This is a genomic window from Bradyrhizobium sp. BR2003, from assembly GCF_009720285.1.
GTDB classification, from domain to species: Bacteria; Pseudomonadota; Alphaproteobacteria; order Rhizobiales; family Xanthobacteraceae; genus Bradyrhizobium; species Bradyrhizobium elkanii.
The window spans coordinates 169,743-281,999 of the sequence record NZ_SMYJ01000008.1 but is presented as its reverse complement, the minus strand read 5'-3'; the positions used below and the strand labels follow the sequence as shown (position 1 = coordinate 281,999).

The 112,257-nt window shown below is 64.0% G+C and carries 108 protein-coding genes, 1 tRNA gene and 1 pseudogene (2 of these 110 running past the window's edge); 30 read left to right on the top strand and 80 right to left on the bottom strand.

Annotation, left to right across the window (positions count from 1 at the left end; genetic code table 11):
* A protein-coding gene (locus E2I15_RS03770; protein WP_137483438.1) for an OprO/OprP family phosphate-selective porin crosses the window boundary here: on the top strand, window positions 1–783 show its final stretch. 816 nt of this gene lie to the left of the window's left edge; the window shows 783 of its 1,599 coding nt (coding positions 817–1,599); its start codon lies off the left edge, out of view; it ends in the stop codon at window positions 781–783.
* A 72-nt stretch (window positions 784–855) separates the two neighbouring features.
* Here E2I15_RS03770 and E2I15_RS03765 read toward each other — a convergent pair whose 3' ends face one another.
* Window positions 856–1,236, bottom strand: a complete 381-nt coding sequence (locus tag E2I15_RS03765; protein WP_137483439.1) for a winged helix-turn-helix transcriptional regulator — start codon at window positions 1,234–1,236, stop codon at window positions 856–858.
* 118 nt (window positions 1,237–1,354) lie between these two features.
* Here E2I15_RS03765 and E2I15_RS03760 point away from each other — a divergent pair, with 118 nt between their 5' ends.
* The 3 genes from E2I15_RS03760 (at window position 1,355) to E2I15_RS03750 (ending at window position 4,837) form a co-directional block, all read left to right on the top strand.
* A complete protein-coding gene (locus tag E2I15_RS03760; RefSeq protein WP_137483440.1) occupies window positions 1,355–2,368 on the top strand; it encodes a zinc-binding alcohol dehydrogenase family protein in 1,014 nt (337 codons plus the stop codon).
* A gap of 192 nt (window positions 2,369–2,560) precedes the next feature.
* Window positions 2,561–3,640, top strand: a complete 1,080-nt coding sequence (locus E2I15_RS03755) for a phosphotransferase (RefSeq protein WP_137483441.1) — start codon at window positions 2,561–2,563, stop codon at window positions 3,638–3,640.
* A 69-nt stretch (window positions 3,641–3,709) separates the two neighbouring features.
* A complete protein-coding gene (locus tag E2I15_RS03750; RefSeq protein WP_137483442.1) occupies window positions 3,710–4,837 on the top strand; it encodes an Rv3169 family protein in 1,128 nt (375 codons plus the stop codon).
* Here E2I15_RS03750 and E2I15_RS03745 read toward each other — a convergent pair.
* Both E2I15_RS03745 and E2I15_RS03740 read right to left on the bottom strand, forming a co-directional pair.
* Window positions 4,834–5,130, bottom strand: a complete 297-nt coding sequence (locus tag E2I15_RS03745; protein ID WP_137483443.1) for a DUF1330 domain-containing protein — start codon at window positions 5,128–5,130, stop codon at window positions 4,834–4,836. The two genes, E2I15_RS03750 and E2I15_RS03745, sit on opposite strands and share 4 nt — an antisense overlap.
* Window positions 5,131–5,136: 6 nt before the next feature.
* Window positions 5,137–5,931 (bottom strand): SDR family NAD(P)-dependent oxidoreductase, encoded by a 795-nt coding sequence (locus tag E2I15_RS03740; RefSeq protein WP_137483444.1) that lies wholly within the window; start codon window positions 5,929–5,931, stop codon window positions 5,137–5,139.
* A gap of 420 nt (window positions 5,932–6,351) precedes the next feature.
* On the opposite strand from E2I15_RS03740, the gene E2I15_RS03735 reads away from it, so the two are divergent.
* Window positions 6,352–8,346 carry a methyl-accepting chemotaxis protein gene (locus tag E2I15_RS03735; RefSeq protein WP_170991802.1) on the top strand — a complete coding sequence of 665 codons (1,995 nt, stop codon included), beginning with the start codon at window positions 6,352–6,354 and terminating at the stop codon, window positions 8,344–8,346.
* Between the two features lie 67 nt (window positions 8,347–8,413).
* On the opposite strand, the gene rplQ is transcribed toward E2I15_RS03735, so the two are convergent.
* The 31 genes from rplQ to rpsL form a co-directional block, all read right to left on the bottom strand.
* Window positions 8,414–8,830, bottom strand: a complete 417-nt coding sequence (rplQ, locus tag E2I15_RS03730) for a 50S ribosomal protein L17 (RefSeq protein ID WP_016843769.1) — start codon at window positions 8,828–8,830, stop codon at window positions 8,414–8,416.
* Between the two features lie 187 nt (window positions 8,831–9,017).
* Window positions 9,018–10,049, bottom strand: a complete 1,032-nt coding sequence (locus tag E2I15_RS03720; RefSeq protein ID WP_035631062.1) for a DNA-directed RNA polymerase subunit alpha — start codon at window positions 10,047–10,049, stop codon at window positions 9,018–9,020.
* Window positions 10,050–10,168: 119 nt separating this feature from the next.
* A complete protein-coding gene (gene rpsK / locus E2I15_RS03715) occupies window positions 10,169–10,558 on the bottom strand; it encodes a 30S ribosomal protein S11 (protein ID WP_006021048.1) in 390 nt (129 codons plus the stop codon).
* A 114-nt stretch (window positions 10,559–10,672) separates the two neighbouring features.
* Window positions 10,673–11,041: a 30S ribosomal protein S13 gene (rpsM, locus tag E2I15_RS03710; protein ID WP_137483446.1), complete on the bottom strand. Its 369-nt coding sequence runs from the start codon at window positions 11,039–11,041 to the stop codon at window positions 10,673–10,675.
* A 188-nt stretch (window positions 11,042–11,229) separates the two neighbouring features.
* Window positions 11,230–12,114, bottom strand: coding sequence for an adenylate kinase (locus E2I15_RS03705; RefSeq protein WP_137483447.1), 885 nt, complete (start codon window positions 12,112–12,114; stop codon window positions 11,230–11,232).
* Window positions 12,115–12,185: 71 nt separating this feature from the next.
* Window positions 12,186–13,520: a preprotein translocase subunit SecY gene (gene secY, locus E2I15_RS03700; RefSeq protein WP_016843764.1), complete on the bottom strand. Its 1,335-nt coding sequence runs from the start codon at window positions 13,518–13,520 to the stop codon at window positions 12,186–12,188.
* Window positions 13,521–13,678: 158 nt separating this feature from the next.
* Window positions 13,679–14,164, bottom strand: a complete 486-nt coding sequence (gene rplO, locus E2I15_RS03695) for a 50S ribosomal protein L15 (protein ID WP_137483448.1) — start codon at window positions 14,162–14,164, stop codon at window positions 13,679–13,681.
* A gap of 21 nt (window positions 14,165–14,185) precedes the next feature.
* The gene (gene rpmD / locus E2I15_RS03690; protein WP_024578582.1) at window positions 14,186–14,377 is read right to left on the bottom strand and encodes a 50S ribosomal protein L30; all 192 of its coding nucleotides are present in this window, start codon (window positions 14,375–14,377) and stop codon (window positions 14,186–14,188) included.
* Window positions 14,378–14,411: 34 nt separating this feature from the next.
* The gene (gene rpsE / locus E2I15_RS03685; protein ID WP_016843761.1) at window positions 14,412–14,987 is read right to left on the bottom strand and encodes a 30S ribosomal protein S5; all 576 of its coding nucleotides are present in this window, start codon (window positions 14,985–14,987) and stop codon (window positions 14,412–14,414) included.
* Window positions 14,988–15,045: 58 nt separating this feature from the next.
* Window positions 15,046–15,405, bottom strand: a complete 360-nt coding sequence (gene rplR / locus E2I15_RS03680) for a 50S ribosomal protein L18 (protein ID WP_016843760.1) — start codon at window positions 15,403–15,405, stop codon at window positions 15,046–15,048.
* An 11-nt stretch (window positions 15,406–15,416) separates the two neighbouring features.
* Entirely contained in the window at window positions 15,417–15,950 is a 534-nt protein-coding gene (gene rplF / locus E2I15_RS03675) for a 50S ribosomal protein L6 (RefSeq protein WP_024578581.1), read from the bottom strand.
* Window positions 15,951–15,964: 14 nt separating this feature from the next.
* Window positions 15,965–16,363, bottom strand: a complete 399-nt coding sequence (gene rpsH / locus E2I15_RS03670) for a 30S ribosomal protein S8 (protein ID WP_018272133.1) — start codon at window positions 16,361–16,363, stop codon at window positions 15,965–15,967.
* Window positions 16,364–16,379: 16 nt separating this feature from the next.
* Window positions 16,380–16,685, bottom strand: a complete 306-nt coding sequence (gene rpsN / locus E2I15_RS03665) for a 30S ribosomal protein S14 (RefSeq protein ID WP_016843757.1) — start codon at window positions 16,683–16,685, stop codon at window positions 16,380–16,382.
* A 46-nt stretch (window positions 16,686–16,731) separates the two neighbouring features.
* Window positions 16,732–17,289 carry a 50S ribosomal protein L5 gene (gene rplE / locus E2I15_RS03660; protein WP_050420398.1) on the bottom strand — a complete coding sequence of 186 codons (558 nt, stop codon included), beginning with the start codon at window positions 17,287–17,289 and terminating at the stop codon, window positions 16,732–16,734.
* Complete coding sequence (gene rplX / locus E2I15_RS03655; RefSeq protein WP_016843755.1) at window positions 17,282–17,596, bottom strand: 50S ribosomal protein L24; 315 nt, start codon at window positions 17,594–17,596, stop codon at window positions 17,282–17,284. Before rplX ends, rplE begins: the two co-directional genes overlap by 8 nt.
* Window positions 17,596–17,964 (bottom strand): 50S ribosomal protein L14, encoded by a 369-nt coding sequence (rplN, locus tag E2I15_RS03650; RefSeq protein WP_011473865.1) that lies wholly within the window; start codon window positions 17,962–17,964, stop codon window positions 17,596–17,598. The genes rplX and rplN overlap by 1 nt, the downstream gene beginning before the upstream one ends.
* A gap of 75 nt (window positions 17,965–18,039) precedes the next feature.
* Window positions 18,040–18,288 (bottom strand): 30S ribosomal protein S17, encoded by a 249-nt coding sequence (gene rpsQ / locus E2I15_RS03645; RefSeq protein ID WP_016843754.1) that lies wholly within the window; start codon window positions 18,286–18,288, stop codon window positions 18,040–18,042.
* Between the two features lie 10 nt (window positions 18,289–18,298).
* Window positions 18,299–18,505 (bottom strand): 50S ribosomal protein L29, encoded by a 207-nt coding sequence (rpmC, locus tag E2I15_RS03640; protein ID WP_016843753.1) that lies wholly within the window; start codon window positions 18,503–18,505, stop codon window positions 18,299–18,301.
* Between the two features lie 5 nt (window positions 18,506–18,510).
* Entirely contained in the window at window positions 18,511–18,924 is a 414-nt protein-coding gene (gene rplP / locus E2I15_RS03635) for a 50S ribosomal protein L16 (protein WP_018272134.1), read from the bottom strand.
* A 30-nt stretch (window positions 18,925–18,954) separates the two neighbouring features.
* On the bottom strand, window positions 18,955–19,656 hold the full coding sequence (gene rpsC / locus E2I15_RS03630) for a 30S ribosomal protein S3 (RefSeq protein WP_018272135.1): 702 nt from the start codon (window positions 19,654–19,656) through the stop codon (window positions 18,955–18,957).
* A 20-nt stretch (window positions 19,657–19,676) separates the two neighbouring features.
* Window positions 19,677–20,063, bottom strand: coding sequence for a 50S ribosomal protein L22 (gene rplV, locus E2I15_RS03625; protein WP_018272136.1), 387 nt, complete (start codon window positions 20,061–20,063; stop codon window positions 19,677–19,679).
* A gap of 10 nt (window positions 20,064–20,073) precedes the next feature.
* Entirely contained in the window at window positions 20,074–20,352 is a 279-nt protein-coding gene (gene rpsS, locus E2I15_RS03620; RefSeq protein ID WP_018272137.1) for a 30S ribosomal protein S19, read from the bottom strand.
* 12 nt (window positions 20,353–20,364) lie between these two features.
* A complete protein-coding gene (gene rplB / locus E2I15_RS03615) occupies window positions 20,365–21,198 on the bottom strand; it encodes a 50S ribosomal protein L2 (protein ID WP_018272138.1) in 834 nt (277 codons plus the stop codon).
* Between the two features lie 12 nt (window positions 21,199–21,210).
* Entirely contained in the window at window positions 21,211–21,510 is a 300-nt protein-coding gene (locus E2I15_RS03610; protein ID WP_016843746.1) for a 50S ribosomal protein L23, read from the bottom strand.
* Window positions 21,507–22,127 carry a 50S ribosomal protein L4 gene (rplD, locus tag E2I15_RS03605; RefSeq protein WP_016843745.1) on the bottom strand — a complete coding sequence of 207 codons (621 nt, stop codon included), beginning with the start codon at window positions 22,125–22,127 and terminating at the stop codon, window positions 21,507–21,509. Before rplD ends, E2I15_RS03610 begins: the two co-directional genes overlap by 4 nt.
* 1 nt (window position 22,128) lies before the next feature.
* Complete coding sequence (rplC, locus tag E2I15_RS03600; protein ID WP_137483449.1) at window positions 22,129–22,848, bottom strand: 50S ribosomal protein L3; 720 nt, start codon at window positions 22,846–22,848, stop codon at window positions 22,129–22,131.
* Window positions 22,849–22,902: 54 nt separating this feature from the next.
* Entirely contained in the window at window positions 22,903–23,211 is a 309-nt protein-coding gene (rpsJ, locus tag E2I15_RS03595) for a 30S ribosomal protein S10 (RefSeq protein ID WP_002712302.1), read from the bottom strand.
* Between the two features lie 86 nt (window positions 23,212–23,297).
* The gene (tuf, locus tag E2I15_RS03590) at window positions 23,298–24,488 is read right to left on the bottom strand and encodes an elongation factor Tu (RefSeq protein WP_018272140.1); all 1,191 of its coding nucleotides are present in this window, start codon (window positions 24,486–24,488) and stop codon (window positions 23,298–23,300) included.
* 39 nt (window positions 24,489–24,527) lie between these two features.
* Window positions 24,528–26,600, bottom strand: coding sequence for an elongation factor G (gene fusA, locus E2I15_RS03585; protein ID WP_137483450.1), 2,073 nt, complete (start codon window positions 26,598–26,600; stop codon window positions 24,528–24,530).
* A 30-nt stretch (window positions 26,601–26,630) separates the two neighbouring features.
* Window positions 26,631–27,101, bottom strand: coding sequence for a 30S ribosomal protein S7 (rpsG, locus tag E2I15_RS03580; RefSeq protein ID WP_016843741.1), 471 nt, complete (start codon window positions 27,099–27,101; stop codon window positions 26,631–26,633).
* 15 nt (window positions 27,102–27,116) lie between these two features.
* The gene (rpsL, locus tag E2I15_RS03575) at window positions 27,117–27,488 is read right to left on the bottom strand and encodes a 30S ribosomal protein S12 (protein WP_006611834.1); all 372 of its coding nucleotides are present in this window, start codon (window positions 27,486–27,488) and stop codon (window positions 27,117–27,119) included.
* 698 nt (window positions 27,489–28,186) lie between these two features.
* Between rpsL and E2I15_RS03570 the strand changes: the two genes are divergently transcribed.
* Window positions 28,187–29,398, top strand: a complete 1,212-nt coding sequence (locus E2I15_RS03570) for an FAD-dependent oxidoreductase (protein WP_137483451.1) — start codon at window positions 28,187–28,189, stop codon at window positions 29,396–29,398.
* Between the two features lie 45 nt (window positions 29,399–29,443).
* Here E2I15_RS03570 and E2I15_RS03565 read toward each other — a convergent pair whose 3' ends face one another.
* The 6 genes from E2I15_RS03565 to rplJ form a co-directional block, all read right to left on the bottom strand.
* Complete coding sequence (locus tag E2I15_RS03565; protein WP_137483452.1) at window positions 29,444–31,477, bottom strand: ABC transporter ATP-binding protein; 2,034 nt, start codon at window positions 31,475–31,477, stop codon at window positions 29,444–29,446.
* Between the two features lie 226 nt (window positions 31,478–31,703).
* Window positions 31,704–33,764, bottom strand: coding sequence for an FAD-dependent oxidoreductase (locus E2I15_RS03560; RefSeq protein WP_137483453.1), 2,061 nt, complete (start codon window positions 33,762–33,764; stop codon window positions 31,704–31,706).
* 180 nt (window positions 33,765–33,944) lie between these two features.
* The gene (gene rpoC, locus E2I15_RS03555) at window positions 33,945–38,147 is read right to left on the bottom strand and encodes a DNA-directed RNA polymerase subunit beta' (RefSeq protein WP_137483454.1); all 4,203 of its coding nucleotides are present in this window, start codon (window positions 38,145–38,147) and stop codon (window positions 33,945–33,947) included.
* A gap of 127 nt (window positions 38,148–38,274) precedes the next feature.
* A complete protein-coding gene (gene rpoB, locus E2I15_RS03550; protein ID WP_137483455.1) occupies window positions 38,275–42,393 on the bottom strand; it encodes a DNA-directed RNA polymerase subunit beta in 4,119 nt (1,372 codons plus the stop codon).
* Between the two features lie 442 nt (window positions 42,394–42,835).
* A complete protein-coding gene (gene rplL, locus E2I15_RS03545; RefSeq protein WP_038383110.1) occupies window positions 42,836–43,213 on the bottom strand; it encodes a 50S ribosomal protein L7/L12 in 378 nt (125 codons plus the stop codon).
* A 53-nt stretch (window positions 43,214–43,266) separates the two neighbouring features.
* Window positions 43,267–43,785, bottom strand: coding sequence for a 50S ribosomal protein L10 (gene rplJ, locus E2I15_RS03540; protein WP_018272146.1), 519 nt, complete (start codon window positions 43,783–43,785; stop codon window positions 43,267–43,269).
* A gap of 675 nt (window positions 43,786–44,460) precedes the next feature.
* Here rplJ and E2I15_RS03535 point away from each other — a divergent pair.
* From E2I15_RS03535 to sigJ, 3 genes are read left to right on the top strand one after another with little or no spacing between them, the layout of a single operon-like run.
* Window positions 44,461–44,781, top strand: a complete 321-nt coding sequence (locus E2I15_RS03535; protein WP_137483456.1) for a hypothetical protein — start codon at window positions 44,461–44,463, stop codon at window positions 44,779–44,781.
* A complete protein-coding gene (locus E2I15_RS03530) occupies window positions 44,774–45,319 on the top strand; it encodes a hypothetical protein (protein WP_137483457.1) in 546 nt (181 codons plus the stop codon). The genes E2I15_RS03535 and E2I15_RS03530 overlap by 8 nt, the downstream gene beginning before the upstream one ends.
* Window positions 45,297–46,181, top strand: coding sequence for an RNA polymerase sigma factor SigJ (gene sigJ / locus E2I15_RS03525; protein ID WP_137483458.1), 885 nt, complete (start codon window positions 45,297–45,299; stop codon window positions 46,179–46,181). The genes E2I15_RS03530 and sigJ overlap by 23 nt, the downstream gene beginning before the upstream one ends.
* 8 nt (window positions 46,182–46,189) lie before the next feature.
* On the opposite strand, the gene E2I15_RS03520 is transcribed toward sigJ, so the two are convergent.
* The 7 genes from E2I15_RS03520 to E2I15_RS03490 all read right to left on the bottom strand — a co-directional run bounded on the left by E2I15_RS03520 (window position 46,190) and on the right by E2I15_RS03490 (window position 51,728).
* On the bottom strand, window positions 46,190–47,146 hold the full coding sequence (locus E2I15_RS03520) for a 2-hydroxyacid dehydrogenase (protein WP_137483459.1): 957 nt from the start codon (window positions 47,144–47,146) through the stop codon (window positions 46,190–46,192).
* A gap of 155 nt (window positions 47,147–47,301) precedes the next feature.
* Complete coding sequence (gene rplA / locus E2I15_RS03515) at window positions 47,302–47,994, bottom strand: 50S ribosomal protein L1 (RefSeq protein WP_137483460.1); 693 nt, start codon at window positions 47,992–47,994, stop codon at window positions 47,302–47,304.
* Between the two features lie 6 nt (window positions 47,995–48,000).
* Complete coding sequence (rplK, locus tag E2I15_RS03510) at window positions 48,001–48,429, bottom strand: 50S ribosomal protein L11 (RefSeq protein WP_011088164.1); 429 nt, start codon at window positions 48,427–48,429, stop codon at window positions 48,001–48,003.
* Window positions 48,430–48,560: 131 nt separating this feature from the next.
* Window positions 48,561–49,094 (bottom strand): transcription termination/antitermination protein NusG, encoded by a 534-nt coding sequence (gene nusG, locus E2I15_RS03505; protein WP_016840553.1) that lies wholly within the window; start codon window positions 49,092–49,094, stop codon window positions 48,561–48,563.
* A gap of 20 nt (window positions 49,095–49,114) precedes the next feature.
* Window positions 49,115–49,306: a preprotein translocase subunit SecE gene (gene secE / locus E2I15_RS03500; RefSeq protein WP_016840554.1), complete on the bottom strand. Its 192-nt coding sequence runs from the start codon at window positions 49,304–49,306 to the stop codon at window positions 49,115–49,117.
* A gap of 338 nt (window positions 49,307–49,644) precedes the next feature.
* Complete coding sequence (locus tag E2I15_RS03495) at window positions 49,645–50,982, bottom strand: ATP-binding protein (RefSeq protein ID WP_137483461.1); 1,338 nt, start codon at window positions 50,980–50,982, stop codon at window positions 49,645–49,647.
* Window positions 50,982–51,728 (bottom strand): response regulator, encoded by a 747-nt coding sequence (locus tag E2I15_RS03490; RefSeq protein ID WP_137483462.1) that lies wholly within the window; start codon window positions 51,726–51,728, stop codon window positions 50,982–50,984. Before E2I15_RS03490 ends, E2I15_RS03495 begins: the two co-directional genes overlap by 1 nt.
* 205 nt (window positions 51,729–51,933) lie before the next feature.
* Here E2I15_RS03490 and E2I15_RS03485 point away from each other — a divergent pair, with 205 nt between their 5' ends.
* Window positions 51,934–52,842, top strand: coding sequence for a DUF3313 domain-containing protein (locus E2I15_RS03485; protein WP_137483463.1), 909 nt, complete (start codon window positions 51,934–51,936; stop codon window positions 52,840–52,842).
* Window positions 52,843–52,847: 5 nt separating this feature from the next.
* Here the strand turns inward: E2I15_RS03485 and E2I15_RS03480 are convergent, their stop codons facing one another.
* Together E2I15_RS03480 and E2I15_RS03475 are read right to left on the bottom strand one after the other, a co-directional pair.
* Window positions 52,848–54,461, bottom strand: a complete 1,614-nt coding sequence (locus tag E2I15_RS03480; RefSeq protein WP_137483464.1) for an acyl-CoA synthetase — start codon at window positions 54,459–54,461, stop codon at window positions 52,848–52,850.
* A 64-nt stretch (window positions 54,462–54,525) separates the two neighbouring features.
* Window positions 54,526–55,290: a FadR/GntR family transcriptional regulator gene (locus E2I15_RS03475; RefSeq protein WP_137483465.1), complete on the bottom strand. Its 765-nt coding sequence runs from the start codon at window positions 55,288–55,290 to the stop codon at window positions 54,526–54,528.
* 185 nt (window positions 55,291–55,475) lie between these two features.
* Here E2I15_RS03475 and E2I15_RS03470 point away from each other — a divergent pair, with 185 nt between their 5' ends.
* The gene (locus E2I15_RS03470; RefSeq protein WP_137483466.1) at window positions 55,476–56,681 is read left to right on the top strand and encodes an ABC transporter substrate-binding protein; all 1,206 of its coding nucleotides are present in this window, start codon (window positions 55,476–55,478) and stop codon (window positions 56,679–56,681) included.
* A gap of 136 nt (window positions 56,682–56,817) precedes the next feature.
* Here the strand turns inward: E2I15_RS03470 and E2I15_RS03465 are convergent, their stop codons facing one another.
* The gene (locus tag E2I15_RS03465; RefSeq protein ID WP_170991803.1) at window positions 56,818–57,804 is read right to left on the bottom strand and encodes an AraC family transcriptional regulator; all 987 of its coding nucleotides are present in this window, start codon (window positions 57,802–57,804) and stop codon (window positions 56,818–56,820) included.
* Between the two features lie 333 nt (window positions 57,805–58,137).
* Between E2I15_RS03465 and E2I15_RS03460 the strand changes: the two are divergent.
* The 6 genes and pseudogenes from E2I15_RS03460 to E2I15_RS03435 form a co-directional block, all read left to right on the top strand.
* A pseudogene (locus E2I15_RS03460) lies at window positions 58,138–59,319 on the top strand (OpgC domain-containing protein); the annotation flags it as partial.
* Window positions 59,320–59,443: 124 nt separating this feature from the next.
* A complete protein-coding gene (locus tag E2I15_RS03455; protein ID WP_137483470.1) occupies window positions 59,444–59,848 on the top strand; it encodes a DUF2059 domain-containing protein in 405 nt (134 codons plus the stop codon).
* Between the two features lie 287 nt (window positions 59,849–60,135).
* Window positions 60,136–60,525, top strand: coding sequence for a VOC family protein (locus tag E2I15_RS03450; RefSeq protein ID WP_016840565.1), 390 nt, complete (start codon window positions 60,136–60,138; stop codon window positions 60,523–60,525).
* 81 nt (window positions 60,526–60,606) lie between these two features.
* The gene (locus E2I15_RS03445) at window positions 60,607–61,749 is read left to right on the top strand and encodes a beta-keto acid cleavage family enzyme (RefSeq protein WP_246668426.1); all 1,143 of its coding nucleotides are present in this window, start codon (window positions 60,607–60,609) and stop codon (window positions 61,747–61,749) included.
* Between the two features lie 74 nt (window positions 61,750–61,823).
* Entirely contained in the window at window positions 61,824–62,591 is a 768-nt protein-coding gene (locus E2I15_RS03440) for a carboxymuconolactone decarboxylase family protein (protein WP_155262200.1), read from the top strand.
* Between the two features lie 26 nt (window positions 62,592–62,617).
* The gene (locus E2I15_RS03435; RefSeq protein ID WP_246668427.1) at window positions 62,618–63,148 is read left to right on the top strand and encodes a hypothetical protein; all 531 of its coding nucleotides are present in this window, start codon (window positions 62,618–62,620) and stop codon (window positions 63,146–63,148) included.
* Between the two features lie 181 nt (window positions 63,149–63,329).
* Here E2I15_RS03435 and E2I15_RS03430 read toward each other — a convergent pair.
* Window positions 63,330–63,405, bottom strand: a tRNA-Trp gene (locus E2I15_RS03430).
* A 169-nt stretch (window positions 63,406–63,574) separates the two neighbouring features.
* On the opposite strand from E2I15_RS03430, the gene E2I15_RS03425 reads away from it, so the two are divergent.
* On the top strand, window positions 63,575–64,798 hold the full coding sequence (locus tag E2I15_RS03425) for a serine hydrolase domain-containing protein (protein WP_155262199.1): 1,224 nt from the start codon (window positions 63,575–63,577) through the stop codon (window positions 64,796–64,798).
* A gap of 104 nt (window positions 64,799–64,902) precedes the next feature.
* On the opposite strand, the gene E2I15_RS03420 is transcribed toward E2I15_RS03425, so the two are convergent.
* On the bottom strand, window positions 64,903–65,670 hold the full coding sequence (locus E2I15_RS03420; protein ID WP_026192903.1) for an SDR family NAD(P)-dependent oxidoreductase: 768 nt from the start codon (window positions 65,668–65,670) through the stop codon (window positions 64,903–64,905).
* Between the two features lie 76 nt (window positions 65,671–65,746).
* Window positions 65,747–66,454 carry a histidine phosphatase family protein gene (locus E2I15_RS03415; RefSeq protein WP_137479795.1) on the bottom strand — a complete coding sequence of 236 codons (708 nt, stop codon included), beginning with the start codon at window positions 66,452–66,454 and terminating at the stop codon, window positions 65,747–65,749.
* A 139-nt stretch (window positions 66,455–66,593) separates the two neighbouring features.
* Between E2I15_RS03415 and E2I15_RS03410 the strand changes: the two genes are divergently transcribed.
* Together E2I15_RS03410 and argE are read left to right on the top strand one after the other, a co-directional pair.
* On the top strand, window positions 66,594–67,379 hold the full coding sequence (locus E2I15_RS03410) for an SDR family NAD(P)-dependent oxidoreductase (protein WP_137479796.1): 786 nt from the start codon (window positions 66,594–66,596) through the stop codon (window positions 67,377–67,379).
* Window positions 67,380–67,852: 473 nt separating this feature from the next.
* Window positions 67,853–69,022: an acetylornithine deacetylase gene (gene argE / locus E2I15_RS03405; protein WP_137479797.1), complete on the top strand. Its 1,170-nt coding sequence runs from the start codon at window positions 67,853–67,855 to the stop codon at window positions 69,020–69,022.
* An 80-nt stretch (window positions 69,023–69,102) separates the two neighbouring features.
* Here the strand turns inward: argE and E2I15_RS03400 are convergent, their stop codons facing one another.
* Entirely contained in the window at window positions 69,103–69,423 is a 321-nt protein-coding gene (locus tag E2I15_RS03400; protein ID WP_137479997.1) for an ArsR/SmtB family transcription factor, read from the bottom strand.
* A 95-nt stretch (window positions 69,424–69,518) separates the two neighbouring features.
* On the opposite strand from E2I15_RS03400, the gene E2I15_RS03395 reads away from it, so the two are divergent.
* Complete coding sequence (locus E2I15_RS03395; RefSeq protein WP_137479798.1) at window positions 69,519–70,271, top strand: SDR family NAD(P)-dependent oxidoreductase; 753 nt, start codon at window positions 69,519–69,521, stop codon at window positions 70,269–70,271.
* Between the two features lie 225 nt (window positions 70,272–70,496).
* On the opposite strand, the gene E2I15_RS03390 is transcribed toward E2I15_RS03395, so the two are convergent.
* From E2I15_RS03390 to E2I15_RS03380, 3 genes are all read right to left on the bottom strand, one after another.
* A complete protein-coding gene (locus E2I15_RS03390; RefSeq protein ID WP_137479799.1) occupies window positions 70,497–71,411 on the bottom strand; it encodes a DMT family transporter in 915 nt (304 codons plus the stop codon).
* Window positions 71,412–71,766: 355 nt separating this feature from the next.
* On the bottom strand, window positions 71,767–72,825 hold the full coding sequence (locus E2I15_RS03385) for a phosphotransferase family protein (RefSeq protein ID WP_018272167.1): 1,059 nt from the start codon (window positions 72,823–72,825) through the stop codon (window positions 71,767–71,769).
* 135 nt (window positions 72,826–72,960) lie between these two features.
* Window positions 72,961–74,193 (bottom strand): acyl-CoA dehydrogenase family protein, encoded by a 1,233-nt coding sequence (locus E2I15_RS03380; RefSeq protein WP_137479800.1) that lies wholly within the window; start codon window positions 74,191–74,193, stop codon window positions 72,961–72,963.
* A gap of 123 nt (window positions 74,194–74,316) precedes the next feature.
* On the opposite strand from E2I15_RS03380, the gene E2I15_RS03375 reads away from it, so the two are divergent.
* Window positions 74,317–74,511: a hypothetical protein gene (locus E2I15_RS03375; RefSeq protein WP_137479801.1), complete on the top strand. Its 195-nt coding sequence runs from the start codon at window positions 74,317–74,319 to the stop codon at window positions 74,509–74,511.
* Between the two features lie 18 nt (window positions 74,512–74,529).
* Window positions 74,530–75,219: a TetR/AcrR family transcriptional regulator gene (locus tag E2I15_RS03370; RefSeq protein WP_137479802.1), complete on the top strand. Its 690-nt coding sequence runs from the start codon at window positions 74,530–74,532 to the stop codon at window positions 75,217–75,219.
* 29 nt (window positions 75,220–75,248) lie between these two features.
* On the opposite strand, the gene E2I15_RS03365 is transcribed toward E2I15_RS03370, so the two are convergent.
* The gene (locus E2I15_RS03365) at window positions 75,249–75,644 is read right to left on the bottom strand and encodes a RidA family protein (protein WP_155262198.1); all 396 of its coding nucleotides are present in this window, start codon (window positions 75,642–75,644) and stop codon (window positions 75,249–75,251) included.
* Between the two features lie 242 nt (window positions 75,645–75,886).
* Window positions 75,887–77,113 carry a CaiB/BaiF CoA transferase family protein gene (locus E2I15_RS03360; protein ID WP_137479804.1) on the bottom strand — a complete coding sequence of 409 codons (1,227 nt, stop codon included), beginning with the start codon at window positions 77,111–77,113 and terminating at the stop codon, window positions 75,887–75,889.
* 114 nt (window positions 77,114–77,227) lie between these two features.
* On the opposite strand from E2I15_RS03360, the gene E2I15_RS03355 reads away from it, so the two are divergent.
* Window positions 77,228–77,512, top strand: coding sequence for a hypothetical protein (locus E2I15_RS03355; RefSeq protein ID WP_137479805.1), 285 nt, complete (start codon window positions 77,228–77,230; stop codon window positions 77,510–77,512).
* 8 nt (window positions 77,513–77,520) lie between these two features.
* Here the strand turns inward: E2I15_RS03355 and E2I15_RS03350 are convergent, their stop codons facing one another.
* Genes E2I15_RS03350 through nirB form a run of 3 tightly spaced genes read right to left on the bottom strand, consistent with a single transcriptional unit; the run spans window position 77,521 to window position 82,991 of the window.
* Entirely contained in the window at window positions 77,521–80,184 is a 2,664-nt protein-coding gene (locus tag E2I15_RS03350) for a nitrate reductase (protein WP_137479806.1), read from the bottom strand.
* Window positions 80,185–80,205: 21 nt separating this feature from the next.
* Window positions 80,206–80,535: a nitrite reductase small subunit NirD gene (gene nirD, locus E2I15_RS03345; protein WP_137479807.1), complete on the bottom strand. Its 330-nt coding sequence runs from the start codon at window positions 80,533–80,535 to the stop codon at window positions 80,206–80,208.
* Complete coding sequence (gene nirB / locus E2I15_RS03340) at window positions 80,532–82,991, bottom strand: nitrite reductase large subunit NirB (RefSeq protein WP_137479808.1); 2,460 nt, start codon at window positions 82,989–82,991, stop codon at window positions 80,532–80,534. Before nirB ends, nirD begins: the two co-directional genes overlap by 4 nt.
* A 637-nt stretch (window positions 82,992–83,628) precedes the next feature.
* On the opposite strand from nirB, the gene E2I15_RS03335 reads away from it, so the two are divergent.
* On the top strand, window positions 83,629–84,888 hold the full coding sequence (locus E2I15_RS03335) for an MFS transporter (protein WP_137479809.1): 1,260 nt from the start codon (window positions 83,629–83,631) through the stop codon (window positions 84,886–84,888).
* 63 nt (window positions 84,889–84,951) lie between these two features.
* Complete coding sequence (locus E2I15_RS03330) at window positions 84,952–86,625, top strand: bifunctional protein-serine/threonine kinase/phosphatase (protein ID WP_170991589.1); 1,674 nt, start codon at window positions 84,952–84,954, stop codon at window positions 86,623–86,625.
* A gap of 273 nt (window positions 86,626–86,898) precedes the next feature.
* On the opposite strand, the gene E2I15_RS03325 is transcribed toward E2I15_RS03330, so the two are convergent.
* From E2I15_RS03325 to E2I15_RS03310, 4 genes are all read right to left on the bottom strand, one after another.
* Window positions 86,899–87,525 carry a hypothetical protein gene (locus E2I15_RS03325; RefSeq protein ID WP_225160362.1) on the bottom strand — a complete coding sequence of 209 codons (627 nt, stop codon included), beginning with the start codon at window positions 87,523–87,525 and terminating at the stop codon, window positions 86,899–86,901.
* A complete protein-coding gene (locus tag E2I15_RS03320; RefSeq protein ID WP_422109855.1) occupies window positions 87,522–88,016 on the bottom strand; it encodes a c-type cytochrome in 495 nt (164 codons plus the stop codon). Before E2I15_RS03320 ends, E2I15_RS03325 begins: the two co-directional genes overlap by 4 nt.
* Window positions 88,017–88,137: 121 nt before the next feature.
* The gene (locus E2I15_RS03315) at window positions 88,138–89,910 is read right to left on the bottom strand and encodes a PQQ-dependent dehydrogenase, methanol/ethanol family (RefSeq protein WP_240537244.1); all 1,773 of its coding nucleotides are present in this window, start codon (window positions 89,908–89,910) and stop codon (window positions 88,138–88,140) included.
* 135 nt (window positions 89,911–90,045) lie between these two features.
* Window positions 90,046–90,516, bottom strand: a complete 471-nt coding sequence (locus tag E2I15_RS03310; protein ID WP_338134474.1) for a copper chaperone PCu(A)C — start codon at window positions 90,514–90,516, stop codon at window positions 90,046–90,048.
* A gap of 127 nt (window positions 90,517–90,643) precedes the next feature.
* Here E2I15_RS03310 and E2I15_RS03305 point away from each other — a divergent pair, with 127 nt between their 5' ends.
* On the top strand, window positions 90,644–91,639 hold the full coding sequence (locus tag E2I15_RS03305) for a phosphotransferase (RefSeq protein ID WP_170991590.1): 996 nt from the start codon (window positions 90,644–90,646) through the stop codon (window positions 91,637–91,639).
* A gap of 45 nt (window positions 91,640–91,684) precedes the next feature.
* Here E2I15_RS03305 and E2I15_RS03300 read toward each other — a convergent pair whose 3' ends face one another.
* The 4 genes from E2I15_RS03300 to E2I15_RS03285 all read right to left on the bottom strand — a co-directional run bounded on the left by E2I15_RS03300 (window position 91,685) and on the right by E2I15_RS03285 (window position 93,684).
* Entirely contained in the window at window positions 91,685–91,867 is a 183-nt protein-coding gene (locus E2I15_RS03300) for a hypothetical protein (RefSeq protein WP_168857061.1), read from the bottom strand.
* A gap of 87 nt (window positions 91,868–91,954) precedes the next feature.
* Window positions 91,955–92,410: a cupin domain-containing protein gene (locus E2I15_RS03295; protein WP_137479814.1), complete on the bottom strand. Its 456-nt coding sequence runs from the start codon at window positions 92,408–92,410 to the stop codon at window positions 91,955–91,957.
* An 89-nt stretch (window positions 92,411–92,499) separates the two neighbouring features.
* Window positions 92,500–93,057 carry a zinc metalloprotease gene (locus tag E2I15_RS03290; RefSeq protein WP_137479815.1) on the bottom strand — a complete coding sequence of 186 codons (558 nt, stop codon included), beginning with the start codon at window positions 93,055–93,057 and terminating at the stop codon, window positions 92,500–92,502.
* 405 nt (window positions 93,058–93,462) lie between these two features.
* Window positions 93,463–93,684: a hypothetical protein gene (locus E2I15_RS03285; RefSeq protein ID WP_137479816.1), complete on the bottom strand. Its 222-nt coding sequence runs from the start codon at window positions 93,682–93,684 to the stop codon at window positions 93,463–93,465.
* On the opposite strand from E2I15_RS03285, the gene E2I15_RS03280 reads away from it, so the two are divergent.
* On the top strand, window positions 93,683–95,521 hold the full coding sequence (locus E2I15_RS03280; protein ID WP_137479817.1) for a caspase family protein: 1,839 nt from the start codon (window positions 93,683–93,685) through the stop codon (window positions 95,519–95,521). The two genes, E2I15_RS03285 and E2I15_RS03280, sit on opposite strands and share 2 nt — an antisense overlap.
* 166 nt (window positions 95,522–95,687) lie before the next feature.
* Here E2I15_RS03280 and E2I15_RS03275 read toward each other — a convergent pair whose 3' ends face one another.
* The 3 genes from E2I15_RS03275 to E2I15_RS03265 form a co-directional block, all read right to left on the bottom strand.
* Window positions 95,688–96,287, bottom strand: a complete 600-nt coding sequence (locus E2I15_RS03275) for a DUF4384 domain-containing protein (protein ID WP_349629362.1) — start codon at window positions 96,285–96,287, stop codon at window positions 95,688–95,690.
* A 68-nt stretch (window positions 96,288–96,355) separates the two neighbouring features.
* Window positions 96,356–98,134 carry a caspase family protein gene (locus tag E2I15_RS03270; protein WP_137479818.1) on the bottom strand — a complete coding sequence of 593 codons (1,779 nt, stop codon included), beginning with the start codon at window positions 98,132–98,134 and terminating at the stop codon, window positions 96,356–96,358.
* Window positions 98,135–98,289: 155 nt separating this feature from the next.
* The gene (locus tag E2I15_RS03265; protein WP_137479819.1) at window positions 98,290–100,011 is read right to left on the bottom strand and encodes an NHL repeat-containing protein; all 1,722 of its coding nucleotides are present in this window, start codon (window positions 100,009–100,011) and stop codon (window positions 98,290–98,292) included.
* A 171-nt stretch (window positions 100,012–100,182) separates the two neighbouring features.
* On the opposite strand from E2I15_RS03265, the gene E2I15_RS03260 reads away from it, so the two are divergent.
* Both E2I15_RS03260 and E2I15_RS03255 read left to right on the top strand, forming a co-directional pair.
* Window positions 100,183–100,464, top strand: a complete 282-nt coding sequence (locus E2I15_RS03260; protein ID WP_016844373.1) for a hypothetical protein — start codon at window positions 100,183–100,185, stop codon at window positions 100,462–100,464.
* A gap of 88 nt (window positions 100,465–100,552) precedes the next feature.
* Window positions 100,553–101,533, top strand: a complete 981-nt coding sequence (locus E2I15_RS03255; protein WP_137479820.1) for a DUF4424 domain-containing protein — start codon at window positions 100,553–100,555, stop codon at window positions 101,531–101,533.
* 8 nt (window positions 101,534–101,541) lie between these two features.
* Here E2I15_RS03255 and E2I15_RS03250 read toward each other — a convergent pair whose 3' ends face one another.
* The 7 genes from E2I15_RS03250 to tagH form a co-directional block, all read right to left on the bottom strand.
* The gene (locus E2I15_RS03250) at window positions 101,542–103,347 is read right to left on the bottom strand and encodes a serine/threonine-protein kinase (protein ID WP_137479821.1); all 1,806 of its coding nucleotides are present in this window, start codon (window positions 103,345–103,347) and stop codon (window positions 101,542–101,544) included.
* Window positions 103,344–104,120, bottom strand: a complete 777-nt coding sequence (locus E2I15_RS03245) for a PP2C family protein-serine/threonine phosphatase (protein WP_137479822.1) — start codon at window positions 104,118–104,120, stop codon at window positions 103,344–103,346. The genes E2I15_RS03250 and E2I15_RS03245 overlap by 4 nt, the downstream gene beginning before the upstream one ends.
* Window positions 104,121–104,126: 6 nt before the next feature.
* Window positions 104,127–104,828: a type VI secretion system-associated protein TagF gene (tagF, locus tag E2I15_RS03240; RefSeq protein WP_137479823.1), complete on the bottom strand. Its 702-nt coding sequence runs from the start codon at window positions 104,826–104,828 to the stop codon at window positions 104,127–104,129.
* Window positions 104,825–108,373, bottom strand: coding sequence for a type VI secretion system membrane subunit TssM (gene tssM / locus E2I15_RS03235; protein WP_137479824.1), 3,549 nt, complete (start codon window positions 108,371–108,373; stop codon window positions 104,825–104,827). Before tssM ends, tagF begins: the two co-directional genes overlap by 4 nt.
* 45 nt (window positions 108,374–108,418) lie before the next feature.
* Entirely contained in the window at window positions 108,419–109,633 is a 1,215-nt protein-coding gene (tssL, locus tag E2I15_RS03230; protein WP_246668162.1) for a type VI secretion system protein TssL, long form, read from the bottom strand.
* A 308-nt stretch (window positions 109,634–109,941) separates the two neighbouring features.
* Window positions 109,942–111,279, bottom strand: coding sequence for a type VI secretion system baseplate subunit TssK (gene tssK, locus E2I15_RS03225; protein WP_155262196.1), 1,338 nt, complete (start codon window positions 111,277–111,279; stop codon window positions 109,942–109,944).
* A gap of 48 nt (window positions 111,280–111,327) precedes the next feature.
* Window positions 111,328–112,257: the 3' portion of a type VI secretion system-associated FHA domain protein TagH gene (gene tagH, locus E2I15_RS03220; protein WP_155262195.1), read on the bottom strand. The gene runs 447 nt beyond the window's last position; 930 of the gene's 1,377 nt are visible here — the last part of the coding sequence; its start codon lies beyond the right edge, outside the window — the gene reads right to left on this strand; its stop codon occupies window positions 111,328–111,330.

The window sequence follows — 112,257 nt, the reverse complement described above, 5'->3', positions numbered from 1 at the left end:
GGCTACGTCACCGGACCGACGTCGGGCGCCATCCACTCCGCCTCCTCGACCTCGCCGGCCGGCACCTCCGAGCAGTATGGCGGCGTCATCCGTGTCGCGGGCAATCCGATCAGCGGCAAGAACTATTCGGTGCATCTTGGCGCCGATGCGGAATGGCTGGTGCAGCCGCCGCGCAACCAGCTGACGCAGGCGCAGACGCTCACGCTCAGCGACCGGCCCGAGCTGCGCATCGATCCGACGACGCTGATCTCGACCGGTGCGATCGCCAACGTCTCCGGCGCGCAGGTCTACGGCGTCGAGGCGGCAGCGACCTATGGCCCGTTCATCGCGCAGGGCGAATATTACTGGTTCAATGTCGATCGCTCTGCGAACACCGGGCTGCCGCCGTTCGGCGCGCCGAGCCTGAAATTCGACGGCGGTTACGCGCAGGTTGGTTACGTGCTGACCGGCGAGAACCATGCCTACAACCCGGCGACGGCCTCCTATAGCGGTATCAAGCCGCATGATCCGTTCTCGCTCGCCGGCGGCGGTATCGGCGCCTGGGAAATCGCCGGCCGCGTCAGCACGATGGACCTCAACGATCAGATCGCGCAGGCGGTCGGCATCGCGGGCGGACGGCAGACCGTCTACACCGCCGCGCTGAACTGGTACGTCAACAACAACGTTCGCTTCATGCTGAACTATCTGCACGGCGATATCGCCAAGCAGGCCTCGGCGACTTCGACCGCGGACGTCGGCTCGAAGTTCGACGCGGTCGCGCTGCGTACGCAGGTTGCGTTCTGAGGCGGCGCGATCCGCCGTCGATAACAAATGGCCGGGAGCGACATCGCTCCCGGCCTTCTTCATTGCAGATTGTCAGGCCGCGCGCTTCGACTTCTTCACAACAACCTCCGGCGCCGGCGCGCAGGACAGCCGCTCCTGATGGCCCTCGCCCCAGGCTTTCAAAATATCGATCACCGGGCGCAGGCTCTCGCCGAGTTCGGAGAGTGTGTATTCGACCCGCGGCGGCACCTCGGCATAGACCTTGCGGATCACGAGGCCATCGTCCTCGAGCGCGCGCAGCTGCTTGGTCAGCATGCGCTGGGTGATGCCTGGCATCCGCTTCCGCAGCTCGCCGAAGCGCTGGGTGCCGGCCTGCAAGTGGTACAGGATCACGCCCTTCCATTTGCCGTCGATCAGGTCCAGCGCGGCCTCGACTGCGCACCCCGGCCGACGCGCAAAATTCTGCCGTTTCATCGGATATTCCCCAATAGTATACAAACAGGGACTAGTTCCCTGTTTTTACAGTACTTGCCAAAAGGACGCCAGCGCGACAGGTAAGACGGCAGGCAATCGCCCACCACGGAGAGCAGGCATGAAGGCCGTCGGATACCAAAAATCGCTGCCGATCGAGGCGGCGGATTCGCTCGTCGATTTCGAGATCGCCAAGCCCGAGCCGAAGGGGCGCGACATCCGTGTCGCGGTGAAGGCCATCTCGGCCAATCCGGTCGACTACAAGGTGCGCAAGCGCGCGGCGCCGACCGACGGCGGCTACAAGATCCTCGGCTTCGACGCGGCCGGCGTGGTCGACGCGGTCGGGCCCGAGGTCTCGCTCTTCAAGCCCGGCGACGAGGTGTTCTACGCGGGCTCGATCCTGCGCCAGGGTACCAATTCGGAATTTCATCTGGTCGACGAACGCATCGTCGGCAACAAGCCGGCGTCGCTGTCCTTCGCGCAGGCCGCCGCCCTGCCCCTGACCTCGATCACCGCATGGGAGCTGCTGTTCGACCGGCTCGGCGCGGTGCCGGGCAAGAGCCTCGACCCGCGCACGCTGCTGATCACCGGCGGCGCCGGCGGTGTCGGCTCGATCCTGATCCAGCTTGCGCGCCGCCTCACCGGGCTGACCGTGGTCGCGACCGCAACGCGGCCGGAGTCGCAAAAGTGGTGCCGCGATCTCGGCGCCCATGCGGTGATCGACCACTCGCAGCCGATGAAGGAGCAGATCGAAAAACTGAAGCTGCCGCCGGTCGGCCTCGTCGCCAGCCTCACCTTCACCGACCAGCACTACAAGTCGATCGCCGACTTCATCGCGCCGCAGGGCAAGTTCGGCCTGATCGACGATCCGCCGGAGTTCAACGTCGCCGCGTTCAAGGGCAAGGCGGTTTCGGTACACTGGGAATCGATGTTCACGCGCTCCTCGTTCCAGACGCCCGACATGATCGCGCAGCATCATCTGCTCAACGATGTCGCCGACCTGATCGACAAGGGCGTGCTGCGCACCACGCTCGACCAGACCTTCGGCACCATCAACGCCACGAACCTCAAGCGTGCCCACGCTTTGCTGGAAAGCGGCAAATCACGCGGCAAGATCGTGCTGGAAGGCTGGTAAGGCCCCTCACGTCTGCTTCCTCATGCCCGGTGCAACATGCCGGGCATGATATCCCCACAGGCCGGCGCGTGGCTTTTGCCAAAGCCACGGCATCGCCTGTATGATTTGCGCAACGATCACCCCGTCCTCAATCCGGCTGACGCGAGGCGCAGCCGGAGCGGTGGTGACGCCCACGGGGATGGGAGGAAACCGATGAGTTTGCTCACGGCCGATCCGTCGCGGATCGATCCGGAGTGGATGACGCGGGCGCTGCGCGATGCCGGTGTGATCGACCAGGTCAGGGTCGTCGATCTCGCGTGCAAGCCGGTCGGCAATGGCCTCGTCGGCGACAGCTATCGATTTCGCCTGACCTATGACGGCGATGAGCCGAACACGCCCGCGAGCGTGGTCGGCAAATTTCCGGCCGCGGATCCCGACAGCCGCCGCTCCGGTTCCGCGCACACGCTTTACGTCCGCGAGGTCGCATTCTATCGCGAGCTGGCGGCGACCGTCGCCATTCACACGCCGCGGCCGATTCTCGCCGAAATCGATCCGGCGACCGACGACTTCACGCTGATCCTGGAAGACCTGGCGCCGGCGCGCGCGGGTGATCAACTCGCCGGATGCGTGATCGCGGACTGCCTGACAGCGATGCGTGAGGCCGCCGCGTTGCATGCGCCGCGATGGAGCGACCCGACGCTCGACGCGGTGCCGTGCTTCGTGGTGGCCGCAAGCCGGCGCAGAGACCTTCGCGCGGTGCTGCCCGGCATCATCGGTCACTACAAGGAGCGATATCGCGGCGTGATCGAGCCGGAATTCCTTGATCTGATCGACCGGCTTCCGGACGCGCTATTGCGCTACCAGTCCGATCGATCGGCGCCGCGAACCCTCCAGCATGCGGATTTCCGGCTCGACAACACGCTGTTCGAGGTCCGCGGCAATAGCCATCCGATGGCGACGCTGGACTGGCAGACGCTGACGGTGGGCCCGGGAATCGTCGACGTCGCCTATTTCCTCTCGGCGGGCATCGACCCGATCGAACGGCGATTGCATGAAATCGACCTGGTGCGGTTCTATCATTCGGAACTGATCCGGCGCGGCGTGCGGGACTATGACTGGGATCGCTGCTGGCGGGATTACCGGCGCTACACGCTGCACGGGATCATGATGGGCGTCGTCTCCGCGCTCAGCGTCCAGCGCTCGGAGCGCGGTGACGCGCTGTTCCTGAAAATGACCCGCGGCGCCTGCGCGCAAGCGCTGGACCACAACAGTTTTTCATACTGGCAGGACTAAGGCGTTTTCGAGCGAACCGTATAGCGGTTCGCGTGCGGAAAACGCGTCAGGACAGCGAAAGGGATCGGCGTGCTCAACAAACTGGACGACTTCCCCATCCACCAGACGCCGGAGCCGATCGCGGTTCCCTCGACCAGCGACCGCAATGTCTATGACCGGACCTGGTTCAATGGCTACACCGCCGACGGCGCGTATTATTTCGGGATCGGCATTGCGATCTACCCGCACCGCAAGATCCTCGATTGCGCCTTCAGCGTCGTGGAACGCGGCGGACGGCAGCACTGCTTCTACGGTTCGCGGCGGGCCCCGATCGAGCGCACCGAGATGCAGGTCGGTCCATTCAGGCTCGAGGTCATCGAGCCGATGCTGCGGACCCGCGTCGTGCTCGACGACAATGCGACGGGCCTCGCCTGCGACCTGACCTTCTCCGCGCGCACCGCCGCGATCCAGGAAGCGCGGCAGACGCTTTGGTCCGGCGAGCGCCGCGCGATGGATTCGACCCGGTTCGACCAGTTCGGCCGCTGGAGCGGCGTCATCCGCCACCCCGACGGCGAGATCAAGGTCGACGATCGCAGCTTCTACGGCACCAAGGATCGCTCCTGGGGCGTGCGCAATGTCGGCGAACGCGACGTCGGAGGCGCGCCGATGCCGCCGCCGAGCGTGTTCTTCCTCTGGGCGCCGCTGGTCTGGGACGACCACATCTCGCACGCGATCTTCTTCGACGGGACGCGAGGCGAGGCGCTGGTCCGCGAGGGCATCACCGCGCCGCTCTACCGAAGCGAGGCCGAGATCCCCGGCGTGATCGACGGCCTCGACCGCCGCATGGCGACTGCGCGGCATCGCGTCAAATACGTGCCGAACACCCGGCTCGCGCAGTCGGCTGAAATCGACCTCGTCGATATCGACGGCCACACCACGACCGTCGCGCTCGACCCGATCCTCAAATTCCAGATGAAGGGCCTCGGCTACGGCCATCCGCAATGGGGCCAGGGCATGTGGAAGGGCGAGCTCGAGACCGGCGGCGAGTCGTTCGATCCAGCCACGCTGGACCCGCTGGCCCGCGAGAATGTGCACGTGCAGCAGGTGGTCCGCGCCCGCCAAGGCGGCCAGACCGGAATCGGCGTGCTGGAGGAGATTTGCCTCGGTCCCTACCTTCCCGCAGGCTTCAGCGAATTCCTGGACGGCGCCAAGGGTTAGCTCGGCGACACGCCTTCGACGAAGATCAGCCGGCGCTCCAGCGCAGTCCGCCGATACTTGAGTGCTTCGGCGTACTCCGCGGACGCGTACCATTCGCGCAGACACGCCATTGACGGGAATTCGACGATGACGATCGCGTTCGGCGGCGGACCGCCCTCCACCACTTCAGCCGCGCCGCCGCGCACGACGTAGCGCCCGCCATACTGTTCGATGGCGTTCGCCGCCAGTGTGCGATAGGCCTCGAATGCCGCGGCGTCGCGCATCTCGACCTCGGAGATCACATAGGCCGGCATGCGGCCTCACGCGATGCTGTTGACGATGCCGCCTTCGGCACGCAGCGCGGCGCCGTTGGTCGCGGAGGCCTGTTTGGAGCAGACATAGACCACGAGATTGGCAATCTCCTCGGTGCTGGCAAAGCGCTGCAGCAGCGAGGTCGGCCGGTGCTGCTTGACGAAGTTGGATGCCGCCTCCTCGACCGACTGGCCGTTCTGCTTGGCGAGATCCTTGACGAAGGTCTCGACCCCCTCGGACATGGTCGGCCCGGGCAGCACGGAGTTGACGGTGACGGCGGTGCCCTTGGTCAGCTCGGCGAGCCCGCGCGCGATCGCAAGCTGCGCGGTCTTGGTCATGCCGTAGTGAATCATCTCGGTCGGGATGTTGAGGCCGGATTCCGAGGAGATGAAGACGATGCGGCCCCAGTTGCGCTTCAGCATGCCCTGCAAGTTGCCGCGCGACAGCCGCACGCCCGACATCACGTTGACCTCGTAGAAGCGGCTCCAGTCCTCGTCCGGAATGTCGAAGAACGGCTTCGGCTCGAAGATGCCGGCATTGTTGACGAGGATGTCGACCTCCGGCAGCGCCGCCAGCAGCGCCTTGCAGCCGGCCGCGGTCGAGACGTCGGCGGCGACGCCGCGGACCTTCGCGCCCGGCACCGCCTTGGCGATCGCGGCAACCGCCGCATCGACCTTGGCCTGACCGCGGCCGTTGACCACGACCTCGGCGCCGGTTTCGGCGAGCCCCTTCGCAATGGCGTTGCCGATGCCCGCGGTGGAGCCGGTGACCAGCGCAGTCTTTCCGGAAAGGTCGATTTTCATTTGAGGTATCTCCTGTCAGCCGTGTCAGACATATCTGGACGCGCGCGCGCCGATACAACCGCGATTCATGGTCGGCAGATGCGCAAATTTACGGCAGGCGCCGACCGGCATCCTAACACCGCTGGCCTGGATCGATGACGGCCATCTCGCGCGGATGACGTTGGAGAAACGGCGGGGCATCTCCACTGCAAGTCAAATTTCCTCGCGTAATCTTGGTTGATGCATCGTGTCGCCGACCTTCATCCAATCTTCATATGAAACATCGTGCGCACGCTGATTGCTTTCACACATTGTCAATTCCCCGCCGCTAAGCGTCGCCGCAAACAGCGCGAGCGAGCTCGGGCCGTTGTTTCGGCAACCGGACGCGACGTCTGTTCGATAACGACGTCCGGAGCCGGATGACTGACAGGAATGCATCAGATGTTCGTTATGTCCGGGATGAAGCAGCACACGGCGCTTATCCTGAAGCGATTTCGTCCCAGCCTCAAAAGCCAGATTGCGATGCTCGGGATTGGCGGCGTCGCAATCATCAGCGTCACCTGTCTCGGCGGTCTCAACTACGCGGCGCGCGTTCAGCGCGAGTCGGACGACAGCATGCGCTTCAGGGCGCAACTGTCCGAGCTCTCGGATGGTTTCCTGGAGACGCAGCAGATCGCGGCCCGTTTCGTGAAGTCGCGGGATGAAGGCCTGGCGAAGAAGCTGTCCGATCGCGTAGCGGACGAGATCGCCCTGCTCGACAAGCTCGAGGCTTTCGCTGCGACCGCGGCGGAAGGCGATCCGATCCGGCAGGTCGCATCGCTGCGGAGCGGCATCAACCTCTATGCGACGCGCTTCCGGAACATCGTCGGCGCCCAGCGCGTCCTCGGCCTGAATCCGAATGACGGCTTGCAGGGCAAGCTGCGCAGCGTAATTCAGCAATTCGAAGCCAAGGTCCAGCAGATCGATCAGCCGCGCCTGACCGTCCTCCTGCTGACCATGCGCCGGCTCGAAAAGGACTTTGCGCTGAGTGGCGAAGAGCGGTTTGGCGACCAGCTCAACGAGCGCGAGGGCGAATTCGAGACCGCGTTGACGGCGTCCGCGCTCCCCAGTGATATGAGGACCGAGCTGCTCGGCCTCGCCCGCGCCTACAAGCTCGCCTTCGCCGGTTTCCTTGTCTCGCGTCAGACGCTCGACGATCAACTCGACGACCTGTCGCAGATCTTCGACCGCACCCGCCCGGCGCTGGTCAAGGTTGCGGACGCCGCCAACGTCCGTGCCGAGCTTGCACAGCGCAGGGCGGACGCGTTCAGGCAGACCTTCAACTGGGTGATCGGGATCGTTGCATTCGTCCTGACGCTGCTTGCGATCCTGTTCGGCCGACGCATTGCTGGCCTGATCAGCCGGATGAGCGCGGCGATGCGGCAGCTTGCCGAGGGACAGTTTGACGTCGTGCTGCCCGGCCTCAAGCGCAGCGACGAGATCGGCGGCATGGCGCGGGCGGTAGAAAGCTTCAAGACCAGGGCGCAGGAGAAGGCGCGCGCCGAGCTCGACGCCCGGATCGAGGAAGACCGCCGCGCGGCAGATCGGCACAAGGCCGAACTGGCGCGGCTCGCCGCGGCGTTCGAGGCCAGCGCCGGCACGGTGATCGCGACGGTTTCGGCGGCGTCCGAAGAGCTTGCGGCGTCCGCCCGTGACCTGAGCGACACCGCCCATCACACCCAGGACCTTTCCGCCAGTGTTGCGGCCGCCTCCGAGGAGGCCTCGGATAATGTCAGGCGGGTTGCGGCGGCGACCGAACAAATGATCGCGTCGGCTTCTGAGATCGGACGCCGGGTGGGCGAATCCGCGGACATCGCCGGCGACGCTGTCGCGCAGGCGCAGCAAACCGACGAGCGGATGGCCCAGCTCGCCTCCGCCGCCGACCGCATCGGCAACGTGGTGCAGCTGATCGCAACGATCGCGCGGCAAACCAACCTGCTCGCACTCAACGCGACGATCGAGGCCGCGCGGGCCGGCACGGCAGGCTCGGGCTTCGCCGTGGTCGCGCAGGAGGTGAAGACGCTCGCCAGGCAGACGGCGGAGGCCACCGAGGACATCCGCAGCCAGATCGCGGATATCCAGGCGGCGACGCGGGAGTCCGCCGGCGCGATCAGCGACATCGCCGGCATCATCCAGCGGATCTCACAGATCGCCGCCGATGTGGCGCATGCCATCGACAAGCAAGCCGGCGCGACGCGCAGCATCGCCGAAAACGTTCAGATCGCCTCGGAGCGAACCTCGCAGGTGGCCGTCAGCATCGGCCAGGTGGCGAGCGGCGCATCCAGGACCGGCGCCGCCTCGTCCCGGGTGCTGAGCTCGTCGCGATCGCTGTCGGACGGCAACAGCCGCCTGAAGCTGGAGCTCGACAACTTCATCGCTACCATCCGCGCGAGCTAGTCTAGCGCGACAAACAAAAAACGGCGCCAGAGGGCGCCGTTTCAAAACCTTGACTCGCAGACTGGGCTTACGCCGCCTCCGCTTCCTTGTCCTGCGCCGGACCGGAGTCCTGGCCCTTGGCGTCGACGTCGCGGTCGACGAACTCGATCACGGCCATCGCCGCGTTGTCGCCGTAGCGGAAGCCGGCCTTGATGATGCGGGTGTAGCCGCCCTGGCGGTCCTTGTAGCGGGTCGCCAGCGTGTCGAACAGCTTCTTGACCTGGTCGACGTCGCGCAGCTCCGAGATCGCCTGGCGGCGCAGGGCGAGGCCGCCCTTCTTGCCGAGGGTGACGAGCTTCTCGACGATCGGCCGCAACTCCTTGGCCTTCGGCAGCGTGGTGACGATCTGCTCGTGCTTGATCAGCGCGGCCGCCATGTTGGCGAACATCGCACGTCGGTGCTCGGCGGTGCGGTTGAGCTTCCGATGAACCTTGCCGTGACGCATTGTCTATTCCTTACTTGGTATCTGCCACGACGGTTCGTCGGACATGTTGCTCAGGTGGGCTGCCTGCGTTCGCCCGGTCGTCATTCCGGGGCGGCTCGCAGAGCCGAACCCGGAATCTCGAGGTTCCCCGATGCGCAATTGCGCATCTGTGGTTCGATGCTCGCGCATCGCCCGGAACGACGAATTCTCAGTAGTGATCCTCGAAGCGCTTGGCGAGCTCGTCGATGTTCTCCGGCGGCCAGCCCGGCACTTCCATGCCGAGGTGCAGACCCATCTGGGCCAGCACTTCCTTGATCTCGTTCAGCGACTTGCGGCCGAAGTTCGGGGTGCGGAGCATTTCCGCTTCCGACTTCTGCACGAGGTCTCCGATGTAGACGATGTTGTCGTTCTTCAGGCAGTTTGCCGAACGCACCGACAGCTCGAGCTCGTCGACCTTCTTGAGGAACGCCGGGTTGAACGCGAGATCGGGGATGATCTCCTGCGTGACTTCCTTGCGCGGCTCTTCGAAGTTGACGAACACGTTGAGCTGATCTTGCAGGATGCGCGCGGCATAGGCCACCGCGTCCTCCGGCGTGATCGCGCCGTTGGTCTCGATCGTCATGGTCAGCTTGTCGTAGTCGAGGATCTGGCCCTCACGGGTGTTCTCGACCTTGTAGGAGACCTTGCGGACCGGCGAGAACAGGCTGTCGACCGGGATCAGGCCGATCGGCGCATCCTCGGGACGGTTGCGCTCGGCGGCGACATAGCCCTTGCCGGTCGTGACCGTGAACTCCATGCGGATCTCGGCGCCGTCGTCCAGCGTGCAGAGCTGCAGGTCGGGGTTGAGCACGGTGACGTCGCCGACGGTCTGGATGTCGCCGGCGGTGACGGCGCCCGGACCCTGCTTCTTCACGACCATGCGCTTCGGGCCTTCGCCCTGCATCTTGATCGAGATGTCCTTGATGTTGAGGACGATGTCGGTGACGTCTTCACGGACACCGGCGATCGAGGAGAACTCGTGCAGCACGCCGTCGATGTGCACCGACTGCACCGCCGCGCCCTGCAGCGAGGACAGCAGGATGCGGCGCAGCGCGTTGCCGAGCGTCTGGCCGAAGCCGCGCTCGAGCGGCTCGGCGACCACGGTGGCGAACCGGCTCGCGTCCGAGCCCGGCGTCACCTGCAGCTTGTTCGGTCGAATGAGTTCTTGCCAATTTTTCTGGATCGTCACTGTTTCACCCATTTGCCGGTCATAGGGCCAAATCGACTGGCCGAACCCGGCGTTGGAGATCGCGGATCAGTCCGCGCGGTCAATTCCAAAAACCATCGCAGGGCGGCCAGAGGCCGCCCGCGACTTACAGATCAAACGCGCCGACGCTTGCGCGGACGGCAGCCATTGTGCGGGATCGTGGTCACGTCGCGGATCGAGGTGACGGTGAAGCCCGCAGCCTGCAGCGCGCGGAGCGCCGACTCACGGCCCGAACCCGGGCCGGCCACTTCAACCTCCAGCGTGCGCATGCCGTGTTCCTGCGCCTTCTTGGAGACGTCTTCCGCCGCGACCTGCGCGGCGTAGGGAGTCGACTTGCGCGACCCCTTGAAGCCCATGGTGCCGGCCGACGACCAGGCGATGGTGTTGCCCTGCGCGTCGGTGATGGTGATGGTCGTGTTGTTGAACGACGAATTCACGTGCGCGATGCCGGAGGCGATGTTCTTGCGTTCGCGGCGGCGTACGCGGGTGGCTTCCTTGCCCATTTCAAACCTTTCCTGTGATCTCAACGCCGCCGTAGTGCCAGCGGCTACACCTCAAAACGCAAATGGCGAGTAGCGAATTTCCATTCGCTACTCCCCACCTGCAATTCGCAAAACTTACTTCTTCTTGCCGGCGATCGCCTTGGCCGGCCCCTTGCGCGTGCGCGCATTGGTGTGGGTGCGCTGGCCGCGCACCGGCAGACCGCGGCGATGACGCAGGCCGCGGTAGCAGCCGAGGTCCATCAACCGCTTGATGTTGATGCCGACCTCGCGACGGAGGTCGCCCTCGACCAGATAGTCGCGGTCGATCACTTCGCGGATCTGCAGGACCTCCTGGTCGGTCAGCTGGTTGACGCGACGGTCCAGCGGGATCTTGACCTTCTCCATGATGTCGGCCGCGTTCTTCTGGCCGATGCCATGGATGTACTGAAGCGCGATCAGGACGCGCTTGTTGGTAGGAATGTTGACGCCGGCAATACGGGCCACAGACTTCTCTCCTGTCGCCGATCCATCACGGATACGGGCTTCTCAAGTTCTTGCTCTCTCGGGCTTTGTCCACAAACGCGAACACGACGCCCTCCCCTCATGTCCTTCGGGGCCCGGCATCGTCATAAAACTATCCAACTTGGATGCGGGGCTTATTAAAGGATTCATGTCGGTTTCGTCAACCGCTCCTAGCGTTTAGCTCGTTTTTTCGTGAGCTTTTTTGCCGTCTTTTTGGCGGTCTTTGCGCCCTTGCGGGCTTTCGCGGCGCCGGCGGCCTGCTTTACCGCCTTCTTCGCGGCTTTCTTCACGACTTTCTTGGCCGCTTTGGCCTTGGGGCGCGCCTTGGCAGCCTTCCGGGCGGGTTTGGCGGCCTTTTTGGTCGCTTTGGCTGCCTTGCTGGCCGGTTTCCTGGTGGTCTTCTTGACCGTCTTGGCGGCCTTTTTAGCCGTCTTGGGGGCGTGGTCGTCGTGATCCTTCGGTTCCAGCGCCCCGAGCGCGGTCAGGATCCGGTTGATCTCGCGGGTGACGTGCTCGATGGTCATCATGCCATCGACCGTCAGGAGCTTCCGCCGCTCCGAATAATAGTGAATCAGCGGCTCCGTCAGCGAACGGTACTGCGCCAGGCGCTTGGTCAGCACTTCCGGCGTGTCGTCGAGGCGGACTTCCTCGCCGCGCGCGCGGGTTTCCTCGGCGCGCTTCTCAACGCGGTCGAGCAGCGCGCTCTCGTTGACGCGGAGCTCAACCACCGCGTCGAGCTTGAGGTGTTTTTTCCGGAGCAGATCGTCGAGCGCCTCGGCCTGCGGCACGGTGCGCGGAAAGCCATCGAGAATAAAGCCCTTCTTGGCATCGGGCTCCTCGATTCGATCGGCGATGATTCCCACCACGACCTCGTCGGGAACCAGGCCGCCATTGGCCATGATCTCCTTGGCCTGCAGGCCGATCGGCGTGCCCGCGGCAACCGCAGCGCGCAGCATCTCACCGGTCGAAAGCTGGACGATGCCGTGCCTGTGCACCAGCCGCTGCGCCTGGGTTCCCTTGCCCGAGCCCGGCGGCCCCAAAAGGATCAATCTCATATCTGTTTCGCCCCCCGGCTAGGTGGGCGACGTCCGCACACCTGTGTTTTGAATTCGAAGCCAAGCCGCGATCAGCGGCGGCGGCCTCCCCTGAGCTTCGACTTCCTGATCAGCCCTTCATACTGATGAGCGAGCAGATAGCCCTGCACCTGCGACACCGTATCCATCGTCACGCTGACGACGATCAACAGCGAGGTGCCGCCAAAGTAGAACGGGACCGATGCGTAGGAAATCAGAATTTCAGGAATCAGGCAGACGATCGCGAGATAGACCGCGCCGAGCACCGTGATGCGCGACAGCACATAGTCGATGTACTCGGCGGTGCGCTCGCCGGGCCGGATGCCCGGGATGAAGCCGCCATGCTTCTTCAGATTGTCCGCGGTCTCGGTCGGGTTGAACACGATCGCGGTGTAGAAGAACGCGAAGAACACGATCAGCGCGAGATACATGAACAGGAACAGCGGTCGGCCGTGGCTGAGCTGGGTCGTGATCCACTGGAACCATTCCGGCCCCTTGCCGGCGTTGAAGTTCGCGACCGTGGTCGGCAGCAACAGCAGCGACGAGGCGAAGATCGGCGGAATCACGCCCGAGGTATTGAGCTTGAGCGGCAGATGCGAGGACTGGCCCTCGAACATCTTGTTGCCGACCTGGCGCTTCGGATACTGGATCAAAAGCCGGCGCTGCGCGCGCTCCATGAACACGATGAAGGCGATCACGGCGACCGCCATCACGATGACGATCAGGATCAGGCCGGTCGACATCGCGCCCTGGCGACCAAGCTCCAGCATGTTGGCGAGCGCCGACGGCAATTCGGCGACGATGCCGGCCAGGATGATCAGCGAAATACCGTTGCCGATGCCGCGCGAGGTGATCTGCTCGCCGAGCCACATCAGGAACATGGTGCCGCCAGTCAGCGTGATCGCGGTCGAAATCCGGAAGAACATGCCGGGGTCGCTGACGACATTGCCGGCGCCTTCGAGGCCGATCGCGATGCCGTAGGACTGGAACAGCGCCAGGATCACCGTCAGATAGCGGGTGTACTGATTCAGCGTCTTGCGGCCCGCCTCGCCTTCCTTCTTGAGCGCCTCGAGCTGCGGCGACACGGTGGTCAGGAGCTGCACGATGATCGATGCCGAGATGTACGGCATGATGTTCAGCGCGAAGATCGCCATGCGGTGGATGCCGCCGCCGGCGAACATGTTGAACATGCCGAGGATGCCGCCGGATTGGCTGCGGAACACCTGCTCCCAGATGTTGGGATCGATGCCGGGCAGCGGGATGTAGGTGCCGAGCCGATAAACAAGCAGCGCACCCAGGGTGAACCAGATGCGCTTCTTCAGCTCGTCGGCTTTCGCCAGCTGTCCGAAATTGAGGTTGGCGGCAAGTTGTTCGGCTGCTGAGACCATGTTTCGGCTTTCTCCCGGAGCCCGCTTCGCCGGCGCCCCCAAAGAGATCAATTCCCTGGGCGCCGGCAGACACCGGACATTATCTGGTGCTCGGCCTCGATAAGTCCATCATTCGATCTGCGGATTGCCCGCGCAGGCCGCGGGCAATGACGCAGATGTTACGCCGCCTCGCCTTCTTCCTTGGCGGGGGCCAGGATCTTGACCGAGCCGCCGGCCTTCTCGACCGCGGCAATGGCCGACTTGGAAGCGCCGTGCACCTCGATGGTCAGCTTGGTCTTGATCTCGCCGCGGCCGAGCAGCCGCAGGCCGTCCTTGGCGCGGCGCAGCACGCCGGCCTTGACCAGCGATTCGACGGTCACGGTCTCGCTGGCGTTGACCAGCTTGTTGTCGATCGCTTCCTGCAGACGGTCGAGATTGATCTCGGCGAAGTCCAGCCGGAAGATGTTGTTGAAGCCGCGCTTCGGCAGACGGCGATGCATCGGCATCTGGCCGCCTTCGAAACCCTTGATGCGGACGCCCGAACGCGCGGTCTGGCCCTTGCCGCCGCGGCCCGAGGTCTTGCCCTTGCCGGAACCGATGCCACGGCCGACACGCATGCGCTTCTTGCGCGAGCCGGCGTTGTCGGCGATATCGCTGAGCTTCATCGCCCTTCTCCTTATCTCTGCTTACTCGCCGACGACGCGGACGAGATGCTGAACCTTGCTGATCATGCCGCGAACCTCAGGGGTATCCTGCAGCTCGGCAACCCGGCCGATCTTGTTGAGCTTGAGGCCGATCAGCGTCGAACGCTGCGAGTGATGGCGGCGGATTGCGCTACCGGTCTGCTCGACCTTGATCGTCTTGCTGGCCTTGGCCATCGTCTTGAACTCCAGAAAGCGCTGGTCGCGCGGGTTATTCCGCCACCACTTCGGCATCGCCGCCGACGCGGCGCGACTGCAGGGTGGAGACCTTGATGTTGCGGCGGGCGGCCACCGAGCGCGGCGAATCCTGATGCTTCAGCGCGTCGAAGGTTGCGCGAACCATGTTGTAGGGATTCGACGAGCCGATCGACTTCGCCACCACGTCCTGGATGCCGAGCGTCTCGAACACCGCGCGCATCGGGCCGCCGGCGATGATGCCGGTACCGGCCGGAGCGGCACGCAGGTAGACGCGGCCGGCGCCGTGACGGCCGGCGATGTCGTGATGCAGCGTGCGGCCTTCGCGAAGCGCGACGCGCGTCAGGTTGCGCTTCGCCGATTCGGTCGCCTTGCGGATCGCTTCCGGAACTTCGCGCGCCTTGCCGTGGCCGAAACCGACCCGGCCCTTCTGATCGCCGATCACGACCAGCGCCGCAAAGCCGAAGCGCTTGCCGCCCTTGACGACCTTCGCCACGCGATTGATGTGGACGAGCTTGTCGACGAACTCGCTGTCGCGCTCCTCGCGCTCCCTGCTCCGTTCGCGTCCGCCGCGTTCGCGTTCACCTGCCATGGTGTTTTCCAATCTCTAGGAGGCCTTGCGCCTCTTTCCTCGTAATCGTTCGTAAAGTTTAGAAGCTCAATCCGCCTTCGCGCGCCGCATCCGCGAGCGCCTTGACGCGCCCGTGATAGATGTAGGCGCCGCGATCGAACACGACTTCCTTGACACCCTTCTGCGCCGCGCGCTCGGCGAGCAGCTTGCCGACCGCCTTCGCTGCATCGATGTCGGCGCCGGTCTTGCCGGCGTCGCGCATGGTCTTCTCCAGCGACGATGCGGAAGCGAGCGTCTCGCCTTTCTGGTCGTCGATGACCTGGGCGTAGATGTGCTTGGACGAGCGGAACACCGACAGCCGCGGACGGCCGCCTGCCGAGCGGCGAAGCGCAAGGCGCACGCGCTGCTTGCGCCGGGCATTCGTAACCTTGAGTGACATGACCGGCTCCGTTACTTCTTCTTGCCTTCCTTGCGGAAGATGAATTCGTTGGCGTACTTCACGCCCTTGCCCTTGTAGGGCTCCGGCGGACGGTAGGCGCGGATCTCGGCGGCGACCTGGCCGACGCGCTGCGGATCGTTGCCGGTGATCGTGATCTCGGTCGGCTTCGGCACCGCGATGGTGATGCCTTCCGGGATCGCGTAGACCACGTCGTGGCTGTAGCCGAGCGCGAGCTGCAGGTTCTTGCCCTGCATCGCGGCGCGGTAGCCGACGCCGGTGATCTCGAGCTTCTTCTCGAAGCCCTTGGTGACGCCCTCGACGAGGTTGGCGACCTGCGCGCGCGCGGTGCCGTACATCGCCTGCGCGCGGTTGGTCTTGACCCGCGGAGCGACCTTGACCTGGCCGTTCTCGAATTTCACCTCGACGTCGTCATGCACGACGAACTGAAGCTGGCCCTTCGGCCCCTTCACCTTGACGGTCTGGCCCTCGACGGTCGCCGTCACACCCGACGGGATCGCCACCGGCCTTTTGCCGATACGTGACATCGCAATATCCTTCCTCAGAACACCGTGAAGAGAACTTCGCCGCCCACGTTGGCGTCGCGCGCCTGGTGGTCAGCCATGATTCCCTTCGGCGTCGACAACACCGAAATGCCGAGACCGTTGTTCACGCGCGGCAGGTTCTTCACCGAGGCGTAAACGCGGCGGCCCGGCTTCGACACCCGCTCGATCTCGCGGATGACGGGCTCGCCGTCGAAATACTTCAGCTCGATCTCGAGCTCGCTGCGGCCCGAGGCATGCTCGACGCTGGCGTAGCCGCGGATATACCCCTCGGACTTCAGCACCTCGAGCACGTTGGCGCGCATCTTCGAGCCCGGGCTCGAGACCTTGGACTTGGAGCGCATCTGCGCGTTGCGGATGCGGGTGATGAGATCGCTGATCGGATCGTGCGTAGACATTGTTCCGACCCTCCCCTTACCAGCTCGACTTCACGAGGCCGGGAACCAGGCCCTTGGAGCCGAGTTCACGCAGCGCGATGCGCGAGAGCTTGTTCTTGCGATAGTTCGAGCGCGGACGCCCGGTCAGCTCGCAACGGTTGCGGATGCGCGTCGGCGACGAGTTGCGCGGCATCTCGGCGAGCTTCAGCGTCGCCGCGAAGCGCTCTTCCATCGGCTTGGTCTTGTCGGCGATGATCGCCTTCAGCTTCTCGCGGCGCGGGCCGGCGTTCTTCGCCATCCGCTTGCGCCGGTTGTTCTTCTCGACTGAACTCTTCTTTGCCATGCTTGGCTCCTGGGTATCCGCGTTTGAGTGGCTTTGGCTCAGCTACTCACTGCCGGAACGGGAAATTGAAAGCGGTCAACAAGGCACGCGCCTCGTCGTCGGTCTTGGCGGTGGTGCAGACCGTGATGTCCATGCCACGCGCTTCCGAGACCTTGTCGAAGTCGATCTCGGGGAAAATGATGTGCTCCTTGATGCCGAGCGAATAGTTGCCGCGGCCGTCGAAGCTCTTCGGGTTCAGGCCGCGGAAGTCGCGGACGCGGGGCAGCGCCACGTTCACCAGGCGGTCGATGAACTCGTACATATGGGCCTTGCGCAGCGTGACCTTGCAGCCGATCGGCTGGTTCTCACGCAGCTTGAAGGTCGCGATCGCGATCCGCGAATAGGTCACGATCGCCTTCTGGCCGGCGATCTGGGTCAGCTCGGCGGCGGCGGTCTCGGCCTTCTTGCGGTCGTTGACGGAGTCGCCGACGCCCATGTTGAGCACGACCTTGTCGAGGCGCGGCACCTGCATCACGTTGGCATAACCGAACTTCTCGGTCATCATGCCGCGGATCTTCTTGTCATACTCCGCGCGCAGACGCGGCGTGTAAGCTGTATCAGCCATCGATCTCTGCTCCCGAGCTCTTGGCAACACGAACCTTCTTGCCATCGGCCTGAATCTTGAACCCGATGCGGGTCGGCTTTCCGTCCTTGCCGACATACGCAATGTTCGAAAGGTCGATCGGCATCTCCTTGGAGATGATGCCGCCTTCCTGGGTCTGGGTCTGCTTCTGGTGGCGCTTCACCATGTTGATGCCGCGAACGAGAGCCTTGTTCTCGTCCGGACGCACCTCGAACACCTCGCCGGTGCGACCCTTGTCGCGGCCGGTGAGCACCATCACCTTGTCGCCCTTGCGGATCTTGGCAGCCATCACAGCACCTCCGGCGCGAGCGAAATGATCTTCATGTGGTTCTTGGCGCGCAGCTCGCGGGGCACCGGCCCGAAGATACGGGTGCCGACCGGCTCGGACTGATTGTTGATCAGCACGGCGGCGTTGCGGTCGAAGCGGATGACCGACCCGTCGGCGCGGCGGATGTCCTTGCGGACCCGGACCACGACGGCCTTCATCACGTCGCCCTTCTTCACCTTGCCACGCGGAATGGCTTCCTTGATCGACACAACGATAACGTCGCCCACGGTGGCATAGCGGCGCTTGGAACCTCCAAGAACCTTGATGCACATGACACGGCGTGCGCCTGAATTATCGGCCACGTCGAGGTTGGTCTGCATCTGAATCATTGATGCACCTCGTCCTCTTTCTGCGCTTTAGCGCGCTCAAAATTTCCCTGAATTCCCTCGGCCAGGCCGAAGCAATCAGGCCGTTTTCTTGTGTTCGCCCCGGACCACGGTCCAGCGCTTCAGCTTCGAGATCGGCTTCGATTCCTCGATCCAGACCATGTCGCCCGGCTTGAACTGGTTGTTCTCGTCGTGCGCGTGGTAGTTCTTGGAACGGCGGATCGTCTTCTTGTAGATCGGGTGGGTGAAGCGGCGATCGACGCGCACCACGATGGTCTTGGCTTGCTTGTCGCTGACGACCACGCCCTGCAGAGTACGTTTCGGCATAGCTGGCCCCTTACTTCTTCTTCGCGCGCTGCTGGGCAGCGATGGTCTTGATACGAGCGATGTCGCGGCGGGCTTCCCGCATCCGCGAGGTGTTCTCCAGCTGCCCGGTGGCGCGCTGGAAACGCAGGTTGAAGCGCTCCTTCTTCAGGTTCAGGATCGCGTCTTCGCGCTGGTCGTCGCTCATCGCGCGAATGTCTTCAACTTTCATCTCGGCCATGGCGATTACTCCGCAATGCGCGCAACGAAGCGCGTCTTGATCGGCAGCTTGGCGGCGGCGAGCGACAGCGCTTCCTTCGCGGTCTGCACCGGCACGCCATCGATCTCGAACATCACGCGGCCCGGCTTAATCCGGACCACCCACAATTCCGGGGCACCCTTGCCGGAGCCCATGCGGACTTCGGCGGGCTTCTTCGACACCGGCACGTCCGGGAACACGCGGATCCAGACGCGGCCGGCGCGCTTCATGTGACGGGTCAGCGCGCGGCGGGCGGCTTCGATCTGGCGGGCGGTGACGCGGTCAGGCTCCATCGCCTTGAGGCCGAACTGGCCGAACGCCAACGTCGCGCCAGAGGTCGCAACGCCGTGGATACGGCCCTTATGCGCCTTCCGGAACTTCGTTTTCTTAGGTTGCATCATGGCTTTAAGCCCTCAAATTCCTGCTTTGCCTCAAGCGGCGTCGCGGCGCGAACGCGGCGTGTTGTCGCCCTCGGCCATCTTCTTGTCCTGGGCCATCGGATCGTGCTCGAGGATCTCGCCCTTGAAGATCCAGACCTTGACACCGCAGGTGCCGAAGGTCGTGAACGCGGTGGCAACGCCGTAGTCGACGTCGGCGCGCAACGTGTGCAGCGGCACGCGACCTTCGCGGTACCACTCCATGCGCGCGATTTCGGCGCCGCCGAGACGGCCCGAGCAGTTGATGCGGATGCCCTCGGCACCGAGACGCATCGCGGACTGCACGGCGCGCTTCATGGCGCGGCGGAACGCGACGCGGCGCTCGAGCTGCTGGGCGATCGATTCAGCGACCAAGGTCGCGTCGAGCTCCGGCTTGCGGATTTCGACGATGTTGATCACGACGTCCGACGAGGTGATGTCGGCGACCTTCTTGCGCAGCTTGTCGATGTCGGCGCCCTTCTTGCCGATCACGACGCCCGGACGGGCCGAGTGGATCGTCACGCGGCACTTCTTGTGCGGACGCTCGATCACGATGCGGGCGACGGCCGCCTGCTTGAGCTCCTTGTGCAGGATCTCGCGGATCTTGACGTCCTCGTGCAGGAGCTTGCCGTATTCCTGCTTGCCGGCGAACCAACGGGAGTCCCAGGTCCGGTTGATGCCGAGACGCAGCCCGATTGGATTGATCTTTTGACCCATCGTCTTCTCCTGCGCCCTTCTTAAGCGCTTGCCTCGGCCTCGACCTGACGAACCACGATGGTCAGGTGCGAGAACGGTTTGAACACACGGCCCGAACGGCCACGGCCGCGCGGAGCAAAACGCTTCATCACGATGCCGTTGCCGACATGCGCCTCGGCAACGACGAGATCGTCGACATCGAGGTCATGGTTGTTCTCGGCGTTGGCGATCGCCGATTCCAGGCACTTCTTGACGTCGACCGCGATCCGCTTGCGCGAGAACTGCAAGTCGGCGAGCGCAGCGGACGCCTTGCGGCCGCGGATCAGCTGCGCCACCAGGTTGAGCTTCTGCGGGCTGACGCGCAGCATGCGGGCGACGGCCTTGGCCTCATTGTCCGCGAGGCTACGTTCGCGCTTTGGTTTGCTCATCGTCTATTCCTCAAGCCTTCTTGGCTTTCTTGTCGCCCGAGTGGCCGTGGAAGGTCCGGGTCGGCGAGAACTCGCCGAACTTGTGACCCACCATTTCCTCGTTGATCGCCACCGGCACATGCTTCTGGCCGTTGTAGACACCGAAGGTCAGGCCGACGAACTGCGGCAGGATGGTGGAGCGGCGGCTCCAGATCTTGATGACGTCGTGACGGCCGGACGCGCGGGCGGCATCTGCCTTCTTGAGCAGAGAACCCTCGACGAACGGGCCTTTCCAGACTGAACGAACCATGTCCGGCGTTCCTTACTTCTTCCGCTTGTGGCGGCTGAGGAGAATGAATTTGTTGGTCGACTTGTTGGTGCGGGTCTTCTTGCCCTTGGTCGGCTTGCCCCACGGAGTGACCGGGTGGCGACCGCCCGAGGTACGACCTTCACCACCGCCGTGCGGGTGATCGATCGGGTTCATGACGACGCCGCGGTTGTGCGGACGCCAGCCGAGCCAGCGGGTACGACCGGCCTTGCCGATCGAGATGTTCATGTGATCCGGGTTCGAGACCGCGCCGATCGTGCCGCGGCAACGGCCGTGCACGAGACGCTGTTCGCCCGAGTTCAGGCGGATGATCACGTAATCCTGGTCGCGGCCGACGATCTGGGCATAGGTGCCGGCGGAGCGCGCCAGCTGGCCGCCCTTGCCGATCTTCAGCTCGATGTTGTGCACGATCGTGCCGACCGGCATGTTGCCGAGCGGCATGACGTTGCCCGGCTTGACGTCGACATAGTTGCCGGCGACGACGGTGTCGCCCGCCGCCAGGCGCTGCGGTGCCAGGATGTAGGCCAGCTCGCCGTCCTGATACTTGATCAGCGCGATGAACGCGGTGCGGTTCGGATCGTACTCCAGCCGCTCCACGACCGCCGGCACGTCCACCTTGTCGCGGCGGAAGTCGACGGTGCGGTAGGCCTTCTTGTGGCCGCCGCCGCGGAAACGCACGGTGATGCGACCGGTGTTGTTGCGACCGCCATTGCCGAGCTTGCCCTCGGTCAGGGTCTTCACCGGCTTGCCCTTGTAGAGCGCCGAACGATCGACCATGACCAGCTGGCGCTGGCCCGGCGTCGTGGGATTAAAGGTTTTCAATGCCATCGTCGTTGCGCCTTATAGTCCGGTAGTCACGTCGATGCGGTGGCCCTCTTCCAGGGTCACGATCGCGCGCTTGGTATCCGACTGCGAGCCGAGATTGCCGCGGAACACCTTGGTCTTGCCCTTGCGAACGAGCGTGTTGACGCTCTTCACCTTGACGTCGAACAGCTTCTCGACCGCTTCCTTGATCTGCGGCTTGGTGGCCTTGCCGGCGACCTTGAACAGCACCTTGTTGTGCTCGGAAGCGAGCGTCGCCTTTTCCGTCACGACCGGCGAGATGATGACGTCGTAGTGGCGCGGATCGATGTTCTTCATTTGAAGCGCGCCTCCAGCGCATCAACCGCAGCCTTGGTCAGCACCAGCTTCTGGCGGCGGAGAATGTCGTAGACGTTGATGCCCTGGATCGGCAGCACGTCGATGTTCGGAATGTTGCGGGCCGCGGTCGCGAAACCGGCGTTGAGCTCGGCGCCGTCGATGATCAGCGCGTTGGTGAGCCCGAGGCCGGAGAAGTGACCGAGCAGCGCCTTGGTCTTGGCGGCCTCGAGCTGCGCATTGTCGATCACGATCAGCCCGCCGTCCTTGGCCTTGGCCGACAGCGCATGCTTCAGCGCGAGCGCGCGCACCTTCTTCGGCAGGTCGGTCGCGTGCGAGCGAACAACCGGACCGAACGCACGGCCACCGCCGCGGAACTGCGGCACGCGGGCCGAGCCGTGACGGGCGCCGCCGGTGCCCTTCTGCTTGTACATCTTCTTGCCGGTGCGCCAGATCTCGGCGCGGCCCTTGGCCTTGTGGGTACCGGCCTGGCGCTTGTTCAGCTGCCACTGCACGCAGCGCTGGATGATGTCGGCGCGCGGCTCGAGACCGAAGATCGCGTCCGAGAGCTCGACGGATCCGGCGTCCTTGCCTTCAAGGGTCGTGACTTTCAGTTCCATCTCACGCGCCCTCCTTCTCGGCCGAAGCCTCGGCAGCTTCGCCGCCGGCAACCTTGAACTTGCCGGGCTTCGGAGCGTCCTTCGGCAGCGGCTTCTTGACGGCGTCGCGCACCGAGATCCAGCCGCCCTTGGAGCCGGGAACGGCGCCTTCGACGAGGATCAGGCCGCGCTCGACGTCGGTCGAAACCACGCGCAGGTTGAGCGTGGTGATGCGGTCGACGCCCATGTGACCGGGCATCTTCTTGTTCTTCCAGGTCTTGCCGGGGTCCTGACGGCCACCGGTCGAACCGATCGAACGGTGCGAGATCGACACACCGTGGGTGGCGCGCAGACCGCCGAAATTCCAGCGCTTCATGCCGCCGGCGAAGCCCTTACCGATCGAGGTGCCGGTCACGTCGACAAACTGGCCGACCACGAAATGGTCCGCCTGGATTTCCGCGCCGACCGGGATCAACGCGTCCTCGGACACGCGGAACTCGGCGACCTTGCGCTTCGGTTCGACCTTGGCGACTGCGAACTGGCCGCGTTCGGCCTTGGGCATATACACGGTCTTGCGGGCGCCCGAGCCGAGCTGAAGAGCGACATAGCCGTTTTTCTCGGTCGTGCGGTGGCCCAGCACCTGGCAGTTGCCCAACTTCAGCACGGTCACAGGGATATGTTCGCCGGTCTCCGTAAAGACCCGCGTCATCCCGACCTTTTGTGCGATCACTCCGGAGCGCATCGGCGTGCTTCCTGTCTTTCTGTCCGCTAGCGGCGGACGTAAAAATCCAAAACCTTAGAGCTTGATCTCGACGTCGACACCGGCGGCCAGGTCGAGCTTCATCAGCGCATCGACGGTCTGCGGGGTCGGGTCGACAATGTCGAGGAGGCGCTTGTGGGTGCGCATCTCGAATTGCTCGCGGCTCTTCTTGTCAACGTGCGGCGAACGGTTGACGGTGAACTTCTCGATGCGGGTCGGCAGCGGAATCGGTCCGCGAACCTGCGCACCGGTGCGCTTCGCCGTGTTCACGATCTCGCGGGTCGACGTATCGAGGATTCGATGGTCGAACGCCTTGAGACGGATGCGAATATTTTGGCCGTTCATTGCCGTATTCTTTCTTTAGTGAGTGGCGAGTAGCGAATAGCGAATGGAGTGACCCACTCGCTACTCGCCATTCCCTATTCGCGTAGTTACTCGATGATCGCGGCGACGACGCCGGCGCCGACGGTGCGGCCGCCTTCGCGGATCGCGAAGCGCAGCTTCTCTTCCATCGCGATCGGCACGATCAGGTGCACTTCCATCGCGATGTTGTCGCCCGGCATCACCATCTCGGTGCCTTCCGGCAGGTGCACGACACCGGTCACGTCGGTGGTGCGGAAGTAGAACTGCGGACGGTAGTTGGTGAAGAACGGGGTGTGGCGACCGCCCTCTTCCTTGGTGAGGATGTAAGCCTCAGCCTTGAACTTGGTGTGCGGCTTGACCGAACCGGGCTTGCACAGCACCTGGCCACGCTCGACTTCCTCGCGCTTGGTGCCGCGGAGCAGCGCACCGATGTTGTCGCCGGCCTGGCCCTGATCGAGCAGCTTGCGGAACATTTCGACGCCGGTGACGATGGTCTTCTGGGTGTCGCGGATACCGACGATTTCGATTTCCTCGCCGACCTTGATCACGCCGCGCTCGACACGGCCGGTGACGACGGTGCCGCGGCCGGAGATCGAGAACACGTCTTCAACCGGCATCAGGAACGGCTGGTCGATCGGACGCTCCGGCTGCGGGATGTACTCGTCGACATTGCGCATCAGCTCGAGGATGGCGTCGTGGCCGAGCTTCTTGTCCTTGTCCTCGAGGGCGGCGAGCGCCGAGCCCTTGATGATCGGGATCTTGTCGCCCGGGAATTCGTACTTCGAGAGCAGCTCGCGGACTTCGAGCTCGACGAGCTCGAGCAGCTCCGGATCGTCGACCATGTCGCACTTGTTGAGGAACACGACGAGCGCGGGCACGCCGACCTGGCGGGCGAGCAGGATGTGCTCGCGGGTCTGCGGCATCGGGCCGTCAGCAGCCGACACGACCAGGATCGCGCCGTCCATCTGGGCGGCACCGGTGATCATGTTCTTCACGTAGTCGGCGTGGCCGGGGCAGTCGACGTGGGCGTAGTGGCGGTTGGTCGTCTCGTACTCGACGTGCGCGGTCGAGATCGTGATGCCGCGGGCCTTCTCTTCCGGCGCCTTGTCGATCTGGTCGTAGGCGGTGAACGTCGCGCCGCCGGTTTCTGCGAGCACCTTGGTGATCGCTGCGGTCAGCGAGGTCTTGCCATGGTCGACGTGACCGATGGTGCCGATGTTGCAGTGGGGCTTGTTACGTTCGAATTTAGCTTTGGCCATTTGACTCTCCGTTCAATCGTTGACTGCCATCAACGACAATCAGGCAAACTTCTTCTGGACTTCAGCCGACACGTTCGCCGGAGCTTCGGCGTAGTGATCGAACTGCATGGTGAAGGTCGCGCGACCCTGGCTCATCGAGCGCAGGTTGTTCACGTAACCGAACATGTTCATGAGCGGCACCATCGCGTTGATGACGTTGGCGTTGCCGCGCATGTCTTGGCCCTGGATCTGGCCGCGCCGGGAATTCAGGTCGCCGATGACCGAACCGGTGTAGTCTTCCGGGGTCACCACCTCGACCTTCATGATCGGCTCGAGCAGAACGGACTTGCCCATCTGCAGCGCCTCGCGGAAGCAGGCGCGCGTGGCGATTTCGAAGGCCAGCGCCGACGAGTCGACGTCGTGGAACTTGCCGTCGATCAGCTGCACCTTGACGTCGACGATCGGGAAGCCCGCGACCACGCCGGACGACAGCACGCTCTCGAGACCCTTCTCGACGCCGGGGATGTATTCCTTCGGAACCGCGCCGCCGACGATCTTCGATTCGAACTCGTAGCCCTTGCCGGCTTCGTTCGGCTCGACGACCAGGGTCACGGCCGCGAACTGGCCGGTACCGCCGGTCTGCTTCTTGTGGGTGTAGCTGTGCTCGACCCGCTTGGTGACACGCTCGCGGAACGCCACCTGCGGCGCGCCGATATTGGCGTCGACCTTGTAGGTGCGCTTGAGGATGTCGACCTTGATGTCGAGATGCAGTTCGCCCATGCCCTTGAGGATCGTCTGGCCGGACTCGTGGTCGGTCGACACGCGGAAGGACGGATCCTCGGCGGCGAGCTTGGCCAGCGCCACGCCCAGCTTCTCCTGGTCGGCCTTCGACTTCGGCTCGATCGCGATCTCGATCACCGGCTCCGGGAATTCCATCTTCTCGAGGATCACCGGCTTGTTGGGATCGCACAGCGTGTCGCCGGTGCGCGCTTCCTTCAGGCCGGCCAGCGCGACGATGTCGCCGGCATAGGCTTCCTTGATGTCTTCGCGGTTGTTCGCATGCATCAGCAACATCCGCCCGATCCGCTCCTTCTTCTCGCGGGTCGAGTTGATGACGCCGGTGCCCGACTGCAGGATGCCGGAGTAGATGCGGCAGAAGGTGATGGTGCCGACGAAGGGGTCGTCCATGATCTTGAACGCGAGCAGCGCCAGCGGCTCCTTGTCGTCCGCCTTGCGCACGACCTCGTTGCCGTCCTCGTCGGTGCCCTTGATCGCGGGCACGTCGATCGGCGACGGCAGGTAGTCGACGACGGCGTCGAGCAGCGGCTGCACGCCCTTGTTCTTGAACGCGGAGCCGCACAGCACCGGATAGAACGCGCCGGTCAGCACGGCCTTGCGGATCAGGCGCTTCAGGGTCGCCTCGTCCGGCTCCTTGCCGTCGAGGAACGCAGCCAAAGCGTCGTCGTCGAGCTCGACGGCGGCTTCCACCATCTTCTCGCGATATTCCTTGGCCTGCTCGACCAGATCTTCCGGAATGTCGACATAGTCGAACTTGGCGCCGAGCGATTCATCGTTCCAGATGACGCCCTTCATCTTCACGAGGTCGACGAGACCCTTGAAGTTGCTCTCGGCACCGATCGGCAGCTGGATCGCGATCGGCTTGGCGCCGAGGCGGTCGACGATGTCGGACAGGCACTTGAAGAAGTCGGCGCCGGTCTTGTCCATCTTGTTGGCGAAGACGATGCGCGGAACCTTGTACTTGTCGCCCTGGCGCCAGACGGTCTCGGTCTGCGGCTCGACACCCTGGTTGGAGTCGAGAACGCAAACGGCGCCGTCGAGCACGCGCAGCGAACGCTCGACCTCAATGGTGAAGTCGACGTGGCCGGGGGTGTCGATGATGTTCAGGCGCTTGCCGTTCCAGAACGCGGTGGTCGCAGCCGAGGTGATCGTGATGCCACGCTCCTGCTCCTGCTCCATCCAGTCCATCGTCGCAGCACCTTCGTGCACTTCGCCGATCTTGTGGCTCTTGCCGGTGTAATACAGGATGCGCTCGGTGGTCGTGGTCTTGCCGGCGTCGATATGCGCCATGATACCGAAGTTGCGGTAGTCCTCGATGGCATGTTGGCGGGGCATGAGACTGTTCCTTAAATTCCGTTGTTCGCCTTACCAGCGATAGTGCGAGAACGCGCGGTTGGCTTCCGCCATCCGGTGCACGTCTTCACGCTTCTTGACGGCGTTACCGCGATTGTTCGAGGCGTCGAGCAACTCCGCCGAGAGACGCTCCGTCATGGTCTTCTCGTTGCGCTCGCGGGCAGCCGAGATCAGCCAGCGGATGCCGAGCGCCTGACGGCGCACCGAGCGGACCTCGACCGGGACCTGGTAGGTCGCGCCGCCGACGCGGCGGGAACGAACCTCGATGGTCGGCATCACGTTCTCGAGCGCCTGCTCGAACACGCCGAGCGGGTTCTGCTTGGTCTTGGCCTCGATCATGCCGAGCGCACCGTAGACGATGTTTTCGGCAACCGACTTCTTCCCGGCGTACATCACCGAGTTCATGAACTTCGTAATGATGATGTTCCCGAACTTCGGATCCGGAAGAACTTCACGCTTCTCGGCAGAATGGCGACGCGACATCTGATCGGTTCCCGCTTACTTCGGACGCTTCGCGCCGTACTTCGAACGACGCTGCTTACGGTTCTTGACGCCCTGGGTATCCAGCACGCCGCGGAGGATGTGGTAGCGCACACCGGGCAAGTCCTTGACGCGGCCGCCGCGGATCATGACCACCGAGTGCTCCTGCAGGTTATGGCCCTCACCCGGGATGTAGCCGATCACCTCGAAGCCGTTGGTCAGGCGCACCTTGGCGACCTTACGAAGCGCCGAGTTCGGCTTCTTCGGGGTCGTGGTGTAGACGCGCGTGCACACGCCGCGCTTCTGCGGCGACTGCTGCAGCGCCGGCACCTTCTTACGCGACTTCTGCACTTCACGCGGATTTGCGATCAGCTGGTTGATCGTCGGCATGCAGCCTTCACCCTTTAGTTCGCGCGAAAACCTTGAATGGCTCCGCAAATTTCTTCTCAGGACTAGCCGTCCCGCACGGCCCGCTCGACACGGAACAAACAACCGCGCAAAGCGAAATCGCGCCAACCACTCATCGCTGAGCGGAAAGCGCATCGACGCCACAGAGGACCGCGATCCCGGACCGATCAGCGCTCGCTGTTCGGTCCGCCACCGAGGTCATGCATCCGAAATCACTCTCAAGAGGACGTGCTCAAGAGAACCAATATCGTCCTGGCATTGCCTAGCTATCATCGACAGCGTTTGAGCGGCATTCGTCGAGGTTGGTGCCCGTCCGGCTCCTTAAAAAGGACCTTCGGGTGTTCCGTTCCGACGCTGGCGTAGCTCACCGCCTGTCGTTAAGTGGGCGCCTTGTATAATCGAGAGATAGTGAAGTCAAGCAAAACGACAAGCAAAGAAACGCCTCCGGCACTTGCGGATTTCGCATTTCGCCGAGGTTCGGCGCAAGGCGAAATGTGACGGTCGACCGATCTCCCCGCGCCCCCATCCGAATCTTCGGGCGCGTGCGGAATCATATTATACCCGGGTAAAATATGAATAGAAACAACTCTCCCCAAGTTAGTCCCGAAGGCAAACTTCGGAACTAAGCCTTTATTTGCCATTCGCAGCGCAAAAATCGGGTCACGGCCACGGAAATTCTCATGCGGTACACCGACATCGCAATCATCGGCGGCGGTCTTGCGGGCTCGACCGCAGCCGCCATGCTTGGCCGTGCCGGGATACCGACGGTCCTGATCGACCCCCACCACGTCTATCCGTTCGATTTCCGTGTCGAAAAGATCGGCGGCGACCTCCAGCTCGAGCGATTCGCCAGGACCGGCCTTGCCGAATCGGTGCTCCGCTCGGCGACGCTGGACGGCGAGAACTGGATCGCGCGATTCGGCCGGTTGCTCGACCGGCAGCCGAGCCGGCAATACGGCATCATGTACGACGCGCTGATCTCTGCGATTCGGAACGAGATCGCCGGGCCGGCGGAATTCATCTGCGACAAGGTGATCAACGTCGCGACCAGCTCCGAGCGGCAGCGGCTCGTGCTTGCCGATGGCGAGGAGATCTCGGCGCGCCTTGTGGTGCTTGCCAACGGCCTGAACATCGGACTGCGCCGGATGCTCGGCATCGAGCGGCTGGTCACGAGCTTCTGCCACTCGATCTCGCTCGGGTTCGACTTCGTTCCCGTCGGCCGCCCCGCCTTCCCGTTCGCGGCCATGACCTATTTCTCGGAGCGGCCGAGCGACCGCATCCCCTACATTACGCTGTTTCCGGTCGGAGACCGGATGCGCGCCAACCTCTTCACCTATCGCAAGGCCGACGATCCCTGGCTGCGGGCGATGCGGCGCAATCCGGTCGAGACGCTGAACGCCGCGCTGCCGCGGCTGCGCCGGCTCACCGGCGAGTTCGACATCGCCGGCGATATCAAGATCAGGCCCGCCGACATCTATGTCAGCACCGGCTATCGGCAGGCCGGCGTCGTGCTGGTCGGCGATGCCTTCGCCAGCACCTGCCCCGTCACCGGCACCGGCACCGACAAGGTGTTCACCGACGTCGCCCAGCTCTGCAACATCCACATCCCGGCCTGGCTGTCGACCGAAGGCATGGGCGAGGAGAAGATCACCGCGTTCTACGACGATCCGGTCAAGACCGCCTGCGACGCCTGGTCGAACGCCAAGGCATTCAGCTTCCGCGAGGTGTCGGTCGGCAGCGGGCCCATCTGGCAGGCCCAGCGCTGGGCACGCTTCTTCGGCTATCTCGGCCGGGGCTGGCTGCGCCGGCTGCACAACCCCGCGGCGGCGGCGTCAACGACGCGGCCGGCCAATCACTTCCGGCAACGTCCGCAAGCCGCGGACCGGGCGTAAGGTAAGATCTAGCGCTCGGCCGTCGCCCGCGACGCGGCGCGGGCCTCACGCCTCCTCATCCTCGTCTTCGTCCTCATCTTCATCATCGTCATCATCCGCGTCGTCGGCGTCCTCGTCGTGATTCAGATGTCCCTGGTCGTCCCACAGCTTGCGATAGACGCCATTGCGGGCCAGCAGTTCCTCGTGCGAGCCGCGTTCGATCGCCCTGCCGCCGGAGATCACGATGATCTCGTCCATCTCGACCACCGAAGTCAGGCGATGCGTCGACCAGATCATGGTGCGGCCCTCGGCGACCTTGAGCAGCGTGCGGTTGATCGCAGCCTCCGTGGTCTGGTCGAGCGCCGAAGTCGCCTCGTCGAGCAGCAGAACGGACGGGTTGCGGATGATCGCGCGCGCGATCGCGATGCGCTGGCGCTGGCCGCCCGACAGGGTATCTCCGCGCTCGCCGACCGGCGTGTCGTAGCGCTGCGGCAGGCTCATGATGTAGCGATGGATCTCGGCCTTCCGGGCGGCGTCCTCGACCTCCGAGTCGGTCGCGCCTTCCTTGCCGAGCCGGATGTTCTCGCGGATCGACATGTTGAACAGCATGTTCTCCTGGAACACGACCGCCATGTTCGCGCGCAGCGACTCGCGCGTCACCCGGCGGATATCGACGCCGTCGATCGTGACGCGGCCCTCGTCCGGCACGTAGAGCCGCAGGATCAGGTTGATCAGCGTGCTCTTGCCCGAGCCGCTGGGACCGACGATCGCAATGCTTTTGCCGGCATTGAGCTTCAAGCTGAGATTGTCGAGCACCGGCGTCTGCGCCCCCTCATACTGGAAGGTGACGCGATCGAAGGAGATGTCGTTGGTGATGCGCGGCAGGTCCGGCGCGCCGGGACGGTCGGCGCCGCGGGTCGGCTCGTCGAGCAGTTCCTGGATGTGCCGTACCGCCGCCGCCGACTGGATCGACACCGGGATGAAATGCATCAGATGGGCGATGTTGTACGACACCTCCCAGAACGCACTCTCGAAGGTCACGAAGGTGCCGACGGTGATCTGCCCCTTGGTGGCGAGATAGGCGCCGATCGCCAGCACCACGAGGTGGAGCAGCAGCACCGCGATGGTGACGGTGCGCTCCACCATGGTCGACAGGAACATGGCTGACGCGGCCTTGGCCCGGACCTCGCGGTTGCGCATCGTGAACCAGCCTAGCGCCCGGCGCTGCAGATTGAACGCCTTCACCACCGCCTGGGCGGCAACGTTCTCCTGCACGGTTCCGAGCAGCGCGGCCTCGTTCTGCTTCTGCTCGTAATTGGCCTGCACCGCTTTCGGCGTCAGGATGCGCGGTCCGATCAGGGTAATCGGAAACACCAGCAAGGCGACCACGGCAAGCTGCCAGTTCAGGAACAGCATCAGGATGATGCCCGCGACCAGCTCGAGGCCCGGCAGCGCCGCGCTGTTGGCAAAGGTCTTGACCGAGCCCTCGAACGCCGACAGATCGATCGAGAAGCGCGACAGGATCTCGCCGCGCTTGGTGCGCGCGAAATAGGCCGACGGCAGGTTCTGGACATGGTCGAACAGCCGCGACCGCACGTCGGCGATGATGCCGGCGGCAAGCCGCGCATCCCAGCGCTCGTACCAGACCGCGATGATCGAGGTGACGATGCCGGCCACCGCGAGCACGCCGAGGATCTTGTAGAGGGCTCCGAAATCCTCCTCGCCGAGCGCGTCGTCGATCAGGAATTTCAGGCTGAGCGGCATGATGACGTTGAACAACGTCTCGACCAGCACGCCGAAGGCGACGCAGGCGAACGGCTTCTTGTAGTTCGCCAGGATCGGCCTGACGAAGCCAAAGATCGTGGAGAGCGCGCCGGCGGCTTCCTTGGCGGTGAAGACGACGAGGTCCTCGTCATCATCGTCGTCATCGAGCTCGAACTCGTCGTCCGCGTCCTCATCCTCTTCGTCGTCAGCCGGCGCCGCGGCTGCCTTTGTGGAGGCGGCCGCCGCGGGCGTACCGGACGCGGGCTTCTTCTTCAGCTCGGGATCGTCGGCCGCCGCTCTCGTCGGATCGTCTGATGCAGGAGGTCTTGGCGCCATGAAACCAACCGATGCTCCACGGCCGGCATGACCGCAAATCGAAACCGCAGCTGATAACACTGCGGCCGCAATTCTATGCGATCATGGCGAATTCGGCAAAGCGTTTGGAACGGCCGACGCGCCGCCGCACGCTCGCGCGGAATCGCGGAGCACAGCATTGCCGCCGTTTGACAGCTGGTTGACACAAGGCCGGTCGCCTGGCGGCAAAGGCTTCCGCTCGGTGCCGCTAGTCGTCGAGGTCGGCTTCGACCTTGTCGAAGAAGGAATAGCGCAGGCTGTCGGAGTCGGCGTACCACTGCCCCGGCCCCTTGTTGGCGGCCAGCGTCAATGTCCACAGCGCATCGGTGCAGTCGCGGCGGTGCATCGACAGGTCGAAGCCGTTGCCGAAGAACAATTCCGACCATTCCCACCAGGTGCCGAGCTTCTTCACCCCGCGCAGCAGGTCGTAGCGGTCGATCACCGCCGGCGCCATGTCGGAGGTCACCGACGCGAACACGACGCCGGTCTTGACCACGCGGTTGAGCTCGCGCACCCCGCGCACGACCTGCTTCTCGCCGAGATGGCACAGCGAGGTCTCGAACACGAAGTCGAACTCGTTGGCCTTGAACGGCATGTCGGCGATCGAGCCGAGCTTGTTGTACTTCTTGAGCGCCTTAGGCGTCTTGCCGTGGATGTAGCGGTTGTTCTCGATGCCCCAGGCATCGATGCCACGTTCGCGCAGCGCGCCGACCAGTTCGCCGCTGGCGGAGCCGGCGATCAGCAGCTTGTAGCCCTTCGCCCTGCCCCACACCGTCTTGATCAGGTCCGTCAGATAGGCGGGGTCGGTGAAGTTGCGCCAGGCCTCGCTGTAGGGCCCGGCCCCGCGATAATTGTCGAAATAGCTGCGATCGATCTTGTCGGACAGCGCGCCCTCCTCCTGCGCGCGGGCGCGGCGCAGCCGCATCATCTCGGTGAGGATGATGTCGGTCGCGGCATCGGAGGAATCGAGCAGCCCGTTCAGCGTCGAATCGAACAGATAGTCGCCGACCACCACGATGCCGGGGTGCTCCTTCGGCTCCGGCCGGTGGTTGGTCATGACGTCGCGCACCGGCAGACCGCCCGGCAGCGCGTTGACCGACGACAGCCAGCGATGGATCTTGCCTTCCAGGAAATGCTCGCGCGCATCGCCGAGCGAGGCCGGCAGCGACTTCAACGCGGCATCGATCAGCTCCTGGTCGCTGAGATTGGCGAAGGCAAGCGCATCCGAGCCTGCGATCAGCCAGTTCAGCACGCCGTGCTTGCCGACATCGTGGCGCGCCCCCTCATTGTAGACGCAGCAGCCGCCGAACGCTTCCGACATGAACCAGGCGCCCGGGATCTTCTCGCCCCAGAACGGCTCGTCGAACAGGATCGAGACCCGCAGATAATGCGCGGGCCGGTCGAAATAGGCGACGTGCTTGACCATCGACTTGCGCAGCTGTTCGCCGTCCCAGCGCATGGTCGCGAGCCAGGAGTGCGGCAGGCAGACCAGCACGAGATCGAAGTCGCGCGTCTCCGGCCCCTTGCCGTTCATCATGTTGAGCTGGTAGCGGCCACCGGCGGTCTTGCCGACCTTGAGCACGCGATGGTTGAGCTGGATGTCGGCGCTGACTTCCGAACGCAGACAATCGATCAGCTGCTCGTTGCCGTTCTGGATCGAATACAGGCCGATATAGCCGTCGACGTCCATCACGTAGTTCTTCAGCGCGTTGAGGCCGTTGGTGTTGTGGCTCTCGGTCGCGATGTCGGAACGCGCCATCACCTTGAAGAAGCGCTTGGCGGTCGCGTCCTCGACCTCCTCGTCGAGGACCTGCTCGGCGGTCTTGTAGGCCCACGGGTGTTCGTTGTCGTGGGCGCCGACGCCCTCGTAATATTCGATCGGCGACACCAGGTCGCTGCAACGCTTGCGGAACGCCTCGATCGCGGCCGCGGTCTTCGCCCCGTATTTGCGGCGCATGCCGGGAACGTCGGCGAGCAGCTCGCCGTCGAGCTGCACCTGCTCCGCATCCATCGGGATCGTCTGCAGGCCGAAATGCTGGATCAGTTCGCGGAGCGGGTCCGGCCCCGTCATGGAGTAATCATAGATCTCGGCGACGCCGGCCTCATACATCGCGGGCGCAGTGTCGAATTTGCGCGTGACGATCTTGCCGCCGAGGCGGTTCGACGCCTCGAAGATGGTAACGCGGCAGAGGTCGCCGAGTTTGCGCTTCAAATACCAGGCGCTCATCAGCCCCCCGGGGCCGCCGCCTACGATAGCCAAGTCGAGCATATGGATTCCGTCGTCTCCGGCGCGAGCCAAACAACCGGTCTAAGTCACCCTAGCAAAGGCACTTTTTTGCCTGAAGGAAAGATGAACAAACTGCGTCCCTGCACCGCAGCAAGCAAAGAAAGCAGCAAAAAGGCCGGCTAAACGCCGGCCTTCTCGCCATACCCGTAGTCTTGCGGATGCCTATTCCGCGGGCGGCAGCGCCAGCGGCTCCGCTTCCGGAGCCGTCGGCACGATCGCCGCCTGCTGCTTCTCGCGCTCGTCGAGGATCAGCTTGTCGCGCTTGACCGCGACTTCGCGGATCCGCGCCATCGAGGCGCCGGTGCCGGCCGGGATCAGGCGGCCGACAATGACGTTCTCCTTGAGGCCCTCGAGCGGGTCCACCTTGCCGTTGACGGCAGCTTCGGTGAGCACGCGCGTGGTCTCCTGGAACGAGGCCGCCGAGAAGAAGGAGCGGGTCTGCAAGCTCGCCTTGGTGATGCCGAGCAGAACCGGCGTACCCGTGGCGGGCTTCTTGCCCTCCTCCTTGGCCTTGGTGTTGAGCGCGTCGAACTCGATCTTGTCGACCTGCTCGCCCGAGATCATGTCGGTGTCGCCCTGATCGGTGACCTCGACCTTCTGCAGCATCTGACGGACAATCACCTCGATGTGCTTGTCGTTGATGAGCACGCCCTGCAGCCGGTAGACCTCCTGGATTTCGTTGACCAGATAGGCAGCGAGCTCCTCGATGCCCTTGATCGCCAGGATGTCGTGCGGCGCCGGATTGCCTTCGACGATGAAATCGCCCTTTTCGACGATGTCGCCGTCCTGAAGGTGGATGTGCTTGCCCTTCGGGATCAGGTACTCGCGCGGCTCCTCGGTCTTGTCCATCGGCTCGATCGAGATGCGGCGCTTGTTCTTGTAGTCGCGGCCGAAGCGGATCGTTCCCGCGGTCTCCGCGATGATCGCCGCATCCTTCGGCTTGCGAGCCTCGAACAGTTCCGCCACCCGCGGCAGACCGCCGGTGATGTCACGCGTCTTGGCGCTCTCGGTCGAGATACGCGCCAGGATGTCGCCGGGCATCACCTTCGCGCCGACGTCAACCGACAGAATGGCGTCGACCGACAGCATGTAGCGGGCATCGCCGCCACGCGCGAGCTTCATCACCTTGCCGTCCTTGCCCTTGACCACGATGGCCGGACGCAGGTCCGAGCCGCCGCGCGTCGTTCGCCAGTCGATGACCACGCGCTTGGCGATACCGGTCGATTCGTCGAGCGTTTCCGAGATCGACTGGCCTTCGACCAGATCCTCGAAACCGATCGTGCCCTCGACCTCGCTCAGCACCGGGCGGGTATAGGGATCCCACTCGGCGATGCGCTGGCCGCGCTTGACCATATCGCCTTCGTCGACGTGCATCTTCGAACCGTACTGAATACGGTGGGTTGCACGCTCGGTGCCGTCGGCATCGACGATCGCAACGACCATATTGCGCACCATCGCGATCAGGCTGCCTTCGCTGTTGCGGGCGATCGCCTTGTTCTTGATCACGATCTTGCCGTCGAAGTTCGATTCGACGAACGACTGCTCGTTGAGCTGCGCGGCGCCGCCGATGTGGAACGTGCGCATCGTCAGCTGCGTGCCGGGCTCACCGATCGACTGTGCCGCGATGACGCCGACGGCCTCACCGTGGTTGACCGGGGTGCCGCGGGCCAGGTCGCGGCCGTAGCACTTGGCGCAGATGCCGTTGATCAGCTCGCAGGTCAGCGCCGAGCGGATCTTCACTTCCTGGATGCCGGCCTGCTGGATCGCATCGACGTGGCTCTCTTCCATCAAGGTGTCACGCTTGATGATGACCTCGTTGGTCGCGGGATCGCGCACGTCATCGCAGGCCACGCGGCCCAGGATGCGCGAACCGAGCGAGGCGACCACGGTGCCGGCGTCGACGATGGCGCGCATCTTGATGCCGAGCGTGGTGCCGCAGTCGGTCTGCGTGATGATGCAGTCCTGCGCGACGTCGACCAGACGGCGGGTCAGGTAGCCCGAGTTCGCGGTCTTCAACGCGGTGTCCGCGAGGCCCTTGCGGGCGCCGTGGGTCGAGTTGAAGTACTCGAGCACCGACAGACCTTCCTTGAAGTTGGAAATGATCGGCGTCTCGATGATCTCGCCCGACGGCTTGGCCATCAGGCCGCGCATGCCGGCGAGCTGGCGCATCTGCGCCGGCGAACCACGCGCACCGGAGTGCGCCATCATGTAGATCGAGTTGATGTCGGCATCCGCGCCCGCCGCCGTCTTCTTGGTGGACGAGATCTCCTTCATCATCGCCTTGGCGACTTCTTCACCGGCCTTCGACCAGGCGTCGACGACCTTGTTGTACTTCTCGCCATGGGTGATCAGGCCGTCATTGTACTGCTGCTCGAAATCCTTCGCCAGCGTACGGGTCTGATCGACGATCTTCCACTTCGAGGCCGGCACGACCATGTCGTCCTTGCCGAACGAGATGCCCGCCTTGAAGGCGTTGTAGAAGCCGAGCGCCATGATGCGGTCGCAGAAGATCACTGTCTCCTTCTGACCGCAGTGACGGTAGACCTGATCGATCACGCCGGAGATCTCGCGCTTGGTCATCAGCTTGTTGATGATGTCGTACGAGATCTTCGGGTTCTTCGGCAGCAGGTTGCCGAGCATGACGCGGCCCGCGGTGGTTTCGATCCAGCGCTTGGACTGCTTGCCTTCCTCGTCGAGGCCTTCCCACCGGTACTTGATCTTGGTGTGGAGGTGGATGACCTTCGAATGCAGGGCGTGCTCGAGCTCGGCCATGTCGCCGAAGATCTTGCCCTCGCCGGGCAGGCCTTCGCGCATGATCGAGACGTAGTAGAGGCCGAGCACGATGTCCTGCGACGGCACGATGATCGGCTGGCCGTTCGCCGGATGCAGGATGTTGTTGGTCGACATCATCAGGACGCGCGCTTCCAGCTGCGCCTCGAGCGACAGCGGAACGTGCACGGCCATCTGGTCGCCGTCGAAGTCGGCGTTGAAGGCGGCGCAGACCAGCGGATGCAGCTGGATCGCCTTGCCTTCGATCAGCACCGGCTCGAACGCCTGGATGCCCAGGCGATGCAGCGTCGGCGCGCGGTTGAGCAGCACCGGATGCTCGCGGATCACCTCGTCGAGGATATCCCAGACCTCCGGACGCTCCTTCTCGACCAGCTTCTTGGCCTGCTTCACCGTGGTGGACAGACCCTTGGCGTCGAGCCGCGAGTAGATGAACGGCTTGAACAGCTCGAGCGCCATCTTCTTCGGCAGGCCGCACTGATGCAGGCGCAGCTCGGGACCGACCACGATCACCGAGCGGCCGGAATAGTCGACGCGCTTGCCGAGCAGGTTCTGGCGGAACCGGCCCTGCTTGCCCTTCAGCATGTCGGCGAGCGACTTCAGCGGACGCTTGTTGGCGCCGGTGATGACGCGGCCGCGGCGGCCGTTGTCGAACAGCGCGTCGACGGCCTCCTGCAGCATGCGCTTTTCGTTGCGGATGATGATGTCGGGCGCACGCAGCTCCATCAGCCGCTTCAAGCGGTTGTTGCGGTTGATGACGCGGCGGTACAGGTCGTTGAGGTCGGAGGTCGCGAACCGGCCGCCGTCGAGCGGCACCAGCGGACGCAGGTCCGGCGGAATCACCGGCACGACCGTCATGATCATCCATTCCGGCTTGTTGCCGGAGACGCGGAAGGCCTCGACGATCTTCAGCCGCTTGGCGAGCTTCTTGTGCTTGATGTCGGAGTCGGTCTCCGCCATCTCGGCGCGCAGCTGCGCCTCGAGCTTCTCGAGCTCGAGCCCCTTGAGCAGCTCGCGGATTGCCTCCGCGCCGATCATGGCGGTGAAGGAATCCTGGCCGTACTCGTCCTGCGCCTTCAGATACTCGTCTTCCGACAGCAGCTGACGGTCCTTCAGCGCGGTGAGACCCGGCTCAAGCACGACGTAGTATTCGAAGTAGAGGATCCGCTCGAGATCCTTCAGCGTCATGTCGAGCAGGAGGCCGATGCGCGAGGGCAGCGACTTCAGGAACCAGATGTGAGCGACCGGCGCCGCCAGCTCGATATGGCCCATGCGCTCGCGCCGGACGCGCGACAGCGTCACCTCGACCGAGCACTTCTCGCAGATGATGCCCTTGTACTTCATCCGCTTGTACTTGCCGCACAGGCACTCGTAGTCCTTGATCGGCCCGAAGATGCGCGCGCAGAACAGGCCGTCACGCTCCGGCTTGAAGGTGCGGTAGTTGATGGTCTCCGGCTTCTTGATCTCGCCGTACGACCAGGACAGAATCTTCTCCGGAGACGCGATCGAAATCCGGATCTGGTCGAAGACCTGGGCCGGCGTCGTCGGATTGAAAAGATTCATAATCTCTTGATTCATGGTCTTCTCCTCGCGTGCCGATCGTCACCGGCAGCAAATTCGAAAGTTTTATTCAGTGCGCGCCCCACTCAACGTCCGAGCGGAGCGCGACGGCCCGGCGCTTTCGCGCCGGGCGTCAATCACAGCGTTACTCGGCCGCTTCCGACGTCGGCGCCGGTCCCACCTTGGAATTGTGCAGGTCGACGTTGAGGCCGAGCGAGCGCATTTCCTTGACCAGCACGTTGAACGATTCCGGAATACCGGCCTCGAAGGTGTCGTCGCCGCGCACGATCGCCTCGTACACCTTGGTACGGCCGGCGACGTCGTCCGACTTCACGGTCAGCATTTCCTGCAGCGTGTAGGCGGCGCCGTAGGCTTCCAGCGCCCAGACCTCCATTTCGCCGAAGCGCTGGCCGCCGAACTGCGCCTTGCCGCCCAGCGGCTGCTGGGTGACGAGCGAGTACGGACCGATCGAACGCGCGTGGATCTTGTCGTCCACGAGGTGGTGCAGCTTGAGCATGTAGATGTAGCCCATCGTCACCTTGCGATCGAACGCATCGCCGGTGCGGCCGTCATAGACGGTCGACTGGCCGGAGGCGTCGAAGCCCGCGAGCTTCAGCATCTCCTCGATGTCGGCCTCCTTGGCGCCGTCGAACACCGGCGTTGCGATCGGCACGCCGTGGCTCAGATTGCGGCCGAGCTCGACCAGCTCGTTGTCGTTCAGCGACCTGATGGTTTCATCCTCGCCATAGATCTTCTTCAGGGTCTCGCGCAGCGGCTTGAGATCCTGCTTCTGATAGTAGGCGTCGATGGTCTGGCCGATGCGCTTGCCGAGGCCGGCGCAGGCCCAACCGAGATGGGTCTCAAGGATCTGACCGACGTTCATGCGCGAAGGCACGCCGAGCGGATTGAGCACGATGTCGGCATGCGTTCCGTCCTCGAGGAACGGCATGTCCTCGATCGGCACGATCTTCGACACCACGCCCTTGTTGCCGTGACGGCCGGCCATCTTGTCGCCGGGCTGGATCTTGCGCTTCACCGCGACGAAGACCTTGACCATCTTCATCACGCCGGGCGGCAGCTCGTCGCCACGCTGCAGCTTCTCGACCTTGTCGAGGAAGCGCTGCTCGAGGCCCTTCTTCGACTCGTCGTACTGCTTCCGCATGGCCTCGATCTCGGCCATCAGCTTGTCGTTCGGCGAGGCGAACAGCCACCACTGCGACTTCGGATACTCGTCGAGCACCGCGCGGGTGATCTTGGTATCCTTCTTGAAGCCCTTGGGGCCGGCGATGCCCTGGCGGTTCTCCAGCAGCTCGGCAAGGCGGTTGTAGACGTTGCGGTCCAGGATCGCCTGCTCGTCGTCGCGGTCCTTGGCCAGACGCTCGATCTCCTCGCGCTCGATCGCCAGCGCACGCTCGTCCTTGTCGACGCCGTGGCGGTTGAACACGCGGACTTCCACGATGGTGCCCTGCACGCCCGGAGGCACGCGCAGCGAGGTATCGCGGACGTCGGAGGCCTTCTCGCCGAAGATGGCGCGCAGCAGCTTCTCTTCCGGCGTCATCGGGCTCTCGCCCTTCGGCGTGATCTTGCCGACCAGGATGTCGCCGGCGCGGACTTCCGCACCGATGTAGACGATACCGGCTTCGTCGAGGTTCTTCAGTGCTTCTTCCGAAACGTTCGGAATGTCGCGGGTGATTTCCTCGGGACCGAGCTTGGTGTCGCGGGCCATCACCTCGAACTCCTCGATGTGAATCGAGGTGAAGACGTCGTCCTTCACGATCCGCTCGGAGAGCAGGATCGAGTCTTCGAAGTTGTAGCCGTTCCACGGCATGAACGCGACCAGCACGTTGCGGCCGAGCGCGAGCTCGCCGAGATCGGTCGACGGACCGTCGGCGATGATGTCGCCCTTCTTGACGATGTCGCCGACCTTCACCAGCGGACGCTGGTTGATGCAGGTCGACTGGTTGGAGCGCTGGTACTTCATCAGCCGGTAGATATCGACGCCCGACTTGGTCGGATCGAGATCCTCGGTGGCGCGGATCACGACGCGAGTGGCGTCGATCTGGTCGATCACGCCCGAGCGGCGCGCGGCGATCGCCGCGCCCGAGTCACGGGCGACCACGCCTTCCATGCCGGTGCCGACGAACGGCGCCTCGGCGCGAACCAGCGGCACCGCCTGGCGCTGCATGTTCGAGCCCATCAGCGCGCGGTTGGCGTCGTCGTTCTCGAGGAACGGGATCAGCGCCGCGGCGACCGAAACCAGCTGTTTCGGCGACACGTCCATGTAGTCGACCTTGTCCGGCGTTACCGGCAGCACTTCGCCGGCATGACGGCAGACCACGAGGTCGTCGGTGAAGCGGCCCTTGGCATCGAGCGGCACGTTGGCCTGCGCGACGCGGTAGCGGCCCTCTTCCATCGCCGACAGATAGACCACCTCGTCGGTGACCCGGCCGTCCTTGATCTTGCGATAGGGCGTCTCGACGAAGCCGTACTTGTTGACGCGCGCGAACGTCGCCAGCGAGTTGATCAGGCCGATGTTCGGACCTTCCGGCGTCTCGATCGGGCAGATGCGGCCGTAATGCGTCGGATGCACGTCGCGGACTTCGAAGCCGGCACGCTCGCGGGTCAGACCGCCCGGGCCAAGCGCCGACAGGCGCCGCTTGTGGGTGATCTCCGACAGCGGGTTGGTCTGGTCCATGAACTGCGACAGCTGCGAGGAACCGAAGAACTCGCGCACCGCGGCAGCCGCGGGCTTGGCGTTGATCAGGTCCTGCGGCATCACGGTGTCGATATCGACGCTCGACATGCGCTCCTTGATCGCGCGCTCCATGCGGAGGAGGCCGATCCGGTACTGGTTCTCCATGAGCTCGCCGACCGAGCGCACGCGGCGGTTGCCGAGGTGGTCGATGTCGTCGATCTCGCCCTTGCCGTCGCGCAGGTCGACCAGCGTCTTGATGACCGCCAGGATGTCTTCCTTGCGCAGCGTGCGATGGGTATCGGGCGCATCGAGTTCGAGGCGCATGTTCATCTTGACGCGGCCGACCGCGGAGAGGTCGTAGCGCTCGGCGTCGAAGAACAGCGACTGGAACATCGCCTGCGCCGAATCCAGCGTCGGCGGCTCGCCCGGACGCATCACGCGGTAGATGTCGAACAGCGCATCCTCACGCGTCATGTTCTTGTCGGCCGACAGCGTGTTGCGGATGTAGGCGCCGACATTGACGTGGTCGATGTCGAGCAACGGCAGGTCCTTGTAGCCCTGCTCGTTCAGCACCTTGAGCGACTTCTCGGTGATCTCCTCGCCGGCTTCGGCGTAGATCTCACCGGTCTTCGGGTTGACGAGATCCTCGGCGAGATAGTTGCCGACGAGCTCCTCGTCCGACATGCGCAGCGCCTTCAGGCCCTTCTCCTGAAGCTGGCGCGCCTGGCGCACGGTCAGCTTCTTGCCGGCCTCGAGCACCACCTTGCCGGTATCGGCGTCGATCAGGTCGTTGACGGTCGAATAGCCGCGGAAGCGGTTGGCATCGAACGGCACGCGCCATCCGTCCTTGGTCCGCTTGTAGGTGATCTTCTTGTAGAAGGTCGACAGGATCTGCTCGCCGTCGAGACCGAGCGCGTACATCAGCGAGGTCACGGGCAGCTTGCGGCGGCGGTCAATGCGCGCGAACACGATGTCCTTGGCGTCGAACTCGATGTCGAGCCAGGAACCGCGATACGGAATCACGCGCGCGGCAAACAGCAGCTTGCCGGACGAATGGGTCTTGCCCTTGTCGTGGTCGAAGAACACGCCGGGCGAACGGTGCATCTGCGAGACGATGACGCGCTCGGTGCCGTTGACGACAAAGGTGCCGTTCATCGTCATGAGCGGGATATCGCCCATGTAGACGTCCTGCTCCTTGATGTCCTTCACCGACTTGGCGCCGGTTTCCTCGTCGATATCGAACACGATCAGGCGCAGCGTCACCTTGAGCGGCGCAGCGAAGGTCATGCCGCGCTGGCGGCACTCGTCGACGTCATATTTCGGCGGCTCGAACTCGTAGCGGACGAATTCGAGCATCGAGGTGCCGGAGAAGTCCGAGATCGGGAACACCGAGCGGAACACGGCCTGCAGGCCCTCGTCGGGGCGACCGCCCTCGGGTTCGTCCACCATCAGGAACTGGTCGTAGGACGCCTTCTGAACCTCGATGAGGTTCGGCATCTCGGCGACTTCCTTGATGTGACCGAAAAACTTGCGTACGCGTTTGCGACCGGTGAATGTCTGCTGCGCCATCGTGGCCTCTCATTTTCGTCGCCTTTGTGGGGCGAACCTTCCGGGACGCGACTGCCATCGGCCCCGGGTTGAATTTCGAATCGTCTCGAAGGAACGAAGCGCAAAGTCAGGAATTAAATCCCCGTCCCGGCCCCGACCACCTCCAAAACGCAAAACAACGCGCGGGGCGCATCACTGCACCCGCTCGTCCAAACGCTCCGCTTTACGGACTGAAAAAGCCCGAAATCTGACTGTCTCCCAACGGCTTCCGCCGAGGACCCTGCCGTCCTCGCCGCCTACCGTGTTTTTCCGCTGCCAACCCGATATGGGATGGCAATAAAGGAGATTCGAGGGTTAAGTCCACGGATCCCCACACTTTTTTGTGTCCGGCGCGCCACGCGACAACCTGTCGCACGCCGTTTGCATGGCCCGGGAGCGCCCAGCGGCGCTCCCGGATCGCGCATTACTTGAGGTCGACCTTGGCGCCAGCCTTCTCGAGCTGGGCCTTGATCTTGTCGGCTTCTTCCTTGTTGACGCCTTCCTTGACGGGCTTCGGAGCGCCTTCGACGAGGTCCTTGGCTTCCTTCAGGCCCAGGCCAGTGATGGCGCGGACTTCCTTGATGACTTCGATCTTCTTGTCGCCGGCCGAGGCCAGCACGACGGTGAAGTCGGTCTTCTCTTCAGCCGGAGCAGCGGCAGCGCCGCCGGCAGCCGGGCCAGCAACCGCGACGGCGGCAGCGGCGGACACGCCCCACTTTTCTTCGAGGAGCTTGGCGAGTTCGGCCGCTTCGAGCACGGTGAGACTCGAGAGGTCGTCGACGATTTTCTGCAGATCAGCCATTGTTCAGTTCCTTAAACGTTTGGTTCGAACCAGGTTTGAGATTAGCGAAGGGGTCAGGCCGCTTCGCCCTTTGAGGCATGAGCCTGAATGACGCGTGCGAGCTTGGCCGCAGGCGCATTCGAGAGCTGAGCGAGCTTGGTCGCCGGCGCCACGAGGAGGCCAACGATCTTGCCGCGCAGTTCGTCGAGCGACGGCAGTGAGGCGAGCGCCTTCACGCTGTCGACATTCAGGACGGTTTTGCCCATCGAGCCGCCGAGGATGACGAACTTCTCGTTCGCCTTGGCGAATTCGATGGCAACCTTTGGCGCCGCAACCGGATCGTTCGAAGTAGCGATCACGGTCGGTCCCTTCAGCAGGGAACCGATGGCTGCGACGTCAGTGCCTTCAAGAGCAATTTTGGCGAGACGGTTCTTCGAGACCTTCACCGACGCGCCCGCCTGCTTCATCTGCATGCGCAGCTTCTGCATCTGGGCCACGGTGAGGCCGGAATAGTGAGCAACGACCGCGACGCCCGTGGTCTTGAAGACCTCATTGAGCTGTTCGACCGCCTCTTTTTTTGCCGCTCGTTCCACAGCAAGCTCTCTCCGGTTGGCGGCCTTTCCGCGAGGACAGGACCGCCGGGTTGCACCCATCGTCCCGCCCTAAACCTGATCCTTGGGGCGCAAGGCCCTTCGGACATGCCGGGCAAGACGACATCTAGAAGCCTGCCCTCCCAGAGCCTTGCGGCCATGGGCTGTCGAGGTTCGAACCAAACCCGCCTCCGAGCCGCGAACAGGCCGCGACGTGGAGCGCAAAATCCGGTCTTCACCCGTCTATGCAGGCTGTGCGATTAAGCCGTTGAAAACACGAGGTTCTCGCGGGCGCCTGCAGTCTCGGACAGGATCGAGGCACTTCAGCATGCTGAAGGCCCCTGCTCTCACGCCGTCAGAGGCGATGGGTCTCCTTCCTTTCGAGCATCCTTGCGGGCATGCGGAAAGGAATGATCTCCTATCATCTCAGGTTTTCGGAATGCGAGCACAGACATGCCAGCAAGTGCCAGCACGCCCGGAAGGCGCTATGTAGCCGGTCCTGCCCTGTTTGCCAAGAGCAAATTTCAGACCAGTTCGGCGATCTGTCCGGCCCAGCAGAAAATTTCTTCCCGGACGGCGTCACGCCCCGATGCCGTCGCTCGTCTGGGCGCTGGAGGCTCGCATGAAACGATGGATTGCAGGAATTCTAGCCCTATTCAACCTCGCCAATGGGCTGTGATGCTGTCAGCCGGTTCCCTCTGGTGGTCGCTGGTGCCCGGCGCCGCCGATACCGGTCCGTTCAACCCTCATTTGGTCCAGGACGTCGGCATCGCCTTCATCGCGGCAGGGCTCGGCCTGGCGGCGCGAGCCTTGTGGCCGGCGTGGTGGCCGGCAGCTGTCGCGGGCGCCGCGTTCCTGGCCGGCCATGGCGCGCTGCACCTCGTGATGATCGCCGGCGGCCACGACCGCCATGCCGCATCCGATCTGGCGGCGGTCGTCCTGCCCGCGGCGCTCGCCCTCTATTCCGCCCTGCCAAATCAAGGAGACCGACATGCGTAGCTTCATCGCGCGCCGCATGCTGCGCGCCTATTCCAGGCGCTACGGCTACGACACCACCTACCTCGAGATCATGCTCAAGGAATCGCCCGCCGCGTTCTTCAAATTCACCGGCGCGATGAAGGCCGCTGCCTACCGCGCGGTCGCGCCGGTCGAGGCCTTTTATGCCGCCAAGCTGACCGGCGCTCTGGCGGAAGATTGCGGTCCCTGTGCGCAATTGGTCGTCGACATGGCGATCGGAGCCGGAATGGCGGAACAGCAGGTCACTGCCGTGCTCCGGCGCGATGTTCCCGCCATGACCGTGGACACCGCGCTCGGCTTCCACTTCGCGAAGGCGATCGTGCAACGCTCGGCCGACGATGACGCCTGCCGCGACGCGGTTCGCGCGCGCTGGGGCGAAAAAGGCGTGATCGACCTCGCTTTGGCCCTACAAATCGGGCGCATCTTCCCCATGATGAAGCTGGCGCTGGGATATGCCAGGGAGTGTCGCCGCGTGACCGTAGCCGGCCATCAGATCGATGTCATCAAGCAGGCGGCCTGAGCGCGACCCGCTCGCGCCGTATCGGGCGCGGCTGACCGGGCTCGCCTATCGCATGCTCGGCAGCCGCGGCGATGCCGACGACGTGGTGCAGGACGCCTGGCTGCGGTTCGCCGCGGCCGACGACGTTCGCAATCCCGAGGCGTTCCTGGTCACGGTGGTGACCCGGCTTTGTCTCGACCGGCTGAAGAGCGCCCGCGCCCAGTGCGAGGTCTATGTCGGCGCCTGGTTGCCCGAGCCGGTGTTCGACGAGGCGCTGTCCGCCGAGGCGGCAACCGAGCTCGCCGACGATCTCTCCTTTGCGCTGATGCTGGCGCTCGACGCCCTGACGCCGCTCGAGCGCGCCGCATTCCTGCTGCACGACGTGTTCGACCGGCCGTTTGCGGAAGTCGCCCGCACGCTCGAGCGCAGCGAGGCAGCCTGCCGGCAGCTCGCCGCGCGCGCCCGCCGAACCGTCCGCGACAACCGCCCTGTGCCAGTCGAGCCGCCCGAAGGCCACGCACGGCTGCTGACGGCATTCTGCAAGGCCGCGGCCAGCGGCGACGTCTCCGCCCTCGCCAACCTGCTGCGCGAGGATGCCATCGCGATCACCGACGGCGGCGGCCGCAAGCTGGCGGCGCTGAAGCCGATCAAGGGGGCAGCGAAGATCGTCCGCTTCATCATCGGCATCGCCGGCAAGAACGCCGGCAGCGAGGCTCGCGTCGAACCGATGATGATCAATGGCAGGGCGGGCGCGCTGATCTTCCTCGATGGCGAAGTCGATCACACGCTCAGCATGGCGATCGACGGCGAGACTGGCCGGATTGCGGCGATCTACGTCGTCCGCAACCCGGACAAGCTGCGCCACGCGCCGCGCCGGAACTGAAGCTCCGGTCAGGACGCCGTCGCTACCGGATGGGCGAGCGGCTTGCCGGCAAAGAAGGCGTCGAGATTGGCGAGCACGCAATCCTGCATGGCGACGTGCGATTCCAGCGTATGGCCGCCGAGATGCGGCGACAGCACCACGTTGGGCAGCGCGGTCAGCGCGTTGGGCGCATGCGGCTCCCTGGCGAACACGTCAAGGCCGGCACCGGCGATCACGCCGTCGGTCAGCGCCGCGATCAGCGCCGTCTCGTCGACCACCGAGCCCCGCGAGATGTTGACGACAAACCCGTCGCTGCCGAGCCGGCGCAGGATGTCGGCATTGACCGCATGCTCGGTCTCGGCGCCGGCGCGCACGGCCACCATCAGCACGCTGCACCAATCGGCGAGCGCCTCCAGTGTCGGAAAGTATTGATAGGGCACGTCGTGCTTCGAGCGGCTGAAATAGCCGATCTCGGTCTCGAAGGCCGCAACGCGGGCGGCGATCTTGCGACCGATCTCGCCCATGCCGTAGACGCCGACCTTGCGCCCGCGCATTCCCGCCTGCGGCCGCATCATCGGCGACGGCTTTGCACCGGCCCAGTCACCGCTCCGCACGTAATTGTCAGCCACCAGCAGCCGCCGCACCGACGCCAGCATCAAGGTGACTGCGGTGTCGGCGACCGACGCCGCATTGGCACCGGGGCTGTGACCGACCGCGATGCCGCGCTTGGCGGCGGCGGCGAGATCGACGCCGTCATAGCCGGTGCCGTAGCAGACGATCGCGCCGAGCTTCGGCAGCATGTCCATGGCCTCGGCGCCGAGCGCCGTGCCGCCCGCGGTGATCATGGCGCGGATCTCGGCGAGATCGGTCTTGGGAAACGCTTCGTCCACCCGCTTGCCTGCCGCGTTGAGAAGCTCATAGCGCTCGCCGAAGCGGATCAGTTGAGCCTTGGGAAAACGCGAATAGACCAGGACCTTATCGGGCATTGTTCTTCTTTCCTGCGAGAGGCTTCAGCTGGTTGTTCTGAGGCGTTTTCTTCACGCGAACCGGTACCCATTTCGCGCGAAAACGCTCTCGCAAAACAAAAGGGCGGAACCGGTTGCCCGGTCCCGCCCCTCTTATCCCGTCACGGCCAGAGACCTCAGCCGAGGATCGTGCCCGGCTCGACCTTCACGCCCGGACCCATGGTGGAGGAAACCGCCACGCGCTGGATGTAGGTGCCCTTGGAGCCCGCCGGCTTCGCCTTGGAGACCGCGTCGGCCAGCGCCTTGACGTTCTCGACCAGCTTGTCCTCGGAGAACGAGGCCTTGCCGATGCCGGCCTGCACGATGCCGGCCTTCTCGACGCGGAACTCGACCGAGCCGCCCTTGGCGCCCTTCACGGCGTTGGCGACGTCCATGGTCACAGTGCCGATCTTCGGGTTCGGCATCATGCCGCGCGGACCGAGCACCTTACCGAGGCGGCCGACCAGCGGCATCATGTCGGGCGTGGCGATACAACGATCGAAATCGATCGCGCCGCCCTGCACCTTCTCGACCAGGTCTTCGGCACCGACGACATCGGCACCGGCGGCCTTGGCTTCCTCAGCCTTGGCGCCCCGCGCGAACACGCCGACGCGGAGCGTACGGCCGGTCCCGTTCGGCAGGTTGACGACGCCGCGGACCATCTGGTCGGCGTGGCGCGGGTCGACGCCGAGATTGATCGCGATCTCGATCGTCTCGTCGAACTTCGACTTGGCGCGCTCCTTGACCATCTTGATGGCGTCCGCGAGCGGGTAGAGCTTCTCGCGATCGACGCCCTCGCGGGCCTTCTTCAAACGCTTTCCGACTGACATGGCCCGTTACCCCGCAACTTCCAGACCCATCGAACGGGCAGAGCCCTCGACCATCTTCATGGCCGATTCAATGGTGTCGCAATTCAAGTCCTTCATCTTCTTCTCGGCGATCTCGCGCACCTGCGCCTTGGTCACCTTGCCGGCCTTGTCACGGCCCGGCGCCTTCGAACCGGACTGGATCTTGGCGGCCTGCTTGAGGAAGTAGGACATCGGAGGGGTCTTCATCTCGAAGGTGAAGGACCGGTCCGCATAGATGGTGATGATCACCGGGATCGGGGTGTTCTTCTCTTCCTTCTGGGTCTGCGCGTTGAACGCCTTGCAGAACTCCATGATGTTGAGACCGCGCTGACCAAGCGCGGGGCCGATCGGGGGCGAAGGGTTCGCCGCACCGGCCGGGACCTGAAGCTTCAGGTATCCGGTCACTTTCTTTGCCATTTATCACTCCTGTTGTGCCGGACAGGGCCGGCGGTTTCAGGTTCCGTGGTTCGGTTGAAGGGGCTGGCGACCGCCTCCTCCCTCCCACGGCCTCTCTACTTGACGCGAGGCATATACCCCGCGCCGTCCGGTCAGACCACCTTTTCGACCTGACCGAATTCCAGTTCCACGGGGGTCGCGCGGCCGAAGATCGACACCGCGACCTTCACGCGCGAGCGCGCCTCGTCGATTTCTTCCACCACGCCGGAGAACGAGGCGAACGGGCCGTCGGCCACGCGCACGTTCTCGCCGATTTCGAACGACACCGACGCCTTCGGACGCTCCACGCCCTCTTGCACCTGGTGCAGGATCCGCATGGCTTCCGCTTCCGAGATCGGCATCGGCTTGTTTTCCGCGCCGAGGAAGCCGGTCACCTTCGGGGTGTTCTTGATCAGATGGAACGCCTCGTCGGTCAGTTTCATCTTCACCAGCACATAGCCCGGGAAGAACTTGCGCTCGGCGTCGATCTTGCGGCCGCGGCGCACCTCGGTGACCTTCTCGGTCGGCACCAGCACCTGCTCGAACAGCTCTTCCAGCCCGCGCTGCTTGGCCTGCTCACGGATCGATTCCGCGACCTTCTTCTCGAAGTTCGAATAGGCGTGAACGATGTACCAGCGCTTGTCCATCAATTGAGTTCCCATGCTCATCAGTGGATGCCCAGTATCAGGGTGATGAGGTAGCGGATGATCTGATCCGCGGCGAAGAAGAAGATCGAGGCCAGCGCCACCATCACGAACACCATGATGGTGGTGATGGTCGTCTCGCGGCGCGTCGGCCAGGTGACCTTGGCGGTCTCCGAGCGCACTTCCTGCAGGAATTTGAACGGGCTGAAAGCCATCGTGAGATCCGCGTCCGTTACCGGACGATTGCAACGTTTCAAGGAATCCGAACAGCCGACCTTGCGGACCCAGCCCTCGTTTGGAAGGTTGAGCCGATAAACGAGCTCGAATGTTCGGGGAATTAGGCCGCGCCGGATATCCGCCCTCAAAGCGGGCCGGCTGCGAGTGCCGGGTATCTACTGCGAGACCGGCCAAACGTCAAGGTCGGCGGGGCCGCATCCGGCGCCTGCCCGGCTCGAGCCGATCGGGCATTGGCCTCTCCAAATCAAGGGCTTAGCCGGCACCCGGCGGCAGGACGACGCTTCCGTCGCGCAGCGCAACCGCTGTCTGGCCTCCTCTAGGCCAGGACGGGCGTCGGCGGCAGCAGCATCGAGACAAGCAATCCGCTCGGCTCGCTCGGCTCCAACGCGATGCTGCCGCCATGCCGTTTGACAATATCCTGGGCGATCGACAGCCCCAGCCCAAAGCCGCCGCTGTCCTGGCGCGCGCTGTCGACCTTGAAGAAGGGCTTGAATACCTTGTCACGCAGCGCCGGCGGGATGCCGGGACCATCGTCGGCCACCGCGATCTCGATGTGATCGGCCTCCGCGCGGCGCAGCGTCACCACAACCAGGCTGCCGTGCTTGACCGCATTCTCCACGACATTGGTGACGGCGCGCGACAGCGCGCGGGGCCGGCAGACATAGGGCAGCCGCGCGGGCCCGGCATAGGACACCGCATGGCCCGTATCCGCGAAGTCCGAGCAGATCGTCTGCAGAAAGCTCGGCAGATCGATGCACGACGCCGCCTCGGTGCGGGCATCCTCGCGCAGATACTCCAGCGTCTCGTTGATCATGCGCGTCATCTTGGCGATATCGCCCAGCATCGCCGTGCGCAGCGCGTCTTCGCGCACTCGCTCGGAGCGCAACCTGAGCCGCGTCAGCGGCGTCCGCAGGTCGTGGCTGATCGCCGCCAGCATGCGGGTGCGGTCGTCGAGCAGTGCTGCGATACGGGTGCGCATGTCATTCAGCGCGTCCGCGACCTGGGCGATCTCGCGCGGACCGCGCCGGCGCAGCACCTCGGAAGTCCGCGGCGAGCGGCCGAACGAGGTCGCAGCGCGTGCGACCTCCGCCAGCGGCGCAATCACCCAGCGCACCGCATAGACCGACAGCAGCAGCGTGGAAATCAGCAAGATGATCGCGCCCCCGGCCACCGGACGGAGCAAAGTGGACCAGAGGCCGCCCTTGACCGCAACGTCGGCCATCAGCGCGTGGCCCTCGTCGAGCCTCACGATCACCTGTGACGACGAGCCTGCCGGATGGCGCAGGTCCTCCATCAACTCAATTCCCGGCTCGGCCGCCAGTTGCCGGAATGCTCGCATGGAAAACGGCCGCGTCTCCGCGGTTGTTCGAGGCATCAGCTCGCCCAAGGCGACGCGCCTGACGTCGAGACCGCCGCGCCTGGCTGCGGCCAGCAGTTCATCCGCGTCTGCCGGCGTCTTCATCGAACGCACGAGCTGTGTGAGCTCCGCGACCCGCCCTGCCAGAAACTTCTGCGTGTCGGTGATCGAGGGAGAATCGAACAGATAGATGATGGTCACCGCCGCGAGCATGATGCCGATCAGCTCCGAAAGCGCGACGAGGCTCATCAGTTGCGCAGCGACGCTGCGCGGTATCAGCCGCTGTGCCCATCCCATCAGATCTGCTCGACCGCAGGCGTGAAGAGGTAGCCGCCGAGCCGCACCGTCTTGATCATCGAGCGGTCCTTCGGATCCGGCTCGATCTTCTGCCTGATGCGGCTGATATGGACGTCGACGCTGCGCTCGACCGATGCGATCAGGCCGCCGAAGGCCTGCTCGATCAATTGCTCGCGTGACAGCACCCGTCCCGGATTGCGGCAGAATGTCAGCAACAGGTCGAATTCGGCGCCGGTCAACGTGATCCGGACGCCGGCCGGGTCATGCAGCTCGCGCGTCGTGGGATTGATGCGCCATCCGGCGAAGGTCAAAGGGCGCGGCCGGCTCGGCGACACAGAGCCGCTCTCGACCCGGCGCAACAACGCGCGGATGCGGGCCACCACCTCGCGCGAGTTGAAGGGCTTGGTGACATAGTCGTCGGCGCCGAGCTCGAGGCCGAGGATGCGGTCGATGTCCTCGCCGCGCGCCGTCAGCATGATGATGGGAATCGTGGACGACATGCGCAGGCGTCGGCAGATGCTCAGCCCATCCTCGCCGGGCAGCATCACGTCGAGCACGATGAGATCGAAGCTCTCGCGCTTGAGCAGCGTATCCATCTCGACGGCCGAGCCGACCAGCACCGGTCTGAAGCCGTTGTCCTGCAGCACCTCGGCCAGCATGCGCGCGATATCGGCATCGTCCTCGACGCAGAGGATGCGTGCGTTGGTGACGGGGAAAGCCACGAGGTCATATTCCAGGATTTGCATCACGGCATTTTAGAGGCCTCGGCCCCAAATGCGCAGCGCGCAAATATAGCGTTTTGTTAAGCCTGCACGGCCAAATGTGGCTCAAATAGGTCGCGCGGTTTCGCGAGCTACATCTGACTTAATATCTCTTAATCCCGACCCGGGCGGCCCCCCTCTATCGTGACACGCGATCGCTTCTGGGGTGAGCGGTCGTTCGAGGGGTGACATGAACATCAAGATTCTACCGGACCCTGCCGCTGCTGCGCAGGGCACGGACCCAGTGTGGCTCGATCGCCGGTGCAATCGGACATCCTCGCTCGTCACAGCCACAGTCGCGGTCGCGTTGCTGTCGGGCTGCGCCAGCGCGCCGATGACCAAAGGCGGATCGCTGGCATCCTATGACAAGCTGACGCCGTCGGACGGGCTGCTGGCGAAATCGCTGGTTCACGTCAACAAGGACGACGTGCTTGCCGCCAAGACGGTGCGGATCGTGCCGACGACCTTCGCGCACGCGGCCTCGCCGATGCTGTCGCAGGAGCAGCGGCGCCTGGTCGCCAACGCGATCGACCGTTCGCTCTGCGTCGGCCTCAGCGACCGGCTCGAAGTCGTTGCGGCCGATCAGCCGGCGGACCTGACCGCGCACGCGCTCGTCACCCACGCGGCTCCCACCGACGAGGTCGCCGCGGGCGCCTCCAGGGTGCTCGGCTTTCTGCCGACCGCGCTTAGCGCAAACGTCCCCGTGCCGGTGCCGCGGTTGCCGATCGGCCTCGGCAGCCTGACGGTTGAAGCCGAGGCGCGTGATCCGGCCAGCCGCCAGCAAGCGGCGATGGTCTGGGCTCGCGGCGCCAATTCGTTTACCAATTCGCCGAGGGTTTCGAGCGCTGCCGACGCCTACGACCTCGCCTCCTCGTTCAGCGACGATTTCAGCAAGCTCGTCGTCACCGGCGCAACGCCGTTCGGAAAGCCGCCGGAGCTGCCGTCATTCGACAAGATCGGTGCCACGCTCGGCGGCAAGCCGAAATATGCGGCCTGCGAGGCATACGGCCGCAATCCCGGCCTGATCGGCATGGCCGCGGGCAAGCTCGGCCTGCCGCCGGAATGGTCCGACAAGGTGCCGGCGACAGCCGGCCAATAGCCGGCCTACCCGGCAAAGCTCTTCTGCACCGCCTGATCTAGCGTCGTCCCGCCGACATAGCGCTGCCGCAGCTCGCGCTTCAGCAGTTTGCCGCTCGGGTTCTTCGGCAGGCTGTCGACGAAGATGACCTGCTTCGGCACCTTGAAATGGGCCATCGACGCCGCGCAATGCTTGATCACCGCATCGGCATCGAGGCTCGCGCCGGCCTTGACCACGACGATCGCGGTCACCGCCTCGATCCAGCGCGGATCGGGCAGCCCGACCACTGCAACTTCCGACACCGAAGGCAGCCGGTAGATCATCTCCTCGACCTCGCGGCTCGCGACATTCTCGCCGCCGCTCTTGATCATGTCCTTCACCCGATCGACGACGGTGATGTAGCCGTCGGCATCGACGGTCGCGAGATCGCCGGAATGAAACCAGCCGCCGGCGAACGCCGCCGCGGTCTTGACCGGATCGTTGTAATAGCCGGACAGCAAATGCGGCGAGCGGTGCACGATCTCGCCGACCTCCCCGATCCCGACGTCGGTCATGTCAGGCCTGACCACCCGCGTCTCGACATTGATCGCGGGCTTGCCGGCCGAACCGGCCTTCGGCAGCTGGTCCTCCGGCGTCAGCACAGTCGCGAGCGGCGCGATCTCGGTCTGGCCGTAGAAATTCCAGAACTTCACGTCGGGCAGCCGCCGCTGCAATTCGAGCAGCACCTCGACCGGCATGATCGAGGCACCGTAATAGCCCTTGCGCAGGGTCGACAGGTCGGTGCGGTCGAACGCGCCCGAGCGCAGCATCGCGATCCAGATCGTCGGCGGCGCGAAGAACGAATTGATCTTGTGGGCCGCGATCAGCGCCAGGACGTTGTCGGGCACCGGCTTGCCGGTAATGAGGCTGGTGGCGCCGAGATAGATCGCGGGCCCCAGGAAGACGTCGAGCTGCGCGCAGTGATAGAGCGGCAGCGCGTGCAGCACCGTGTCGTCGGTCGACATGCCGCCGTCGATGATGCAGCTGACATACTGCCACATGACGGCTTCATGGGTAAGGATTGCGCCCTTCGGCAGCGACTCCGTGCCGCTGGTGTAGATGATCTGCGCGGGATCGCGGCTGTCCACCGACACCTCCGGCGCCGAGGCGTCGCTGTGCAGCAGGCTGTCGAAGGTCGTGATGCCGTCGGGCGCGGTGGCCGGATCCTCGCCCGGCAGCCAGATCAGGGTCTCGACCGCCGAGCCCTTGGCGGCCGCAGCGTGCGCCGTCTCCACGAAATCGGGGCCGACAGCGAGCAGCTTGGCGCCGGAATTGGCGAGGATGAAATTGATCTCGTCCGGATTGAGCATGAAGTTGATCGGCACCAGGATGGCGCCGATCCGGGCCACCGCAAACCGCAGCGCGGCGAAGCCGTGCGAGTTGCGCGACAGCACCGCGACGCGATCGCCCTTCGCAACGCCAAGCGTGAGCAGGCCGCGGCCGAGCCGATTGCAGATCGCGTCCATCTCCGCAAAGCTCCAGCTCAGCTCGCCGCAGATCAGCGCGGTCTTGCCGGGGTAGCGCTTCGCCGACCGGCGCAACAGATCGCCGATGCTGTGCTCGCGGGCGCGCTGGATAGTTGCTGCGATGTCTCCGCTCATTTGTCCCTCCCGAATGTGCTTGTTGTCGTTGTCTTGTTTGCGTCTTGCCTTGGCCGCGCCGTCGCTATTGCCGGGCGGCGTAAGCGTGTTCCATGTAGGTGTGCTCGACCGAGCGATCGAGCGAGGCGATCTTCTCGAAGCCGCGCCGCCAGTCCTGCAAATGCCGCCGCGTCCACAGCACGCCGGCCTCCTTGTCGCGCCGCATGATCGCGTCGAGCAGATGATGGTGCGCCTCGACGAGGCGCGCGCCGCCCTCCGGCACGCCGCCCACGATCATCTCGGTGGTCGGAAAGAACAGTTGCGCGGCGGGCTCGCGCGCCAGCTGCAGCACGCGGTTCTGCGAGGCCTTGGCCATCAGCACATGGAATTCCGCATCGAGCTCGGCAAGCGCAGCGGGATTGCCGACGACAGCTGCGCTGCGCTCGAGATTGCCGGCGAGCTCGGCGATGTTCTCCTCGGTGGCGCGCTCCACCGCGCCCTCGACGCTCGCGACCTCCAGCGTCATCGAGGTCTCGAACAATTCGCGGAACGTCACCTCGTGCAGGATCAGCGCGCGGGACAGTCGCGTGGCGAGCTTGTTGTAGCGCGGCAGGCAGGCCTGCAGCCGCCGGCTGGAATCGCGGCGGATCAGCCCGCCCTCCTCGAGCACGCGAATGCCTTCGCGCACCGTCGAGCGGTTGACGCCGAACTGCGCAACCAGCTGCTGCTCGGTGCCGATCGGCTCGCCCGGCTTGATCCGGCCGTTGATGATCTCGCGTTCGATCGCGTCGGCGACCTTCTGATAGGCCGGCGCGACATCGATGCGCCGGAACAGCGGCGTGGTGGGCATCTTCAGCTCCCCCGGACTCCCGATTGTCGTTTGTCGGACAAAGGATAGGCGAAGGCTTTTGGGGCGTCAAACGAGCAATATTCGGCCTGATTGTCGCACCCAGGCAGCCGGAATTGACACCGGAACCGAGCAAATCTAGCTTTGTCGGACAAACTGATAAGAACACCTCGGGGAGGCACAACATCATGAAATCCATCGTCACGAGTCTGTCCGCCGCCGGCCTGATCGCGGCCGTGCTGGCAGGGCCGGCGCACGCGCAGCAGGCGCCGCTCAAGATCGGCGTGCTCACGGATTTCCAGTCGGTCTATTCGGACATCGGCGGCGCCGGCAATGTCGAGGCCACCAAGATGGCGATCGAGGAGTTCGGCGGGTCGATGTTCGGCAAGCCGATCGAGCTCGTCACCGCCGACGCCCTCAACAAGGCCGACGTCGCCGCCACCATCACCCGCAAATGGTACGAGGCCGAGAATGTCGACATGATCGTCGACATGCCGACCTCGGCGACCGCGCTCGCCGGCATGGAGATGTCGAAGCAGTTCGAGAAGATCATGATCGTGACGGATGCGGCGAGCTCCGACATCACCGGCAAGTCCTGCTCGCCCTACACGCTGCACTGGACCTACGACACCTACGCCAACGCCCACACCGTCGGCAGCGCGATCGTGAAGAACGGCGGCGACACCTGGTTCTTCATCACCGCCGACTATCTGTTCGGCCATTCGATCGAGCGCGACACCGGGGACGTGGTCCGCGCCGCCGGCGGCAAGGTGCTCGGCAGCGCGCGGCATCCGCTCAACACGCCGGACTTCTCGTCCTTCCTGCTGCAGGCCCAGGCCTCGAAGGCCAAGATCATCGGCATGGCCAATGGCGGCGCCGACACCATCAACACCATCAAGCAGGCCTCCGAATTCGGCATCGTCGCGGGCGGGCAGAACCTCGCCGGCATCGTGATGTTCATCTCTGACATCCACAGCCTCGGGCTCAAGCTCGCGCAGGGCCTGATCATCACCGAGGCCTACTATTGGGATCTCAACGACCGCACCCGCGCCTTCGGCAAGCGCTTCTTCGAGCGCATGAAGCGGATGCCGACGATGAACCAGGCCGCGACCTACAGCGCCACCCTGCACTACCTCAACGCGGTGAAGGCCGCCGGCACCAAGGAAACCAGGCCGGTGCTGGCCAAGATGCGGGCGACCCCGGTCCGCGACGCCTTCACCGACAACGGCGTGGTGCGCGAGGACGGCCGCATGGTGCACTCGATGTTCCTGTTCGAGGTCAAGAAGCCCGAGGAATCGAAGGCGCCGTGGGATTACTACAAGGTGCTCGCCGAAGTGCCCGGCGACCAGGCGTTCCGACCGCTCAAGGACGGCGGCTGCCCGCTCATCAAATAGGTCAAATGATCATGGCCGGTGTCCAGGACCTCGGCCAGATGCGGCTCTCTTACGGCTTGTTTGCTCGCGGGGGGCAGCGTTTCGCTCCGAGTTCAACATATAAACCACATCAAGAACCGGATTGGGCCAAAGCCAATCAGTTGCTCCGCCATTCGCTGGGCGCCACGCCGGACCAGCGCTGAAAGGCATGGCTGAAGCCGCTCAGCTCAGCGTAGCCGAGCGCGAGCGCGATGTCGGTGATATCCATCCGCGTGCCTGCGAGCAATTGGCGCGCAACTTCGAACCGTGATTGGTTCACCAGTTCGCGAAAGCTCTTGCCCTCCGCCTGCAGCCGGCGGTTCAGCGTCCGGGGTCGTACCGACAGTTCGCTAGCGACCTCTTCCAATGAGACGTCTGGAAATATCACCCTTGCGCGCAGCATGCGGGTAACCGTGTCGGTGACGCAGGGTTGTTCGACGGCCCAATAAGCGGCGATGGACTTCTCCAGTATTCGGCGCAGCTCCCCGTTTGCACCGCGAACAGGACGGTCGAGAAGACTGGCCGGAAACACCAGCGCATGCTGCTCTGCATCAAATCGAGGAGCGAATCCAAAGAAACGGCGATAGGGTTCAACGTTGCTTGGGGTTCGACGAGAGGTGCGCACCTCTTCGGGCGCCGCACCGACCAACTCCCTCATCATATTGAACCCGATCGCGATCGCTCCGTCACTGATCTGGTCAACGGCCTGCACACCCGGATAGTGCACGGCATACCCCCAAAAAGCGACGTCGTCCTGGATCACAAGATAAGTAACTGCGCCGCGCACATAGCGTCGCTGGTTGATGCAGAGGTCCAGGATCGCATCCTTGAGCGTCGGAGCAGTATGCATCAGTCGCCCGACGAGCCCAAGGCTGGCGGTCCCTGACCGCTGCCCGACGAGGAATCCGAAATGCTGGCATCCCGTCGCAGCTACGCCAGCCTCGATGAGCCGGCCCAATTCGATGAATGAAATCGAGTTTTCGGGGTTGCGCAGCAGGTCGGGATTGATGCCCGCGCCCGCGATGACGCCTGCGGGATCCTTGCCCAGTTCTCGCAAGACCTGGGGAAGCTCGACCAGAGCTCCGACGCGTTGTCGCCCTTCCATTGGTCGCACCTCGGCTTGACGCCCACGGATTAGCTCCACCCCGGGGACACGAGACATGAGACATGTCGCAAAATAACAAGCGGCGCGAGTTGATCTCGATCAACATGTCAGACCAAGACGTCATTTTATAATGAGTTTGGCATGGGTATTTCGGGTGCAAGGCCGGGCGCCTCAGATACAGCTCGCGACCGAGCGTGCGCGATGCCGCTGGCATTTGCGGGAGGCCCGCTCGGGCAGTTTGCTCACGACGCGTTCGAGAAGCGTCACAGCGCAATGGCGCGTCATCCAGCAAATGGAGCGTGACATGCTTAACCGGAACTCCTTAGCTCTTTCGCCCCCGTCGAACGCGATCTTCGGCTCGATTTCTTTCGCGGAATCGGACTGTGGATGATCTTTCTCGATCACATCCCCCACGACGTCGTGTCGTGGCTGACGTTGCGAAATTATGGATTCAGCGACGCCGCTGAATTCTTCGTCTTTATTTCCGGCTATCTGGTCGGATGGATTTATACCCCGATTGTTCGCGGTGGCCAGTTCGCGGCGGCGATGAAACGTCTGTGGAAGCGAGCAGCTCAGATGTACGTCGCGCATATCATGCTGTTTCTGATCTTTACGGCGCAGATCGCGCGCACCGCGCGGCGGTTCGACAATCCAATGTACGAAAACGAATTCAACGTGTTCAACTTCCTTCAGCATCCAGACGTGCTGATTCAGCAGGCGATTACCTTGCGGTACAAGCCGGTCAATCTCGACGTGCTGCCGCTCTACATTACGCTGGTGCTCGCAGCGCCCTTCATGGTCTGGTGCCTGGTGCGCCGTCCCAACCTCACCCTGGCCGGTTCCGTGGTGCTCTATGTCCTGTCGCGGCTGTTCGACTGGAACATCGCATCCTATCCGCCGGGCACGACCTGGTACTTCAATCCGTTCTGCTGGCAGCTCCTGTTCGTGTTCGCCGCCTGGTGCGGGCATGGAGAAATCGCCAAGTACTCGAAATGGGTGTGGTCGAAGACCGCGCTCACGATAGCCGTGGCCTGGATATTGTTCGCCTTTGTCATCGTCATGACCTGGCACAGCGCATTCCTCGAGTCGCTGATCCCGAAATGGATGGTCAAGGCGATCTATCCCATCGACAAGACCGACCTCGACATGCTGCGCTTCACGCACTTCCTGGCGCTCGCCACCGTCGTCACACTCTTTATCTCACCCGAGTGGAAGCCGTTGAAATCAAAATGGCTGCACCCGACGATACTTTGCGGTCAGCATTCCCTGCCGATCTTCTGTATCGGCGTGCTGCTGTCATTTTCGGCGCATTGGATTCTGACGCAGTACACCAAGGGTGCCTGGGAGCAGGTTGCGGTTAGTTTCGCCGGCGTTCTGATCATGGTGGTCATAGCTTGGTTTCTGGACCGCGCGGCAAAAGTGCCCGACCTGTTTATCCGTGTGACAGAGGGTAGCCAACCCGCGATCGAGGTCGGAGAAACCATCGTCGAGGGGGCGCAAGTTGCAGCTCAATAGGCGACGATTGCTTGGAATACACAACCTTGCGGGGTTTTCCATGCCCAGACATTCATTGGTCATCGGCGGCATTCTTCTTGGTTTGACTTTGACCACGTCCGCACAAACACCGCCGCCTGACGCAATGACGGTGGCGAGAAGCCTGGTGGTTACCCTGAAGCTCGGGGATCAGTACAAGGCGCTGCTTCCTGCTATCCTGTTCCGCATCAAACCTCTGGTCACGCAAGAGAGAGCTGAGCTCGAAGGCGATTACGATCTCATTGTCACCAAAGCCGGCGATCTCTATGCGCCCTACTACAATGAAATGCGTGAGCAGGCGGCAGCCGTCTACGCCGCCAATTTCACTCTCGACGAATTGTTCCAGATGGACGCTTTCTTTCGTCAGCCGGCAGGACAAAAGCTAATCGAAAAGTGGTCTGCGATGTCGCTGCAAACCGCTCAGATCGGTCAAGACGTCGGCCGCAAGGCAAGCGAGGATTTACGTCAGCGGCTGACGGAAGCGCTACGGCAGAAGGGTCACAGGCTTTAGCGCCGAGCTCGTTTGATCAAAATCGGATGGCTGGCATGAAAAGGCTATTCGGTATTCTGACGAGAAGCCCGCAATTGCCTGCATCGATAACGATCTTTGCGATGTTGTTGGCTGCAATGTTGGTCAAGTTCAACAAGGCGGGATGGACGATTTCTGCGCTCCTTTGTGTGTTGCAGATAGCAAGAGGCGGAATAGGAGAGCGCGGCTAGCCTCCCGACGTATTCCGGTCGGGAGCCGCAACATGCAGCGACGACGGCTTGCGGCCGAACAATGGAGGGAGTGGATCGATGACCAGCCTGGTGACTCACTTTGAAGTCTACGGCGAAGCTCCTGCGCAGCTCGCGCGGTTCTACGCCAGCCTTTTCGGCTGGCAGATCGAGAAGGCGCCGGGCGTCGACTATTGGCGAATTCAAACCGAACCGGCGAATGGCAAGAGCTTCGGGGGCGGTCTGACCTACCGCGCAGCGGACGGACCGAGTTCATGGCTGCCTTACGTGACCGTCAGCGCGCTGGACGACACCCTTTCGGAGGCGCAGCGCATCGGCGCACATATCGTGCGTCCCAAGACAGCTGTGCCCAGAACCGGCTGGTATGCGGTGCTCACGGATCCCGAGGGAAACTGCTTTGCCATCTGGCAGGCGGACCGCACTGCATTTCCACCGCCAGAACCCGACTGAACAGCCTTCCTGTCGCGGCAGCGAACTGCGAGGCGCAGTTTTGAAGTGAAATGCAACGACCACACGATAGAGGAGACGGACATGTACTACACTGACGACTCGATTCTTCCTGAGAACATGGCGCCACTAATCATCACCGCGGCCCCATATGGGCCGGAGTGGATTCCCGGCGACGCCGACATCCCGGTGACGTGGGATGAACAGGTTCAGGCCGCGGTGGACTGCTACAATGCCGGAGCGACGATGCTCCACGTGCATGTGCGTGACCCCGCCACCGGGCACGGATCGATCGATTTCGACCAGTTCAACTACTTCATCGGCCGACTGAAGCAGGCCGTGCCCAAGATGATCCTGCAGGTCGGCGGCTCGATCTCGTTTGCTCCCAAGTCGGCCGACGCCAAGGCGAAATGGCTCGATTATGATACGAGACACATGTTGACGGAGCTCGATCCAAAACCGGAATGCGTCACGATCGCGACCGGCACAACCCAGTGGGACATCATGTCCTGGATGTCAGCCGACGACATCAAGGGCACCCACCTCGAGAATAACCCTAAGGTCCAGGCGGCATGGGCAGGCATGTGGGTTGATGCTGGGCCGGCCTTCTACCTCGAACACTTGAAACGGTTGCGGAAGAATCGGATTCAACCGTATTTCGTCCCGGCCCATGTCCATCAGCTGGAGCTTATAGAACGGCTGATCCGTGCCGGCGTCTATATGGGGCCCATGAACCTTGCGATTGCCGGCTATGGCGGCGGTACGCTCGGCCGCAATCCCTATCACTGGATGGAATTCCTTCGTCAGGTCCCGCAGGGAGCGTCTGCGACTTTCTGGACCAGCATGCGCGGCCTGATTCCGATCTCCACCATGGCGATCGTGCTCGGGCAGCACGTGCGCGTCGGCAATGAGGACAATCTGTGGGGCCCGGACAAGAAGCGCCGGACCACCGTGCAGCAGATCGAAGGTGCCGTGCGGATATGCAAGGAGTTCGGTCGCAAGGTCGCAACCGCGGAGGAAGCTCGCCAGATCATGAAGATCGGCGTCTGGTATGACAGCGTCGAGGAGACGTTGCACAACCTCGGCCTGCCGCCTACCCGCAAGGACGGACAGACCGGGTTCCTGGTGTGGGAGACCGACGGCAAGAAGGCGGTCGCAAAGACCGGCGGCGATTCCCATCCGATGGCCTACTGCATGGTGCCGCCGACACAGGTGGCCGCCGAATAGACCGTGCTACGGGTCCCGCATTCCACTGATGCGGGACCCAGCAACATTTGCTCGACACTTGTTGAGGTGCGGACATGACCAGCAATCGGCAAGCCGAAGCGAACACCGCAACCCGCTCGCCGCATCGGACAGGTCCATGGGATGCGGCGGTCGGTACGCTCCACGAATGGGACCCGACCTGGGCACGCGCGTGTGTCAAGATGACGACCGGCCCGTGGGCCCACGAGGTCATGCCTCGGAAGCTTGTCGAGCTCGTCAGCGTCGCACTGAACGCCGCCTGCACAAATCTCAATCCAGACGGAACACGGCGCCACATCCGCGCTGCGCTCGAAGCGGGCGCGACGCGGGATGAAATCCTCACAGTTCTCAAGATGGCGTCCGTGATGTCGATTCATTCATGCAGTCTGGGCGCCCCCATTCTGCTCGAAGAGGCCAAGGCAGCGGGCGTATCCTCGTCGAAGATGCAAGCAACCGCGACGCCGGCTTGCGACAAGATGAAGGCGGTCGGGCAATGGAACAGCGCATGGGATCCGTTCCTTGAACTCGCCCCCGCCTGGACCGATGAATTCATGGCGACCGGCGCGGGCATTTACGGCAGCGGCACTTTCTCGCCAAAGGACATCGAACTTCTCAGCATCGCCTTCGATGCCTCCTACACCCACATGTACGCGCCCGGTACGCGACGGCACATCAAGGGTGCCCTCAAGGCAGGCGCGACCATGGAGGAAATCATGGAGGTGCTGAAGCTCTGCGTTGTGCAGGGTGTGCAAGCCTGCAATCTCGGCGTGCCGATCCTTGCAGATGAATTGGAACGGCGGCAACGGATTGGTGCCGAGCCTTGATTGGTAAGTCGGAGCAGGACCTGACAATGCGCGATCAAAAACTTGCTGACATCAAGGAGAAAGGCGTCGCAGAGGCCCGGAGGTTGTTCTGGATCGTTCTCTACCTTTGGGTCCTGCTCGGCCTGTTTGCCGTCCACAGATCAATCGTCCTGAACCAGCAACACGTGCTCTATCATCAGGGCTTCGCGTTCATCAACGCATTGGTGCTGGCCAAGATCATGTTCATCGCAGAGGCGTTCAACGTCGCCGAAGATATGAAGCACAAGCCACTGATCTATCCGATCGTATACAAATCGGCCGTGTATGCCGTGATCTTGATGTCCTTTCACGTGGTTGAGGACGCTCTTGCGGGCTTGTGGCGCGGAAAGACGCTCAGCGAAAGCATCCCTTCGTTAGGCGGAGGAAATCCGGAGGAAATACTTGTCATGGCGCTGATCATGTTCGTGGTCCTAATGCCGTTCTTCGCGTTGAGGGAGGTCGGCAGGGACATTGGCGACGACAAATTGTACGAGCAGTTCTTCGTACGGAGGACGAAGTACATTCCAGTACAATCCTAGCGAAGCTGGTCCGCAGGACGTCATCGCCCACGTCGGACGCATCAGAAACGCGCCTCTTGCGTCGGACGACCGGCTGCCGTCCGCGAGGCGACCGAACACACGTTTGGGAGCGAACGGATCTCGCGCACTCGGCGTTCTTGGTGCGTTCGCTGCGCGATTCTGGCTAAGTATTTGATTTTTCTGGCAGGAGTGGCAGGGCTCGAACCTGCGACCCCCGGTTTTGGAGACCGGTGCTCTACCAATTGAGCTACACTCCTGCAGGGAACCAGCGTCGCCGCCGGTTCGCGCCGTTTCAAGCACAGGGCATGGCCGGTTTGCAAGGGCGAAGCGGTGAAGCTTCTGTTCATTGCAAAACTTCTGCGCCAGACTTCGGCGATCACCCCGCGTCGGCACCTCGCCGCAAGAATCAAGAGCCAGGGAGAGACCATGAACGCTCAAACCGCCACCAAGCACGCCGCCAGCCCGCCCACCCCGTCCCTCCCCCTCGCCAAGCCCGAATCGATCGGGCTGTCGAGTTCGCGGCTGCAGGCGATGTCCGACACCTTCCGCCGCGAGGTCGACAAGGGAACCGTGCCCGGCGTGACGGTGCTGGTGGCGCGGCGCGGCCAGATCGGCTGGTTCGACGCGATCGGCCGGCAAAGTCCGACCGCCTCGGCGCCGATGACCCATGACACGATCTTCCGCATCTTCTCGATGACCAAGCCGATCGTCTCGGTCGGCATCATGCAGCTGCTGGAGGACGGCCACTTCCTGCTCAACGACCCCGTTGCGAAATTCATCCCCGAATTCGCCGAGACCAAGGTCGGCGTCGAGCACAACGGCAAGCTCGAGCTGGTCGCGGCGAAGCGGCAGATGACGATCCAGGACCTGCTCCGCCACACCTCCGGTCTGACCTACGACCACACCGGCAACGGCCCGGTGCAGCAGCTCTACCAGCGGTCGCGGCTGCGCAGCCGCAAGATCACCAATGCCGAGCATGCCACCATGCTCGCCGGCATGCCGCTGGTCTGCCAGCCCGGCGCCGAATGGAACTACAGCCGCTCCACCGACATCCTCGGTCGCATCATCGAGGTGGTCAGCGGCAAGACGCTCGGCGCGTACCTCACCGAGCGCATCCTCTCGCCGCTGCAGATGACCGAGACCGCCTTCCACACCGGGGAAGCCAATGCCGGCCGCCTCGCCGAGGCGTTTGCCAACGATCCCTGGACCAACGAGAAGGTGCAGTTGTTCAACATGCTGGAGAAGCCGGCGATGGAATCCGGCGGCGGCGGCCTGGTGTCGACCACGATGGACTATGCCCGCTTCGCGCAGATGCTGCTGAACGGCGGCTCGCTCGACGGCACCAGGATCATCGGCCGCAAGACGCTCGAATTCATGGCCTCCGATCACCTCGGCGCCGGCGTGACGATCCAGGGCACGCTGGTGTCGCCCGGCCACAGTTTTGGCCTCGGCTTCGCCGTGCGCATGCAGCAGGGCATCGCGCCGTTCTCCGGCTCGGTCGGCCAGTATTTCTGGAGCGGCATGGCCGGCACGTTCTTCTGGATCGATCCGAGCGAAGACCTGATCGCGGTCTTCATGATGCAGGGCCCGGGCCAGCGCGAATATACCCGCTCGCTGGTGCGCAACGGAGTGTACGCGGCGGTGGAGTAGTCCGTCATTCCGGGGCGCGCGCGAGCGCGAACCCGGAATCTCGCGCAACAACCTCGAGATTCCGGGTTCAGCCCTGCGGGCTGCACCGGAACGACGAGTGATGTTCAGCTGATCGTCGCGCCGCCGTCGATCACGATGGTCTGGCCGGTCATGAAGTCGCCGGCCCGCGAGCCCATCATCACGGCGGCGCCCGCGATCTCGTCCGGCACGCCGATCCGCAGCAGCGGCGAGCGTGCGGTCGAGGCCTTCAGATTGTCCGGATTGTCCCACAGCGCCTTGGCAAAGTCGGTCTTGATCAGGCCGGGCGCGATGCAGTTCACGCGGATATTGTGCTTGCCGTATTCGCAGGCGAGGTTGCGCGCGAGCTGCATGTCGGCGGCCTTGGAGATCGCGTAGGCGCCGAGGATGGTCGAGCCCTTCAGGCCGCCGATCGAGGACACGATGATGATCGAGCCGTCCTTGCGCTCGATCATCTGCGGCACCACCATCGAGATCAGCCAGTTGTTGGCGACGATGTTGTTGTCGAGGATCTTGCGGAACTGATCGTCGGAGATGCCGGCGAGCGGACCATAATACGGGTTCGACGCCGCGTTGCAGACCAGCACGTCGATCTTGCCGAAGGCGCGGTTGCTCTCGTCGACCAGGTTCTGCAGGTTTTCCTTCGACGAGATGTTGGCCGCGATCGCGACCGCGGTGCCCTTGCCGTAGCTGTCGTTGATCTCCTTCGCCACCTGCTCGCAGACGTCGGCCTTGCGCGAGGAGATCACGACCTTGGCGCCGTGCTCGGCCATGCGCTCGGCGATCGCGCGTCCGATGCCGCGCGTCGAGCCGGTGATGACGGCGACTTTTCCCTTCATGTCGAACAAGGTCATGTTTCTCTCCCTGATGTTACGGTGTTTGAATTCTGCATTGAGCTTAAGCAGCGTCGTGGTGTTGCGATAGCAGCAATCACGCAAGCTTGCTCGCCGGCCTGACTTCAGGCCCGGACGGCTGATGCATCGCGGCGTGGCGCGGATCGGCAATCCACGGCTGCTGATTCACCATCGGCAAGCGCCAGGTCGACAGGCCGGCGCTCGCGATGTGATCGAGCCGCGTCACCGAGACGTTGTCGATGTCGAAGGACAATCCACGGTCCGGCTGGCCGCCGAGCGCCAGACCGACCGCGGCCTTGATCACGCCGCCATGGCCGACGGCGATGATATTCCTGCCCGCTTCCGCCGCGGTGATCCGCACAATGGTGCGGCAGACGCGGGTATAGAGATCCATGTAGCTCTCGCCGCCGGGCGCGGGCTCGTTGACATCGGCAAACCAGGCCGTGCCCGGCGGACGGCTGGCGAGAAACGCGGCGCGGTTCATGCCCTGCCATTGGCCGAGATGCTGCTCGGCGAAGTCGCGTTCCTGCGTCATGCTTTCCGGCTTTGGAAACCCGGCAGCCCAGATCGCGTCCGCGGTCTTGTGCGTGCGTTTCAAATTGCTCGAATACCAAACCGCATCGCGCGGCAGCATCTTGGCGACCGCCTCGAACACTTCGGTGTCGCCGGTGTCGCAGTCGATATCCTCTTGTCCGTAGATGTTGCCGCCGTCGCTCCGCACCGGCGCGTGGCGGACCCACCACCACCGCGTCACCTTCACATCAGGCTTGTCTGGATTGGACATCGGATGAGCCCTTCAATAGTGTCCCGTCTCGCTGTACGTCACGCCGCACATCGTCTCAAGTGCTTCGGACGTTTGAAATTTTGTTTGAATTCCGTCGCGTGGCAGACGCGTCGGGGATCACGTGAACAGGGAGAAAATCATGGGCCGCCTCGAAGGCAAATCAGTCATCATCACCGGCGCTGGCAGCGGCATCGGCCGCGCTGCCTCGCTGCTGTTCACCAAAGAAGGCGCCAAGCTGATCGCGGTCGATCGCACCGACGGCGTGAACGAGACCGCCAAGCTGGTGCGCGACGCCGGCGGCACCGTCGAGGCCGTCACCGCCGATGCCGGCTCGGAGAGCGACGTGAAGGCCTTCATCGAGAAGGCGGTTTCGAAATACGGCAAGCTCGATGCGATCTGGGCCAATGCCGGCGTCAGCGGCGGCCTCGTCCCGCTCGCCGATCAGACCGTCGAACATTGGCAGGAAGTGCTGCGAGTCAATCTGATCGGCCCGTTCCTCGCGATCAAGCATTCGATCCCGCACATGACCAGGCAGGGCTCTGGCTCGATCGTTTGCACCGCGTCCGTCGCGGGCCTGAAGTCGGGTGCCAGCGGACATCCCTACGGCGCAAGCAAAGCCGGCGTCATCAGCCTGGTGCAGACCACCGCCTACTCGCTCTCCGGCACCGGCGTACGCATCAATGCGGTGTGCCCGGGCCTGATCGAGACCGGCATGACCAAGCCGGTGTTCGATCGCGCCAAGGAGCGCGGCACCCAGGACAAGATCGGCCAGCTCAATCCGCTCAAGCGTGCCGGCCAACCGCACGAGCTCGCCGCGATGGGATTGTTTTTGGCGAGCGATGAAGCGTCCTACGTCAACGGCCAGGCCATCCCGGTCGACGGCGGCCTGACGGCGTCGATGCCGTATACGGGCAAGCCGATCTAGCAACGGCAGTCTCCAGCTGTCATCCCGGCGGCGGCCCGGATGAACCCGCACTCACGACCGTGGTCCCAGCGAAGGCCGGGACCAATAACCACAGGGTTGTGTTGTTGGAACGGGCCGTGGCCCCAGCGTCACGCAACAATCCGCATTTGTGGTAATGGGTCCCGGCCTTCGCCGGGACGACATCGAATGTGCGGTTCGCTGCGAGTCATACATCCGCGTTCTCGCGACATGATTTACCACGCGCAGCGTCCACCGCATCTCGACCCACGTTCGTGACGACCGCGAAGCGCCCCCTCGATCGGGTGAGACGAACGGATCCGAGCAACCGTGCGCCGTAGGATAGGTCTGCAATAACCGCCGGCACGGTCCGAATATTGCTTGGCCCCGGCAGGCCAACCAGCTGTTATACTTCGCAGGCAGGATCGCCCGCACACTCGTCGTTCCTCGCACAATCCCTCGCAAACGAACAGGCAATGCAAAATCAACGTCCCGACCGCATCCGCAAGCTCTTGGCCGACCTCGTCGCGTTCGACACCATCAGCGACCGCAGCAACCTGCCCCTGATCGACTACATCGAGCGCTACCTCGCCTCCCTTGGCGTCGGCAGTCAGCGCATCGTCGACGAAACCGGACAGAAGTCCTCGTTGTGGGTCACGATCGGCCCCGAGGACAAGGCCGGGCTCGTGCTGTCGGGGCATACCGACGTCGTGCCGGTTGTGGGACAGGATTGGAGCCACAACCCGTTCGAGCTCGTCGAGCGCGACGGGCGACTCTACGGCCGCGGTACCACCGACATGAAAGGCTTTGTCGCCGTCTGCCTCGCGATGGTTCCCGAGATGCTCGCGGCTGATCTGAAGACGCCGATCAATCTTGCCATCTCCTATGACGAGGAAATCGGCTGCGTCGGCGTGCGTCCGATGCTGCGCGAGGTCGCGCGCAAGCCGATCAAGCCGCTTGGCTGCTTCGTCGGCGAGCCGACCCAGATGCAGGTGGTCATCGGGCACAAGGGCAAGCACGGCGTGCGCGCCACATTCCGCGGGCTCGCCCGCCACTCCTCGATCGCGCCCGACGGCGTCAACGCCATCGAATATGCCGCCGACCTGATCACCGAGATCCGCCGCCGCGCCGCGTTGCTGGCCGCGGATGCTGAGCAAGTCAGCCTCTACGATGTCCCGCACTCGACCCTGCTCACCAGCATCGTGCATGGCGGCGCCGCGCTGAACATCGTGCCCGACCATTGCGCCGTGGAATTCGAATGCCGCGGCATCGGCATCACCGAGTCGAGAGAAGTGACCGATGCGATCATCGCCTGGGCGAAGGCCGAGATCGAGCCGGCGATGCGCAAGCGGCATCCGGACTGCGGCATCGACTTCGAGGAGATCCTCGATTATCCCGCGCTCGACACCGCGGCGGACGCTGCGATCGTCACGCTCGCCAAGCAATTTGCCGGCCGCAACGACCACGCCAAGGTCGCCTTCGGCACCGAGGCCAGCCTGTTCGTCAGCATGGCGGATGTGCCCTCCGTAGTGGTCGGCCCCGGCTCGATCGCACAGGCGCATACGCCCGATGAGTTCGTCGAGATGTCGCAGCTCGAGGCTTGCGGCGCATTCGTCGCTCGGCTGATCGCGCATTGCGCGAAGTGAGGCCGCGCGACTGATCGCGTAGCCCCGGTATCGCTTCCGCCTTCGCTCTCGAGCTACGGCGGACACGCCGCACATCCGGGCTACGCGCTCTGTTCCGGATACCCCAGGATCGTCTTTAGCAATTTGGGAAAGCGCGCATTGATATCGGCTTCGCGCACCACATTGCGATGCTCGACGCCTTTCTTCGAGGTTTGAATCAAACCGGCTTCCCGCAGGACGCGGAAGTGATTCGACAGCGTCGATTTGGCCATACCAGGGCACGGCGCCGCTGCCGTACACGACATGCAATCGCCCTGCTCGAGCAGGCCCCTGACGATCCTCAGCCGCATCGGGTCCGCGAGTGCTGCCAGCACTCCGGCCAATGTGATGTCCTCACGCGAAGGGTGAACGAATTGCACCATTACAAAATATATAGCGCTGCCCTTGAACGGGTTCAATAGTTCACTATTACTGAACTACTGAACAATTGCGCGTCTGCGCGGGCATGGAGAACAAGATGACCAAAAGACTCGAAGGCAAAGTGGCGCTGGTAACCGGCGCATCAAAGGGTATCGGCGCCGAGATCGCGATCCGGCTCGCCGCGGAGGGTGCCGCGGTTGCCGTCAACTACAGCGCCAGCAAACAGGCAGCTGAGCGGGTGGTGGATGCAATCACCGGTAAGGGCGGCAAAGCCATTGCCGTCCACGGCAATCTCACCGACGCCAGCCACGTTAAGTCGGCGGTGGCCGAAACCGTAAGGGCGTTCGGTCCGATCGATATCCTCGTCAACAATGCCGGCCTTTACGAGTTCGCGCCGCTGGATGGCATTACCGCCGAGCACTTCCGTAAGCATTTCGATCTCAATGTGCTTGGCCTGCTGCTGGTGTCACAGGAAGCCGCGCGGCACTTCAATACGGCAGGCGGCAGCATCATCAATATCAGCTCCGGCGTATCGACGATCGCGCCGCCAAACACCGCCGTCTATACTGCGACCAAAGCCGCGGTGGACGCGATCTCTTCGGTGCTGTCAAAGGAACTGGCGCCACGCAAGATCCGCGTCAATACCGTCAATCCCGGCATGATCGCTACCGAAGGTGTCGTTTCCGCCGGCCTTGCCGAGGGCGACATGCGCAAGTGGATCGAATCCATCACGCCGCTGGCGCGGATCGGCAAGGTCGAGGAGATCGCAGCGGCAGTGGCATTCTTCGCTTCGGACGATGCCTCCTACATCACAGGCGAAACCTTGCATGTGACGGGCGGTCTTCACTAAGGCCGTTGTTCTTGCCATGCCCGGGTATCGGGCGGTGAACGTGCGACAGGCCGCAGGGCAGATCACGCTACGCGAATCCGCCCTGCACACCTTGCGAATTGTGGTAGCCCGCATGCGCGAAGCGACATGCGGGAGCACCCTCCCGGGTATCGCTTCCGCATTCGCTCTTCGAGCTACGGCGGACAAGTCGCTCACCCGGGCTACGAATGGTGCTACAGACGACGCTCACAACCCGTCCGGCGGCAGGCCCGGTCCGGTCGCGGCCGGACGCAGCTTGTCGCGCTTGCGCTCGCGGTAGAAGGCATAGAGGCCGGAAGCGACGATGATCGCGGCGCCGGCGAGCATTGGACCGTCGGGCTTGTGGCCGAAGGCGAGATAGCCCGTCAGCATCGCCCACGGCAGCGCGGTGTAGCGGAACGGCGCCACCGCCGAGATGTCGCCTGTGCGCAGCGACACGATGATGCACTGGTAACCGATCAGGATCAGCACCGCGGCGAAGGTGAGCAGGCCGAGCGCATTGCCGGACAGCGGGCGCCAGCCGCCGAGCGGGACAAGGACGACAGCACCCGCCGTCGTTACGGTCACGGTGGTGAGCAGCGTGATGAATACGGTCGGCAATTCCTTCGGGATGCGGCGGGTGGCGAGATCGCGCACCGCGCAGAAGCCGACCGACGCCAGCGCCAAGAGCGCAGCCTGGCTAAAGCCTTCTGCGCCGGGCCGAACGATGACCAGCACGCCGATGAAGCCGGCAGCGATCGCCAGCCAGCGCCGCCAGCCGACCGGCTCGCCGAACACCAGCGCCGCCCCTAACGTGATCACGAGCGGCAGCGCCTGAAAGATCGCCGACGCGTTGGCGAGCGGGATCTGCGAGATCGCGGAGAGATAGGTCAGTGTGCCGCCGATCTCGCCAAGGACGCGCAGTCCGACCGGCCAGATCAGCAGCGCGCCAAAACTGCGCAGCGCATCGCGGTACCAGGCGAGCGCCGCGACCAGCACCATCGCGACCAGGCCGCGGACGAGCAGGATCTCCCCGATGTTGAGCTCCGCCGACACCGCCTTGGTGATGGTGTCGTTGACCGTGAAGCTGGCCATGGCCGCAGCCATGAACAGGCTGCCGCGAAGATTCGAGGAAAGGGTCAAAATGAAAATGTCCGATCAGGACCAGGGCGGGCGTTGACCGGACTGACTTGCCAAAGCGGCAGCGCGAACTCAAGTCACAGATGGCTACAATGCGGAAACATGCCGCACTTTGTAGCGGCGGCGCGAACCCTGAGGATCGCGTCATCGCATCAGGTTCGCCGGCGTCCTGCTCGCTCTTAGAGGCTTGGGGTGAGGGGCTGCCTCTGCAAACTCCGTGAAGGACGGACTCGCGGAGAGTCCCCCTCACCCGGATCGCATTTCGCTTCGCTGCATGCGATCCGACCTCTCCCCGCAAGCGGGGCGAGGTGAAAAGAAATGCGGCGCGAGCCCTGAGGGATCGCGCCGCGTTCCTGGATCAGGTTGCGCCGGCCTTCTGCGCGTATTCCCACGACGCCTGCGACAGCGGCACGGTGCGCTTGGCCGACTCGAGGGCCTTGGCATTCGACGCGGTGCCGTCGCGCACCCGCCCCGCGATGCCTTGCGTGATGCCCGCCAAGCGGAACAGATTGTAGGAGAAATACCAGTTCAAGTCGGGCACCGGAATGCCGGTCACGTCGCAGTAGATCTGCGCCGCCTCATCCTGGCTCGGAATGTTCAATGCCTTGAGGTCGGCATTGACGAGGCCCGGCATGGTCCACTGCATCAACAGATAGGTGAAGTCAGCCATGGGATCGCCGAGCGTCGACAATTCCCAGTCGAGCACCGCCTGCACCCGCGGCTCGGTGGCGTGGAAGATCATGTTGTCGAGGCGATAGTCGCCATGGACGATCGAGACGCGCTTCTGCTCCGGAACAGTTTTCGGCAGCCACTCGGCGAGCTTCTCGAATTCGGGAATGTGCTGGGTTTCGGAGGCGCGGTACTGCTTGGTCCAGCGATCGACCTGCCGCGCAAAATAGTTGCCGGGCTTGCCGAAGTCGCCGAGGCCGATCGCCTCGGGATTGAACAGATGAAGCTTGGCCAGCGTCTCGATCTTGCTGGCGAAGATCTTGCGGCGCGCGTCGGGCTCCTGGGTCGGCAGCGTCGGATCCCAGAACACCCGGCCCTCTTCCATCGACATGATGTAGAAGGCCGAGCCGATCACCGCGTCGTCGGTGCACAGCGCGTAGGCTTTCGCGACCGGGAAATTCTGCTTGCCGAGCGCCGCGATCACACGGAACTCGCGATCGACCGCATGCGCCGACGGCAACAATTTACCGAACGGCTTGCGCCGCATCACATAGTTGCGACCGGGGGTCTCGAGCTTGTAGGTCGGGTTGGACTGGCCACCCTTGAACTGCAGGACCGTAAGCGGGCCCTGATAACCCTCGACGTGTTCCCTCATCCAGGCGTCGAGACTGGCCTCGTTGATACGATGGCGCTCCTCGACTTCCCTTGTGCCGGAAAATTCTTCGTCTTTCCTGACGCCGTCCGCCACGATGACGCTCCCTCAACTCGATTTTTCAAGGAGCGCGTCGGGGCGCTCCCTCAATCAGGCTGGCACGCCAGCCTGATTGTTCTTCTTCATTCTGAGCACGATGTGCGCGCGAACGCCATGCGTTCCGCATCATGCTCAGTGCGACGTGTTTGCATACTTCCGAACTTCGAGCCTGGCAATGGCGCGATTGTGCACCTCGTCCGGACCGTCGGCGAGACGGAGCGTGCGGATGTGGGCATAGGCGCGGGCGAGGCCTGCGTCGTCGGAGACGCCGGCGCCACCATAGGCCTGGATCGCTTGGTCGATGATCTTCAGCGCCATGTTGGGCGCCGCGACCTTGATCATCGCGATCTCGGCCTGCGCGGTCTTGTTGCCGACCTTGTCCATCATGTCGGCGGCCTTGAGGCAGAGCAGACGGTTCATCTCGATGTCGGTGCGGGCATCGCCGATGCGCTGCTCCCAGACCGAATGCTCGATGATCTTCTTGCCGAACGCGGTGCGCGAGGCGAGCCGCTTCACCATCTTCTCCAGCGCCTCCTCGGCCTGGCCGATGGTGCGCATGCAGTGATGGATGCGGCCCGGACCGAGACGGCCCTGCGCGATCTCGAAGCCGCGGCCTTCGCCGAGCAGGATGTTTTCCTTCGGCACGCGGACGTTCTCGAGCAGCACCTGGGCGTGGCCGTGCGGCGCGTCGTCGAAGCCGAACACCGGCAGCATCTTCTCGACCTTGATGCCGGGGGTGTCGAGCGGCACCAGGATCTGCGACTGCTGCTGATGCTTGGCGGCGTTGAAGTCGGTCTTGCCCATCAGGATTGCGATCTTGCAGCGGGGATCGCCGACGCCCGACGACCACCATTTGCGGCCGTTGATGACGTAGTGATCGCCGTCCTTCTCGATGCGGGTCTCGATATTGGTGGCGTCGGAGGAAGCGACCGCCGGCTCGGTCATCAGGAAGGCGGAGCGGATCTCGCCGTCCATCAGCGGGCGCAGCCATTTGCGCTTCTGCTCCTTGGTGCCGTAGCGGATGAACACTTCCATGTTGCCGGTATCGGGGGCGGAGCAGTTGAACACTTCGGACGCCCAGGAGATGCGGCCCATCTCTTCCGACAGCAGCGCGTATTCGAGATTGGTCAATCCCGCGCCATGGAATTCATCGTCCTCATGCGAGGACGGCGGCATGAACATGTTCCAGAGGCCTTCGGCCTTCGCCTTCTTCTTCAGATCCTCGAGGATCGGGATCACCTTCCAGCGCGGACCCTCGGCGTCCTGCTTGTCGTAGATCGGCACGGCCGGGCGAACATGCGCTTTCATGAAAGCCTGAACGCGCTCCAGCCACTCCTTCTGCTTGGGCGACATCGTGAAATCCATGGGACGCTCCTCGTTTCCTAGACTTGGGCCGCTGACCCCGGCCGATGACCTGGGCCGTAGCCATTTGTCGACATTGTTGACCCCGCCTCCGTGGCTCGCAAGGGCGTTCGCGGAGCGACGGCGGTGGTGCGCCAGAAGACCGCCCGCGATCAGCGGATTGACATTTCCGGCTCTTCAAACGATAGTTTCATACGAATGTTTGAAATGCAACTCCCGGCCAACGTTGTCATTCCGGGGCGGCGCATCAGCGCCGAACCCGGAATCCAGGAGTTGCGGCGCGAGATTCCGGGTTCGATGCTGCGCATCGTCCCGGAATGACGGGAAAGGCAGTGACTCATGGCCAGCGACCAGACCCGATCCGCGATTCTCGCCGCCGCCGAGCGGCTCTATGCCGACCGCGGCTTCGGCGACGTCACGCTGCGCGACATCGTCGCGGAGGCGAACGTTAACCTCGCGGCGGTGAACTATCATTTCGGCTCCAAGGACGAATTGATCGCGGAGCTGTTCGTCACCCGCAGCATCCAGACCAACCGCGAGCGCCTCAACGAACTGCGGGCGGCGGAGGAAAAAGGTGGCGGCCGCGCCGCGATCGAGGACATCATGCGCGCCCTCGTCGGCCCCACCTTGCGCGGCTGCCTCGGGCCGGATCGCGAGGGCTCGACCGCGGCGCGCTTCATGATCCGCGCCTCGATCGAATCCGTGCCGCCGATCCGCCGCATCAAGAATCGCGAAGTCGATCACTTGCGCAAATTCGCCGCCGCGATGCGCCGCGCGATGCCGGCCAGCAGCGACACCGAGCTCTATTGGGGCCTGCACTTCGCGCTCGCGATGGCGCACCACACCATCCGCGAGAAGGAACGCCTGCTGCGGCTGTCGGAAGGCAAATGCGACCTCGACGACGTCCGCGCCATCATCGACCGCGTGGTCACGGTCTCGGTGATGGCACTGACGATGGGCGACGTGCCGAGCAGGCCGGCCGCGCGGCCGGTCGCGATGCACGGTCGGCTGACGCGGCAGGATCTGTGAGACGAGGACGCCGCTGCGGCGCCCTGCCTTTACACCATCGCGATGCAGTCGATCTCGACGTCGAACGGCCCGGTCCATTCCGGGATACAGACGAAGATCCGCGCCGGCGGCTGGTGCGGGAAGTACCTTGCATAGACTGCATTGAAGGTAGTGAAGTGCTTTGCCGAGGTGCAGAACACGTTGCACTTCATCACATTGTCGAGCGTGGCGCCGGCCGCCTCGAGGCATTGCTTGAGCTGCTCCATGACCAGCTCGCTTTGCCGCTCCATCGACGCACCGGCGGCGAACTCGCCGGTCGCGGGATCGAACGGCGGCAGGCCGGAGACGAACACCATGTTGCCGGCGCGGGTCACCGGCGATGCCGGCGCTTTCCAGCGCTCGAGCCAGCTCGATATCGGCTCGACGCGGACCACTTTCCGTTTCATGACTGGCACCTTCGAGAGGGATCGATGGCGCCAATCTAGCAGGCGGGTGTCAATGATGCTTCGATATCGGTCGAAGTGTTATCGAGCGGGCTCCACTGTCTAACCGTCATCCCGAGGAGGCCGCGCAGCGGTCCGTCTCGAAGGATCGACGGGCACCAGCCCGGGCCGTTCATCCTTCGAGACGCGGCCAAGTGGCCGCTCCTCAGGATGACGGAACGGTAGCCCGAAGCCGCGCGGGGGGCCTACAATATTCCCTGCGCCTTCAGCCCCTCGACCTTGGCGTCGTCATAGCCGATGGTCGCCAGGACTTCCTTGGTGTCGGCCCCTAACAGCGGCGGGGCGCGGTATTCGGTGATCGGCGTGCCGGAGAAGGTCAGCGCGTTGCGGATCAGCGACAGGTTCGGCTCGAAGGGATGATCGACCTTCACCCGCATGCCACGCGACTGCACGTGCGGATCGCTGAACACCTGCTCGAAATTGTTGATCGGGCCGGACGGCACGCCCGCCTCCTCGAGCTTCTCCAGCCAGTACGCCACCGGATGCTTCAGGAACAGCCCGGCGAAGATCGCCATGATCTCCTTGCCGTGCACGACGCGGTCGTTGTTCTTGACGAAGCGCTTGTCGCTCGCGAGTTCGGGCTCGCCGAGCACGGCGCAGGTGCGCTGGAACTGGCCGTCATTGCCGACCACCAGCATCAGCTCGCCGTCGGTGCAGCGGAACACGCCGGCCGGCATGCCGCCATTGCCCCAGGTGCCGCGGCGCGGCGGCGTCTTGCCATTGACGAGGTAGATCTGCAGCCAGTGCGACAGCGATGCGATCACCGTGTCGAACAGGCAAACGTCGATATGCTGCCCTTCCCCGTTGTTGGCGTCGCGGTGGTAGAGCGCCGAGAGGATGCCGATCGAGGTGTTCATGCCGGTCATGTAGTCGACGATCGAGGGGCCGACCTTCATCGGGCCCTCGCCAGGCTCGCCGTCGATATGGCCGGTGACGCTCATCAACCCGCCCATCGCCTGCAGGATCGCGTCATAGCCGGCGCGCGGTGCGTAAGGTCCGGTCTGGCCGAAGCCGGTGACCGAGCAATAGATGATGCCGGGGTTGAGCTGCTTGATGGTCTCGTAGTCGAGGCCGTAGCGCTTGAGGTCGCCGACCTTGTAGTTCTCCATCATCACGTCCGCGGTCTTGGCGAGCTCGCGGATGATCGCCTGCCCTTCCGGCTTGGCGATGTTGACGGTGACCGACTTCTTGTTGCGGTTGGCGCAGAGATAGAACGAGTTGTTGTTGTTCTGCTTGCCTTCGGGATCGGTGAGATAAGGCGGGCCGAAGGCGCGGGCGTCGTCGCCGCCGCCGGGCCGCTCGATCTTGATCACCTCGGCGCCGAGATCCGCCAGCATCTGGGCCGACAGCGGGCCTGCGAGCACCCGCGTCAGGTCGAGAATCTTGATGCCCGAGAGTGGCAGAGCCGACATGAACGTTCCTCCAAAGTCTTGCGATATCTTGATTGTGCGGCGCCGGGCCGCTGGCCGGGCGCGCTCAAGCCTGCCGATACACCATTTTGGTGTGACGAGCACTGCATTGTCGGCATGAAGCCATCCCCGGGCGGCTTATGTGCGGCGCACCGGCGGTTTTTTGGCCGGAACCGGCTGCTGACGCTGCTTGCGGTCGCAATGGCGCCGGTGGACGCGCGCGGCGGCCACGGCCATGGCGGCGGGCACGCGATGCATGGCATGCACGTGGGCGGCGCCACTGGCGCCGGCGGTTTTGCCGACGACAAGCGCCACGGCAACGACCCCTACACTAAGGCGGCCTCGGACGAAGAGGACCGCTTGCTCAACAGCAAGCTGAAGAGCATCTGCCGCGGCTGCTAGAGTCTGACCTACGACGCGATCGCCTGCCGCGGCTGCGTGGTGGTGCCGATCAGCTTGCCGATCTCGGGCTTGCAGCCGCCGCAATTGGTGCCGGCCTTCAGGCAGCGGCCGATCGCATCGACGCTGTCGGCGCCCTTCCTGATCTCGGCGGTGATCTGGTGCCGCCCGACGCTGAAGCAGGAGCAGACGATCGGGCCGACATCCTCGCCCGCGCCGAACGGCCGTCCGGCCAGCAGCGACATCCGCGCATTGGCCGACAATTGCTGCTCGGCGAACAGCCCGGTCAGCCAGGCCCGCGACGGCAGCGTGTGATCGGGCGCGATGAACACGCAGCCCTCGAGCCGGCCGTCACGCACCGCCGCGTAGCGGAAGCGGCCCGCGGCCGGATCGCGATAGGCGATCCATTCGATCTCGACACCGTCGAGGCCGAGCTGCGCCCTCGCCCAGTCGCGCCAGCTCTCCGGGCGAGTGTCGAGCGCAAGTTCCAGCCGCGTGCAATCGCCGGCCTTGCCGTAAACCCAGTAGCCGCTTGTCGGCCGCCTGATCGCGTCGCGGCTCAGGATGAAGGCGTGCCATTTCGGCGCGTAACGATCAGCCTTGACCGGCGTGTGCTTGGACTCCGGCTGGCCGGACAGCGGATCCGTCGCCGGATTGACCAGCGCGTTGACGCGTCCCTCGCCGGCGAACTCCGCGTTCCAGTGCATCGGCACAAACACGCAGCCGCGGCGCTGGTCGGCGCTGACCACGACGCGCGCGATCATCTCGCCCCAGCTGCTGGTCAGCCGCGCCAATCCCTCGTTTTGCAGCCCGGCCTGGCGCGCATCCTCGGGGTGAAACTCGGCATAAGGCTCGAACACATGCGACAATAGCCGTCCGGTTTTGCCGGTCCGGGTCATGGTGTGCCACTGATCGCGCACGCGGCCGGTGTTGAGCACCAGCGGAAAGTCGCGGCTGGTGGCGTTGCGCGCCGCGCGCGGCGCGACGGGGACGAAGCGCGCCTTGCGGTCCGGCGTGAAGAATTGCCGGCTCTCGAACATCCGCGGCGTGCCGGCCGGATGCTCCGCGGTCACCGGCCACTGCACCGGCACCAGCGCGTCATAGGCGCCGTCGTCGAGCGCAGCCAGCGCCGAGATGTCGAAATCGCGCCGGCCGCTATTCTCGAAGCCCGACAGTTCGGCGTGCTCGCGGAACACCTCGGCGACCGAGGCATAATCGAAGCCGGAATATCCCATGCGACTGGCGACGTCGCAGATGATGCGCCAGTCGGCACGCCCCTCGCCCGGAGCTGCCAGGAACGGCCGCTGCCGCGAGATCCGGCGCTCGGAATTGGTGACGGTGCCGTCCTTCTCGCCCCACGCCAAGGCCGGCAGCAGCACGTCGGCATGGCGCGTGGTGTCGGTGTCGCGCATGCAATCCGTCACCACGACGAGCTCGCAGGCGTCGAGCGCGGCGCGCGCGCGATCGGCATCGGGCAGGCTCACCACCGGATTGGTCGAGATGATCCACACCGCCTTGATGCGGCCGTCCGCGATGGCGTCGAACATGTCGACCGCCTTCAGCCCGCCCTTCTCCGCGATCACAGGCGCGCGCCAGAACCGCTGCACCAGCTCGCGATGCGCTGAATTCTCGAGCTCCATATGCGCGGCGAGCTGGTTGGCAAGTCCGCCGACCTCGCGGCCGCCCATCGCGTTGGGCTGGCCGGTCAGCGAGAACGGCCCCATGCCGGGACGGCCGATGCGCCCGGTCAACAGATGGCAATTGATGATGGCGTTGACCTTGTCGACGCCGCTCGACGACTGGTTGATGCCTTGCGAATACAGCGTGACGACGCGCTCGGTCCGCGTGAACCAGTCGAAGAATAGCCCGACTGCGCCTTCGGTCAGCCCGCAGGTCGCCGCGGTCTGTGTCACGGTCTGGCCGCCGACTTGCTTGAGCGCGTCGACGACACCCGTCGTGCAATTGCCGACGAAGGCGCGATCGACCGCGTTGCTGCCGGCGAGGAATGCGAACAACCCGTTGAACAGCACGGCATCGCTGCCCGAACGCAGCGGCAGATGCAGATCGGCGCTCTCGCAGGTCGCAGTGCGGCGCGGATCGATCACCACGATCTTGCAGGCCGGGTTGTTCTCCTTTGCCGCCAGCATGCGCTGGTGCAGGATCGGGTGGCACCAGGCGGCGTTGGAGCCGACCAGCACCAGCAGGTCGGCCTGCTCGAGATCCTCGTAGCAGCCCGGCACGGTGTCGCTGCCGAAAGCGCGCTTGTGCCCGGCGACGCTGGACGCCATGCACAGCCGCGAATTGGTGTCGATATTGGCGGTGCCGACGAAGCCCTTCGCGAGCTTGTTGATGACGTAATAGTCCTCGGTCAGGAGCTGGCCGGAGACGTAGAACGCCACCGCGTCGGGCCCGTGCTCGCGGATCACCTTGCTGAAGCCATCGGCGACGCGATCGAGCGCGTCATCCCACGCCGCAGGCGCGCCGTCGACCACAGGTTGGAGCAGTCGCCCGTCGAGATCGATGGTCTCGGCGAGCGCCGAGCCCTTGCTGCAGAGCCGGCCGAAATTGGCCGGATGCTGCTTGTCGCCCTCGACCCGGACGGCGCCTGCCGCGTCCCTCGACGCGATGACGCCACAACCGACACCGCAGTAAGGACACGTGGTCTTGACGGACATGGCTGGCCGATCCCTGCCCGCTCAGCTCATCGCAGCCGCCTGCCGCACCGACAGCCAGACCACGCCGTTCTCGACCTTGGCCGGATGAGTATGCGTGCAGCCCTCGTCGGGCGCCACCGCCCGGCCGCTGGCCAGCTCGATGACAAAATTATGCAGCGGACAGGTCACGCGCTTGTTGTGCACGATGCCCTGCGACAGCGGCCCGCCCTTGTGCGGGCAGCGGTCGTCGAGCGCGAACACCTCGTCGCTTTCGGTGCGGAACACCGCGATGTTGCCGCCCGGCGTGCGCACCACGCGCGAGCCGAGCCGCGGAATGTCGTCGAGCGATCCGATTTCGATCCAGCTGGTCATGCGAGCTCCAATTCGGCGAGAGGCGCGAACTCGTTGCGGTCCACGCCGCGGCTGGCGCGTTCGGCCCACGGATCGGTCTGTGCGAATTGCTGCGAATGGGCAAAGCGGGCGAACAGCGCCTTGCGGTTCTTGACGTCGTCGACCACGCGCTTCCTGATCTGCTCGAGACCGACGCGGTCGCACCATTTGTACATGCGCTCGAGATACCAGCCCTCCTCGCGGTAGAGCTGGGTCAGCGCCACGATCACCTCGAGGCATTCGTCCTCGGTCTCGACCTTGGTCAGGAACTCGGTGCCCTTGATGTGCAAGCCCGCGGCGCCGGCGAAATGGATCTCGTAACCGGAATCGACGCAGACCACGCCGACGTCCTTGCAGGTCGCCTCCGCGCAGTTGCGCGGGCAGCCGGAGACGCCGAGCTTGACCTTGGCCGGCGTCCACGAGCCCCACATGAACTTCTCGAGCTTGACGCCGAGGCCCGTGGAATCCTGGGTGCCGAAGCGGCACCATTCGGAGCCGACGCAGGTCTTCACCGTGCGCAGGCCCTTGGCGTAGGCGTGGCCCGACACCATGCCGGCGTCGTTGAGGTCGGCCCACACCGCCGGCAGGTCCTCCTTCTTGACGCCGAGCAGATCGATGCGCTGGCCGCCGGTGACCTTCACCGTCGGGATGTTGAACTTCTCGGCGACATCGGCGATCGCGCGCAGCTCGCTCGGCGTCGTGACGCCGCCCCACATCCGCGGCACCACCGAATAGGTGCCGTCCTTCTGGATGTTGGCGTGGACGCGCTCGTTGATGAAGCGCGACTGCTGGTCGTCGCGATATTCGCCGGGCCATGTCGCGAGCAGATAGTAGTTCAGCGCCGGACGGCAGGAGTGGCAGCCGTTCAGGGTCTTCCACTCCATGAAGCGCATGACCGCGGGAATGGTCTTGAGCTGCTGCTCGACGATGACGCGGCGAACGTCGTCGTGGCTGTGATCGGTGCATTTGCACAGCGGCTTGACCTTCGGTGCCGCCGAATAGTCGCCGCCGAGCGTGAACGCCAGCACCTGCTCGACGAGGCCGGTGCAGGAGCCGCAGGACGACGACGCCTTGGTGTGGGCGCGGACGTCGTCGAGCGTGAACAGCTTCTTCTCGCTGATCGCCTTGACGATGGCACCCTTGCAGACGCCGTTGCAGCCGCAGATCTCGGTCTCGTCGCTCATCGCGGCAACCGAGCTCTGGCCGCTGACGCCGCCATCGCCGAGATTGGCGGCGCCGAATACCAGGCGCTCGCGCATATGCGAGACGTCGGTGCCGTCGCGCAGATGCTGGAAGTACCAGGGGCCATCGATGGTGTCGCCATAGAGCACGGCGCCGACGATCTTCTTGTCCTTCAAGATGATGCGCTTGTAGACGCCGCGGTTGGCGTCCTGCAGCACGATCTCCTCCTTGTCCGGCCCCGGCGCGAAGTCGCCCGCCGAGAACAGGTCGATGCCGGTGACCTTCAGCTTGGTCGAGGTGACCGAGCCGTCGTAGGTGGCAAAACCCTTCATCGCGAGGTGGTTGGCGCAGACCTTGGCCTGGTCGAACAGCGGCGCGACGAGACCGTAGGTCTGGCGGCGATGCTGCACGCACTCGCCGACCGCATAGATGCGGCCGTCATAGGTCTGCATGGTGTCGGAAACGACGATGCCGCGCTCGCAATAGAGCCCGGCCTTCTTGGCGAGCTCGAAGTTCGGACGAATGCCGACCGCCATCACCACGAGATCGGCCGGCAGCTCGGTGCCATCGCCGAAGCGCACGCCGGTGACGCGGTCCTCGCCCAGGATCGCCTGCGTTTGTGCGGGCATCTTGAACACCATGCCGCGCTCTTCCAGCGACTTGCGCAACAGACCGCCGGCCACCGGATCGAGCTGACGCTCCATCAGCGTGTCGAGCAGATGCACGACCGTGACATTCATACCGCGCTTCATCAGCCCGTTGGCGGCTTCGAGGCCCAAGAGGCCGCCGCCGATCACGACGGCATTGCGATAGTCGGTCGAGGCCTTGATCATGCGATCGACGTCATAGATGTCGCGGAAGCCGATCACGCCCGGCAGGTCCTTGCCCGGCAGCGGCAGCATGATCGGATTTGAGCCCGTCGCGATCAGCAAGCGGTCGTAGGGCACCCGCTCGCCGGCCTCGGTGACGACCTCGCAGGTGCGACGGTCGATCATGGTGATCGTCTCGCCCTTGCGCAGCGTGATGTTGTTGTCCTCGTACCAATCGACGGTGTTGAGCATGATGTCGTCGACGGTCTTCTCGCCGGCGAGCACCGGCGACAGCAGGATCCGGTTGTAATTGCCGTAGGGCTCGGAGCCGAACACCGTAATGTCGTAGAGATCAGGCGCGCGTTCGAGCAGCGCTTCGACCGTGCGGATGCCGGCCATCCCGTTGCCGATCACCACCAGCTTTTGCTTGATCACCTTGTCGAGCATGGTCTGCCTTTCAATTCCGACGGCATTGCCCAGCGACGCAGCGCGCGCCGTTGATCGACACCGATAAAGGTTTGGAGTTGTAGGAAGCCCAGCCGCGGGCGCAGACCGTCGTCGATGACGATCGATGTTCCGTTACCAGTTGACATTCAAAACTCGTGCCAACCCGCGGCGGACGAATTCGGCTGCAGAATCAACAGGTTTCCGGCCAACCAAAATTCGCCGGTCGGCGCGCCGCGCCGACAGCCGGCCGAAATTTTAGCCACGTCGATGATCTCTTGTGCATCACAGCATCGCCGGCCGCGGTGGTGATCGCGACGTCGCATTTGATGCGCGATCGCACGGACTTGGCGCATCGCACAAAAAAGCACCAGCGTGCGCGTTTGCGCGGCGGCACTTGCCGCAAGCCACGCCACGCGCGGCGGCGGAACGCGGTTCGCGATTGCGCGGCAACGCCTTGCGACTGCACGGCAAAGCGACGCGACCCGATCGATGGCACGGTAATTGCTGACCCCCGCTGTTGACGGAGTGCGTCTCAACGACGAGCGCGCTCAGCATTCACCCACATTCCATTTGTCAGCGCCTGAGACGGCCGCGCCTTGTGCGGCTGCCTCCGCCGCATCAACGCGAGATGCTTGCGATGAAGCTAGCCGAGTTCAAGAAGGCAGGTCACTGGCCGACACTGCTTGCCGCGTTCCTGTACTTCGACATTAGTTTCATGGCGTGGGTCGCGCTTGGACCGCTGATCGTCTACATCGCGCGCGACATGAATCTGGCGGTGAACGAAAAGTTCACCCTGGTTGCCATTCCCGTGCTCGCCGGCGCGCTGCTGCGCGTGCCGTTGGGCATTCTCGCCGACATCATCGGCGCCAAGCGCACCGGCATCATCGCCCAGCTCGTGGTGATCGCCGCGACCGCGGCGGTGTGGCATTTCGGGCTGACCAGCAAGCTCGCGATCGAGCTGTTCGGGCTTGCGCTCGGCGTCGGCGGCGCGTCGTTTGCCGTCGCCCTGCCCCAGGCAAGCCGCTGGTATCCGCCGCAATATCAGGGCGTGGTGATGGGCATCGCCGGTGCCGGCAATATGGGCGTCGTGCTCGACACGCTGCTCGCGCCGACCATTGCCGAACATTGGGGCTGGCAAGCCGTGTTCGGCTGCCTGCTGATTCCGATGCTGATGGTGCTCGCCTATTACGCGTTCGCGGCCAAGGACGCGCCGGGCGAGCGCAAGAAGGTCTCGCTGCAGGCCTACGGCGCACTGCTGAAGGATTCCGACAGCCGCTGGTTCATGTTCTTCTACTTCATCACCTTCGGCGGCTTCGTTGGCCTCGCCAACGCGCTGCCGCTCTATTTCACCGTGCAGTATCATGTCTCCGGCGTCGCGGCCGGCATGCTCGTCGCGCTGATCGTCGCGTTCGGCTCGGGGTTCCGTCCCGTCGGCGGCATGATCGCCGACCGCATCGGCGGCATTCGTTCGCTGTCGATCCTGTTCGGTGTCGTGGTCGCCGCATATCTCGTCATCGCCTTCATGCCGGAGGGCCCGACGGCGCCGACGCAGGCCGGCTGGGCGTTGACCGAGCTACCGCGCATTGCCTGGATCTCGGTACTGCTGTTCTCGATCGGCGTGCTGGCGCTCGGCATGGGCAACGGCGCGGTGTTCCAGCTGATCCCGCTGCGCTTCCGTCACGAGATCGGCCTGATGACCGGGCTGGTCGGCTGCGCCGGCGGCGTCGGTGGCTTCTTCCTCGCCCAGACGCTCGGCGCCGCCAAGGGCATGACCGGCGGCTTCGGCGCCGGCTTCCTGTTCTTCGGCGGGCTGGCGTTGCTTGGCTTCATCGGACTTGCCATGGTCAAGGTCCGCTGGCGCACCACCTGGGGCGCGGTATCGGGAGCGCGCGTCTGAGGACTCCGCTCCGCAACATGACGGGGCCCGGACGTGGCGAACGGTTCGCAACGGGACTTGGGGGTGCGCGTCGGCTTCGCCAGCGAGACCGGCAAGCGCGCCGCCAATGAGGACTATGTCGCGGCCTGCCTTGGCCCGCCGGGCGCGGTTCACCGCGACGTCGTCGCCGCGGTCGCCGACGGTGTCGGCGGCCACAAGGGCGGACGCGAGGCCGCGGAGGTCGCGGTCCGCAGCTTCATCGACGCCTATTATTCGCTGCCCGAGACGCTCGGCGTCCGCCGCCGCGCCGCACGGGCGCTGGAAGCCGCCAACAACTGGATCTACGGCCAGGGCCGTGTCGATGCCGCGCGCAGCGGCATGGCCTGCGCGTTCTCCTCGATCATCCTGTCGCGGCGGCAATGTCATGTGATCCATATCGGCGACACCCGTGCCTATCGCCTGAGCGACGGCCGGCTGGAACGGCTGACGCAGGACCATATCGCCGGCTGCGGCGACCTCGCCCACATGCTGAACCGGGCCATCGGTTTCGAGGAATTCGCCCGCTTCGACTACACGTCCCTCGGGCTCCGGCAACATGATCGCCTCCTGATCTGCAGCGACGGGGTTCACGGCGCGCTCGGCGATGCCCGCCTCCAGCAATTGCTGGAGGAGCGTACGCCGCCGGACGAGTCCGCGCGCAGCATCGTCGATGCCGCCCTCGCGGCCGGCAGCAGCGACAACACGACCGCGCTGGTGCTCGACATCGTCGACCTGCCGCCGGCGGATCGCGACGATCTTACCCACGCGATCGCGACGCTGCCAATCCTCGATCTGCCGGTGACCGGCGATACGATCGACGATTTCAGCCTCGGCGACGTCTTGTCCGACGGACGCTACAGCCGCCTGTTCAAGGCGACCGACAAGCGCGCCCGCCGCGAAGTGGTGCTGAAATTTCCGCATCCGCGGGTCGCGAGCGAGGGCTCCTACCGCCTCGCCTTCGTGCGCGAGGCCTGGGTCGCCGCGCGCGTGCGCAGCCTCTGGATCGGCGAAATCATCGAGGTGCCGGCCGAGCGGCAGACCAGGCTCTATTCGGCAATGCCGCTCTACGAGGGCGAAACGCTGGAGCAGCGGCTTGGCCGCGCGCCGCGGCTGTCGCTCACCGACGGCATCGCGATCGCAACCAAGCTGGTGCGCGCGGTCACGGCGCTGCACCGCGCCGGCATCATTCATCGCGACATCAAGCCCGACAACGTGATCCTGCTGAAGGACGGCGGGTTGCGCCTCATCGACCTCGGCGTCGCGCGCGTGCCGCTGCTCGAGGATTTTCCCGCCGAGGACATTCCGGGCACCGCGAGCTACATGGCGCCCGAGCTGTTCGGCGGCAAGGCCGGCGACGAAGCCTCCGATCTGTTCGCGCTCGGCGTCACCGTCTACCGCATGTTCACCGCGAACTATCCGTTCGGCGAGATCGAGCCGTTCTCGCGGCCGCGCTTCGGCAAGCCGGCGCCGCTGTCGCGCTACCGGCCGGACCTGCCGGCCTGGCTCGACGCGGTGATCGGCAAGGCGCTCAGCGCCGACCCGGCGCAACGCTTCGGCGATGCCATCGAGTTCGCGCACGAACTGGAAAACGGCGCAACCTGGGCCGGCCCCGCCGTCACGACCCGCAAATCGCTGCACGACCGCGATCCCGTGACCTTCTGGAAGGTGCTGTGCGCGATCCTGGCCCTGATCATCGTGGTGCTGCTGGCGCGGCACTGAGCATTGATGAGATCAAGTTGAAGACCGCCTGTACTCACTCTCCCCGTTCTTACGGGGTCGAGACAAGCGAAGCTTGCTCTTGGAGGGTCGAGATGAGAGGCCGTCTCTCGCGTATTCGGAGATAGCTGCGTTTGCGGACGCTCCCCCTCACCCGGAACGCATCTAACGATGCGTTATAGCCGAAGCTCTCGCTTCGGTGTTCTTGAGAACGGCCGCCGAAGGCGGCCTATGCCTCTCCCCGCACGCGGGGCGAGGTGAAGCGGAGTTTGCAGCTCAAGACCCGGCACGGCGAATCGTGATCCGGGTCTCGTCGGTCATGTCCTTGAGCTCCTTGTTCGGCTCGCGATAGAGATGACGTTCGATCTCGACCGTGCGGCCGTCGATGGTCTTGGTGCATTTCTCGTCGACAAATACGCCGCCAACCTCCTGCTTGTCGGCGCCCGGCTGTGCCTTCGAACAGGTCCAGCCGTCCTCGCCATAGCGCGACCTCGCCTGAAGGCCGAGCAGGAAGGCCTTCTTGCGCAGATAGAGCCGCGCCTTCGGATCGGTCTCGATCATCAGCGCCGCGATCTTGGCGTCCTTGTCGATCATGACGGTCAGGATCGCGGGATGGCCGCCGACCATGGTGCCTTCCCGCCCGCTCTCGCGATCGTACTCGAAGCGGATGCCGCGCAGCTGGTCCGGTCCGGCCTGGCAAGCCTGCCACTGCGCCCAATCAGCCAATCTGTGGGTCTTCTCGCCGACGCAGGTCAGGTTGATGTAGCCCGCGTCCGGCACGCTGCTGATCGTCATTCCGACGCTGATGTCGCGCAGGTCCCCCGCGGTCGCCATCGCCGGTACCGCTGCCGTGACGGTGACAGCGAAGACCAAGCCACGGATTGCCGATCCTTGTTTGCTCATGGCTTTGCCTTCTCGCTCTGGTCGGACGGCACGGCGGCGTGGCCAGCCTCCTTATAGATGTTGCAGACCCGCGAGCCATCACCGAAGAACGCGATGCATTCATCGTAGGTCGGCTCGCCCTTGCCCTTGACACGGGCGAGCACATAATCGGCGACGGCCTCGATCTCGCTCGGCCGCAGGAACACATTCGCCTCGGGCGGCATGCGGTCCGCGACGTCCTGCCGGGTCATCTCGTAGCATTTCGTGGTGTCGTAGGAGCCGCGCACGAAGAACGGCATGCCGGTGCCCGGCCTGCCGCACGTCACGGTCTCGATGATCTGCTCGCGGGTCAGCTCGGTCTTGCGCAGCGACAGCGCGTCGCCGCCATAGCCGCCGCCACCATTGCCATGCCATTTGTGGCAGCCGACACAATTGCCGCGGTTGAACACCGCCTTGCCCGCATCGGTCGGATCGTTCGCCGACTGCGCTTGCGCGGTACCGATAAATCCCATCACCAGCGCGCAGCCGAGCCACGCGCCAATCAGCGATATTTTTTTCATTTGTCTTGTTTCTTGACTTTCCCGGCCAAATCGACGCGGGAGGCTTCTCACCGAGGCCTCCCGCGCTGCGACGTCAAAGGGCGAACACGTAGAGCATCGAGCCCGGCTGCATCCGCTTCAGCTCGGGCGTGGCATCGATGAACCACTTGTCCCAGGCACCGCCGAGGCCGACCAGGATCGCGACATACTGCTTGCCGTCCACCGAAAACGTCATCGGGGGCGCGTTGACGCCGCCACCGGTGTTGAACTGCCAGAGCTGCTGCAGCGATTTCGCGTCATAGGCGATCACCTCGCCGGACGGCTGTCCGGAGAACACCAGGTCGGGCGTTGCCAGGATGCCGCCGAGGTTCGGGAATTCGGTCTCGGCCTTCCCTGCCACCTTGCCGGTGGTGACGTCGATCGCGGTGACGCTGCCGGTGATCTTGACCGGCTGGCTCGGCCCGCCGCCCGTGAAGAACTCGCGCTTCTTCAACTTGTCCGGCGTCGTCTCCTCGACCGTGATCCGGTTGCAGCTCTCGATCACCGGGATGTACCAGAGCTTCAGGTTCGGATTATACGCGGTCGGCGGCCAGTTCTTGCCGCCCATGTTGCCGGGGCAGATGTCCGTCACCTTGTTGGTCCGGCTTGGCGTCACCGCGGCGTTGTAGCGCTGCACGCCCTGCTTCGGATCATACTCCACCGGCTTGCCGGATTCGGGATCGAGACCCTTGGTCCAGGTCACCTTCTTGACGAACGGCAGACCCCAGATGAATTTGCCGCTGTTACGGTCGATCGCATAGGCAAAGCCGTTGCGGTCGGCCTCGAGCGCGAGCTTCTGCGTCGTGTTGTTCGGACCGGGGACGTCGACCAGCACGTTCTCCGCCACGCTGTCATAGTCGTAGGGATCGTTCGGCGTGTGCTGGTAGTGCCACTTGATCTTGCCGGTGTCGGCATCGAGACCAAGCGAGGAGTCGGTGTAGAGGTTGTCGCCGGGTCGATACTCGTTGTCCCAGTCCGGTCCGGGATTGCCGACGCCCCAGACGATGGTGTTGGTCGAGGGGTCGAAGCTGCCGGTGACCCAGGTCGATCCGCCGCCGCTCGCCTTGGCGTCCTTGTCGTCCTTCCAGGTCTCGTGACCGGCCTCGTCCTTGCCCGGGATGGTGTGGGTGCGCCACACTTCCTTCTGGCTCTTCAGGTCGGTCGCGGCGATCCAGCCGCGAATGCCGTATTCGGCGCCGGCTACGCCCGTGATCGCCATGTCCTTGACGATCAGCGGTGCGCCGGTGATCACCTCACCCTTGTCGGGATCGGCGACCTGGCGCTGCCAGGCGACCTGCCCGGTCTCCTTGTTGGTCGCGATCAGGCGGCCGTCGAGCGTGTGCGAGACGACGAGGTTGCCCCACAATGCGACGCCGCGGTTGTCGACGCCGCAGCAGGCGACCGCGCCGGCCCAGTCGTGGTCGGTCTTCGGATCCATCTTCCAGAGCAGCACGCCTTTGCCGCCATGCGCATCGATCTTGTAGACCGACCCCCAGCCGTCGGTGACGTACATGAATCCGTTCTCGACGATCGGCGTTCCCTCCAGGCCGCCATGCGACCAGATTCCACCGCCCTCGACGCCGCCGAGATGCATGGTCCAGGCGACCTTGAGGTTCTTGACGTTGTCCTTGTTGATATCCGCCAGCGACGAGAAGCGCGTCGCCGAATAGTTCTTGTGGTGGTGCAGCCAGTTGCCTGCTTCCTTGTCAGCATTGAGCAGACGGTCCTGGCTGACATCGTCGGCGAGCGCGAAAGAGCCCGCGAAGGTCGCTGCGGATGCTACTGCCGCGGCGAGCATATGCGACTTTACCCAATTCAACCTTGTCATGAGTTCATTTCCTCCGGATCTAGCATTCTTCATTGATCGAACCGCCCGTCACACACGGGCGATCACGCGAGAAGCCTTGAGTCCCGGCGCATGGCTGTGCACCACCCGCCGCCTTCTTGAGTCACTTATGTGAGGTCACTTCTGGACCTGTACCTCCGTCTCGATGGTGCCTGCTTTCTGAAAAACGATCGCGCATTTGAACGTCTCGCCCGGCGTGAGCGCCTGACGCATCTGCAGCAGCATGACGTGATAACCGTCACGCTTCAGCTCGAGCATTGCCTTTGCCGGCACTGGTATACTGGATATCGAGCGCATCGCTGGTGCGCCTTCGCCGCGATCCACAGTATGACGCTCAGAAAAATTCGCAACCGGGCAGCGGACACGAAGCAGCGCATCGGCGCTGTCGGCCTCGTTCTTGATCGTCATGGTCAACGGAAGGTCCCCGCCCGCTTTGTCGACCGCCGGCACGCGCGCGTCCATAACCTGCAAGGACTCGTTCGCGGTGGCGTTATGCACCACTCCGAACGTGCTGATCAGGCAGAATAATGGCAACGCGATCCATGATCGGCACGCAACGGCGCAATGCAACCCCCGCTCGAACGACATCAATTTCTCTCCCAACATGATTTTTGCGGCATTGTTTCACGCTTCGTCGTGCGCTTCCAGCAATAGATCGCGAACGCTGCATCAACGCGATTTCGGCGCGCATAGCGGCCATGCTAACTTCTTGCGCATGAGTGCTCTCGATAAACTTCCGCCGGCAGAGCGCGACGCAGCACATGCCGCACTGCGCCAGGTGATCGGCACCGCAGCGATCGACGCCGTCACATCCGTTTCGGGCGGCGCAACGTCGGCGCGATTGTTCCGGATCGATGCACGCGGCGAGAATTATTTGCTCCGAATCGAAGGAATGCCGAGCCCGCTGCGCAATCCGTTTCAATATGTGTCGCTCAGGATCGCGGCCGAGGCCGGCATCGCGCCGCGACTCCATTATGTCGACGAGGCCTCGCGCGTCGCGGTGATGGATTTTGTGCAGCGGCAGCCGCTCGGCCGCTATCCCGGCGGCCTGCCGGCGCTGGCGAAGGCGCTCGGCGAATTGCTGACGCGCCTGCAGGCGACGCCGACCTTTCCCGCTTTCGCGCGCTACCCCGACATCGTGGCCCGGCTCTGGGCCCATGTCGGCCGCACTGGCCTGTTCGCGCCCGGCGTGCTTGAGCGCTGCAACGAGCATCTCACGCGCATCCGCGCGGCCTATGCCTGGGACGAGGCCAACTCGGTGTCGAGCCACAACGACTCGCTCCCCGCCAACATCCTGTTCGACGGCAACAGGCTCTGGATGATCGACTGGGAGTCCGCCTATCGCACCGATCCGCTGGTCGACCTTGCGATTGTCGGCGACAGCCTGCCGCGCACGCCGGAGCTGGAAAGCATTTTGCATCGTGCCTGGCTCGGCCGCCCGCTCGACGAGGCGCTGCGTGCACGGCTCGCACATGTCCGCGCACTCACCCGGCTCTACTACGCCGGCGTGCTGCTCAGCGCATCGGCGACGGCGCCGCGCACCGCACCCGACACGAGCCTTGCAGCACCGACGCTTGCCGAGCTCGCGGAGGCCACACGCGCCGGCCGGCTCAAGGCCGGCACGCCGGCAGCCAAGCACGTGCTGGGCAAGATGTTCGTCGCCTCGTTCCTGACCGAGGTCGCGACGCCCGGCTTCGATCTTTCGGTCTGACGTTCAACCCGGCGGATCGAACGTTGACGGAAACTGCGGCGCAGCTCACTGCGGCACCGGGTGCAGCCTTGCGAGTTGGTCGAGCGACAATTCGGCCTCGCGATCGCTCAGGGGAAAACGCACAATCACGTCCTGACGCGCGAGCTGGCCCCACAGTGCGTCCGACGACCATTTCTGCGGCTCGGGTCCGCGCGGACCGTCGACCCAGATGAAATACCATTCCGCCATCGACGCGACCAAAGCTCCTCGCCGGAACATTGGTCCTTCGCCGGCCAATCCGCAACACCCGATTTCGTGCGCGGCGCGGCAGGTGGGCTATTCGTACGGCGTCCCGTCCTTGTGCAGGAAGCGGCCGTCGGAGCTCGGGCTCATCATGTCGATGTCGGAGCAGGTGATGAGGTCGGCGTGCGAGCGCGAGCCGACCTCGAGATAGGTCGCCGTCATCTGCGACCTGTTGATCAGATGATGCCCGTTGCCGGAATTTTTCGGAAACGCCGCGCAATCGCCGACCCGCAGCACCGTCTCGCCGCCGTCTTCCACCAGCACCACTTCGCCCGCGAGCACATAGACGAACTCGTCCTCATCCGAATGCCAGTGGCGCTGGCTCGACCAGTTGCCGGGCGGCAGCCGCATCAGGTTGACGCCGAAGTCGGCGAGCCCGCCGGCATCTCCGAGACGCTGCCGCACCCGCTCGGCGGACGGCGCGGCGAACTCCGCCGGATAGCCGGTGCCCTTGCGTTCCGGCGCGTTTGCAAGGTCGATCCTGGGCATGGCGTCTCTCCGGGGCGATGGCAGGCGAACGATCGCTCGGGCCGGCTGCAATCCGTTTCATGGAAGGCGGCAGCAAGGAGGTTCCGAGGTCAGCCGCCAAATCGCTTCACCAGTTTTGAACTTTTGGCCGTGCTGATCTGCTGACCGGTCAAATCGCTTCCCACGCTCAATCCCTTCGTCATCAAGTTGCTGCGCAGGGCGGCCTGCTTCTCATCGGCGTAATCTACGTCGACGTGGTCGAGACTCATCAAATGCCCAAGTTCATGGGCCCACGCGCGTCCGTTGGCAAAGTCATTGCCATACCATTGGACAAAGCTTGCCGGCTCGGGATCGCTATGAAGATATGAGCCGCCACCGGCCGAGAGATTGACAATCGGATTGACGAGATAGATGTGGACCGCATTGTCGGGAGCATGCCGGAGACTGAGAACATCCAGCACGCGCTGATCATTGTTGCGTGCGCTCTTCGCCATATCGAGCGGTTTGTCTTCCACATAATCATTGATCACGAACGCGATCTTGGCCTTCGCCCAGATCTTATTGACCACATCCAGTGCCTTCTTGGCGGCCTCGCCACTCCATTTTTGAGGCTCGGCGACACCTTTCTCGGCAAATGGCGTGATGTAGATTTTCAGCGGAATTGACATGTGCGTCTCCAACGCCAGAGATTTCCACGACACCTGCGGTGGGCATCCAAACGTCGACGGCCAGATCCCGAGGACGCAGATGTCGATTCTTTCGGGACTCGCACGTCTCAGCTCGAACGGATCGGGGTTGCTTCCAGATAGACGCAGTTCGCGCTCCTATGGAAGAGGCCCGCGGCTGCGACAAACGGCCGAGACGTACGGGCTGAACCTTGTCGATGCCACCGAGACTAACGACGCGGCCGTCACCCCCTGACGATCCGGCACGCGCATCGCTTGAGCATGCGAGTCAATTCCGCGATCACTATCGGGAGATTGGAACTTCGCTTGGCGAAGCCACCCGAATGGCGGCACAGCCAGCCATTCCGGCACTAGAGATAAAAATCAGCTATTTCAATATCTTACAGGTCAGCTGACATTTGTTCGGCCGTCCGCCACCTGCCCTACACGCTTCGGTGTATCCTTGAACATTCTCGCTTCCCCCAGCGACAACATCAGGAATGGATTGGACTCAGGATTGTTACTGTGGAGGAATGCCGGCGCTCGTAACGCTTGACGCAGTGGAGTTTGCGCGCGGCCCCCTTCGATAAAGCTGCCGTTGTTTCGAGCCGATTTTTGGACGTTCGCCATGCGCTACACGCTCCTCCGAGTTCTTGTTGTTCTTGCTGCTTCAGTTCTCCTGGCGTCTCAGCCCGCCTGGGCAACGAAGCGGGTGGCTTTGGTGGTCGGAAATTCGAACTATCAAAATGCGCCATTGCTTCCGAATCCTGCCAATGATGCCACCGCTATCGCCGCGACCTTGAAGGGCGCCGGGTTCGATTTGGTGGAGTCTCGGCTGAACCTGACCTCGAGCGACATGCGGCGGGCGCTGAGGGATTTCGCCGACCAAGCTCGCGATGCAGACATCGCCATCGTCTACTATGCAGGTCACGGAATCGAGATCGACGGGACGAATTATCTGATTCCGACGGATGCCAGGCTGGAACGCGACACCGATATCTATGACGAGGCTTTCTCGCTCGATCGCGTCCTGCTCGCGATCGAGCCCGCGAAGCAGCTGCGCGTCGTGATCGTTGACGCCTGCCGCAACAATCCATTCGCCGACACGATGAAACGAACCGTCGCTTCGCGCGCGATCAGCCGCGGGCTCGCCCGGGTGGAACCCGCCGTGTCCAATACGCTGATCGCGTTTGCGGCGAAGGCCGGACTGACCGCGCTCGACGGCAACAGCACGAACAGTCCCTACGCGACCGCGCTGGTGAAATATATCGCAAAGCCGGGGCTCGACCTCCGCAGGGCTTTCGGCTTCGTCCGCGATGATGTCCTACAAGCCACAGGTAATCGACAGGAGCCCTACGTTTACGGATCGCTGGGCGGCGAGGACGTTGCGCTCGTACCGAAGGCAGAGGAACCGGCGCCGCCGCCGGCTAACGCTTCGTCGGAGATTCGTCGCGACTACGAATTGGCCCTGCAACTGGGTAACAAGGCCGCTATGAGCGCGTTCCTCGCCCAGCATCCCGACGGCTATTACGCAAATCTGGCCAAGCTTCAGCTCAGTCAGATCGACGCGGAGGACGCGCGCGTTACCGCGACCCGGAAAGCGCAGGAAGCGGAGCAGCAGAAGGCTCGGCTTGCGTCCGAAGGTGCGCAGCGAGCGGAGCAGGAAAAGGCGGCCGCAGATTTCAAGGCTGCGGAGGATGCCCGCATCGCGGCAGAAAGAACAAAGCAGGCGGCGCAGGACCAGGCTGCTGAGGCTGAACGGAAGCGGACCGCATCGCAAACCTCAACGGTCGCCATGCTTTCCGCGAACGGACCCATGCCCGACGGCGCCAAGACGGACAATATCGCAACCGCCACCCCGTCCCAGAATAGCGAGGGCGCGAAGGTTGCCGCCTTGAACACGGCGCCGCCGCAGGAGGATCTTGCCAAATCGGTGCAGAGCGAGTTGAGCCGGGTTGGCTGTTTCACAGGCTCCATCGACGGTGAGTGGAACGCGGCCTCGCGTCGCTCCCTGACCCTGTTCAACCGGCACGCCGGAACCAAACTTGACGTCAAGCTTGCAAGCCTCGATGCGCTCGATGCGATCAAGCTGAAACCGGCCCGGGTTTGCCCGCTGATCTGCGAACACGGCTACAAGGCCGATGGCGACCAGTGCCGCAAGATCACCTGCGCCGAAGGCTCGTTCCTGAACGAGGACAACGAATGCGAGAAGCGGCGCGGGAAAAAGCCGGTGGCAAAGCGCAACACGGATGAGCGGCCGTCGCGCGCCGATCGTCCGGTCCGCGAGAGGCCCGAGCCGCAAGCCGACGTTCCCCGACGACAGGCGACGGCGAGACCCTCGGGTGGCAGCGGCCAGATCGTGTGTGATGCTTATCTATGCCGCCCGGTCCGCCGCGGATGTCATCTCGATTACCGTGGCGGCGGAGGTCCCGGCGGCGGTACCGGCAATGTTGAGGTCTGCAACTAGGACGGCATGCAGGAGACGCGCGCGGCCGTCTCTTCAGCAAGCGGTCATGCTGGGGGCAACGGAGCCAAACCGCGAGGCCCTGCACGCAAGACGCCGAACAGCAGCCCCGGCCACGCCGGACGGTATCCTCAACCGCCCGGGTCGCCGTAGCAACGCAATCGCTGACCTACTTGATGGAGTATGATTTGATGTCGAACGACCAATTGTTCGGCAACAATCTTCCGCCGCCGCTGTCCGGTATCCGCAGCTGACTGGTCCAATCCGACAGATAGCTCAACGTGTCGGCCGGCCCCTGAAGCTTGCGCTGAACGTCCGGCAAATCGAGCAATTGCACACGTCGTTCGCTCAGGATCGCAACGATGACAGCGGACCCGGCCGGCGGCGCGACGACATATTCAAATCCACGCTGCTGTGCTGCCGGGGTCGGAACAATGAACTGGACGCCGGGCTTAACAAGATTCATGTCGGGTCCGACCGACTGCGCCAATAGCTCGGCAGTCGGGAAGATCTGGGACATCCGCCCTTCCGCATCCACATCCACCAGCATCAGATAGCCGGGCTTCCTGGCGGTTACGCCGAATGACACCTTGCCGCCAATGTTGACCGTTGGACCCGGCAGGATCTCAAGCGCCACGCCGGCAGCATTTGCCGGGCCGCGCGAGGCCTGTACGCGCCAGAGCAACGGAGCATTCGTCGCACCTCCCGATGGAGAGGCCGATGGCGGCGGCGCCGCGAACGCGACACCGCTTCCCGCCAGCAACAGCACGATCGCGAACCCTGATTGCTTCCGGGAAACCAGTTTCGCTGGCGACATGACCCGCTGTCACAGCTTTGTCAGGGAACGCTGAAAAAGCCGATTGACGCGATCCGCGCGTCCGCCGGCAGATAGCGCTCCAGACTCTTGATCACCTGCCCCGAGGCCCGGCGCCGGTTGAGCTGCATCAGGACCGTCTCCAGATCGACCATCCGCTGCTGCGAGGTCACCGCAACGATCTGCTCGGCACCGAACGGCTCGCCCACCCGGAGAGGCAGCCGCAGATTTGCCGATCGAGCCAGCGCGGCATCGGACCCCACCGGATACAGCATTTGGATAGTTCCATCACCGGACACATTGAACAGCAGCACCGCCCGTGAACCGACGTCGGACAATTCGACCTCGACGGTCTGGCCGCTGCGCTGCTGTCGATCATCCGGCCAGATACGCATCAGCTGCGGCGACTTCGTCGCCATGCGCTTCAACTCCCGAATTGCCGCGGTTCGGTTGATCACTGTCGTCAAGCCGCCAACGTCAACGCCATAGGCCACGACGTCGCCCCAGGCGATCACGTCATGGGACACGGGGTCCCAGATCAGGTCGGGATTATCAGTCGGTTGAACGGCCTGCACGCTGGCGTCCTGTGGCTTGACGCTGGTGAAATAGTTCATCTTGCCGTCAAGCGCCGCAAGGCGGATCGGCGTGGTGAGGCGGAAGGGCGGCAGTGCGGCACCGGGCGCGGCCGGGGCGGTCGCAGCGGCACTGGTTGGAGCAGTTTGCGACTTAGCCGTAACGGCCGGCGGCGCAGGAGATTGTTTCTCGGCGGACGCGACGTTGGCAACCTGGCCGGAGGCGGCTCTCGCGGCCGTCCCCTGGATCAGCACCACGCCGCGCGTCAATTCGAAGGCGACCTCGGTTTCCGGCGTCTGTGCCGGCGACGATACCGTCACGATGTTCTGGCGCTGGTCGGACAGCTGATAGACCACCTGCCGGACATTGCTGAAAAGCTCTTTCAGGGTCACCTTGCCATCATGATTGATGTCCGCGTTGCCCTCCACGGCGCGCGCGACGGCATAACTCAGGGCGCCGCGCAGGCCATCGATCCCGGGAATCCGCACTTCCGGAGCCTTGGTGTGCCGATCGACCGCGGCGATGAACGCGGTGTGGTCGAGATCGAGTTCGGACTTCGGGTCGTCGGCGTTCGACACCGGCTTCAATTCATCGACCAGCAGCGTGTAGCGCGGCACCTGTCGAAAGCTCATCTCGGCCGCACGCGGATCGATATCGCGCACCATTCCGCCGCCATGGCAGGTATCCGCGACGAAGATCACCCTTGCGCCGCGCAATTCGAACTGCCGGATGAAATGGTTGAATTCGCTTCCCAGAATACGCTCGACCGACCCGGCTGGCGTGGTCGCGAATTCGGGCAGCAGGAACACGTTCTCCATTCCGTCCGGTTCGGAGCCCTTGATCCGCTCCGGCTCCTGCGTGCCGTGACCCGCGATCGACAGGAAGACGAGATCGTTGCTCTTAGTCCGCTCCACCAGTGAGCTGATCTCGCGTAGAACGCTCGTCCGGTCGGCCTGTGCATTGGTCAGCTCGACCACATCGCTGACGCCCATGGTCCTCAAGCTCGACACGATGTCATTGGCGTCGGCGACCGCGCCCTTCAACTTGCGCACATGCTGGTAGTCGTCGATCCCGATGACCAGCGCCCGGAGAGCCGCACCGTCAGGATTGCTTATCGACAGCTCACCCGCCGCATGCGCGCGCTGGAGTGGCAGGCCGATCCACGCAGCGAGGAGGATGGCGGCGCACAGCCAACCGGTCCTTCGATCAAAGCCCCTGAGCGTTCGCATCGCGATCCACCTCGATATCAGGTCCGCCCTGGAACCGCACCGGCAAGGCAGAGCGGCAGGAATGCGCCGTCCGGACCTCCAGAAACCAGCGCGCAGGCGGTGATCCATGTTCATCTGTAGCCTTGTTCATCTGTAGTCTTGGCAAGACCTCAGGTTCAGCGCCGTTTATTCGCCGTCTTGCGGCCTGTCGGCGCCTCGGTCTCCTGATAGGCGTTCGCGGAAACGGTCGTCTGATCGTCTGCGAACGCGCGAAAGCGGACCGGAACGTAGCCGCGCGCGAGCAGGCTTGCGAGCGGATAGACGTTGCGGCAGACCCGACCGTTGCAGCCACCCGTCGAGGATTCCATGACCTCGGCCTTGCGATCCGGCGTGAACCGCAGGAACAACATCACGTGGGAACCCGGCTTGTTCAGGGCGTCGCCAGGCTTGAGGTCCCAGGGGTTGGTCACGGGTGCGGCGATCGCAGGGATGGCGGCGGTCGTGTAGTGCACGGAAAGCCCCCACGTGGCGCTGACGAATGCCGAACAGTCGACACCGGCCACATCCGGCCGTGGCTCGTTACGGGTGCAGACATTGCCCGCCAGCGTCCCGCTTTCGATCCGCTGCCGAAAATTCGCGAGCGAACCGTGGCAGCCCCAGCAATAAGGCACGCCGCGCACTTCCTGGTTTATCTTGCCCTGCAGATACCACGGCCGGCGAATACGGCTGAAACCGGAGCATTGGCTGTCGGGATCGCTACCGTAGTTGGCCGGTGTCAACTTCCACTGAATGCCCTCAAAGGCGAAGGCCGTCTCGATCGCCTGCTGGCGATTGGACGGCCGTACGGCGGCGGTCGCATTGAACTTGATATCAGGCCGCGCCGCCGGCGTGGCCGGCGTGCGCGATGGCCTGACGTCAATGACGGATACCTTCCCCAGGGGGCGGAAGCCGACACCGACCACCTCGACACCCTCCGGCTTGGTGCGCAGAAAATAGACGTCGCCGTCGCCCGAGACGGTGACGAACCGCCGGGTCACGGGCGTGTTCTCCAGCGGCAGTTCGTAGATCCCCTCAAGGCGCCCGTTCGCGGCATAGCGTGCGACGAAGGTGGAGGCATTCTTGCCCGACGGAGGAATGTCCTCGGCCAGCACGTAGAAGCGGTCACTGTTGTCGATCTCGAGAAACTCCACGGTGCCGAGCTGGTTGCGGACGCGCAGGCCGAGCTGACCGATGGTCTCGTTGGAGACCATGGTCTGGATTTCGACCCGAACCCCGGCATTGCCCTTGTCGGGAATGATGTCGGCGATCACCGATCCCTTGCTGCGCGAGGCGATATATTGCCGGTCGGGCTGTCGCGTCGTCCTCACGATGGCCGCGCGCGTATCCTGATCGAGCAAGTCGGTCGGGCTGCTCAGCGCCTGCGAGCCCATCTGTGCGAAGGCCGAAATGGCGACCTGGTCGTCGGTTCCGCGGGATGAGACTTCCTCCAGCTGGATCACGTCTCCGCCCAGCCCGCGGGTGGACTGTCCCGGTGCCGCCTTCAGCATCCGCACGCCGCCGTCCCAAACCATGATGTCGTCGTTATGGACGACGAGGTCGGTGGGCTGCACATCGCCGGGCATCTTCAGGATGTCGGGAGCCGTGTTCGGTTGTTTGGGGTCGAACTGCAGAATGCGGCCGTTGATTTGATCGAGCACAAACAGGTTTCCCTGCCCGTCAGCGCTGAGCGCTTGCGGGCCCGCGAGTTCGACGTCCTGGCCGGCCGGGACGATCCCGACCATGGATGCAGCCGAACCGCCGGCAAAGCTTCGCACGACGGCATCGTCGGCCCTTGCCCCGGTGGCAGCGATGACCGCGCCGATGATAGAGAGCCAGATCCAGCTAGATCGACGAAGCATATCCGCCTCAATGTAACCGAACCGAATGCGGCGTCAGTCCGACTAATCCAGGACTGCCTAATCCAAGACTGCGCGAGTGCAGCGTCAATTAGTGGCGAGCAACCCCGATCCCGTTCAACTCTTTCACTGGACGGTGATAGTCCGAACTCCTTCAGCTTGCAGTGCAAAATCATGGCCAGAAACAGATTTGAGCAAGTCAGCGAAATCCAGCCAGACGCGATTACTCTGGTTTTGAGACGCGACAATGCCGGCGCCTCCGGGTCAATCGTGTTGCCGGCCGCCGCAAGCGGGGGACGCCTGAGCAGCGACCAGGTCAGCGCCCATCTGCCGGCCCAGGACGCCTTTCGCGGCGCAATCCGTCTCGCCAATGACATGAAGCTCGCGATCGTGGTTTGCGACCCCGATGGCGTCTGGAAACCGGAATGGGGCGACCTTTACCAGGCTATCGATTGACCCACACGGGCACACGCTGCGGCGCCGCATGGAGGCCGGCATGGCAAATGGAGCGTTAAGCGGGCTGTCGTTGAGGTCGCGAGCCTTGATGATCGTCCTGTTGGCCGCAACCGGCTGGCCTGCGCGGGCGAACGATTCGGCGGCCGAATTGTCCATCGGAGGGCTGCAATTCGTCCGCACCAAGGACGTGGCCATGGCGAGCGAGGAGCTTCGTATCGGGCTGGACCGGGTCAGCGTTCGCTACCAATTCGTCAACCAGACGAGCAAGCCGGTTGCGCTCACCGTTGCCTTTCCGCTGCCTGACATCGACCTGTCCGAAGCCGAGAACATCGCGCTTCCATCGAGCGATCCAGTCAACTTCGTCGCGTTCGAGACCCGGATCGACGGCAACGCGGTGCCGCTGACCATCGACCAGCGCGCCATGGTCGGCAACAAGGATGTCACCGCCCTCCTCCGTCAGTTCAAGCTGCCTTTGCTGCCGCTCGGTGATCGGGAGATCCGGGTCGCCGACCTGCCGGCGACAACCCGCACGAAGCTGATCGATGATGGCCTTCTGATGCCTGCCGGCATGAGCGACAACGGTCGCCAGCAATACACGCCCGGCTGGATAACCAAGACGTCCGCCGTTCGCGAGCAGGTGTTTCCAGCGGCGCGTACCGTCACGGTCGAACATCAATATCGCCCGAGCGTCGGCTCCAGCCCTGACACGGTCCTGCGCTCGGGCCTGCGTCGCAGTGCAGCACTAGGTCCGGAAGTCGCGCGGTACAGAAAAGAGTATTGCGTTACGGATGCCTTCCTTGCCGAATTGGACAAGCGCACAGGTGACAGCCAGGCCAATACCGCAAAGCTGCAGGAGCGGCGCATTTCCTACGTGCTCAAGACGGGCGCGAACTGGGCGGGACCAATCCGGTCCTTCACGTTGACGATCGATCCGGGCGGCGACGACCGTCTGGTCAGTTTTTGTCCGGGGCGTCTCAAGCCGTCATCTGCCGACAATGCGCGGCAGTTCACGGCGAACGACTTCAAGCCGGATGCCGACCTGAAGATCCTGATGATCGGCAGATTCTGAACGGCAGCTCAATTGGTGAGCATCACATAGCGTCCAGCCGCGGTGATGGTGACGTTGCCGCGTTGAGCTTCGCTCGTCGCCTGCAGGAAGAATGTGTCGGCAGCCATCGGTCGCGGCTGGCGCAATGAATCCAGAACCCGCGGGGCTGCGACGGCCAACAGGAGTTGCGGACCGGTCGTACGCTCCATCGGCAGGGCAAAGGAAAGCGAGTCGACGCCCGGCTTCAAGAGATAGGACAGGCTGCGCACCTCGCCGCGATCCGAGACCATGAGCAGTTCCACCACCCGGTTGGCAAAATTCTCGACGGTCCCATTGAGGGTCTCGCCGGCCTTCAGCTCCGTCGCCGACAGGTTGATGCGCGGCGCACGCGCTTGATCGCTTCCGACCTGACTGAGGAATTTGACGGCTGGACATTGTGCCGGATTCACCTGCCTGACGCCGACCGAAGCCTCAAATCCCTGCTCCTTTCGAAACGCTTTGTCGAAGGTATCGAACGGGGCGGTCGAGGCGCCGAAGCCTTCAATGACGGCTGCGCTTGAGCTCACTGCAACAGGCAGGATGAAGAAGCAGTCGCCGCCCGCATATTGGGCGACATATTTGCGGATGCGCTCGGCTCGACCCGGCCCGTCGGGGGACGGAGACGGCGTCAACGTCGGCTGAGACGGCAGCTTCACCGGCTCCTGACGTGCTGGCGGTGGCGGAGCAGGCTCGCTCGGCGGCGTGGATGTCCCGGCGAGTTTCGGAGGTGGCGGCAAAGCCGCCAAGCCCGATGTCCTCCAGACAAATTTATAGAAGGTGTACCCACCGCCGCCCAGCAGAAGCAGCAGCCCCGCGACGCCGGCGCCGAGCCAGATGCTGCGGGAGCTCCGCGTGGTTGATGGCGCCCGCTCCTGCGGCGCAGACGTACCAGCCTGCGACTTCGCCAATGGATCGAAGCCGTAGAGCGGTGCTGCGGACGGCTGCGCCGAACCCGTCGGCGTCCAGTTGGCGACCTCCGCCATGGTCGGGCGCAAGGCCGGGTCCGGCTGCAGCATCCTCTCGAGAAGCGGCCTGACGCGCATGTCCACCGCGCCGAGATCGGGCACACGCCGACGCTTCTCGACCAGTTGAAACTGGCTCCCGCCCATATCGAGCTTTTGTCCGGTCAAGGCATGGAACAGCACGAGACCAAAGCTGTAGACGTCGGACTTCGCGGTGACATCATTGCCGTACAGGCCGACCTGTTCCGGCGACGCGTAATTGTCCTTGCCGGCGAAGCCGGAACCGATGATGGTCTTGTCGCCCATCTGCGTTGACCGGGCGATCCCAAAGTCGATGATCTTCGCCCGCCTTACATCGTCGAGCGGCACGATGATGTTGTCGGGGGAGACATCGCGATGGATAATGCCGTGCTCGTGAGCGGCCTGAAGGCCCGATGCGACCCGCCGCATCAATTTGATCAGCGCCTCGAAGGTGAGCGGCCCGTCGTCGAGCATGTTCGACAGCGAGCGTCCGTTGACAAACTCCATCGCCAGATACGGGCGCTGTAGTGCGGGTTCGACCGTGAACAGGAAGTAGCGAACGATTGCTTCGTGCGGAAGATTGTGAAGTGCGGCGGCCTCTCGCCGGAACAGCGCAAGCGCCGCCTCGTTGTCGACCATGTCGGGGAGCAGCATCTTGACCGCAACGGGCGATCCGGTCTGGATCTCGCGGCAGCGGTAGACCTCCCCCATGCCGCCTGCCCCGATCATCGCCTCGATCTCGTAGATGCCGTTGAGCCGGGTACCGGCCGGCACACCGCGGTAGGATGACCGAAACGGATCGTTCGCGCTCATGGTCGCGGCTCCTGATCGAGCGGCGTCCTCGTCGGCTCCGAGGATCGTGGCGCGAGCAATCGCACGATCACGATCGTGACGTTGTCGAGCCCGCCGCGATCAAGCGCGAGCGCGAGCATGTCGTCGCAGGCTGTCTGGGCAAGGCGAGTGGCTGCGTGCTGCTCGATCTCGTCGTCCCGCACGTGTCGGGTCAAGCCGTCGCTGCAAATCACGAAGATGTCTTCCGGCTCGGCCGGACCGGTCACCACCTCGAGCTCGGGATCGGCGACGACGCCAACAGCCCGGGTGATGGCATTGCTCGGCCAGTCCTGGACCTCTTCGCGCGATAGCGCGCCATCGGCGATCAGTTCCTCCAACTCGCTATGGTCGTGCGACACCTGTGTGATGCCGTGGCGGTTGATCAGGTACACCCGGCTGTCACCCGCCCAGATGCAGGCATAATGGCCGTCGCGTACCAGCAGGACTGCCGTTGTGGTCCCGACAATGGCACCCTGCCTTTCATGGCTGAGTGCCAGGATCTGCTGGTTGGCGCTGAACAAACGCGCCTCGCATTGCGCCAACAGGTCCGCCGCGGAGTCCGGCGCGCCGATCGCATCAAGGGACTCCACCACGATGCGGCTGGCAAGATCGCCTGCCTCGTGACCGCCCATACCGTCAGCGACGGCCCACAGGCCGACGTCGGTCCTTACCAGGTATGAATCCTCGTTCCGCGCCCGCACCCGTCCGGCGTGAGTGACGCTACCGACATCGAACAAGGAGGGGACGTGTACCATCGCGCGTCATCCCGTCCCGGATACTTCGCGGCCGACGTCGCCGGTCAGCAACGTGGAATAGCGAAACGGATCCGGCAATCCGCGGCAACAGAGTGCGATCGGCGAGAACCCTTCGCCCCCGGCGGTCCACCAGAAACTAGCCGCGGCATAGACTTGAGGGTTGGCGCCGCACAGCGTGCCGAACGACTCGGCAAATCCATCGACCGTCGAAACCATTCCCAGCGTCGCGTCGCTCAGCGGCACGATCGGCGGTCCATCAGTCCCCGGCGTCCGCAGACGCGGAAGCGCGAGACGATCCAGTGCATCGGAGATCTGCTCGAACGTCGCAGCCCGGTCCAGGGTCGAGAGCAGGAACGTCTCCACTTGCCCATACCACTCGTCCTGCGGGTCGATGTGCGGCGGCGGCAGCGCGGCGTCACCATCCGGCACCGCATGCAGCGTCAACGGATAGTATCGCCCCACACCGTCGAGCGAGGGCGTGATCGCTCCTGCGACGGTGGTGCCGCAAATCGCGGCGCCAAGCCAGAATCGCCAAATCGGCGCAGTCAGGAATGCTTCCTGCCAGGCGGCGCCGAGTTGATGGCGGCTCGCGGAGATGGCAGCCTGCACCCACGGCTCCCAGACCTCCAGGAAGCTGCGCGGTGTCGCGATCGCGATGAAATCACGCTTCGCGCCGATCTTGCCGAATAAGCCGCATCGCATGGTCATATTCCGGTCGGGCAACGAAACTCGCGGAGCACTGACAGGTTTAGCGGATTGCGCAACGATCCGGTCGAAATCTGATAGTTGAGCTCACGTCCGGCAACAATAAAAGTTGCGCTGGCGGATTCCGCCTTGGCGACCAGCGAGCCAGCCTCCAGCATTCGGAACAATGACCAGGGGCCGATGCGCTCGAGCACGGACGGCGAGCCGGTCTCGTTGCTGACCGAAATGGCCGTCCGCGGCGATGGGCCGGGCCAGAGCACCGTCGTCGGTGAATTGCTCTGCGGCGGTGGCGGAGGAGCCGGTTGCGGCGCACCAAACATGGAGGGAGTTGCGGCTGGTCCTGGTGTGGTTGGGCTCGTGATCGTCGTGCCGCCGATCTCGGTCTTGACTGTGATGCCCGGTCCCGCCGCAGCCGGCGGCCGGATTGCAAAGGACACCGCCGGCACACTGCCGCCAGTCTGGAAGAAAGCATCGCGGATATAGGCGGCGTTCTGGAACTGCTTCAATGTGTCGGGCGAGAACGATCGGCCGACGGGACTCTCCTTCCTCCAGACCCATTCGGACCGCGACGTATCCGCATAAGGCGCCAGGAACTGAGTGAAGAACTTGTCCATGATGCCGTTCGGGCTGAATAGCTTGGCGAAATCCGCGAGCGGGACTTCCTGACCACTGCCCCGCACGAACGGATAGCGGTTGGTCACCGTCTGCTGACAGACCGGCGTGACCTGATCGCGCAACGACTGCAGGATCTGTCCGGCGGTGGAGGCGGCGATGCTGCCTTCGAACTCTGCGGCCGCCGCCCGCAGCATATCGGAAAATGGTGGCGGCATACGCGAGGCATTGTTGCGCAGCGCCGCAACCTGAGTCTGAAGTCCCGCAGTTGCTTGCGCCGTCAGTTGCGGATTCTCGACCATCAGCGTCAGATTCTGCGCGATGTCGTTCAGGTTTGCGATCGTCGAGTCGATCGGCCGGCGGGTGCTCTCCCCTTCAAGCACTGCATGGTAGGGTTTGAACTGCGACTCGATCGCCGCGCCAGGCGTACCATCCTGGGCATTGTTGAACAGCGCTGGCGTGGTCACCGCGGGCGGCGCGGCCGGCGTGCCGGCGCTCGCCGGCTTCGGGCGTTCCTTGGTCAGCATCGTCTCATCGCGCACCGACTCCAGGATTTGCCGCATCGGCGAGGTCGGCGCCGAAAGCGCCCTCAGCACCTCGTATTTCGGCTTGTCCGCGAGCAATTTCTTCAGACGCAGACTGCCGAGCGCAGTCCGCCACGTCGTCACGAACTCATTGGAGTAGATGCTGAGCAGATCGCCAGCCAGGTTGTCATATTGCTGGTCGATTGCCGACTGCTGGCCGGCGTCACCCAAGACCCAGCGCTCCCGCTTCATCCGCTCCGACAATCCGGGCAGTCGAGCGATGAACTTCTGATTGAAGCCGTTGTAGGTGAAGAACTCGGGCACCCGCACATTGTCCAAGGGCTGCCCAGTCGTGGTTTCGAAGACAACTGCCACGTCCGGACCGCCTCGGCGGCTGGCGATCCAGTCGCCGGCGGTCGATCCACGAGCCTCCGATTTCAGGAACTCGTAGGCACGTTGCGAGACGCTGAGGCGCGCCAATGAATTCTGGGCCTGCTTGATCAGCCGGCCGTCAAGCTCGACCAGCGGCGGCTGCTCGGTTTCGAGGTCGAACATGGCGACGAGATTTTCATCGAGCAGACGCCGCCCTTCCGCGTTGGTCGCGCCGGGATAGAGGTTGTCCGCCCAGTCGCGCTGCATCCAAGAACGGATCAGCTCGCGGTCCGGGGACTGCAGGCCGCCGAGCATCAGGTAGACCTTCAGCGCCTCATAGACGAAGGCAGGCTCGTTGATGCGCGCATTGAGCTGCTCTTCCAGGCGGTACAGCAAGCGAGGCCTGAACATGCGCTCAAGCGCGGTGTGATAGGCCGCCTTCGCGGGCGACAACAGGCGCGCGTGCTGACTGAGCCCGTAGCGCGCCGAGAGTGCTACCGGCTCATTGCGTGAAGCATAGCCGGCCGGGGCGTTCCGCAGCCGATAGAGCAGCGGCAGCACCTTGTCGAGATCGTGATCGGCGATCAGCGTTTGCTTGATGAGCGGCGCGCCGGCGGCCGCATACTCGTTGTCCGCCTGCAGGCTCTGCTCGATCAGCTCGGAGTTGCGCTTGTAGCTGGTCAGCCACGCACCGATCAGCCCTATCGCCACCAAACCGATCACCGACAGCGCCGCGGTCTTGAGGATCAGGGCGCGGCGCACCGCAGCACGGTCGGTCGAGACCCAGTCGGCCTCGCCGATGATGACTTTCGAAATCAAATCGGCGAGGAAATAGCTCTTGCCGGTTCCGGAGTACGATCCGGCGCCGACCTCCTCCGCGCCAAACGTGCGCGCCAACGATCCGATCAATTGATCGATCGGCGTACCCTGCTGGGTGCCCGACGTGAAATAGAACCCACGCAGATTGGCGTTCACGTGATACCGCGTCGGCTCAAAAATCTGGTTGAGGAAATCGTGGATTTGCGGCTTGAGCCGCGCCATCTGCGCCGGGAAGCCGAACAACTGCACCCGGTGCTGCGGCGTCGGCTCGTCCTGCAGGCGATCGAGCGTTTCCTCGCTCAGACGTTCCAGCAGGCGATCGAACTCGACTGGGACCTGTCCCACCAGATTCTGGGTCTTGTCGGCAGTCTGGAACGTGGCGCCCCAGACCTGGCGTCGGCCGGCCTCGCTAAGGTAGGCAAAATATTCGGTGAAACCGGCAACCAGATCGGCCTTGGTGAACAGCGCGTAGACCGGGAAGCTCACTTTCAGCCTTTGATGCAGCTCGAGGAGCCGCATCCTGATGGCATCGGCATGAAGCGCGAGCTCCTGCTTCGGCAGCGTCAGCACGTCCTCCAGACTGATTGCGACGAGAACGCCGTTGATCGGCTGGCGCGACCGATTTTTTTTCAGGATGTCCAGAAAGGACAGCCAGCTTTCCTTGTCGGCCTTGCTGTTTGAATCCTGGGTTGTGTAGCGACCGGCGGTGTCGATCAGCACCGCTTCTTCGGTAAACCACCAATCGCAGTAGCGAGTCCCGCCGACCCCGGCGATCGCCGCCGGCGTCGCCCCGCGCGCGAGCGGAAACTTGAGCCCCGAATTGACCAGCGCGGTGGTCTTTCCCGCACCTGGCGGGCCGATAATGACGTACCAGGGCAGATCGTAGAGATAACCGGACTTGTTGCCGCTCGCGGTCTTGAGTGTTGCGAGCGCATCCTTCATGCGCTCCTTGAGCACCGGCTCGTCGCTGACAGCCTGGTCCGCACCGCTGACGCCATCGGCGATCTCTTTGGCATTCTTGCGTCGCTTGAAGAAATGAAGACCGGTGACGCCTGCGGCCGCGGCGCCGAGCAGCAGGATCGCGATCTGGCGAACGATGTGATTTTCCAACGGATGCCAGTCGCCGAAAGCAACGAAGGGACCGGCAAGGTAGATCACCGCCCCAAGCGAGCTGAGCCCGACTCCATAGAGAACGATGCGTAGAATGTCCTTGGCGAGCATATTGACCGGTACCTGTCGCTTATCGCGTGAGCTTCTGGCGTCCGCCTATTCGCTGCGTTCGATGAAGATTTCGACCCGACGGTTCTTGGCGCGCCCCTCGGGCGTCGAATTGCTGGCAATCGGTGAATCCAATCCCTTGCCGTCGACATCGATGCGCGAACCATCGGCCAGACCGGGCTTCAGCGCGGCGGCAACCGCCTTGGCGCGCTCGACCGACAGTTCGAAGTTCGAGGGGAAACGAACGGTGCGGATCGGCGAGCTATCGGTATGGCCAACCACCCGGATTCGGCCCGGCTCCTTGTCGAGCGTCGCCGCAACGCGGGCCGCGATCGGCTTGAAACCATCCAGGATGGTTGCCTGGCCCGACGCAAACAATGCGAGATCGCAGACCCTGATCACGATGAAGCTCGCCGTCTGATCCGCGGTCATGGCGCAGGCCGTCTTCTCCTGTGCAAGTGCGTTGCGAATGCGCTGCAGCTGGGTGATGCGGTCCGGCGGTGGCGGTGGAGGCGGTGGTGGTGGCGGCGCAACGACGCGGCGCTTGAGCTCGATTGGATCGCCGGGATGCAATGCCAGCGCGACTTGCGCAGCATTCTCTGCGCGGCCGGCCAGCAACGTTCGCAGAACGAAATAGGATCCCGTCAGCAGCGCGGCGACCACGGCTGCTACCAGCCAAACGGGGATACGCAAGTGCTTCCGTCGACCGGCCAAGGCCTGCCCCCGCCAGTGCGGCGATAAATCGTTGGTCGGCTTGGGCCGAACCCGGCGCAGCGTTTCATAGAGGTTGCGCTGGATCACCTGGAGGTTCGCAAGCCCGCCCGGCGACGTCCGGTGAATGCCCTGGAATCCGAGCGCAAGGCAGGCGTGCTGAAGCTCGAGCACCGGATAGTTGACGAGCGGATCAGTCTTCAAATGGTCGAGAATCTCGAAGAAGCGTACGCCGCCCACGCGCTCGCCGAAGAACCGGCTGAGCATCGAGTATTGGGCCCAGACGTGTCGATCGTCGGTCGGTATGTGTTGCACGATATCGTCGGCGGTCGCGCACAGGATATACTTCGCGGTATTCGCCTGGTGCTCGGAAATGCCGGCAGAGCGGATATCCTTCTCGAAGAACTTGATGGCGTCGGCGACCTGCTCCATCAGGCTCGCGAATGACGCCCGCATCAGTGCGACGCGCAGCCGGCCAAGCAACTGCAGCAAAGGGCCGCCGGCGCGCATCACCGGATTGGCGTTTGGCGCAACCAGATCGTCGACGCGCAAGGGCGGTCCGGGCGGCAGGATCGGTTGCGGCGCCTGAGCCTGCGCCGGTGTCGAAATCCATTCCTCTGACGGCTGGCTGGTCGACGGGATGGCGTAGCTTGCGCTCTGCGGTGCGGGAGAAAATGAAGGCGGTAGCGAAGGACCACCCGGCGTAGCCATGGGCGACGGCGAGTACGCCGGACGGCTGGCAGGTCCCTCGCCTGCCGGAGGTTGAGGGGCCGGAGCCGGCGGCATCTTCCCGCCGGGGTTCGGACGGATGATGGTCCGCTCACCCCGACCGAAAGGATTAACCGGCTTGTCCCTGTCGGTCATGGCCGCTCTTCCAGGATGGCCCAAAGGTACAACTCAAGCTCCGGCCAGTCGCCGGAAAAATGCATCCCGATCGAGGCCGCTGTGCTGAACTCCGGCCACAGCGGCGACTTGCGATCGAGATAGAAATAGACGTGGTCGGTGATGGCTCGGATGTGCGGTGGCGGCGTCGGCAGATGCACCAGGGTCAGGCCCGGCAGGTTTGCGTGCACGATCTCGGTCATTTTCGTGTTGGGCCCGACCTTGAACAGGTGCGGGAATTCATTCTGAATCTCCACGAGGGGCCGCCGCGCGGCGACCTCAAGCACCAGCGTCGCATTCCGGAACAGCGCGCGATCGCGGATCGGCGATACAAATGCGTTCTGGGCGCGTTCGATGATCTCCAGACGGATTGCCCGCCTGCCCAGCCGCGCGCTCAGGAAATCCTGGATGTCGCGCACCAAGGGCGTGAAGACATATTCGAGGTTGTCGTGATCATATGCCGGGTAGTCCCGTGCGCGTCGTTCGGTGGTCGCGAAGGTCGCAAGCTCACCGGCAAACCTCAGCAGTTCCTCGTACAGCCGCTCGGGATGTACGCTGCCGGACCGCTTGAAATGAGTCAGCACCGGAATGGTCCGGTTCAGCACCTGCAGCACCAGATAATCGACGCTCTGCAAACCGCCGCCGGACGAAGGATCGACGGCGTAACGCGCCAGCTCGTCGAGCTTGGTCTCAACCCAGCCAATGATTCGATTGAGCCAGCCATCGACAACCGGATGCGCGGCGCAGACCAGCATCGGCGGCACAAACTTGTCGTCGAACAGGATGTTCTTGTCGCGCACTTCGAGGATGCGAGCGATGCCGAGCCCCATGTATCCCGGCTTGCTCGTCTTGCGCAGCTCGAACGACAGGCGCGGATAGACAATGTCGATCTCTTCCTCGATGCGCAGCGCCGAGGTCGAATCGATAAACGTTTCGGCAGTCCGAACGTAGCGACTTGCGCTGTCGGTGCGATCCTCATCCACCTCCCGCGTGTTGGGAGCCGCGACCGGCATCATCAGCCAGACGATCTGGCCTGCGGCCGAATCCGGCACTTCGATGGCTTCCGGGATCGGACTGTCGGCCGGAATATCGAACGGCGTTCCGTCCGGCATGACGCCGGTCGCACTGCGCACGGCGAATTTGCTCTGCTGGGTAAGATCGTTATCGATCTCGAGCTGGGCAAAACCCCAGGGGTACGGTGTCGTGCAGCGAACCCGCTTTTCCAGCAGATGCTCGAGATAGCGATCGTTCTGCTGCAGATGATGCGGCCGCAGGAACAGACCTTCCGACCAGAAAACTTTGCTGTACCAAGACATTCCTACATCCACTTGGCAATGATCGGCGACTGCATCGTCACCGACAGTTCACTTTGACCCCGACTTGTCTGCGCGGTCGTAATATTCGGAGAAATGCAGCATGAAGGTATCGATCGGCGCGCTTTCGTCGCGACCGAGATGCGCGTTCCAGCGCGTCAAAAATTCATCCCAGAGCTTGCTCTTGTTCGAGCCAAACAAGGACCTTGCGCCGCGCTGAAGCTCGAGCTCGCGCGCCATCAGCGTCGGATCGATACTGGCGATCAGTCCTCGAACGGCATGCTGCATTGCCGCATAGGTCTTCAATTGATGGGATTTGAGGTCCTTGAAGCCCTGAGCGAAGGCATGCGGCGCATCGAGATAACTGCGCGTCGGCGGCCCGAACAGGATACGCATCGCGTCTTCCGCGGTCGGCGAGAATTTCAGCGGATTGTTCTCGATGGCCTGGATGGTGGTTTGGCTGGTGCTGCGCGTCAGCTGCTTGGCCTGGGTCCGCGCCTGCAGCAGGGCCATCAGGTTTTCCACGGTCATGCGCAGGATGACGCCAAGCTGTTCCGCGAGTTCGGCTTCGGTCTTGTCGGCAAAGAAACCGTCCGGCAGCCCGGCAGCACGTGCGACCAAGCGCGCAAACTCGGGATTGCCGATCGGCGCGGCCGTGGCCGGTGCCGGCTCGGCCAGTTGCGGCCGCGGCGCTCCCACATGCCCTGCCGGTGAGGGAGCCGGCGGTGGCGGGACAGCCGCATCGTCGTCGGCCCATACCGACGGTCGGCGCGGCGTCGGCATCGCGTGCAGCACGTCGACCGGCGGCTTTGGCGTCGCGACCGGACCGGCTGCCCAGCTCATGTCGTCGTGCTGCGGCGGCTCGCGGTGAGGCATCTGCGGCGAATGCCGGACAGGATCCACACCCGCCGGCGGAACGCTCGCCGCCCAGTCCAGGAATTCCGGATTGACGGGCCGCGCGGCCTCGCGCGGTTTTCGCAA

What these genes read in the sequence shown, in the direction of transcription:
- nirD (WP_137479807.1), bottom strand. Translation starts at nt 80,535, where the DNA reads ATGACCAGCTGGATCGAAATCGGATCGCTCGACGACATTCCGCGGCTC.
- E2I15_RS03755 (WP_137483441.1), top strand. Translation starts at nt 2,561, where the DNA reads ATGAGTTTGCTCACGGCCGATCCGTCGCGGATCGATCCGGAGTGGATG.
- nirB (WP_137479808.1), bottom strand. Translation starts at nt 82,991, where the DNA reads ATGCTCGACAAGGTGATCAAGCAAAAGCTGGTGGTGATCGGCAACGGG.
- rpsS (WP_018272137.1), bottom strand. Translation starts at nt 20,352, where the DNA reads ATGGTTCGTTCAGTCTGGAAAGGCCCGTTCGTCGAGGGTTCTCTGCTC.
- E2I15_RS03455 (WP_137483470.1), top strand. Translation starts at nt 59,444, where the DNA reads ATGACGGTGGCGAGAAGCCTGGTGGTTACCCTGAAGCTCGGGGATCAG.
- rplD (WP_016843745.1), bottom strand. Translation starts at nt 22,127, where the DNA reads ATGGAACTGAAAGTCACGACCCTTGAAGGCAAGGACGCCGGATCCGTC.
- rplQ (WP_016843769.1), bottom strand. Translation starts at nt 8,830, where the DNA reads ATGCGTCACGGCAAGGTTCATCGGAAGCTCAACCGCACCGCCGAGCAC.
- rplL (WP_038383110.1), bottom strand. Translation starts at nt 43,213, where the DNA reads ATGGCTGATCTGCAGAAAATCGTCGACGACCTCTCGAGTCTCACCGTG.
- E2I15_RS03255 (WP_137479820.1), top strand. Translation starts at nt 100,553, where the DNA reads ATGATCGTCCTGTTGGCCGCAACCGGCTGGCCTGCGCGGGCGAACGAT.
- E2I15_RS03370 (WP_137479802.1), top strand. Translation starts at nt 74,530, where the DNA reads ATGGCCAGCGACCAGACCCGATCCGCGATTCTCGCCGCCGCCGAGCGG.
- E2I15_RS03735 (WP_170991802.1), top strand. Translation starts at nt 6,352, where the DNA reads ATGTTCGTTATGTCCGGGATGAAGCAGCACACGGCGCTTATCCTGAAG.
- rplB (WP_018272138.1), bottom strand. Translation starts at nt 21,198, where the DNA reads ATGGCATTGAAAACCTTTAATCCCACGACGCCGGGCCAGCGCCAGCTG.
- E2I15_RS03760 (WP_137483440.1), top strand. Translation starts at nt 1,355, where the DNA reads ATGAAGGCCGTCGGATACCAAAAATCGCTGCCGATCGAGGCGGCGGAT.
- E2I15_RS03410 (WP_137479796.1), top strand. Translation starts at nt 66,594, where the DNA reads ATGGGCCGCCTCGAAGGCAAATCAGTCATCATCACCGGCGCTGGCAGC.
- rpoC (WP_137483454.1), bottom strand. Translation starts at nt 38,147, where the DNA reads ATGAATCAAGAGATTATGAATCTTTTCAATCCGACGACGCCGGCCCAG.
- E2I15_RS03395 (WP_137479798.1), top strand. Translation starts at nt 69,519, where the DNA reads ATGACCAAAAGACTCGAAGGCAAAGTGGCGCTGGTAACCGGCGCATCA.
- rplA (WP_137483460.1), bottom strand. Translation starts at nt 47,994, where the DNA reads ATGTCAGTCGGAAAGCGTTTGAAGAAGGCCCGCGAGGGCGTCGATCGC.
- rpsN (WP_016843757.1), bottom strand. Translation starts at nt 16,685, where the DNA reads ATGGCAAAGAAGAGTTCAGTCGAGAAGAACAACCGGCGCAAGCGGATG.
- E2I15_RS03490 (WP_137483462.1), bottom strand. Translation starts at nt 51,728, where the DNA reads ATGCAAATCCTGGAATATGACCTCGTGGCTTTCCCCGTCACCAACGCA.
- E2I15_RS03720 (WP_035631062.1), bottom strand. Translation starts at nt 10,049, where the DNA reads ATGGGTGAAACAGTGACGATCCAGAAAAATTGGCAAGAACTCATTCGA.
- E2I15_RS03365 (WP_155262198.1), bottom strand. Translation starts at nt 75,644, where the DNA reads ATGAAACGGAAAGTGGTCCGCGTCGAGCCGATATCGAGCTGGCTCGAG.
- E2I15_RS03280 (WP_137479817.1), top strand. Translation starts at nt 93,683, where the DNA reads ATGCGCTACACGCTCCTCCGAGTTCTTGTTGTTCTTGCTGCTTCAGTT.
- E2I15_RS03360 (WP_137479804.1), bottom strand. Translation starts at nt 77,113, where the DNA reads ATGTCGGCTCTGCCACTCTCGGGCATCAAGATTCTCGACCTGACGCGG.
- E2I15_RS03485 (WP_137483463.1), top strand. Translation starts at nt 51,934, where the DNA reads ATGAACATCAAGATTCTACCGGACCCTGCCGCTGCTGCGCAGGGCACG.
- E2I15_RS03765 (WP_137483439.1), bottom strand. Translation starts at nt 1,236, where the DNA reads ATGAAACGGCAGAATTTTGCGCGTCGGCCGGGGTGCGCAGTCGAGGCC.
- rpsC (WP_018272135.1), bottom strand. Translation starts at nt 19,656, where the DNA reads ATGGGTCAAAAGATCAATCCAATCGGGCTGCGTCTCGGCATCAACCGG.
- E2I15_RS03470 (WP_137483466.1), top strand. Translation starts at nt 55,476, where the DNA reads ATGAAATCCATCGTCACGAGTCTGTCCGCCGCCGGCCTGATCGCGGCC.
- E2I15_RS03480 (WP_137483464.1), bottom strand. Translation starts at nt 54,461, where the DNA reads ATGAGCGGAGACATCGCAGCAACTATCCAGCGCGCCCGCGAGCACAGC.
- rpmD (WP_024578582.1), bottom strand. Translation starts at nt 14,377, where the DNA reads ATGGCCAAGGCCAGCAAGACGATCAAGGTCGAGCAGACCGGTAGCGCA.
- E2I15_RS03705 (WP_137483447.1), bottom strand. Translation starts at nt 12,114, where the DNA reads ATGAGATTGATCCTTTTGGGGCCGCCGGGCTCGGGCAAGGGAACCCAG.
- rplX (WP_016843755.1), bottom strand. Translation starts at nt 17,596, where the DNA reads ATGGCTGCCAAGATCCGCAAGGGCGACAAGGTGATGGTGCTCACCGGC.
- rplC (WP_137483449.1), bottom strand. Translation starts at nt 22,848, where the DNA reads ATGCGCTCCGGAGTGATCGCACAAAAGGTCGGGATGACGCGGGTCTTT.
- E2I15_RS03450 (WP_016840565.1), top strand. Translation starts at nt 60,136, where the DNA reads ATGACCAGCCTGGTGACTCACTTTGAAGTCTACGGCGAAGCTCCTGCG.
- E2I15_RS03310 (WP_338134474.1), bottom strand. Translation starts at nt 90,516, where the DNA reads ATGTCGTTCGAGCGGGGGTTGCATTGCGCCGTTGCGTGCCGATCATGG.
- rplF (WP_024578581.1), bottom strand. Translation starts at nt 15,950, where the DNA reads ATGTCACGTATCGGCAAAAGGCCGGTGGCGATCCCGTCGGGTGTGACG.
- rpsG (WP_016843741.1), bottom strand. Translation starts at nt 27,101, where the DNA reads ATGTCGCGTCGCCATTCTGCCGAGAAGCGTGAAGTTCTTCCGGATCCG.
- E2I15_RS03570 (WP_137483451.1), top strand. Translation starts at nt 28,187, where the DNA reads ATGCGGTACACCGACATCGCAATCATCGGCGGCGGTCTTGCGGGCTCG.
- rpsH (WP_018272133.1), bottom strand. Translation starts at nt 16,363, where the DNA reads ATGTCTACGCACGATCCGATCAGCGATCTCATCACCCGCATCCGCAAC.
- rplO (WP_137483448.1), bottom strand. Translation starts at nt 14,164, where the DNA reads ATGAAGCTCAGCGATATCGCCGACAACGCCGGCTCGCGCAAGAAGCGC.
- E2I15_RS03465 (WP_170991803.1), bottom strand. Translation starts at nt 57,804, where the DNA reads ATGGAAGGGCGACAACGCGTCGGAGCTCTGGTCGAGCTTCCCCAGGTC.
- rplP (WP_018272134.1), bottom strand. Translation starts at nt 18,924, where the DNA reads ATGATGCAACCTAAGAAAACGAAGTTCCGGAAGGCGCATAAGGGCCGT.
- E2I15_RS03285 (WP_137479816.1), bottom strand. Translation starts at nt 93,684, where the DNA reads ATGGCGAACGTCCAAAAATCGGCTCGAAACAACGGCAGCTTTATCGAA.
- sigJ (WP_137483458.1), top strand. Translation starts at nt 45,297, where the DNA reads ATGTCATCAAGCAGGCGGCCTGAGCGCGACCCGCTCGCGCCGTATCGG.
- rpsJ (WP_002712302.1), bottom strand. Translation starts at nt 23,211, where the DNA reads ATGAACGGCCAAAATATTCGCATCCGTCTCAAGGCGTTCGACCATCGA.
- E2I15_RS03425 (WP_155262199.1), top strand. Translation starts at nt 63,575, where the DNA reads ATGAACGCTCAAACCGCCACCAAGCACGCCGCCAGCCCGCCCACCCCG.
- E2I15_RS03265 (WP_137479819.1), bottom strand. Translation starts at nt 100,011, where the DNA reads ATGCTTCGTCGATCTAGCTGGATCTGGCTCTCTATCATCGGCGCGGTC.
- E2I15_RS03610 (WP_016843746.1), bottom strand. Translation starts at nt 21,510, where the DNA reads ATGAAGAACATCGATCCGCGCCACTACGACGTCATCATCTCGCCGGTC.
- E2I15_RS03350 (WP_137479806.1), bottom strand. Translation starts at nt 80,184, where the DNA reads ATGTCCGTCAAGACCACGTGTCCTTACTGCGGTGTCGGTTGTGGCGTC.
- E2I15_RS03420 (WP_026192903.1), bottom strand. Translation starts at nt 65,670, where the DNA reads ATGACCTTGTTCGACATGAAGGGAAAAGTCGCCGTCATCACCGGCTCG.
- E2I15_RS03435 (WP_246668427.1), top strand. Translation starts at nt 62,618, where the DNA reads ATGCGCGATCAAAAACTTGCTGACATCAAGGAGAAAGGCGTCGCAGAG.
- E2I15_RS03305 (WP_170991590.1), top strand. Translation starts at nt 90,644, where the DNA reads ATGAGTGCTCTCGATAAACTTCCGCCGGCAGAGCGCGACGCAGCACAT.
- E2I15_RS03290 (WP_137479815.1), bottom strand. Translation starts at nt 93,057, where the DNA reads ATGTCAATTCCGCTGAAAATCTACATCACGCCATTTGCCGAGAAAGGT.
- E2I15_RS03530 (WP_137483457.1), top strand. Translation starts at nt 44,774, where the DNA reads ATGCGTAGCTTCATCGCGCGCCGCATGCTGCGCGCCTATTCCAGGCGC.
- E2I15_RS03270 (WP_137479818.1), bottom strand. Translation starts at nt 98,134, where the DNA reads ATGCGAACGCTCAGGGGCTTTGATCGAAGGACCGGTTGGCTGTGCGCC.
- tagF (WP_137479823.1), bottom strand. Translation starts at nt 104,828, where the DNA reads ATGACCATGCGATGCGGCTTATTCGGCAAGATCGGCGCGAAGCGTGAT.
- rpsQ (WP_016843754.1), bottom strand. Translation starts at nt 18,288, where the DNA reads ATGCCGAAACGTACTCTGCAGGGCGTGGTCGTCAGCGACAAGCAAGCC.
- E2I15_RS03495 (WP_137483461.1), bottom strand. Translation starts at nt 50,982, where the DNA reads ATGGGATGGGCACAGCGGCTGATACCGCGCAGCGTCGCTGCGCAACTG.
- rplE (WP_050420398.1), bottom strand. Translation starts at nt 17,289, where the DNA reads ATGGCTGATACAGCTTACACGCCGCGTCTGCGCGCGGAGTATGACAAG.
- secY (WP_016843764.1), bottom strand. Translation starts at nt 13,520, where the DNA reads ATGGTCTCAGCAGCCGAACAACTTGCCGCCAACCTCAATTTCGGACAG.
- E2I15_RS03250 (WP_137479821.1), bottom strand. Translation starts at nt 103,347, where the DNA reads ATGAGCGCGAACGATCCGTTTCGGTCATCCTACCGCGGTGTGCCGGCC.
- E2I15_RS03535 (WP_137483456.1), top strand. Translation starts at nt 44,461, where the DNA reads ATGCTGTCAGCCGGTTCCCTCTGGTGGTCGCTGGTGCCCGGCGCCGCC.
- E2I15_RS03565 (WP_137483452.1), bottom strand. Translation starts at nt 31,477, where the DNA reads ATGGCGCCAAGACCTCCTGCATCAGACGATCCGACGAGAGCGGCGGCC.
- rplK (WP_011088164.1), bottom strand. Translation starts at nt 48,429, where the DNA reads ATGGCAAAGAAAGTGACCGGATACCTGAAGCTTCAGGTCCCGGCCGGT.
- E2I15_RS03400 (WP_137479997.1), bottom strand. Translation starts at nt 69,423, where the DNA reads ATGGTGCAATTCGTTCACCCTTCGCGTGAGGACATCACATTGGCCGGA.
- rplN (WP_011473865.1), bottom strand. Translation starts at nt 17,964, where the DNA reads ATGATTCAGATGCAGACCAACCTCGACGTGGCCGATAATTCAGGCGCA.
- E2I15_RS03445 (WP_246668426.1), top strand. Translation starts at nt 60,607, where the DNA reads ATGTACTACACTGACGACTCGATTCTTCCTGAGAACATGGCGCCACTA.
- E2I15_RS03295 (WP_137479814.1), bottom strand. Translation starts at nt 92,410, where the DNA reads ATGCCCAGGATCGACCTTGCAAACGCGCCGGAACGCAAGGGCACCGGC.
- argE (WP_137479797.1), top strand. Translation starts at nt 67,853, where the DNA reads ATGCAAAATCAACGTCCCGACCGCATCCGCAAGCTCTTGGCCGACCTC.
- E2I15_RS03745 (WP_137483443.1), bottom strand. Translation starts at nt 5,130, where the DNA reads ATGCCGGCCTATGTGATCTCCGAGGTCGAGATGCGCGACGCCGCGGCA.
- rpmC (WP_016843753.1), bottom strand. Translation starts at nt 18,505, where the DNA reads ATGGCCGAGATGAAAGTTGAAGACATTCGCGCGATGAGCGACGACCAG.
- rpoB (WP_137483455.1), bottom strand. Translation starts at nt 42,393, where the DNA reads ATGGCGCAGCAGACATTCACCGGTCGCAAACGCGTACGCAAGTTTTTC.
- tssK (WP_155262196.1), bottom strand. Translation starts at nt 111,279, where the DNA reads ATGTCTTGGTACAGCAAAGTTTTCTGGTCGGAAGGTCTGTTCCTGCGG.
- E2I15_RS03560 (WP_137483453.1), bottom strand. Translation starts at nt 33,764, where the DNA reads ATGCTCGACTTGGCTATCGTAGGCGGCGGCCCCGGGGGGCTGATGAGC.
- E2I15_RS03325 (WP_225160362.1), bottom strand. Translation starts at nt 87,525, where the DNA reads ATGAGCAAACAAGGATCGGCAATCCGTGGCTTGGTCTTCGCTGTCACC.
- E2I15_RS03380 (WP_137479800.1), bottom strand. Translation starts at nt 74,193, where the DNA reads ATGGATTTCACGATGTCGCCCAAGCAGAAGGAGTGGCTGGAGCGCGTT.
- E2I15_RS03355 (WP_137479805.1), top strand. Translation starts at nt 77,228, where the DNA reads ATGAAGCCATCCCCGGGCGGCTTATGTGCGGCGCACCGGCGGTTTTTT.
- E2I15_RS03315 (WP_240537244.1), bottom strand. Translation starts at nt 89,910, where the DNA reads ATGACAAGGTTGAATTGGGTAAAGTCGCATATGCTCGCCGCGGCAGTA.
- E2I15_RS03475 (WP_137483465.1), bottom strand. Translation starts at nt 55,290, where the DNA reads ATGCCCACCACGCCGCTGTTCCGGCGCATCGATGTCGCGCCGGCCTAT.
- tuf (WP_018272140.1), bottom strand. Translation starts at nt 24,488, where the DNA reads ATGGCCAAAGCTAAATTCGAACGTAACAAGCCCCACTGCAACATCGGC.
- tssM (WP_137479824.1), bottom strand. Translation starts at nt 108,373, where the DNA reads ATGCTCGCCAAGGACATTCTACGCATCGTTCTCTATGGAGTCGGGCTC.
- E2I15_RS03245 (WP_137479822.1), bottom strand. Translation starts at nt 104,120, where the DNA reads ATGGTACACGTCCCCTCCTTGTTCGATGTCGGTAGCGTCACTCACGCC.
- E2I15_RS03320 (WP_422109855.1), bottom strand. Translation starts at nt 88,016, where the DNA reads ATGGGATTTATCGGTACCGCGCAAGCGCAGTCGGCGAACGATCCGACC.
- nusG (WP_016840553.1), bottom strand. Translation starts at nt 49,094, where the DNA reads ATGGACAAGCGCTGGTACATCGTTCACGCCTATTCGAACTTCGAGAAG.
- fusA (WP_137483450.1), bottom strand. Translation starts at nt 26,600, where the DNA reads ATGCCCCGCCAACATGCCATCGAGGACTACCGCAACTTCGGTATCATG.
- rplR (WP_016843760.1), bottom strand. Translation starts at nt 15,405, where the DNA reads ATGTCACTCAAGGTTACGAATGCCCGGCGCAAGCAGCGCGTGCGCCTT.
- rpsL (WP_006611834.1), bottom strand. Translation starts at nt 27,488, where the DNA reads ATGCCGACGATCAACCAGCTGATCGCAAATCCGCGTGAAGTGCAGAAG.
- rplV (WP_018272136.1), bottom strand. Translation starts at nt 20,063, where the DNA reads ATGAGCAAACCAAAGCGCGAACGTAGCCTCGCGGACAATGAGGCCAAG.
- rpsE (WP_016843761.1), bottom strand. Translation starts at nt 14,987, where the DNA reads ATGGCAGGTGAACGCGAACGCGGCGGACGCGAACGGAGCAGGGAGCGC.
- E2I15_RS03335 (WP_137479809.1), top strand. Translation starts at nt 83,629, where the DNA reads ATGAAGCTAGCCGAGTTCAAGAAGGCAGGTCACTGGCCGACACTGCTT.
- rpsK (WP_006021048.1), bottom strand. Translation starts at nt 10,558, where the DNA reads ATGGGCAAGGAAGCCACCCGCGTACGCCGCCGCGAACGCAAGAACATC.
- E2I15_RS03520 (WP_137483459.1), bottom strand. Translation starts at nt 47,146, where the DNA reads ATGCCCGATAAGGTCCTGGTCTATTCGCGTTTTCCCAAGGCTCAACTG.
- E2I15_RS03740 (WP_137483444.1), bottom strand. Translation starts at nt 5,931, where the DNA reads ATGAAAATCGACCTTTCCGGAAAGACTGCGCTGGTCACCGGCTCCACC.
- E2I15_RS03260 (WP_016844373.1), top strand. Translation starts at nt 100,183, where the DNA reads ATGGCCAGAAACAGATTTGAGCAAGTCAGCGAAATCCAGCCAGACGCG.
- E2I15_RS03300 (WP_168857061.1), bottom strand. Translation starts at nt 91,867, where the DNA reads ATGGCGGAATGGTATTTCATCTGGGTCGACGGTCCGCGCGGACCCGAG.
- E2I15_RS03440 (WP_155262200.1), top strand. Translation starts at nt 61,824, where the DNA reads ATGACCAGCAATCGGCAAGCCGAAGCGAACACCGCAACCCGCTCGCCG.
- secE (WP_016840554.1), bottom strand. Translation starts at nt 49,306, where the DNA reads ATGGCTTTCAGCCCGTTCAAATTCCTGCAGGAAGTGCGCTCGGAGACC.
- E2I15_RS03415 (WP_137479795.1), bottom strand. Translation starts at nt 66,454, where the DNA reads ATGTCCAATCCAGACAAGCCTGATGTGAAGGTGACGCGGTGGTGGTGG.